This window comes from Streptomyces sp. NPDC041200 (assembly GCF_055591805.1).
Genome location: NZ_JBVIZF010000001.1, coordinates 683,293 through 796,900 on the forward strand (window position 1 = coordinate 683,293; position 113,608 = coordinate 796,900).

General features: G+C 71.6%; 96 protein-coding genes (2 of these 96 running past the window's edge). 44 read left to right on the plus strand and 52 right to left on the minus strand.

Annotated features, from left to right (window positions below):
• Positions 1 to 818: the 5' portion of an LLM class flavin-dependent oxidoreductase gene (locus ACZ6CL_RS03290; RefSeq protein WP_468930512.1), read on the minus strand. It extends 214 nt beyond the left edge of the window; the window shows 818 of its 1,032 coding nt (coding positions 1–818); it begins with the start codon at positions 816 to 818; its stop codon lies beyond the left edge, outside the window.
• A 203-nt stretch (positions 819 to 1,021) separates the two neighbouring features.
• Here ACZ6CL_RS03290 and ACZ6CL_RS03295 point away from each other — a divergent pair, with 203 nt between their 5' ends.
• Positions 1,022 to 1,339 carry an ATP/GTP-binding protein gene (locus ACZ6CL_RS03295; RefSeq protein WP_468930514.1) on the plus strand — a complete coding sequence of 106 codons (318 nt, stop codon included), beginning with the start codon at positions 1,022 to 1,024 and terminating at the stop codon, positions 1,337 to 1,339.
• 8 nt (positions 1,340 to 1,347) lie between these two features.
• On the opposite strand, the gene ACZ6CL_RS03300 is transcribed toward ACZ6CL_RS03295, so the two are convergent.
• The 6 genes from ACZ6CL_RS03300 to mce form a co-directional block, all read right to left on the minus strand.
• Positions 1,348 to 2,340 (minus strand): ABC transporter permease, encoded by a 993-nt coding sequence (locus ACZ6CL_RS03300; RefSeq protein WP_468930516.1) that lies wholly within the window; start codon positions 2,338 to 2,340, stop codon positions 1,348 to 1,350.
• Positions 2,340 to 3,563 (minus strand): ABC transporter ATP-binding protein, encoded by a 1,224-nt coding sequence (locus ACZ6CL_RS03305; protein WP_468930518.1) that lies wholly within the window; start codon positions 3,561 to 3,563, stop codon positions 2,340 to 2,342. Before ACZ6CL_RS03305 ends, ACZ6CL_RS03300 begins: the two co-directional genes overlap by 1 nt.
• A gap of 81 nt (positions 3,564 to 3,644) precedes the next feature.
• On the minus strand, positions 3,645 to 4,394 hold the full coding sequence (locus tag ACZ6CL_RS03310) for a hypothetical protein (RefSeq protein ID WP_468930520.1): 750 nt from the start codon (positions 4,392 to 4,394) through the stop codon (positions 3,645 to 3,647).
• Between the two features lie 171 nt (positions 4,395 to 4,565).
• On the minus strand, positions 4,566 to 5,504 hold the full coding sequence (locus ACZ6CL_RS03315) for a coiled-coil domain-containing protein (protein WP_450876145.1): 939 nt from the start codon (positions 5,502 to 5,504) through the stop codon (positions 4,566 to 4,568).
• Between the two features lie 196 nt (positions 5,505 to 5,700).
• Complete coding sequence (scy, locus tag ACZ6CL_RS03320; RefSeq protein WP_468930523.1) at positions 5,701 to 9,702, minus strand: polarized growth protein Scy; 4,002 nt, start codon at positions 9,700 to 9,702, stop codon at positions 5,701 to 5,703.
• 252 nt (positions 9,703 to 9,954) lie between these two features.
• Positions 9,955 to 10,395, minus strand: coding sequence for a methylmalonyl-CoA epimerase (gene mce / locus ACZ6CL_RS03325; protein ID WP_468930526.1), 441 nt, complete (start codon positions 10,393 to 10,395; stop codon positions 9,955 to 9,957).
• Positions 10,396 to 10,549: 154 nt separating this feature from the next.
• Between mce and ACZ6CL_RS03330 the strand changes: the two genes are divergently transcribed.
• From ACZ6CL_RS03330 to ACZ6CL_RS03345, 4 genes are all read left to right on the plus strand, one after another.
• Positions 10,550 to 11,731 (plus strand): acetyl-CoA C-acetyltransferase, encoded by a 1,182-nt coding sequence (locus tag ACZ6CL_RS03330; protein WP_468931261.1) that lies wholly within the window; start codon positions 10,550 to 10,552, stop codon positions 11,729 to 11,731.
• 61 nt (positions 11,732 to 11,792) lie between these two features.
• Positions 11,793 to 12,758 carry a methylmalonyl Co-A mutase-associated GTPase MeaB gene (gene meaB, locus ACZ6CL_RS03335; protein ID WP_468930529.1) on the plus strand — a complete coding sequence of 322 codons (966 nt, stop codon included), beginning with the start codon at positions 11,793 to 11,795 and terminating at the stop codon, positions 12,756 to 12,758.
• 65 nt (positions 12,759 to 12,823) lie between these two features.
• Complete coding sequence (locus ACZ6CL_RS03340) at positions 12,824 to 13,480, plus strand: response regulator transcription factor (protein WP_385446462.1); 657 nt, start codon at positions 12,824 to 12,826, stop codon at positions 13,478 to 13,480.
• Complete coding sequence (locus ACZ6CL_RS03345) at positions 13,473 to 14,855, plus strand: sensor histidine kinase (protein WP_468930532.1); 1,383 nt, start codon at positions 13,473 to 13,475, stop codon at positions 14,853 to 14,855. The genes ACZ6CL_RS03340 and ACZ6CL_RS03345 overlap by 8 nt, the downstream gene beginning before the upstream one ends.
• 36 nt (positions 14,856 to 14,891) lie before the next feature.
• Here the strand turns inward: ACZ6CL_RS03345 and ACZ6CL_RS03350 are convergent, their stop codons facing one another.
• The 4 genes from ACZ6CL_RS03350 to ACZ6CL_RS03365 form a co-directional block, all read right to left on the minus strand.
• Positions 14,892 to 15,368, minus strand: a complete 477-nt coding sequence (locus tag ACZ6CL_RS03350) for a MarR family winged helix-turn-helix transcriptional regulator (RefSeq protein ID WP_468930533.1) — start codon at positions 15,366 to 15,368, stop codon at positions 14,892 to 14,894.
• A gap of 94 nt (positions 15,369 to 15,462) precedes the next feature.
• A complete protein-coding gene (locus tag ACZ6CL_RS03355) occupies positions 15,463 to 16,143 on the minus strand; it encodes an AIM24 family protein (RefSeq protein WP_468930535.1) in 681 nt (226 codons plus the stop codon).
• Positions 16,140 to 16,790, minus strand: coding sequence for an AIM24 family protein (locus ACZ6CL_RS03360; RefSeq protein ID WP_468930537.1), 651 nt, complete (start codon positions 16,788 to 16,790; stop codon positions 16,140 to 16,142). The genes ACZ6CL_RS03355 and ACZ6CL_RS03360 overlap by 4 nt, the downstream gene beginning before the upstream one ends.
• The gene (locus ACZ6CL_RS03365; RefSeq protein ID WP_468930539.1) at positions 16,790 to 17,428 is read right to left on the minus strand and encodes an AIM24 family protein; all 639 of its coding nucleotides are present in this window, start codon (positions 17,426 to 17,428) and stop codon (positions 16,790 to 16,792) included. The genes ACZ6CL_RS03360 and ACZ6CL_RS03365 overlap by 1 nt, the downstream gene beginning before the upstream one ends.
• Positions 17,429 to 17,567: 139 nt before the next feature.
• Between ACZ6CL_RS03365 and ACZ6CL_RS03370 the strand changes: the two genes are divergently transcribed.
• The 6 genes from ACZ6CL_RS03370 to ACZ6CL_RS03395 all read left to right on the plus strand — a co-directional run bounded on the left by ACZ6CL_RS03370 (position 17,568) and on the right by ACZ6CL_RS03395 (position 22,338).
• Entirely contained in the window at positions 17,568 to 17,912 is a 345-nt protein-coding gene (locus ACZ6CL_RS03370; RefSeq protein ID WP_385446469.1) for a DUF3817 domain-containing protein, read from the plus strand.
• Positions 17,909 to 18,199: an MTH1187 family thiamine-binding protein gene (locus ACZ6CL_RS03375; RefSeq protein ID WP_468930542.1), complete on the plus strand. Its 291-nt coding sequence runs from the start codon at positions 17,909 to 17,911 to the stop codon at positions 18,197 to 18,199. The genes ACZ6CL_RS03370 and ACZ6CL_RS03375 overlap by 4 nt, the downstream gene beginning before the upstream one ends.
• A gap of 29 nt (positions 18,200 to 18,228) precedes the next feature.
• Positions 18,229 to 19,578, plus strand: a complete 1,350-nt coding sequence (locus ACZ6CL_RS03380) for an MFS transporter (protein ID WP_468930544.1) — start codon at positions 18,229 to 18,231, stop codon at positions 19,576 to 19,578.
• 21 nt (positions 19,579 to 19,599) lie between these two features.
• A complete protein-coding gene (locus ACZ6CL_RS03385; protein WP_468930545.1) occupies positions 19,600 to 20,133 on the plus strand; it encodes a MarR family winged helix-turn-helix transcriptional regulator in 534 nt (177 codons plus the stop codon).
• Positions 20,134 to 20,188: 55 nt separating this feature from the next.
• Positions 20,189 to 20,524: a DUF3817 domain-containing protein gene (locus ACZ6CL_RS03390; protein WP_468930548.1), complete on the plus strand. Its 336-nt coding sequence runs from the start codon at positions 20,189 to 20,191 to the stop codon at positions 20,522 to 20,524.
• A gap of 113 nt (positions 20,525 to 20,637) precedes the next feature.
• Positions 20,638 to 22,338 (plus strand): acyl-CoA mutase large subunit family protein, encoded by a 1,701-nt coding sequence (locus ACZ6CL_RS03395; protein WP_468930550.1) that lies wholly within the window; start codon positions 20,638 to 20,640, stop codon positions 22,336 to 22,338.
• Here the strand turns inward: ACZ6CL_RS03395 and ACZ6CL_RS03400 are convergent.
• A complete protein-coding gene (locus tag ACZ6CL_RS03400; protein WP_468930552.1) occupies positions 22,314 to 23,012 on the minus strand; it encodes a TetR/AcrR family transcriptional regulator in 699 nt (232 codons plus the stop codon). The two genes, ACZ6CL_RS03395 and ACZ6CL_RS03400, sit on opposite strands and share 25 nt — an antisense overlap.
• Before the next feature lie 135 nt (positions 23,013 to 23,147).
• Between ACZ6CL_RS03400 and ACZ6CL_RS03405 the strand changes: the two genes are divergently transcribed.
• The 7 genes from ACZ6CL_RS03405 to ACZ6CL_RS03435 all read left to right on the plus strand — a co-directional run bounded on the left by ACZ6CL_RS03405 (position 23,148) and on the right by ACZ6CL_RS03435 (position 30,932).
• Positions 23,148 to 24,113, plus strand: a complete 966-nt coding sequence (locus tag ACZ6CL_RS03405; protein WP_468930555.1) for a tetratricopeptide repeat protein — start codon at positions 23,148 to 23,150, stop codon at positions 24,111 to 24,113.
• Between the two features lie 568 nt (positions 24,114 to 24,681).
• Positions 24,682 to 25,299, plus strand: coding sequence for a DUF6230 family protein (locus ACZ6CL_RS03410; RefSeq protein ID WP_063727948.1), 618 nt, complete (start codon positions 24,682 to 24,684; stop codon positions 25,297 to 25,299).
• 139 nt (positions 25,300 to 25,438) lie between these two features.
• A complete protein-coding gene (locus ACZ6CL_RS03415; protein WP_468930558.1) occupies positions 25,439 to 25,969 on the plus strand; it encodes a DUF6114 domain-containing protein in 531 nt (176 codons plus the stop codon).
• 73 nt (positions 25,970 to 26,042) lie between these two features.
• Positions 26,043 to 27,311, plus strand: coding sequence for a hydrogenase expression protein HypF (locus ACZ6CL_RS03420; RefSeq protein ID WP_468930561.1), 1,269 nt, complete (start codon positions 26,043 to 26,045; stop codon positions 27,309 to 27,311).
• A gap of 190 nt (positions 27,312 to 27,501) precedes the next feature.
• Positions 27,502 to 27,858: an effector-associated constant component EACC1 gene (locus ACZ6CL_RS03425; protein WP_468930564.1), complete on the plus strand. Its 357-nt coding sequence runs from the start codon at positions 27,502 to 27,504 to the stop codon at positions 27,856 to 27,858.
• A gap of 2 nt (positions 27,859 to 27,860) precedes the next feature.
• Positions 27,861 to 29,162: a caspase family protein gene (locus ACZ6CL_RS03430; RefSeq protein ID WP_468930567.1), complete on the plus strand. Its 1,302-nt coding sequence runs from the start codon at positions 27,861 to 27,863 to the stop codon at positions 29,160 to 29,162.
• Positions 29,163 to 29,165: 3 nt separating this feature from the next.
• Positions 29,166 to 30,932, plus strand: a complete 1,767-nt coding sequence (locus ACZ6CL_RS03435) for a Clp protease N-terminal domain-containing protein (protein ID WP_468930569.1) — start codon at positions 29,166 to 29,168, stop codon at positions 30,930 to 30,932.
• 50 nt (positions 30,933 to 30,982) lie between these two features.
• Here the strand turns inward: ACZ6CL_RS03435 and pyk are convergent, their stop codons facing one another.
• From pyk to pta, 3 genes are all read right to left on the minus strand, one after another.
• A complete protein-coding gene (gene pyk / locus ACZ6CL_RS03440; RefSeq protein ID WP_385446481.1) occupies positions 30,983 to 32,410 on the minus strand; it encodes a pyruvate kinase in 1,428 nt (475 codons plus the stop codon).
• A 63-nt stretch (positions 32,411 to 32,473) separates the two neighbouring features.
• Complete coding sequence (locus ACZ6CL_RS03445; RefSeq protein WP_468930572.1) at positions 32,474 to 33,619, minus strand: acetate kinase; 1,146 nt, start codon at positions 33,617 to 33,619, stop codon at positions 32,474 to 32,476.
• A 67-nt stretch (positions 33,620 to 33,686) separates the two neighbouring features.
• Entirely contained in the window at positions 33,687 to 35,783 is a 2,097-nt protein-coding gene (gene pta / locus ACZ6CL_RS03450; RefSeq protein ID WP_468930574.1) for a phosphate acetyltransferase, read from the minus strand.
• A 199-nt stretch (positions 35,784 to 35,982) separates the two neighbouring features.
• Here pta and ACZ6CL_RS03455 point away from each other — a divergent pair, with 199 nt between their 5' ends.
• From ACZ6CL_RS03455 to ACZ6CL_RS03465, 3 genes are all read left to right on the plus strand, one after another.
• The gene (locus tag ACZ6CL_RS03455; protein ID WP_468930577.1) at positions 35,983 to 37,008 is read left to right on the plus strand and encodes an ATP-dependent 6-phosphofructokinase; all 1,026 of its coding nucleotides are present in this window, start codon (positions 35,983 to 35,985) and stop codon (positions 37,006 to 37,008) included.
• A gap of 72 nt (positions 37,009 to 37,080) precedes the next feature.
• A complete protein-coding gene (locus ACZ6CL_RS03460; RefSeq protein WP_468930579.1) occupies positions 37,081 to 38,361 on the plus strand; it encodes a hypothetical protein in 1,281 nt (426 codons plus the stop codon).
• The gene (locus ACZ6CL_RS03465; RefSeq protein ID WP_468930581.1) at positions 38,352 to 39,488 is read left to right on the plus strand and encodes a hypothetical protein; all 1,137 of its coding nucleotides are present in this window, start codon (positions 38,352 to 38,354) and stop codon (positions 39,486 to 39,488) included. The genes ACZ6CL_RS03460 and ACZ6CL_RS03465 overlap by 10 nt, the downstream gene beginning before the upstream one ends.
• Before the next feature lie 7 nt (positions 39,489 to 39,495).
• Here the strand turns inward: ACZ6CL_RS03465 and ACZ6CL_RS03470 are convergent, their stop codons facing one another.
• The 4 genes from ACZ6CL_RS03470 to ACZ6CL_RS03485 form a co-directional block, all read right to left on the minus strand.
• Positions 39,496 to 40,320 carry a carbohydrate ABC transporter permease gene (locus ACZ6CL_RS03470; RefSeq protein ID WP_468930584.1) on the minus strand — a complete coding sequence of 275 codons (825 nt, stop codon included), beginning with the start codon at positions 40,318 to 40,320 and terminating at the stop codon, positions 39,496 to 39,498.
• Between the two features lie 118 nt (positions 40,321 to 40,438).
• A complete protein-coding gene (locus tag ACZ6CL_RS03475; protein WP_468930587.1) occupies positions 40,439 to 41,938 on the minus strand; it encodes an LCP family protein in 1,500 nt (499 codons plus the stop codon).
• Between the two features lie 69 nt (positions 41,939 to 42,007).
• Complete coding sequence (locus ACZ6CL_RS03480; protein ID WP_468930589.1) at positions 42,008 to 44,104, minus strand: glycosyltransferase; 2,097 nt, start codon at positions 44,102 to 44,104, stop codon at positions 42,008 to 42,010.
• A 301-nt stretch (positions 44,105 to 44,405) separates the two neighbouring features.
• Positions 44,406 to 45,323, minus strand: coding sequence for an RNA polymerase sigma-70 factor (locus tag ACZ6CL_RS03485; RefSeq protein WP_468930592.1), 918 nt, complete (start codon positions 45,321 to 45,323; stop codon positions 44,406 to 44,408).
• 171 nt (positions 45,324 to 45,494) lie between these two features.
• On the opposite strand from ACZ6CL_RS03485, the gene ACZ6CL_RS03490 reads away from it, so the two are divergent.
• Positions 45,495 to 45,980: a carboxymuconolactone decarboxylase family protein gene (locus ACZ6CL_RS03490; RefSeq protein WP_468930593.1), complete on the plus strand. Its 486-nt coding sequence runs from the start codon at positions 45,495 to 45,497 to the stop codon at positions 45,978 to 45,980.
• Positions 45,981 to 46,072: 92 nt separating this feature from the next.
• Here ACZ6CL_RS03490 and ACZ6CL_RS03495 read toward each other — a convergent pair whose 3' ends face one another.
• Complete coding sequence (locus tag ACZ6CL_RS03495; RefSeq protein ID WP_468930595.1) at positions 46,073 to 46,717, minus strand: dihydrofolate reductase family protein; 645 nt, start codon at positions 46,715 to 46,717, stop codon at positions 46,073 to 46,075.
• Between the two features lie 85 nt (positions 46,718 to 46,802).
• Positions 46,803 to 47,378, minus strand: coding sequence for a TetR/AcrR family transcriptional regulator (locus tag ACZ6CL_RS03500; protein ID WP_468930597.1), 576 nt, complete (start codon positions 47,376 to 47,378; stop codon positions 46,803 to 46,805).
• Positions 47,379 to 47,448: 70 nt separating this feature from the next.
• On the opposite strand from ACZ6CL_RS03500, the gene ACZ6CL_RS03505 reads away from it, so the two are divergent.
• Complete coding sequence (locus tag ACZ6CL_RS03505) at positions 47,449 to 48,036, plus strand: dihydrofolate reductase family protein (protein ID WP_468930599.1); 588 nt, start codon at positions 47,449 to 47,451, stop codon at positions 48,034 to 48,036.
• Between the two features lie 127 nt (positions 48,037 to 48,163).
• Here the strand turns inward: ACZ6CL_RS03505 and ACZ6CL_RS03510 are convergent, their stop codons facing one another.
• The 3 genes from ACZ6CL_RS03510 to ACZ6CL_RS03520 all read right to left on the minus strand — a co-directional run bounded on the left by ACZ6CL_RS03510 (position 48,164) and on the right by ACZ6CL_RS03520 (position 49,976).
• Positions 48,164 to 48,610, minus strand: a complete 447-nt coding sequence (locus ACZ6CL_RS03510) for a nuclear transport factor 2 family protein (RefSeq protein WP_468930600.1) — start codon at positions 48,608 to 48,610, stop codon at positions 48,164 to 48,166.
• Positions 48,611 to 48,685: 75 nt separating this feature from the next.
• The gene (locus tag ACZ6CL_RS03515) at positions 48,686 to 49,525 is read right to left on the minus strand and encodes a DUF1963 domain-containing protein (protein ID WP_468930602.1); all 840 of its coding nucleotides are present in this window, start codon (positions 49,523 to 49,525) and stop codon (positions 48,686 to 48,688) included.
• Positions 49,526 to 49,559: 34 nt separating this feature from the next.
• Positions 49,560 to 49,976 (minus strand): ATP-binding protein, encoded by a 417-nt coding sequence (locus tag ACZ6CL_RS03520; protein ID WP_468930604.1) that lies wholly within the window; start codon positions 49,974 to 49,976, stop codon positions 49,560 to 49,562.
• 82 nt (positions 49,977 to 50,058) lie between these two features.
• On the opposite strand from ACZ6CL_RS03520, the gene ACZ6CL_RS03525 reads away from it, so the two are divergent.
• Entirely contained in the window at positions 50,059 to 51,048 is a 990-nt protein-coding gene (locus tag ACZ6CL_RS03525) for a helix-turn-helix domain-containing protein (RefSeq protein ID WP_468930606.1), read from the plus strand.
• Between the two features lie 3 nt (positions 51,049 to 51,051).
• Positions 51,052 to 51,255: a DUF397 domain-containing protein gene (locus tag ACZ6CL_RS03530; RefSeq protein WP_468930608.1), complete on the plus strand. Its 204-nt coding sequence runs from the start codon at positions 51,052 to 51,054 to the stop codon at positions 51,253 to 51,255.
• An 87-nt stretch (positions 51,256 to 51,342) separates the two neighbouring features.
• On the opposite strand, the gene ACZ6CL_RS03535 is transcribed toward ACZ6CL_RS03530, so the two are convergent.
• Both ACZ6CL_RS03535 and ACZ6CL_RS03540 read right to left on the minus strand, forming a co-directional pair.
• The gene (locus tag ACZ6CL_RS03535; protein ID WP_468930610.1) at positions 51,343 to 51,822 is read right to left on the minus strand and encodes an OsmC family protein; all 480 of its coding nucleotides are present in this window, start codon (positions 51,820 to 51,822) and stop codon (positions 51,343 to 51,345) included.
• Between the two features lie 264 nt (positions 51,823 to 52,086).
• On the minus strand, positions 52,087 to 52,980 hold the full coding sequence (locus ACZ6CL_RS03540) for a DUF1963 domain-containing protein (RefSeq protein WP_468930612.1): 894 nt from the start codon (positions 52,978 to 52,980) through the stop codon (positions 52,087 to 52,089).
• Between the two features lie 266 nt (positions 52,981 to 53,246).
• Between ACZ6CL_RS03540 and ACZ6CL_RS03545 the strand changes: the two genes are divergently transcribed.
• The 3 genes from ACZ6CL_RS03545 to ACZ6CL_RS03555 are packed head-to-tail and all read left to right on the plus strand — an operon-like array spanning position 53,247 to position 55,661.
• Positions 53,247 to 54,197 (plus strand): GNAT family N-acetyltransferase, encoded by a 951-nt coding sequence (locus ACZ6CL_RS03545; protein WP_468930613.1) that lies wholly within the window; start codon positions 53,247 to 53,249, stop codon positions 54,195 to 54,197.
• Positions 54,198 to 54,242: 45 nt separating this feature from the next.
• A complete protein-coding gene (locus ACZ6CL_RS03550) occupies positions 54,243 to 54,689 on the plus strand; it encodes a hypothetical protein (RefSeq protein WP_468930615.1) in 447 nt (148 codons plus the stop codon).
• A gap of 18 nt (positions 54,690 to 54,707) precedes the next feature.
• Positions 54,708 to 55,661: a threonine ammonia-lyase gene (locus ACZ6CL_RS03555; RefSeq protein ID WP_468930617.1), complete on the plus strand. Its 954-nt coding sequence runs from the start codon at positions 54,708 to 54,710 to the stop codon at positions 55,659 to 55,661.
• Positions 55,662 to 55,667: 6 nt separating this feature from the next.
• Here ACZ6CL_RS03555 and ACZ6CL_RS03560 read toward each other — a convergent pair whose 3' ends face one another.
• Entirely contained in the window at positions 55,668 to 56,540 is an 873-nt protein-coding gene (locus tag ACZ6CL_RS03560; RefSeq protein ID WP_468930619.1) for an NAD(P)H-binding protein, read from the minus strand.
• A gap of 99 nt (positions 56,541 to 56,639) precedes the next feature.
• Between ACZ6CL_RS03560 and ACZ6CL_RS03565 the strand changes: the two genes are divergently transcribed.
• The 3 genes from ACZ6CL_RS03565 (at position 56,640) to ACZ6CL_RS03575 (ending at position 59,143) form a co-directional block, all read left to right on the plus strand.
• A complete protein-coding gene (locus ACZ6CL_RS03565; RefSeq protein ID WP_468930621.1) occupies positions 56,640 to 57,353 on the plus strand; it encodes a TetR/AcrR family transcriptional regulator in 714 nt (237 codons plus the stop codon).
• Positions 57,354 to 57,440: 87 nt separating this feature from the next.
• Entirely contained in the window at positions 57,441 to 58,085 is a 645-nt protein-coding gene (locus ACZ6CL_RS03570; protein ID WP_468930624.1) for an RNA polymerase sigma factor, read from the plus strand.
• Entirely contained in the window at positions 58,082 to 59,143 is a 1,062-nt protein-coding gene (locus tag ACZ6CL_RS03575; RefSeq protein ID WP_468930625.1) for a CU044_5270 family protein, read from the plus strand. The genes ACZ6CL_RS03570 and ACZ6CL_RS03575 overlap by 4 nt, the downstream gene beginning before the upstream one ends.
• A gap of 137 nt (positions 59,144 to 59,280) precedes the next feature.
• On the opposite strand, the gene ACZ6CL_RS03580 is transcribed toward ACZ6CL_RS03575, so the two are convergent.
• The 5 genes from ACZ6CL_RS03580 to ACZ6CL_RS03600 form a co-directional block, all read right to left on the minus strand.
• Positions 59,281 to 60,168, minus strand: a complete 888-nt coding sequence (locus ACZ6CL_RS03580) for a carbohydrate ABC transporter permease (RefSeq protein WP_468930627.1) — start codon at positions 60,166 to 60,168, stop codon at positions 59,281 to 59,283.
• Positions 60,165 to 61,532, minus strand: a complete 1,368-nt coding sequence (locus ACZ6CL_RS03585) for an ABC transporter substrate-binding protein (protein ID WP_468930629.1) — start codon at positions 61,530 to 61,532, stop codon at positions 60,165 to 60,167. The genes ACZ6CL_RS03580 and ACZ6CL_RS03585 overlap by 4 nt, the downstream gene beginning before the upstream one ends.
• Before the next feature lie 120 nt (positions 61,533 to 61,652).
• The gene (locus tag ACZ6CL_RS03590) at positions 61,653 to 62,669 is read right to left on the minus strand and encodes a chitinase (RefSeq protein WP_468930632.1); all 1,017 of its coding nucleotides are present in this window, start codon (positions 62,667 to 62,669) and stop codon (positions 61,653 to 61,655) included.
• Between the two features lie 182 nt (positions 62,670 to 62,851).
• Entirely contained in the window at positions 62,852 to 63,565 is a 714-nt protein-coding gene (locus ACZ6CL_RS03595; RefSeq protein ID WP_468930635.1) for a response regulator, read from the minus strand.
• Between the two features lie 144 nt (positions 63,566 to 63,709).
• Positions 63,710 to 65,338: a sensor histidine kinase gene (locus tag ACZ6CL_RS03600; protein ID WP_468930637.1), complete on the minus strand. Its 1,629-nt coding sequence runs from the start codon at positions 65,336 to 65,338 to the stop codon at positions 63,710 to 63,712.
• A gap of 164 nt (positions 65,339 to 65,502) precedes the next feature.
• Here ACZ6CL_RS03600 and ACZ6CL_RS03605 point away from each other — a divergent pair, with 164 nt between their 5' ends.
• On the plus strand, positions 65,503 to 66,948 hold the full coding sequence (locus tag ACZ6CL_RS03605) for a cation:dicarboxylate symporter family transporter (RefSeq protein ID WP_468930639.1): 1,446 nt from the start codon (positions 65,503 to 65,505) through the stop codon (positions 66,946 to 66,948).
• A 135-nt stretch (positions 66,949 to 67,083) separates the two neighbouring features.
• On the opposite strand, the gene ACZ6CL_RS03610 is transcribed toward ACZ6CL_RS03605, so the two are convergent.
• The gene (locus ACZ6CL_RS03610; RefSeq protein WP_468930642.1) at positions 67,084 to 67,278 is read right to left on the minus strand and encodes a hypothetical protein; all 195 of its coding nucleotides are present in this window, start codon (positions 67,276 to 67,278) and stop codon (positions 67,084 to 67,086) included.
• A gap of 146 nt (positions 67,279 to 67,424) precedes the next feature.
• Between ACZ6CL_RS03610 and ACZ6CL_RS03615 the strand changes: the two genes are divergently transcribed.
• Positions 67,425 to 70,856: an AfsR/SARP family transcriptional regulator gene (locus ACZ6CL_RS03615; RefSeq protein WP_468930643.1), complete on the plus strand. Its 3,432-nt coding sequence runs from the start codon at positions 67,425 to 67,427 to the stop codon at positions 70,854 to 70,856.
• Here ACZ6CL_RS03615 and ACZ6CL_RS03620 read toward each other — a convergent pair.
• The 9 genes from ACZ6CL_RS03620 to ACZ6CL_RS03660 all read right to left on the minus strand — a co-directional run bounded on the left by ACZ6CL_RS03620 (position 70,849) and on the right by ACZ6CL_RS03660 (position 86,141).
• Positions 70,849 to 72,282 (minus strand): glycoside hydrolase family 16 protein, encoded by a 1,434-nt coding sequence (locus ACZ6CL_RS03620; protein WP_468930646.1) that lies wholly within the window; start codon positions 72,280 to 72,282, stop codon positions 70,849 to 70,851. The genes ACZ6CL_RS03615 and ACZ6CL_RS03620 overlap by 8 nt on opposite strands.
• A 98-nt stretch (positions 72,283 to 72,380) precedes the next feature.
• Positions 72,381 to 74,576 carry a 1,4-alpha-glucan branching enzyme gene (glgB, locus tag ACZ6CL_RS03625; RefSeq protein ID WP_468931264.1) on the minus strand — a complete coding sequence of 732 codons (2,196 nt, stop codon included), beginning with the start codon at positions 74,574 to 74,576 and terminating at the stop codon, positions 72,381 to 72,383.
• Positions 74,577 to 75,100: 524 nt separating this feature from the next.
• Positions 75,101 to 76,615 (minus strand): maltokinase N-terminal cap-like domain-containing protein, encoded by a 1,515-nt coding sequence (locus tag ACZ6CL_RS03630; RefSeq protein ID WP_468930648.1) that lies wholly within the window; start codon positions 76,613 to 76,615, stop codon positions 75,101 to 75,103.
• A 319-nt stretch (positions 76,616 to 76,934) separates the two neighbouring features.
• The gene (gene treS / locus ACZ6CL_RS03635; RefSeq protein WP_468930650.1) at positions 76,935 to 78,671 is read right to left on the minus strand and encodes a maltose alpha-D-glucosyltransferase; all 1,737 of its coding nucleotides are present in this window, start codon (positions 78,669 to 78,671) and stop codon (positions 76,935 to 76,937) included.
• Positions 78,668 to 80,662 carry an alpha-1,4-glucan--maltose-1-phosphate maltosyltransferase gene (locus ACZ6CL_RS03640; RefSeq protein ID WP_468930653.1) on the minus strand — a complete coding sequence of 665 codons (1,995 nt, stop codon included), beginning with the start codon at positions 80,660 to 80,662 and terminating at the stop codon, positions 78,668 to 78,670. The genes treS and ACZ6CL_RS03640 overlap by 4 nt, the downstream gene beginning before the upstream one ends.
• A gap of 400 nt (positions 80,663 to 81,062) precedes the next feature.
• Positions 81,063 to 82,304 (minus strand): S8 family peptidase, encoded by a 1,242-nt coding sequence (locus ACZ6CL_RS03645; RefSeq protein WP_468930655.1) that lies wholly within the window; start codon positions 82,302 to 82,304, stop codon positions 81,063 to 81,065.
• A 122-nt stretch (positions 82,305 to 82,426) separates the two neighbouring features.
• Positions 82,427 to 83,239, minus strand: coding sequence for a pectate lyase (locus tag ACZ6CL_RS03650; protein WP_468930658.1), 813 nt, complete (start codon positions 83,237 to 83,239; stop codon positions 82,427 to 82,429).
• Between the two features lie 130 nt (positions 83,240 to 83,369).
• Positions 83,370 to 84,164 carry a pectate lyase gene (locus ACZ6CL_RS03655; protein WP_468930660.1) on the minus strand — a complete coding sequence of 265 codons (795 nt, stop codon included), beginning with the start codon at positions 84,162 to 84,164 and terminating at the stop codon, positions 83,370 to 83,372.
• A gap of 45 nt (positions 84,165 to 84,209) precedes the next feature.
• Positions 84,210 to 86,141, minus strand: coding sequence for a rhamnogalacturonan lyase (locus ACZ6CL_RS03660; RefSeq protein WP_468930662.1), 1,932 nt, complete (start codon positions 86,139 to 86,141; stop codon positions 84,210 to 84,212).
• Between the two features lie 139 nt (positions 86,142 to 86,280).
• Here ACZ6CL_RS03660 and glgP point away from each other — a divergent pair, with 139 nt between their 5' ends.
• The 3 genes from glgP (at position 86,281) to ACZ6CL_RS03675 (ending at position 90,926) form a co-directional block, all read left to right on the plus strand.
• Positions 86,281 to 89,241 (plus strand): alpha-glucan family phosphorylase, encoded by a 2,961-nt coding sequence (gene glgP / locus ACZ6CL_RS03665; protein WP_468930664.1) that lies wholly within the window; start codon positions 86,281 to 86,283, stop codon positions 89,239 to 89,241.
• Positions 89,242 to 89,282: 41 nt separating this feature from the next.
• Positions 89,283 to 90,143, plus strand: a complete 861-nt coding sequence (locus ACZ6CL_RS03670; protein ID WP_468930667.1) for a substrate-binding domain-containing protein — start codon at positions 89,283 to 89,285, stop codon at positions 90,141 to 90,143.
• A 216-nt stretch (positions 90,144 to 90,359) separates the two neighbouring features.
• Positions 90,360 to 90,926: a suppressor of fused domain protein gene (locus ACZ6CL_RS03675; protein WP_468930670.1), complete on the plus strand. Its 567-nt coding sequence runs from the start codon at positions 90,360 to 90,362 to the stop codon at positions 90,924 to 90,926.
• Between the two features lie 63 nt (positions 90,927 to 90,989).
• Here ACZ6CL_RS03675 and ACZ6CL_RS03680 read toward each other — a convergent pair whose 3' ends face one another.
• From ACZ6CL_RS03680 to glgX, 7 genes are all read right to left on the minus strand, one after another.
• The gene (locus ACZ6CL_RS03680) at positions 90,990 to 92,576 is read right to left on the minus strand and encodes a M4 family metallopeptidase (RefSeq protein ID WP_468930673.1); all 1,587 of its coding nucleotides are present in this window, start codon (positions 92,574 to 92,576) and stop codon (positions 90,990 to 90,992) included.
• Between the two features lie 167 nt (positions 92,577 to 92,743).
• On the minus strand, positions 92,744 to 94,402 hold the full coding sequence (locus ACZ6CL_RS03685; protein ID WP_468930675.1) for a M4 family metallopeptidase: 1,659 nt from the start codon (positions 94,400 to 94,402) through the stop codon (positions 92,744 to 92,746).
• A gap of 260 nt (positions 94,403 to 94,662) precedes the next feature.
• On the minus strand, positions 94,663 to 96,888 hold the full coding sequence (locus ACZ6CL_RS03690) for a M4 family metallopeptidase (RefSeq protein ID WP_468931265.1): 2,226 nt from the start codon (positions 96,886 to 96,888) through the stop codon (positions 94,663 to 94,665).
• Between the two features lie 409 nt (positions 96,889 to 97,297).
• Positions 97,298 to 98,575, minus strand: coding sequence for a hypothetical protein (locus tag ACZ6CL_RS03695; protein ID WP_468930677.1), 1,278 nt, complete (start codon positions 98,573 to 98,575; stop codon positions 97,298 to 97,300).
• 50 nt (positions 98,576 to 98,625) lie between these two features.
• On the minus strand, positions 98,626 to 100,506 hold the full coding sequence (locus tag ACZ6CL_RS03700; RefSeq protein ID WP_468930680.1) for an ABC transporter ATP-binding protein: 1,881 nt from the start codon (positions 100,504 to 100,506) through the stop codon (positions 98,626 to 98,628).
• Positions 100,503 to 102,371, minus strand: a complete 1,869-nt coding sequence (locus ACZ6CL_RS03705) for an ABC transporter ATP-binding protein (protein ID WP_468930683.1) — start codon at positions 102,369 to 102,371, stop codon at positions 100,503 to 100,505. The genes ACZ6CL_RS03700 and ACZ6CL_RS03705 overlap by 4 nt, the downstream gene beginning before the upstream one ends.
• 34 nt (positions 102,372 to 102,405) lie before the next feature.
• The gene (glgX, locus tag ACZ6CL_RS03710) at positions 102,406 to 104,760 is read right to left on the minus strand and encodes a glycogen debranching protein GlgX (protein WP_468930686.1); all 2,355 of its coding nucleotides are present in this window, start codon (positions 104,758 to 104,760) and stop codon (positions 102,406 to 102,408) included.
• Between the two features lie 367 nt (positions 104,761 to 105,127).
• Here glgX and ACZ6CL_RS03715 point away from each other — a divergent pair, with 367 nt between their 5' ends.
• The 5 genes from ACZ6CL_RS03715 (at position 105,128) to ACZ6CL_RS03735 (ending at position 109,173) form a co-directional block, all read left to right on the plus strand.
• A complete protein-coding gene (locus ACZ6CL_RS03715) occupies positions 105,128 to 106,345 on the plus strand; it encodes a L,D-transpeptidase (protein WP_468930689.1) in 1,218 nt (405 codons plus the stop codon).
• A gap of 23 nt (positions 106,346 to 106,368) precedes the next feature.
• Positions 106,369 to 107,136: an enoyl-CoA hydratase/isomerase family protein gene (locus ACZ6CL_RS03720; RefSeq protein ID WP_468930692.1), complete on the plus strand. Its 768-nt coding sequence runs from the start codon at positions 106,369 to 106,371 to the stop codon at positions 107,134 to 107,136.
• A gap of 258 nt (positions 107,137 to 107,394) precedes the next feature.
• Entirely contained in the window at positions 107,395 to 107,901 is a 507-nt protein-coding gene (locus ACZ6CL_RS03725) for an ATP-binding protein (protein WP_468930695.1), read from the plus strand.
• 368 nt (positions 107,902 to 108,269) lie between these two features.
• On the plus strand, positions 108,270 to 108,881 hold the full coding sequence (locus ACZ6CL_RS03730; protein WP_468930697.1) for an N-acetylmuramoyl-L-alanine amidase: 612 nt from the start codon (positions 108,270 to 108,272) through the stop codon (positions 108,879 to 108,881).
• A 76-nt stretch (positions 108,882 to 108,957) separates the two neighbouring features.
• On the plus strand, positions 108,958 to 109,173 hold the full coding sequence (locus tag ACZ6CL_RS03735) for an EF-hand domain-containing protein (RefSeq protein WP_468930699.1): 216 nt from the start codon (positions 108,958 to 108,960) through the stop codon (positions 109,171 to 109,173).
• Between the two features lie 70 nt (positions 109,174 to 109,243).
• Here the strand turns inward: ACZ6CL_RS03735 and ACZ6CL_RS03740 are convergent, their stop codons facing one another.
• From ACZ6CL_RS03740 to ACZ6CL_RS03750, 3 genes are all read right to left on the minus strand, one after another.
• Positions 109,244 to 109,552 carry a hypothetical protein gene (locus tag ACZ6CL_RS03740; RefSeq protein ID WP_468930701.1) on the minus strand — a complete coding sequence of 103 codons (309 nt, stop codon included), beginning with the start codon at positions 109,550 to 109,552 and terminating at the stop codon, positions 109,244 to 109,246.
• 61 nt (positions 109,553 to 109,613) lie between these two features.
• Positions 109,614 to 110,258, minus strand: a complete 645-nt coding sequence (locus tag ACZ6CL_RS03745; protein WP_468930703.1) for a glycoside hydrolase family 25 protein — start codon at positions 110,256 to 110,258, stop codon at positions 109,614 to 109,616.
• Between the two features lie 163 nt (positions 110,259 to 110,421).
• On the minus strand, positions 110,422 to 111,618 hold the full coding sequence (locus ACZ6CL_RS03750) for an FUSC family protein (RefSeq protein ID WP_468930706.1): 1,197 nt from the start codon (positions 111,616 to 111,618) through the stop codon (positions 110,422 to 110,424).
• 180 nt (positions 111,619 to 111,798) lie between these two features.
• On the opposite strand from ACZ6CL_RS03750, the gene ACZ6CL_RS03755 reads away from it, so the two are divergent.
• The 3 genes in view from ACZ6CL_RS03755 to ACZ6CL_RS03765 are tightly spaced (at most 56 nt apart) and all read left to right on the plus strand, a layout consistent with a single transcriptional unit that may run on beyond the window.
• A complete protein-coding gene (locus ACZ6CL_RS03755) occupies positions 111,799 to 112,389 on the plus strand; it encodes a DJ-1/PfpI family protein (protein WP_468930708.1) in 591 nt (196 codons plus the stop codon).
• On the plus strand, positions 112,380 to 113,420 hold the full coding sequence (locus ACZ6CL_RS03760; protein ID WP_468930711.1) for an ABC transporter substrate-binding protein: 1,041 nt from the start codon (positions 112,380 to 112,382) through the stop codon (positions 113,418 to 113,420). Before ACZ6CL_RS03755 ends, ACZ6CL_RS03760 begins: the two co-directional genes overlap by 10 nt.
• A 56-nt stretch (positions 113,421 to 113,476) precedes the next feature.
• Positions 113,477 to 113,608: the start of a FecCD family ABC transporter permease gene (locus tag ACZ6CL_RS03765; RefSeq protein ID WP_468930714.1), read on the plus strand. Its footprint extends 834 nt past the window's final position; only the first 132 of its 966 coding nucleotides appear in the window; the start codon lies at positions 113,477 to 113,479; its stop codon lies beyond the right edge, outside the window.

The window sequence follows — 113,608 nt, forward strand, 5'->3', positions numbered from 1 at the left end:
TCCCGGCCGTCGACGGTGACATGGGCGCCCAGCCCCTGCCGTAACCATCCCGGCATCGCCTTGATCAGGGTCTCCGTCGCCGCGGGGCGCGCGTCCTCGATCTGCACCACCCCGACGGAGACGTGCTCCGCCGCGACCGCCGCGACCTCGTCGGGGGAGTGGCCCGCGGCCAGCGCGGACTTCGTCCACAGCGCGATCACCTCGGCCTTCTCCTCGTCCCCGCAGTGCATGCCGAGCAGCATCGGCAGCCCGCGCTCGGCGGCCAGCCGCACACTGCCGGGCGAGGTGCACGCCATGACCACGGGCGGGGTGCCCGTCGTGCCCGGGTCGTCCGGGCGCGGTACGACGGGGACCTCGCGGAAGGCGAACCGCTCGCCGTCCGCCCCCACCCGGGGCTCCCGCAGCCAGCGCAGCAGCAGGTCGAGCGCCTCGGGGAAGCCCTGCTCGTACGCCCGCAGCCCGGCGCCGAAGACCTCCAGGTCCACCCAGGGCCCGCCACGGCCGACGCCGAGGGTGAACCGGCCACCGGAGCTGAGATGAAGCAGTGCCGCTTGCTCACCCAGTGCGACGGGGTGCGCCGTCGGAAGTACGCTCACCGCAGTACCGACGCCTATGCGCCGGGTACGCCCCAGCAGCAGCGCGGCCAGGGTGACGGCGGACGGACAGACGCCGTACGGCACGAAGTGGTGCTCGGCGAGCCAGACCGCGTCGAGCCCGGCGTCCTCGGAGGCGTCGGCCGAGCGGACCGCCCGGTGCAGCGCCTCCTCCTGTCCTTGGCCGGGAAATTGAGCGGCCAGAATGAAAGCCCCCACACGCATGCCATCCGCCTCCTTGTCGCGGCTCCATCGCCGACGCGGGCATCCCCCTATGGCATTAACGTCTGACACGTGCCAAGGGCACGGCCTGGCAAGTATTTTTCATGATGATCTGAGAGTGGCTGTGGACGACGACTTACCAGATGCGTGACCGTAGCGCGTACGCTGGTCACAGTCAGTAGCTCCCAGTCCTGTCGAGGTGCCCCGTGTCTCCACGCCGAAACCGCCCCCGAGGTGGCGAGAAGTCCGTAGACCGCCTGGGCACGGACCGTTACGGGCTGGAGCGCACCGAGACCTGGCAGGGCGAGGAGTGGGTGGTGCGGCTGGTGGGCGGGGGGACGGCCGCCAAGCACTACCGGTGCCCCGGATGCGATCAGGAGATCCCGCCCGGGGTGCCGCATGTGGTGGCCTGGCAGCAGCACATGGGCGTGGACGACCGCCGCCACTGGCACAAGGCCTGCTGGAACGCGCGAGACCGCCGGAGCGCCAAGCTCCAGCGGTCCCGTAACGCCCCGCGGTACTGAGCGTCCCGTTACACGTCGCGCTTCTCCAGCAGGGCGTACGCCGCGACGAGGGCCGCCGCGGTGATGCCCGCCAGCACGCCCAGCTGCGACCAGCCCGAGCCCACCGCGTCGTCGATCCGGAAGAGCGCGGCCAGCGCGAAGGGCGAGGAGTACTTCTGCATCTGCACGCCCAGATCCGCCAGGCTGGGCGACATCATCAGGAACGCGGGGAGGATCGACGGGAGCAGCACCACACCCAGCATCGTGGTGATCGCGCCGGCCGAGTGCCGCAGCATGCTGCCGACGGCGAGCGAGAGCAGCCCGAGCAGCGAGACATACGCCCCGACGCCGACGGTCGCGCCCAGCAGCTGGTCGGTGTTCGGATCCATCACGTCCGGACCGCTGTGCATCCCGGAGCTGATGAAGACCACGAGGGCGAGCGAGAGGGTCGTGGTGACGAACGCGAGCGTGAAGAAGACCAGCGCCTTGGCGGTCAGCACACGGGAGCGGGCCGGGGAGGCGGTGAAGGTGGTGCGGATCATCCCCGTGCCGTACTCGGACGAGACCACCAGCACGCCGAGGGTGACGATGCACAGCTGGCCGAGCAGGGCGCCGAAGAACCCGGGGAGAGTGGTGGGGATGCTGGTGTAGTCGGTGTCGCTGGTGCTCGCCGAGGTCAGGAATCCGATCCCGACGACCAGCCCGGCCATGACGCTCAGCGTCCAGATCGTCGAGCGCACCGACTTGATCTTGGTCCACTCGGAGGCGATGGCGTTCCCGAGGTGGGTGCGCTGGATGGGAATCGGAGAGGTGTAGGTGCCCACGGCGGCGTACGGCTGCGCGGGGGCGCCGGGGGGCGGCGACACGTATCCCGGCGGCAGATGCGGCGCCTGGTGCTGAGGTGCCTGCGGCTGCGGTGGCGGTTGCTGTCCGTAAGGCTGCTGCGGTGCGTACGGCGGCTGCTGCGGCGGAGTCTGCGGCGGGACGGGCGCCTGGCCCTGCTGCTGGTACGGCGTCGTCATCAGGCGTCCTCGTTGTCGCTCTTGGTCATAACGGCGGGTGCGGAGGCGGGAGGCTGGGCCGGGGGAGCGGCCGGGGGCTGCGCGGGCGCGGTGGCGGGCCGCGCCGGGGCGGCACCCTGCGGCGGGGCGGCCGGGGCGGCGGCCTGCGGTGGGGCGGGCGGCTCGGCGTACCCCGGCATCACGGTCCCGGGCGGATAGGGCCCGGGCGGCTGCCCCGGGACGCCCGGGGCGCCCGGCGCGTAGCCGTACGCCCCGCCCTGCGGGCCGTACCCGGCGGCCGCCTGCTGCAGCCCGGCCCGCTGGTCGGCCGTCGAGCGGTAGTCCACGGCGCCCTGCGTCATCCGCATGTACGCCTCCTCCAGCGACGCCTGGTGCGGGGACAGCTCCCACAGCCGGACGTCCGCCGTGTGCGCCAGCTCGCTGATGCGCGGCAGCGGCAGCCCGGTCACCCGCAGGGCGCCGTCCTGCTCCGGCAGCACCTGGCCACCGGCCTCGCTCAGCGCGGCGGTCAGCTTCTCGCGCTGCTGCGGTTCGGCGTCGGGGGTGCGGACCCGGGCGAAGTCCGCCGAGTTGAAGGAGATGAAGTCCTTGACGCTCATGTCCGCCAGCAGCTGCCCGCGGCCGATCACGATCAGCTGGTCGGCGGTGAGCGCCATCTCGCTCATGAGGTGGCTGGAGACGAAGACCGTGCGGCCCTCGGAGGCGAGCTGCTTCATGAGGTTGCGGACCCACAGGATGCCCTCGGGGTCCAGACCGTTGACCGGCTCGTCGAAGAGCAGCACCTGCGGGTCGCCGAGCAGTGCTGCGGCGATGCCCAGGCGCTGGCCCATGCCGAGCGAGAAGCCCTTGGAGCGCTTGCGGGCGACGTTCTGCAGGCCGACCACGCCGAGCACCTCGTCGACCCGGCGGGCCGGGATGCCGGACAGCTGGGCGAGGCACAGCAGGTGCTGGCGGGCGCTGCGGCCGCCGTGCACGGCCTTGGCGTCGAGGAGCGCGCCGACCTGGCGCGGGGCGTTGGGCAGCTTGCGGAAGGGGTAGCCGCCGACCGTGACGTGTCCCGCGGTGGGCTCGTCGAGGCCGAGGATCATGCGCATCGTGGTCGATTTGCCGGAGCCGTTCGGGCCCAGGAAGCCGGTGACCGCACCGGGCCGCACCTGGAACGACAGGTTGTACACGGCCGTCTTGTCGCCATAGCGTTTCGTCAGGCCGACTGCCTCGATCATGCTCCGCCCCTCGTGCGAATGGGTCGGGGCGCCTCGCCCCCCGTAGGAGTTAGGAGCTTAACGGGGGATTGACGGTTCCCGTTAAGGCAGGATTGAGAGCGGATCGTAACCCTCTGACCTGGACCAGCCCTCGTCGTGGAACACCCGGGTGCCCGCCGCCCGCACCGTCGCGTCGGCCCCCGCCCGGCCCACCCAGGCGGCGGGATCGGGGCCGAGGAGATCCCGCAGCCGCGCGGAGGACGCGAGCAGCCGGGTCAGCAGAGCGGCCTGGTCGCCCCCGCCCGGCAGGGGCCGCCCGCCGTCGCCGGGCGCGCTGAGCACCCCGTGCGTACTGACGTAGAGGTACGCCGCCTCCAGCCGTTCCCCGGACGGCATCACCATCGGGAAGGCCGTCCCGGCCAGCCGCACCCGCCGGTAGTTGGGCACCTCGGTGCGGTCCACGGCCGCCAGCTGCGCGTCGTCGAGCCAGCTGACGACGAGGGGCGTCCGGGCGGCGGGGTCGCCGTACGGGGCGGAGGCGACGTACCCGTACCGCCCGATGTGCGCCGAGCACCCGACCGCGACCCCGTGCACCCGGACCGGCACCATGGGCACGGTGGCGGGGCGCCCGGGCAGGCTGAGCTTGTAGTGCAGCTGGGCGGGGGAGGCGTTGGACCCGACCGCGATCACGGGATGCCGGTCCCGGTACCGGCCCAGGAGCGCCAGATCGAGGGGATGCAGCTCGCCGCCGGTGAGGAGCGTGGGAGTGGTCACGGGCCGCCCGGGATAGGTGAGCGGCGCTTCGGCGGGCACATCGCCGAACCCGAGCCCGGCGAGACTGAGATCGTCCACGCTGCCGAGGCTACGCCCCGGACCAATCGTGGCGGTGGGCACCCGCCCCGACGCGAGGCACCCCTCAACGGGCCCCGGGCGCGCAGCGGGCCGGGGCGCCCGGACATGCGCGTGCCCCGCGCCGCTACTGCTGGCGGCACGGGGCACGGAGCGCTAAGCCGGGACCGAGCGTCACCGGGTCTGCTGGGCCGGGACGCCGCGGGTGGCGGCCTCTTCCTCGCCCGGGTTCCCGGCCGCGGCGACCGCCGCGCCGGTCAGCGTGGCCAGCATCTCGCGGACGTTGGTCAGCTGGGCGTTGATGCTGTCGCGGCGGTTGGTCAGCGCCGCCAGCTCGCGCTCGGATTCGCTGCGGATGCGGTCCGCCTTGGCGTTCGCGTCGGCCACGATGTCCTCGGCCTGGCGCTGCGCGGTCTCCACCGTCTGGCGGGCGCGGCGCTCGGCGTCGGTGCGCAGCTTCTCGGCCTCCAGGCGCAGCTGCTCGGCGCGGTGCTCGATCTCCGCGAGCCGCTTCTCGGCCTTGGCCTGACGGGAGGCCAGGTCGCGCTCGGACTGCTCGCGGCGCTTGGCCAGGTTCGTCTCGAAGTCGGCGGCGGCCTGCGCGGCCTTGGCACGGGTCTCCTCGAAGAGGGAGTCCGCCTCCTCGCGCTTGGACTGGGCGTCCTTCTGCGCCTCCTGACGCAGCGTGGTGGCTTCGCCCTTCGCCTTCTCGACGATCCGCGCGCCCTCGTCCTCGGCCTTCGCCTTGCGGTCGGCGGCGAACGCCTCGGCGTCGTTACGGACCTGCTGGGCGGAGGACTCGGCCAGCTCGCGGTGCTGCTCGGAGGCTCGGCGGGCCTCCTCGCGCAGGTCCTTCGCCTCTTCCTCGGCGAGGCGGAGGATCTTCTCGACCCGGGCGCCGAGACCCGCGTAGGACGGCTCCGCGTCGTTGATCTGGGCCTGCGCGTTCTGCGTTTCGAGGTGCAGCTCCTCGATGCGCTTCTCGAGCGAGGTGATGCGGGACAGCGCGCTGTCGCGGTCGGCGATGAGCTTGGTAATGCGGTCGTCCACCTGACCGCGGTCGTACCCACGCCGCACGAGCTCGAAGCCGAAGGGGGAGGAAGTGTCGCTCATGGGGTTCCTGTCGAAAGAGACCGGTGAGGTGATAGAGCAAATCCTAGGGGGCCGAACGGCGTGTCATCGAGTCAACGTCCGTTTGATCTGGAGAATGTCCAGCCTTTTGAGTGGACGTAAGACGGAGACCTTGTCACTCGTCGGGATGATACGGACACGACACGCCCGGTGCAGCTAGCCGTCGGACCGTGTTCCCCTACCCATCGGACCGCTTTCCACTCGACCGTGTCGCTCCCGCTCCCGCCCCCGTCTTCACAGCGCCGTTCTCCTTGCCGCCCGCGCCGCCCGACGCGGGGGTCTCGAAAGATTCCAACGCTTCCAGCACGTCCTGGACACGGGTGATTTCCGCGTTGATGTCCTCGCGGCGGCGCTTGAGCAACTCCAGCTCGCGCTTGCCCTCGTCGACGATCTCCTTCGCCTCCGCCGTCGCCTCGGCTTTGGTGCGCTCGGCGTCCTTCGAGGCCTCGACCCGCTTCTGCTCGGCCTCCTTGAGCAGCCCCTCGGCCTTCTTCACGGCCTGGATCCGCACCCGGCTCGCCTCGGTCTCCGCCTCCGAGACCAGCGACTTGGCCTTCTCCTCGGCCTTCATCAGCTGCGCGGTGGCCGCCGCGACGAGCTTGTCGACCCGCTCGCCGGTCGCCTTCATCTGCTCCGCCGACTCCCGGCGGGCCCGCTCGTGCAGTTCCTCCACCTCGGCCGCGGTCGCCGCCCGCAGCTCCTCGGCGCGCTCCCGGATGGCCGTCGCGTCGCCGCGGGCCTCGGCCAGCATCGTGTCGGAGTCCGTACGGGCCTTCTCCACCAGGCCATTGGCCTGCGCGGTGGCCTCGGCGACCAGCCGGTCGGCCTCTTGGCGGGCCGCGCCCACCATGACGTCCGCCTGCTCCTCGGCCGCGGCCGTCGCCTGCAGCGCGGACTCCTGCGCCTCCGTGGTGAGCCGCTCGGCCTCCGCCGAGGACTCGGTGACCAGCCGGTCCGCCTGCTCGGCCGCGTCCGAGCGGCGCTTGTTGGCGTCCTCGCGCGCCCGGTCGACCAGCCGGTCGGCCTCGCTCGACGCCTCGGTGCGGATGCGCTCCGCCTCGGCCGCCGCGTCCGCCGCCATCCGCTCGGACTCGGCGCGGGTGCGCTGCGCGTGCTGCTGCGCCGAACTGACCGTCTCCGCGGCCTCGGTGCGCAGCCGTTCGGCCTCGGTTGTGGCTTCTGCGACCAGCCGGTCCGCCTCGTGGGACGCCTCGGCGACCAGCCGGTCGGCCTGGGCCGCCGCCTCCGAGCGGATGTTGTTGGCGTCGCTGCGGGCCTGCGCCCGGGTGCGTGCCGCGTCCTGGTCCGCGGTCGCCCGCGCGTCCGCCGCCTCCGTACGCAGCGCCTGCGACCGCGCGGTGGCCTCCGCGACGATCCGCTGGGCCTCCTCCGTGGCGCCGCTGACCAGCGTGTCGGCCTGCTCGGCGGCCTCCCCGCGGGTCTTGTTGGCGCTCCTGCGCGCCTCGTCCAGCGTCTCGTTGGCCTCGGCGCGCAGCCGCTCCGCCTCGTGGTTCGCCTCGCCGAGCAGCCGGTCCGCCTGCTCCGCGGCGTCCGAGCGGCGCCGGTTGGCCTCGTCGCGGGAGCGCGCGCCCAACTGCTCCGCCTCGGCGATCGCCTCTGCGACCGTGCGCTCCGCGAGCGACTTGGCGGCCTCCGCCTCCTCGTGCGCCGCCCGCCGCACCCGCGAGGCGTCGACCGAGGCGCGCTCCCGCTCCGCGTACGCGTCCGCGCGGACCCGGTCGGCCTCCTCCTGCGCGTCGTGCCGGGTGCGCTCCGCCGCGTGCTCGGCGGCCTGCCGCAGCCCGGTGATCTCCGACTCGGCCTGCTCGTGCAGCCCCGCGACCGCGTCCCGTACGGACTGGGCGTGCTGCTCGGCGGCCGACACCAGGTCCGCCGCGTGCTGTTCGGCCTCTTCGGACAGCCGCTGCGCCTCGGCCTGCGCCTCGCTCACCCGGGTCCGGGCCGCCGCCAGCAGCTCCTCGCCCTGCTCGCGCGCCGCCGTACGCTCCTGCTGCGCCTCCTCGCGGGCGTCGCTCAGCAGTTCCTCGGCCTCGCGGCGGCGGCGCGCCGCCCCCTCCTGGGAGGCGGCCAGGGCCTCGGCGGCCTCGGCGCCGATCCGCTCGGCGGCGCTCGCCGCCTCCGCCCGCACCCGGTCCGCGGTCTCCTGGGCCTCGCTCCGCAGCCGCTCGGCCTCCGCGGCGGCCTCGCTGCGCAGCCGCACCGCCACCGACTCGCCCTCGGCGCGCGCGTTGGACGCGTCAGCGGCGGCCTCGTCGCGCAGCCGGTCGGCCTCCTCCTCGGCCTGCTGGCGCAGGCTCTCCAGCCGCTCCGCGGACTCCGCGCGCTGCCGCTCGATGTCCTCGGTGGACTCCCGGCGCAGCCGCTCGGCCTCGGTCCGCGCGTCGTTCAGTTCCTGCTCGGCGGAGCTGAACCGCGCTTCCGCCTCCTCGTGCCGCCGGGTCAGCTCGGCCTCGGCCTCGCTGCGCCGCGCCTCGGCCGCCTGCTCGGCCTCCTCGCGCAGCTCCTCGGCGGTACGGGCCGCCTCCTCCTTGACCCGCTCGGCCTGCTCCTCGGCCGAGGTCACCAGCTCCTCGGCCTCGCCGCGGGCCCGCTTCAGCAGCTCGTCGGCCTGCCGCCGCAGCGCGTTCGCCCGCTCGATCGCCTCGGTGCGGACCCGCTCGCTCTCGGTGGTCGCGCCCGAACGCGTCTCCTCCGCGTCCTGCTTCGCCTTCGTCAGCAGTTCCTCGGCGGTGCTGGCCGCCTCCTCGATCTGCTCGACCGCCTCGCGGCGTGCCTCGGCCCGGATCCGCTCGCCCTCGGCGACCGCGTCCGACCGCTGCTGCTCGGCCTCGCCGCGCAGCCGGCGCGCCTCCTCCTGCAGCTCGGCGGTCTTGGCGCGGTACTCCTTGGTGTCGTCCTTCGCCGCGCCCTTGAGCTGGTTGGCGGTGTCGTGCGCCTCGCCGCGCAGCCGGTCGGCCTCGGTCTCGGCCTCGTGCCGGATCCGCTCCGCTTCCTCGGCCGCCGCCTTGGTGGTGGCCTGCGCCTGCTCCGAGGCGCGGGTCAGCACCTCCTCGGCGCTGCGCGCCGCCTTGGCCAGCTGCGCCGCCGAGTCCTCGGCGACCCTGGCCCGGGCGTCGTCACCGGCCTCGGCGAGCAGCCGCTCGGCCTCGGCGCGGGCGTCCTCCCGCAGCTCCTCGGCCTCGGCGCGGATCGCGTCGGCCTGCTTGGTGGCCTCGCCGACCAGCCGGGCGACCTCCGCCTTGGCGGTGCGGGCGCGCTGCTCGTTGTCCGATTCGGTGGCCGAAAGCCGCTTGGCCGCCGCGTCCTTCGCCTCGCCGAGCACCTTCTCGGCCTCGGCGCGCGCCTCGCGCAGCGCCGTCTCGGCCTCCAGCATCCGTGCCTCGGCGGCGCGGGTCTGCTCGATGGCATGGCGGCGGGCCTGGTCCGACTCCTGGGTGGTGGAGGTGCGCAGCTGCTCGGCGTGCTCGGTGGCCTCCTGGGCCTGCGCCCCTGCCTTGGCCAGCAGCCGCTCGGCCTCGGTGCGGGCCCGGCGCAGGATCGCCTCGGCCTCGCCGCGGGCGGTCTCCGCCTCCGAACCCAGCCGGTCCCGGGCCTGGTCGGCGAGGCGCTGGGCCTCGGCGCGGGCTGCGGCCAGAGCCTGCTCGGCCTCGGCGCGGGACTCGTCCAGCAGCCGCCGGGCCTGTGCCTCGGTACGGGCGCGCAGCTGCTCGGCCCAGGCGACGTTCTCGTTGACGTGCGACTCGACGGTGGCGCGGCGCTCGGCCAGCTCCTGGTCGAGGCGCTGACGGCGGGCCACCGCCTCGGCGTGCAGCTCGGATTCGAGCCGGGCCTGCTGCTCGGCCTGCTCCTGGAGCAGCCGCTGGGTCTGGGCGCGGGTCTGCCGCAGCTCGCGCTCGGCGTCGGCGCGCACCTGCTCCGCCTGGAGCTGGGCGTCCCGCAGCAACTGCTCTGCCTGGTAGCCGACGTTGGCGCTGTCGTAGGCAGGGCGGCTCGCCAGCGCGCGCCGCACCTCGTGCAGCTTGGCGCGCAGCACTTCGACCTGGTAGCCGAGGTCGTCGGCGTGCTGGACGGCCTTCTCCCGCTCGTTCTTCAGCCGCTCCATCTCGGCCTCGAACTTCGAGAGGTGATCGTCAGGCTCGTAGCGGTCGTAGCCCCGCACTGCGCGGTCCCATCCGTCCCCTGGTCGCGTTGGCGGCCGGCTCCGTACCGCGCGGTTCCTGGCAGTCCCTTGCGGTCCCTCTCGGCCCCGCCCCGGCGTGATGCGTGCCAGGCGGACCGGAGCTGGCCCTTCCGAAGAAATGGTGTCAGATCATCGGCTCAGCCCGGGCCGGACCCCGATCCCTTTCGATTCCCGTACCCCGGCCGAGCCTGCACTCTACCGGCCGGGGAAGGGGTAGGTCAGTGGTCCGCTTCAGTGGTCCGCTTCCCCGGGGGCCGCCGCGGTCACGAGTTCGGTCAGCACCCCGTGGCAGTCCTTGGGGTGGAGGAAGGTGATGCGCGAGTCCATCGACCCACGTCGGGGCTGTTCGTACAGCACCCGGACCCCCTTGTCGCGGATGGCCTCGGAGTCGGTGTCGACGTCGGCGGTGCCGAACGCGATGTGATGGACGCCCTCGCCGTTCTTCGCCAGCCACTTGCCGACCGCGGAGTCCTCCCGGGTCGGTTCCAGCAGCTGGAGGTACGAGGCCCCGCCGTCCGAGGTCTCGTTGATCTTCAGCATGGCCTCACGGACGCCCTGCTCCTCGTTGACCTCGGAGTGGAACACCTCGAAGCCGTACGTGGCACGGTAGAACTCGACGGTCTTGTCCAGGTCGAAGCAGGCGATCCCGATGTGGTCGATTCTCGTCAGCATGGGCTTAGTGCACCGCTACACAGCCGGTTACGCAACGTGCGCGCGATCACACTGATGGGGCGGTGACCGGGCGGGTACTCGTCAGTACATTGACGATAACCCTCGTTAACTTCCTTCTCCCCGCGGAGGACGCACCATGACTCCTACGACGTCTGTGATTGTGGCCGGAGCCCGTACCCCCATGGGCCGCCTCCTCGGCAGCCTGCGCTCGTTCTCCGGATCCGACCTGGGCGGCTTCGCGATCAAGGCCGCGCTGGAGCGCGCCGGGGTCACCGGCGACCAGGTGCAGTACGTGATCATGGGGCAGGTGCTGCAGGCCGGTGCCGGGCAGATCCCCGCACGTCAGGCGGCCGTCAAGGCCGGGATCCCGATGAGCGTCCCCGCCCTCACCGTCAACAAGGTGTGCCTGTCCGGGCTGGACGCGATCGCGCTCGCCGACCAGCTCATCCGGGCCGGGGAGTTCGACATCGTGGTGGCCGGCGGCCAGGAGTCCATGACCAACGCGCCCCATCTGCTCCCCGGCTCGCGCGACGGCCACAAATACGGCTCGATCCAGATGCTCGACGCCATGGCCCACGACGGGCTGACCGACGCCTTCGAGAACGTCGCCATGGGCGAGTCCACCGAAGCGCACAACACCCGGCTCGGCATCGGCCGCCCCGAGCAGGACGAGGTCGCCGCCCGCTCCCACCAGCGGGCCGCAGCGGCCCAGAAGAACGGCCTGTTCGACGCCGAGATCACCCCCGTCGAGATCCCGCAGCGCAAGGGCGACCCGGTCGTCTTCGCCAAGGACGAGGGCATCCGCGGCGAGACCACCGTGGAGTCCCTGGCCAAGCTGCGCCCGGCCTTCGCGGGCGACGGGAACGGGACGATCACGGCCGGGTCGTCCTCGCAGATCTCGGACGGGGCCGCCGCCGTCGTCGTCATGAGCAAGGCGAAGGCCGAGGAGCTGGGCCTGGAGTGGATCGCCGAGATCGGCGCCCACGGCAATGTGGCCGGGCCGGACAACTCGCTGCAGTCCCAGCCGTCCAACGCGATCGCGCACGCGCTGGGCAAGGAGGGGCTGACGGCGGACGACCTCGACCTGATCGAGATCAACGAGGCGTTCGCGGCGGTCGCCGTGCAGTCAATGAAGGACCTCGGCCTTTCCGCCGAAAAGGTGAACGTGAACGGTGGCGCGATCGCTCTCGGCCACCCCATCGGCATGTCCGGCGCCCGCATCGTGCTGCACCTGGCGCTGGAGCTGCGGCGGCGCGGCGGCGGCGTCGGGGCGGCGGCGCTGTGCGGTGGAGGCGGCCAGGGCGACGCGCTGATCGTCCGCGTCCCCGGGGCATGACCACGGCGGCGGTCCGTCCGTACGAGTGATGTCCGTACGAGTGATGAGGAGCGCGGCACCCATGGCTGACGCTGATGTGCCCACGCTGGTGGAGCAGGCCCGGCAGGGGCGGCCGCGCGCGGTCGCCCGGCTGATCTCGCTGATCGAGGGCGACTCCCCGCGGCTGCGCGAGGTGATGGCCGCGCTGGCGCCGCTGGCGCAGGGCGCGTACGTGGTCGGGGTGACCGGTTCGCCGGGGGTCGGCAAGTCCACGTCGACCTCCGCGCTCGTCTCGGCGTACCGCAGGGCGGGCAAGCGCGTCGGGGTGCTCGCCGTCGACCCCTCCTCGCCCTTCTCGGGCGGCGCGCTCCTCGGTGACCGGATCCGGATGTCCGAGCACGCCTCGGACCCCGGCGTCTACATCCGCTCCATGGCCACCCGCGGTCATCTGGGCGGCCTCGCCTGGGCCGCCCCGCAGGCGATCCGGGTGCTGGACGTGGCCGGATGCGAGGTGGTGATCGTGGAGACGGTCGGCGTCGGCCAGTCCGAGGTGGAGATCGCCGCCCAGGCCGATACGACGATGGTGCTGCTCGCCCCGGGCATGGGCGACGGCATCCAGGCGGCCAAGGCCGGAATCCTGGAGATCGGCGATGTGTACGTGGTCAACAAGGCCGACCGGGACGGCGCCGACGCCACCGCCCGCGAACTGAACCACATGCTCGGCCTGGGCGAGGCCCGCTCGCCCGGGGACTGGCGGCCGCCGATCGTGAAGACCGTGGCGGCGCGCGGCGAGGGCACCGACGAGGTCGTCCAGGCCCTGGAGAAGCACCGGGCGTGGATGGAGGAGCACGGGGTGCTCGCCGAGCGCCGGATGCGCCGGGCGGCGGGCGAGGTCGAGACGATCGCGGTGACCGCGCTGCGCGCCCGCATCGGCGATCTGCACGGCGACCGGCGCCTCGGCGTGCTCGCGGAGCGGGTGGTGGCGGGCGAGCTGGATCCGTACACGGCGGCGGACGAGCTGGTCGCGGGCGTCACCGAGGGGCCGTAGGGGCTTGAGGCGGGTGCGCGGCCCACCTGAAGAGTTCTTCAGGTGGGCTCTGCGACGCTTGGCCCATGCGTTTGCTGATTGTGGAGGACGAGCGGCGGCTCGCCCTGTCGCTCGCCAAGGGGCTGCGGGCCGAGGGGTTCGCCGTCGACGTGGTGCACGACGGGCGGGAAGGGCTGCACCGGGCCCAGGAGGGCACGTACGACCTGATCGTCCTCGACATCATGCTGCCCGGGATGAACGGCTACCGCGTCTGCGGCGCCCTGCGGGCGGCCGGGAGCGAGGTGCCGATCCTGATGCTCACGGCCAAGGACGGCGAGTACGACGAGGCGGAGGGGCTGGACACCGGCGCCGACGACTACCTGACCAAGCCGTTCTCGTACGTCGTGCTGGTCGCCCGGGTGCGCGCGCTGCTGCGGCGGCGCGGCGCCGGGGCCTCGCCCGTGGTGCGGGTGGGGGCGCTCGCGGTGGACCGGGGCGCGCGCCGGGTGGAGCGGGACGGGGACGAGGTGTCCCTGACCGCCAAGGAGTTCTCGGTGCTGGAGCACCTGGCGATGAACGGCGGGGACGTCTGCTCCAAGGCGGACATCCTGGAGCACGTCTGGGACTTCGCCTACGACGGCGACCCCAACATCGTCGAGGTGTACGTGAGCGCGCTGCGCCGCAAGCTGGGGCCCGGCTTCATCGAGACCGTGCGGGGAGCGGGGTACCGGCTCCGTGGGTAGGGCGTTCGGTTCGGTACGGGCACGGGCCGCGCTGGGCGCGACCGTGGTGGTGGCCGTGGCGCTGGTGGCCGCGGGGCTCGCGGTGCTGCGGGTGCTGAGCGGCAACCTGGCCGACCAGGCCGGGCTGCACGCCCAGGTGCAGGCGCGCGACGTGGCCTCGAAGATCGCCGCCGGGACCGCCTACCGCGATCTCGACCTCGACGACGAGACCCCGGTGCAGGTGGTGGACGAACAGCGCCGGGTGCGGGCGGTCAGCGAGGATCTGGAGGCCGTGACGGGGGCGGGCAGCTCCTCGGTGCGCCCCGTCTCCGTGGCGCCCGACGGCGAGCGCGAGGAGGGCGAGGTCGACGGGGACGTGCGCTACGTCAACGGATCGGCCCGGATCGACGGCACGACGGCCGACTACCGCTGGGCGGCCGTGGAGGCCACCAGCCCGCGCGGCGAGGACGTCACCGTCTACGCGGGCGCCCCGCTGGCCACCGAGCGCGACGCGGTCGGCACCGTACGGCAGGCGATGCTCATCGGGCTGCCGCTGCTGCTGCTCGTGGTGGCCGGGGTGACCTGGCTGGTGACGCGGCGCGCGCTGCGGCCGGTGGAGGGGATCCGGCAGGAGATGGCCGCGATCACGGCGAGTACGGATCTGTCCCGGCGGGTGCCCGAGCCCGGCTCGCACGACGAGGTGGCGCGGCTGGCCCGGACGACGAATGAGACGCTCACCGCGCTGGAGGCGGCGGTGGAGCGGCAGCGGGCGTTCGTGGCCGACGCCTCGCACGAGCTGCGCTCCCCGGTGGCCTCGCTCCGTACCCAGCTGGAGGTGGGCGTGGCCCACCCCGAACTGCTGGATCTGCCGGGCGCGGTGGAGGACGTGGTGCGGCTCCAGCGGCTGGCGGCCGATCTGCTGCTGCTGGCCCGGCTGGACGCGGGGGAGCGCCCCCGCGCGGACAGCAGGGTGGCGCTGGACGCGCTGGTGCGCGAGACGGTCGAGCAGCGGACCGGGGACCGGGTGCCGGTCCGTACCGACCTGGCGGAGGTGGCCGCCACGGGCTCCCGGGGGCAGCTCACCCAGGTGCTGGGCAACCTGGTCGACAACGCGCAGCGGCACGCGCGCGGCGAGGTGCGGGTGTCGGTGCGGGCGGAGGGCGCCGAGGGCGTGGTCGCGGTCGCGGACGACGGCGCCGGGGTGCCGGAGGCCGAACGGGAGCGGATCTTCGAGCGGTTCGTACGGCTCGACGACGCCCGCAGCCGCGACGATGGCGGGGCCGGGCTCGGCCTCGCCATCGCGCGCGACGTGGTGGTGCGGCACGGCGGCGCGCTCACCGTCGGTGAGGCGCCGGGGGGCGGCGCCCTGTTCGAGGTGCGGCTGCCGCTGAAGTGATCTGGACCCGGCCGGACCCTTAGACCCGGCCGGACCCTAGACCCGGCCGCGCTGGACGCGCAGGTGGTCGGCTACGGGCACCAGCGACCCGTACAGCGACTCCAGGTCGGCCGGGGTGAGCAGGTCGATGAAGTGCTTGCGCACCGATTCGACGTGGTGGGGCGCGACCTTGCGCATGGTGTCCCAGCCGTGCTCGGTGAGGACCGCGTACAGCCCGCGCCGGTCGGATTCGCAGTTCTCGCGGCGGACCAGCCCGGCGTTCTCCATCCGGGTGATCTGATGGGACAGACGGCTCTTGGACTGCAGGGTCGCGGACGCGAGGTCGCTCATCCGCATCCGGTGCTCTTCGGACTCCGAGAGATTGACCAGGATCTCGTAGTCGTTCATGGTCAGGCCGAACGGCTGGAGGTCCCGTTCGAGCTGGTAGGTCAGCAGTCGGCTGACGTCCAGGTGGGTGCGCCAGGCGCGCTGTTCCTCATCGCTGAGCCAGCGCGTGCCGTTCTCGGTCTCCATGGGATGTATTCTACCTATAGAAGTTGAATTCCGAACCAATGGATGTGCGGGGCTAGAGGTCACCTGTTCGACGTTACACTCCGCACCTTCGTGCTCACGAACCGGTACCCCCGCTCTCGCCGACGGGTATCTCCGCCATCAGCTCCTCCGTGGACTGGAGCAGCACCGTCCCGGCGCCCACGAACTCGAACTGGTGCTCCTCGCCCGACGTGCCCCCGAGCCCGGTGTGCGCCCGGATGCCGCCCATGACCCCGCGCAGATACTCGTGGTCGTAGTGGTGGTTGGGCGTGGGGCAGTCCGCCCAGCCGACCAGCGCCTGCGGATCGACCCGGATCGGCGGCTCCATGAAGACCACGGGCCCGTTCGAGGCGGCGACGAACTTCCCCGTCCCGATGAGCGTCAGAAAGCCCGGCACGATCGACTGCTTCAGTGCCAGAGATGGCTGGAAGGCGAGCAGATTGCCCGACCGGATGGTGAGGTTCCCGTCATCCAGGTCGAAGGAGTTGACGTCGAACGCCCGGTCCGCGAGCACCATCTTGCCCTTGCCCTCGGCCACCACCCACTCGGCGGCGTGCAGCGGCGAGTGGAAGCTGCCGGCGATGAGCCGGTCGAGGCGGCCGAGCCCGATGCCCTGGAAGCCGATCTGCCCGTAGTAGGCGACCATCTTCCCCTTCTGCAGGAACCACTGGCCGTCCAGCTCCACGCCGAAGGCGTACGGATTGATGTTGTCGTCGGCCGGGAGCGTGTGCGCGTCGTGGATGACGGGGCCGTTCACAGCTTCTCCTCCGATGCCTGGACATAGACCGTGCCGGTGCCGGACAGCTCCAGCTGGAAGGCCTCCCCCGAGCCGCGGCCCACCATGTCGCGCCAGCCGAGGGCCGTCGAGAGCTTATTGCGAACATCACCCCGGTGGGCTACATAGGCCTGCGGATCGACATGGACCGAACGCCCCGGCCGGATCGGCAGCTCGATCACCCCGCCGTGCGCCATCACCGCGGCCGAACCCTGCCCCTCCAGCGTGGTGGTGAACAGCCCCTGGCCGGTCACCTGGCCGCGCACCATGCCCATCACCCCGCCCTGCGACCCCAGGAACATCGTGCCCTGGCGCAGCGAGCCGTCGAACGCCAGCAGCCGGTCCGCCTCCACGTACAGCGTGTCGCCGACCAGGTCGATCACCTGTACGTGGTGCCCGCCGTGCCCGAACATCACGGTGCCCTGGCCCTCGACGGTCATCAGCGGCGCCGCCTCGTTGGCCACCCGCCGCCCGATCATGCCCATCACCCCGCGCTGGCCGCCGGTGATGCTCGGGGTGAACCGCACCTGGCCGCGGTACGCCAGCATCGCGCCACGCTGGCTGAACAGCGTCTGGCCGGGCGTCACCTGGGCCTCCACCATGCGGGAGGTGAGGTTGGTGAACGGCATCAGACCTCGCCCCCGATCGTGTTGCGCTCGCTGGGCTGCACGTACACCAGGCCCTCGCCCTCGAAGCGGATCTGGAAGGCCTCGCCCCCGCTCTCACCTATCAGCGCGCGGAAGCTGACCCCCGACTGGAAGTGCTGCTTGAGGTTACCGGTGTGCGCTACATACGCGCCGGGGTCGACCTGGAGCGGGGTCTGCGGGGTCACGCGCAGCACGATCGCCGTGCCGTGCGAGACGAGCGCCGCCTGGCCGGTGCCCTCCACGGTCGTGGTGAACAGCCCGTTGCCCTGCGCGGAGCCGCGCAGCCCGGTGAAGGAGGTGCCGGTGCGCAGGGCGGCGTCCGTGCACAGCAGGTTCCCGGCCTCCACGTACAGCTTCTCGCCGTTCAGCGACACCAGGTTGATCTCGCTGGCCCGGTCGGCGAAGAAGCACGTGCCGTGCCCCTTCACCTCCATGACCTCCATCTGCTCGCCGGTGAGCCGCCGGGTCACCATGCCGCGCAGCCCGTCCCCGCCGCCCGTCCTCTTCTTGAAGGTCATGTCCCCCTCGTACGCGACCATCGCGCCGTTCTTCGCCTTCACGGAGTCGCCGGTCAGGTCGACGGCGAGCACCCTGGATCCCTGGAGCCGAAAGTGAGCCACGGAGCCGACGGTATCGGTCTCGCCACCCTGGGAAAATGATCGCGGTCGGGGCTGCAACAATAGGAAGCGCTTGTGCACAGCTTCACAAGCGTTCCTTTTCCGTTCCCTCGTCCGTGTCCCCTCATGCGAAGGTGCTCTCGTGGAACTCAAGACCGCCACCGCGCTGCGCCGGCTCCGCCTGGTCTCCGCGCCTGAGGCCGTGTCCTTCCTGCTGCTGCTCGTCTGCTCGGTGCTCAAGCGCACCACGGACTTCAACGGTGTGCCGGTGATGGGCATGGTGCACGGCGTTCTCTTCATCCTCTACGTGGTCTTCTGGGCGGACGCCTGGAACCGCGCCAAGTGGGGCTGGAAGACCGCCGCGCTCTACTTCGTCCTCTCCGTCCTTCCCACCGGCGGCTTCTTCGCCGAGCGCATGCTGAAGCGCGAGACCGAGGCCGGTGTGATCGCGGCCCGCGCCCGCCGCGAGGGCGTGGTCAACACATGATCGTCGCCTTCTCGGTGACCCCGCTGGGCGTCGGCGAGGACGTGGGGGAGTACGTCGCGGACGCGGTGCGGGTGGTGCGGGAGTCGGGCCTGCCGAACCGTACGGACGCGATGTTCACCTCGGTCGAGGGCGAGTGGGACGAGGTCATGGCCGTGGTCAAGCGCGCCGTCGCGGCGGTGGAGGCGCGCGCCCCGCGCGTCTCCGTCGTGATGAAGGCCGACATCCGCCCGGGTGTGACGGACGGCCTCACCTCCAAGGTCGACACCGTGGAACGCCATCTGTCCTAGGGGGCGTTCGCGCGGGCAGGCTTGAGGGCATGTCGACGACTTCAGGTTCCGGTTCAGGTTCCGGGGCGGGCGATCCCGCGTTACGCCCCGGCCAGCCCGCCGCCGCGCCCGGCCCCGCACCCGGGCCGCCGCGCACCGGCTACGGCGCCGTCTTCGCCGTCCGCGAGTTCCGCACCGTCTTCGCCGCGCATCTCATCTCGATGCTGGGCGAGATGGCGGGCGGCATCGCGCTGTCCGTCCTCGTCTACCGGCTCACCGGATCGCCGCTCCTCAGCGCCCTCACCTTCGCGACCGCGCTGCTGCCGTACGTGATCGGCGGCACCCTGCTGTCCTCCGTCGCCGACCGCTACCCGGCCCGCCGGGTGCTCGTCGTCTGCGATCTCCTGCACGCGGGGTGCGTCGCCGCCATGACGGTGCCCGGGATGCCGGTGCCCGTGCTGCTCGCGCTGCGCTGCGTGCCCGCGGCGATCTCGCCCGTCTTCAGCGGCACCCGGTCGGCCACGCTCGGCGACATCGTCGGCGAGGGCGATCTGTTCGTGCTGGGCCGCTCGGTCATCCGGATCACCGCGCAGAGCGCCCAGCTGGCCGGGTTCGCGGCGGGCGGGCTGCTGCTGGCTGCCGTATCGCCGCGTACGGTCCTCGCGATCACGGCGGCGGCGCTGTGCTGCTCGGCGCTGCTGCTGCGCTTCGGCACCCGCCACCGCCCCGCGCGCCACATGAGCGGCGAGGCGGCCGGGGCGCTGCTCGGGGACTCGCTGCGCGGCGTCCGCCTGCTGTTCGCCGACCGCCGCGTCCGGGCGCTGCTGCTGCTGTCCTGGGTGCCGCCGATGTTCGTGGTGATGCCTGAGGCGCTGCTGACGCCGTACGCGGACGCCCAGGGGCTCGGCCCGGCCGGGCTCGGGCTGCTGATGTGCGGGATGCCGGTCGGCGCGGTGGTGAGCGAGGTGCTGGCGGGCTCGCTGCTGGGGCCGCGCGGGCGGGCCCGGCTGACGCTGCCGGTGGGTGTGCTCGCGGCGCTGCCCGCCGTCGGGTACGCGGGGGATCCCTCGTTCGGCTGGGCGCTGGCCCTCCAGGTGGTGACCGGCTTCGGGATCGCGTACACCCTCGGCCTCGACCAGTGGTTCCTGGCGGCGGTGCCGGAGGAGCTGCGGGGCCGGGCGATGACCGTGCTGACGGCCGGGCTGATGACCGCGCAGGGCCTGGGAATGGCCGTCTCGGGGGCGGTCGCGGAGTTCGTGCCGGTGCACGCCGTGGCGGCGCTGGCGGGCGGCTGCGGCGTGTTGTGCTCGCTCCTGGTGGCGCTGGAGGTGCGGCGTACGGTAGGCGGGGGCGGGCCGGGGCCGAGTTCGAGGGGTGAGACCGGGCTGACCGCGATATGACCGGCCGGTAGGGTCGGTACCGTGCCGAAGCCGCTCAGCCTGCCGTTCGACCCCATTGCCCGCGCCGACGAGCGCTGGAAGCAGCGATGGGGGTCCGTACCGTCGATGGCCGCGATCACCTCGATCATGCGGGCCCACCAGATCCTGCTCGGCCAGGTCGACGCGGTGGTCAAGCCGTACGGACTGACCTTCGCGCGCTACGAGGCGCTGGTGCTGCTCACCTTCTCCAAGTCCGGTGAGCTGCCCATGTCCAAGATCGGCGAGCGGCTGATGGTGCACCCGACCTCGGTCACCAACACGGTGGACCGCCTGGTCAAGTCGGGTCTGGTCGACAAGCGGCCCAATCCGGCCGACGGCCGCGGCACCCTCGCCACCATCACCGAGCAGGGCCGTGAGGTGGTCGAGTCGGCCACCCGCGATCTGATGGCGATGGACTTCGGGCTCGGGGTGTACGACGCCGAGGGGTGCGGGGAGATCTTCCGGATGCTGCGCCCGCTGCGGATCGCCGCGGAGGACTTCGCGGACGCAGGGGAAGAAGACCAGCGGGAGGGCTGAGGACCGGCCGGGGGCGGCGAAGATCGCCCCGGAACGGACGGTTACGCTCAACCGCATGAAGAAGAGCGTCCTGACCCGCTATCGGGTGATGGCCTACGTCACCGGTGTGCTGCTGATCCTGCTGACCATCGGCGTGATCGCCAAGTATCTGCTGGACGTGAGCGGCGCGTCCGGGTTCACCAGCGTCGTCGGCATCGCCCACGGCTGGCTGTACGTCCTCTACCTGGTCTTCGCGTTCGACGTGGGCTCCAAGGCGAAGTGGCCGTTCGGCAAGCTGGCCTGGGTGCTGCTCGCCGGGACGATCCCGACCGCGGCCTTCTTCGTCGAGCGCAAGGTCTCCCGCGAGCTGGAGCCGCTGGTCAGCGGCGAGCCGCAGACCGCGCAGGCCTGAGACCCGCCTCACCCCCCCCCGACCTGCGGGAACGGGTCGGCCGGACACCCGGTCGGCCCGATATGGGCGGTCAGCCGTCGACAATTAGTAGGACGTCCTAGTAAATTTGAAACATGGACGCCGACGACATTGAGGCAGGCCGCCGCCGCTGGCAGGCCCGGTACGACGCGTCGCACAAGCGCGACGCGGACTTCTCGACCCTGTCGGGGGATCCGGTCGAGCCGGTCTACGGCCCGGCGCCGGGTGACACAATCGAGGGATTCGAGCGGATCGGCTGGCCCGGGGAGTTTCCGTACACCCGTGGCCTCTACGCCACCGGCTACCGCGGCCGCGCCTGGACCATCCGCCAGTTCGCGGGCTTCGGCAACGCCGAGCAGACCAACGAGCGCTACAAGATGATCCTCAAGGCGGGCGGCGGCGGGCTGTCGGTCGCCTTCGACATGCCGACGCTCATGGGCCGCGACTCCGACGACCCGCGCTCGCTCGGCGAGGTCGGCCACTGCGGCGTCGCCATCGACTCCGCGGCCGACATGGAGGTCCTCTTCAAGGACATCCCGCTCGGCGACGTCACCACCTCGATGACGATCAGCGGCCCGGCCGTCCCGGTCTTCTGCATGTACCTGGTCGCCGCCGAGCGGCAGGGCGTGGACCTCGCGGTGCTCAACGGCACGCTGCAGACGGACATCTTCAAGGAGTACATCGCGCAGAAGGAGTGGCTCTTCCCGCCCGAGCCCCATCTGCGGCTGATCGGCGACCTGATGGAGCACTGCGCGCGCGGCATCCCCGCGTACAAGCCGCTCTCGGTCTCCGGCTACCACATCCGCGAGGCGGGGGCGACGGCCGCGCAGGAGCTGGCGTACACCCTCGCCGACGGCTTCGGCTACGTCGAACTGGGCCTCTCCCGCGGCCTGGACGTCAACACCTTCGCGCCCGGCCTGTCCTTCTTCTTCGACGCCCATGTCGATTTCTTCGAGGAGATCGCCAAGTTCCGGGCGGCCCGCCGCATCTGGGCCCGCTGGATGCGCGACGTCTACGGGGCGACGTCCGAGAAGGCGCAGTGGCTGCGCTTCCACACCCAGACCGCCGGGGTCTCGCTCACCGCCCAGCAGCCGTACAACAACGTCGTACGGACCGCCGTGGAGGCGCTGTCCGCCGTGCTCGGCGGCACCAACTCGCTCCACACCAACGCCCTGGACGAGACCCTCGCGCTGCCCAGCGAGCAGGCCGCCGAGATCGCCCTGCGCACCCAGCAGGTGCTGATGGAGGAGACCGGCGTCCTCAACGTGGCCGATCCGCTGGGCGGGTCCTGGTACGTCGAGGCGCTCACCGACCGGATCGAGGCCGACGCCGAGAAGATCTTCGAGCAGATCAAGGAGCGCGGCCGCCGGGCCGTACCGGACGGGCAGCATCCGATCGGACCGATCACCTCCGGCATCCTGCGCGGCATCGAGGACGGCTGGTTCACCGGGGAGATCGCCGAGTCCGCCTTCCTGTACCAGCGGGCGCTGGAGAAGGGCGACAAGAAGGTCGTCGGCGTCAACTGCCACCACGGCTCGGTCACCGGCGACCTGGAGATCCTGCGGGTCAGCCACGAGGTCGAGCGCGAGCAGGTGCGGGAGCTGGGCGCGCGCCGGACCGGCCGGGACGAGGCCGGGGTCGCCGAGGGACTGAAGGCGATGGTGGCGGCCGCGCGGGACGGCTCCAACATGATCGAGCCGATGCTGGCGGCGGTGCGCGCCGAGGCGACGCTCGGCGAGATCTGTGACGCGCTGCGCGAGGAGTGGGGGATCTACACCGAGCCCGCCGGGTTCTGACCGGGCGCCGGAGAGGGGCCCCTCTTCCCGCTCCCCGGTGGCGCGCCCGCCCCGTCGGGGAGCGCCGCCGCGGCCAGCCCGTGCAGCAGCAGCGTCGAGAAGCCCTGGGCCCACTCCGTGTCCACCGGCTCCGCGCTGACCAGCAGCCGGTGCACCACCGAGCCCGCGATCACATCGAAGATCAGGTCCGCGTTGCGGGCGGCCGCTCCCGGGTCTTCCTCGCGCGGGAGTTCGCCGCGCAGCTGGGCGCGCTCCCGGCCGATCAGCACCAGCCGCTTCTGCCGGTCCACGATCGCGGACCGGACCCGGGCCCCCAGCGCCTGGTCGTGGGTGGCCTCGGCGACCACGGCCATCAGCGCCGTCTTGGTCTCGGGCAGCTCCAGCAGCTCGGCGAAGCGCACCACCACGTTCTCGATGTCCGCGCGCAGGCTGCCGCAGTCGGCCGACATCAGATGCTCGTCGAAGACCGCCGCGACCGCGTCCACGACCAGCTCGCTCTTGCCCGCCCAGCGGCGGTAGAGCGTCGTCTTGGCGACTCCGGCGCGGGCCGCGACGTCACCCATCGTGAGCTTTCCCCAGCCCAGCTCGACCAGTGCGGCACGCGTCGCGCCGAGGATGGCACGGTCGGCCTCGACGCTGCGGGGGCGCCCTGTGCGCCGCTTGAGCGGGCTCATGGCGCACGACCCTACTCGCAGGTAGACGCGGGTGTCCCGGCCAGTTACGCTACGGCTCGTAGCGTAAGACCGGCCTGTCCGCGCATCGGCCGACGCGCTTTTCCATTCACCGCGCCGAGAGGGGAGGATAGGACCATGCAGCCACGGAACATGTCCATGAGTGGAGTGGTCGACCTCGCCGCGGTGAAGGCGGCCGGGGAAGCGAAGCAGAAGGCGGAGAAGGCACGGGCCGAAGCGGCCCGCACGGGCGCCCCCGCGCCCACGCGCCTGGTCTTCGACGTCGACGAGGCGGGTTTTCAGCAGGAGGTCCTGCAGCGCTCCACCGAAGTGCCGGTCGTCATCGACTTCTGGGCCGAGTGGTGCGAGCCGTGCAAGCAGCTCGGTCCGATCCTGGAGAAGCTGGCCGGTGAGTACGCGGGGAAGTTCGTCCTCGCGAAGATCGACGTCGACGCCAACCAGATGCTCTTCCAGCAGTTCGGCGTACAGGGGATCCCCGCGGTGTTCGCGGTGGTCGCCGGGCAGCCGGTGCCGCTGTTCCAGGGCGCTGCGCCGGAGGCGCAGATCCGCCAGGTGCTGGACCAGCTGGTCCAGGCCGCGGAGCAGCAGTTCGGCATCGTCGGCGCCCCGGCCGAGGCGCCGGGTGCGGAGGACGCCGAGCAGGAGGCCCCGGAGGCCCCCGCGGGCCCGTACGACAGCGCGCTGGCCGCGGCCCACGAGGCGCTGGACGCGGGTGACCTGGGCGGTGCCGTCCGCGCGTACCAGAACGTGCTGAACGACGACCCGGCCAACGCGGAGGCCAAGCTCGGGCTGGCCCAGGCCAAGTTGCTGGAGCGGGTGCAGGGGCTGGACGCGCAGCAGGTGCGCAAGGATGCCGCCGACAGCCCGGCGGACACGGCGGCCCAGATCGCGGCGGCCGACCTGGACCTGGTGGGCGGTCATGTGGAGGACGCCTTCGGTCGCTTGGTCGACACGGTGCGGCGCACGGTGGGGGAGGACCGCGAGGCGGCCCGGCTCCATCTGCTCAGCCTGTTCGATGTGATCGGCGGTGACGATCCCCGAGTGGTCACGGCGCGTAGTGCGTTGGCGCGCGTCCTGTTCTGACCTCACGGCTCTCAAACGGAACAGCGGCCGCGCTTTACCAAAACTTGGTAAACGCGGCTGCTGTTACTGCTAGTAAGTGGGCGCTCGGACTTTGTCCGTTCTTGCCGTCAAATCTCCCCGTCTTTCCGGGCGTCGAGCGACGACCCTGCGTGCCCGGCCTCGACCGACCCGCCGCTGATCGGTTATCGCTCCGTTACTCGCTAGTAACGAACCTCTTGTGTCCAGGCCGTGAATGGACCACGATCAGCCAAGCTCGGTCCATCCTCATCGAAGCCCGGCAACCGGTCGGCGCGGTGCTGCGGGTGGGTCCCCACCGAGCAGGCCGGCGGCAGTGGCGCCGGCCGTGGACAGGGGGGTCTCTGCCCAACCGGCAGGGCCTGTCCAGGAGGTTGCGCGAGAAGCGTGGCCAGTGGTTGTCGCTCGGGGGTGATCGCCGGTGTTTCGGCGGGTGCAGTTTCGCGCCTGTGAGACGTGGGCGCTCTCCTTCCCGAGGACGTAGCACTTCTCCCATCCCAGTCCGGGGCCGCGGCCCCGGTCCGGAGATGTACGTCCGAGAAGGAGGAAAGTCATGGAGTCCCTGGCTCGTGGCGGGACCAGATGGAAGCGGTTCGCCGTTGTCATGGTCCCGAGCGTTGCTGCCACGGCCGCAATCGGCGTCGCCCTGTCACAGGGTGCGCTCGCGGCCTCGTTCAACGTGTCCGGCCAGCAGTTCAAGGTCGCGGTCGACCGGCTCGACGGTACGGGCTTCGCCCAGTACGGCGCGATAGACACCCAGCACGGCGGGAAGAACATCCCCGTCGCGGTGTCCGCGTTCAAGAGCGCCAAGCTCAAGGGTCTGTGCCAGTCGGTGGTCGTCCCGGTCCCGGTCTTCGGCGACGTGTCGCTGAAGCTGTCGGCCGGTAACGGTGCCAAGACGGTCGAGGCGAAGAACCTCTTCATCGACCTTGACCAGCTGGACGCCGACGCGACGTTCCGCGGCATCGACATCGGTGTGGCGGCGGGCGACGCGAACAAGGGTCCCGGCATCAACAAGGGCGACAAGGCCCTTCCGGGCTCGTTCGCCCAGCAGGCCGATTCGGCGACGCTGACGGGTGTGAAGCAGACCGCATGGGCGACCAGTGCGGGCACGTTCAAGCTCTCCGGACTTTCGATGAAGGTCAGCAAGGGCAAGAACGAGTGCTTCTGAGGCGCTGAGCTGGAAGGGTGGGGGGCCGCGGCGCTGCCCCTCACCCGGCAACGCCCAGAGGCGCCAAGGCGCCGCGCAGTTGAGTACCGCAGTAGAACGTGCGATCGCCGAGATCGCCAGCCCCAGGGAGCTGTTTTCAATGAGTGCCGAGTCGCCGGGGGCGCGTGACCGTATCAGCCATTGGCGGGAGGCCTTCCGGGCGTGGCGCTGGCAGCGCCCGTTCTGGGCGGGGCTGCTCACCACCTTGGCCGGGCTGCCGATCATGTACTTCCCGTACAACAGCCTCAACGCGGGCGGGTTCACGATCAACCTGTCCACCACCGCCGGATCCGCGTCGCTCATCATCGGCGTACTGCTGGTGATGCTGGGTCTGACCATGTGGTTCCAGCCCATGGTGCGGGTGTTCGCCGGAGTCGCCTCGATCCTGCTGGGACTGGTGTCGCTGCCCGTGTCCAACATCGGCGGCTTCCTGGTCGGCTTCCTGCTCGCCCTCTTCGGCGGCGGCATGGGGGTCGCCTGGGCGCCGGGTGAGACTCCCGCGGCACAGCCGGCCGGGGGCCCGGGAACCGCGCCCAAGGACGGCACTGACGATGGCGGTGTGCCGGAGCCGGCCGGGGCCGGACCCGCACCGGACCAGGAAGCCACGAATGGGAGGCACCGTGCGGGGTGAAGAGGAGCAGGCCGCGGACGGAAGTCCGCGCCGGGCGAGAACCGGACCGCGGCACGCGGCGCCGAGGAAGTCGATGCTCACCCGCCTTCAGGTGCCCGCGGGCAAAGCGATAGCGCTGGCCGCCATGCCGACGGCCGTACTCATGGGCATGGGGCTGACCCCGCAGCTCGCGTCGGCGAACACGCGGGCCGAGGACCGATACAAGGCCGGGCCGTGTGTCTCCCAGCCCGATGAGGCCGACAAGGACGACGCCGAGGGCAAGAAGGGCTCGTCCGACGCCAAGGACAAGGACGACGCCAAGGGCGACGGCAAGGATTCGGACGCCAAGGACAAGGGCTCCGAGGACCAGGACGGTACGTCCGGCTCCGCCCCCTCCAAGGGTGGCGACACCGCTCCGTCGAAGCCGACCCCGACCCCGAGCCCGTCCGGCTCGTCGGATTCCGGGGACGACGAGGAGGCCGGGGAGCCCAGCGCGTCGCCGAGCCCGTCGGAGTCCGAGAGCAAGAACCCGCTGGACCCGCTGGGCATCGGGGACAAGCTGCACGACATCTTCACCCCGGACGAGGCCGACAAGGCCGATGACGCCGACACGGGCGACGACGCCTCGGCCGAGCCGAGCGCCACGCCGAGCCCGTCGGAGTCCTCCGCCACGCCCAGCCCGTCCCCGTCCACCGAGAAGAAGGCCGACAACCCGGTCAAGGACACGGTGGACAAGGTCGGCGACGGCGTGAAGGACACCGTCGACAAGGCGGGGAAGGCCGCCGAGGACGCCAAGGACAAGGCCGACAAGGCCCTGCCGAAGCCCTCCCCGTCCGGTTCCCCGTCCGAGGGGGCGGACGACGGCGGCAAGGTGGGCTACCCCTGCCCCGAGTTCGACGCCGACGCGTACAAGAACGCGAAGGACGAGCCGACCGCCAGCCCGCTGCCCGACGACCCGTGGGTCCTCAAGACCACGATGCTCTCCCTGCACGGTCTGGACTACAAGGGCATCGTCGACGTCCGGACGCACAACGGCCAGTCGAAGAAGGTCCTCAAGTTCACCGCCGAGGGCGTGGACATCAAGGATCTGCACCAGCTGGTCAAGGGCCCGGCCGGGACCACCAGCAACGTGGCGGCGCGCGAGGGTTCCACCTCGACGTTCCGCAACGGCACGGTGACCATGTACACCGAGGAGCTGAAGGGCAACCTCCTGGGGATCATCCCGATCACCTTCAGCCCGAAGACCCCGCCGCCGGTGAACATCCCCGAGGTGTTCTTCACCGACGTGACGGTCACCCAGGCCGGACAGTTCGGTGGCGAACTGACCATCCCGGGAATGCACGTGTACACGACCGGGGAATAACCCCGGAAAACCACATACCTGTTCGGGAGCCGCAAGGCCCTCCTCGGAGGGCACCGCCCGCGGGCACCAGGCCGATGGCCCGGTGCTCGCGGGCGCGTTTGTCCGCGCCGGGCTCTATCATTACCTTGAGTGTTCGCGTGGACGCGCACCATGCCGCTTGGCGCGCGCCGGGGGAAAACGGGGGGCAGCGGTGGAGAGCCATATTTCGGTCGACGGCCCGGAGCCGGACGAAAGCCTCGCGCAGCTCGCCGAGTGGCTGCGCGGCGAGCCCGAACTGGCCGGGCGGGTGAAACCGAAGGCGGCATCGCCGCGCGAGGGCGAGATGGGGGCGGCCGCGGAGCTGCTCGTGGTCTCGCTGGGCGCGGGGGGCGCGCTCTCGGTCCTGGCGTCCTCGCTGCGGGGCTGGCTGTCCCAGCCGCGCCGCTCCGGCATCAAGGTCACGGTCCACCGCGCGGACGGGCAGCGGCTGGAGATCGACGCCCGGAATGTGACCAAGGATTCCGTCGAGGAGATTCTCCGGCAGGCGCTGCGCGCAGAAGAGGAATAGCCATGCGGTTGCCCGATTCCGAGCGTTCCCGGGCGGTCCTGATCGGCACAAGTCGCTATTCCGACCCAAACCTTCCGGACCTTCCCGCTGTCCGCGACACCATCCAGGATCTGGCCGCCGCCCTCACCGATCCCGCGTACGGAGCGGTCCCGGACCGGCATTGCACCGTGCTGCTGGACAACGGCGATATTCAGCGCGTGGGCCGTGCCTTACGGGCGACGGCGGCCGAGGCGGAGGACCTGCTGCTGGTCCATTACGTCGGCCATGGCCTCATCGCGCCCCGGCGGCAGGACTTGTACCTGTCGCTGGCCGACAGCGAATGGGAAGACCCCGAGTTCGGCTCCCTGGAATACCGCAAACTGCGCGATGTCGTCCTCGACAGCCGCGCCACCTCGAAGGTCATCATCCTCGACTGCTGCTTCTCCGGCCGCGCGCTGAGCGGCACCATGGCCGGTCCCAAGGCCGCCGTGATGGGGCAGGTCGATGTGGCGGGCACCTATGTGATCGCGTCCTCCCAGGGCAACGAGGTCTCCCTGATCCAGGACGGCGAGAAGACCACGGCGTTCACCGGACGGCTGATCCGGCTGCTGCGGGACGGTGTGACGGGCGGGCCCGAACTGCTCAGCATCGACGAGGTCTACCGGCGGCTCCAGACCACCATGACCGCGGAGGGCCTGCCCGCCCCCCTCCAGCGCGGCTCGCGGAACGCCGCCTTGCTCGCCCTCGCCCGCAACCGCGCCCACCGGATCCCCGACGACCCCGCCCGGCAGGAGGCCGCGGTGGCGCTGTGCGAGGCGGGGAAGTACACGGAGGCGGCGGAGGCGTTCAGCGCCCTGCTGGAGGAGCAGGAGAGTCTGCTCGGCGCCGACCACGTGGCGACGCTGCGCACCCGTCAGTGGCTCGCCCACACGCGCGGCGGAGCCGGGGCGCCCGGGGAGGCGGCCGACCGGCTGCGGGAGGTCCACGCGCGGCAGACCCGGCTGCTGGGCCCCGACCACCCGGACACCCTGCGCAGCCGCCAGTTCCTCGCCGTCAACCTGGGCGAGTCGGGGCGGCGGACCGAGGCGATACGGATGCTGCGGCTGCTCCTGTTCGACCGGCGGCGCGTCCTGGGCGCGGACGACGTCGCGACGCTGCGCACCCGCCATGTCCTCGCCCACAACCTGGCCCGCGCGGGCGAGCGCGACGAGGCGACGGGGCTGCTGATCGAGCTGGTGGAGGACCGGGAGCGGGTGCTGGGCCCGGACCATCCGCATACGCGGCGGGCCCACCGGGATCTGGCCGTGCTGCTGGACGGGGGGTGAGAGATGTTCGAGCGCTTCACCGACCGGGCGCGGCGGGTGGTGGTGATAGCCCAGGAAGTGGCCCGGGAGCACAACCACCACTACATCGGCACGGAGCACATGCTGCTCGGCCTGCTCCGTGAGGAGGAGAGCCCCGGCGCCGAGGTCCTGAAGAGCCTCGGGGTGCCCACGGCCGGGCTGCGCGAGCAGGTGGAGCGGACCCTCTCCCGGGGCACGGAGGCCCAGAGCGGGCACCTCCCCTTCACCCCCGCGGCCCGGCGGGCGCTGGAGGACGCGCTCCGGGAATCCATCCAGCTCGGCATGAACTACATCGGTCCGGAGCACCTGTTGCTCGCCCTCATGCGTGAGCAGGACGGCATCACCCTCCGAGCCCTGGGGGCCTACGGCGTCCATCTGGAGGCCATGCGGGAGAAGATCCGCGAGCGGGCCGCCGGGGGGACCGCGCCCACCAAGGGGAACGAGTTCTTCGAGCGGTTCACCGACCGGGCGCGCCAGGCCCTGGTGGAGGGGCAGGAGGCCGCGCGGAAGCTCCACCACAACCATCTGGGGACCGAGCACATCCTGCTGGGCCTGTTCGCGGCGGAGGGGGTCGCCGCCGCCGCGCTGCACAACCTCGGCATCACGCATGACGCGGTCCGCGAGCGGCTGCTCAGGAGTGCCGGTTTCGGTACGAAGCCGCCGTCCGGCTATATACCGTTCACGCCGCGCGCCAAGCGGGCGCTGGAGCTGTCCCTCCGGGACGCGCTGTCGCTCGGCCACAACTACATCGGTACGGAGCATCTGCTGCTGGGGCTGGTGCGCGAGGGCGAAGGGGACGGGGCACAGCTGCTGCGCGCGTTCGCCACCCGGGAGCAGGTGCGGAACGAGGTCATCCGTATCCTCACCACCCCAGAACCGGAACCCGAACCGGAACCCGAACCGGAACCCGAACCGGAACCCGAACCGGAACCGGTACCGGTACCGGCAACGGCGTTGGGCCCGGACCCGGAGCGGGTCCCGCAGCCGGTCCCGGAGCCAAGCCCTGAGCCGCCGCCCGTGGTCGTCGGGCGCGAGCGGGAGACGCAGCGCGTCATGCAGATCCTGATGCGCAAGTCCCGTGCCAACGCCCTGCTGGTGGGGGAGGTGGGCACCGGGCGCACGTCGATCGTCTCGGGGCTCGCCCAGCGCATCGCCCGGGGCGACGTACCGGCGGGACTGGCCGAGGTGCGGCTGCGGGCCGTCGACGTCGCCACGGCCGCCCAGGAGACGGTGGAGGACCCGGACCGCACGGTGCTGTTCGTGGATGACATCCGGGCGGGCGACGCCGACGCGCTGCGCGCGCTCGCGCGGCGGAAACCGCGGATCATCGCCGTCACCGACCCCGCGGCCTACGGCGAACTCCAGGACATCGGCGCGTACTTCCAGACCGTCCCGGTGAACGAGCCCACGCATGACGAGGCCGTGGGCATCCTGAGGCAGCTGCGCGGCGAGTACGAGGCCCACCACCAGGTCACCATCACCGACGACGCCCTCGACGCCGCCGTCACCCTCTCCGCGCGGTACATCACCGACCGCGTACTGCCGGGGAAGGCGGTGGAGGTCCTGGATGAGGCGGGGGCCAGGGTGCGGATGACGGACGGGGCCGCGCGGATCGTGGACGCGCGGCACATCGCGGAGCTGTTCGCGGACGAGACAGCAGGCCAGACGGCGGACCAGACAGCGGGCCAGACGGCGGGCCGGGCCGCGCGTGAGCCCGCCGTCGACGACCGCTATATCTGGGCCATGAGCTGAGTGGCCGGGCTCCCGAAGGGGCCCGGCCGCTCAGTTCGATCGAGGCGCAATTACCGGCTCTCGCCGCCCATGTGGTGCACCCGGACCATGTTGGTGGTGCCGGGGACGCCGGGGGGCGAGCCCGCCGTCATGATCATGATGTCACCCGAGGAGTAGCGGCCCAGCTTCGACAGCTCGGCGTCCACGAGGTCCACCATCGCGTCGGTGTGCTCCACGTACGGCACCACGAAGGACTCCACGCCCCAGCTCAGCGACAGCTGGTTGCGGGTGTCGGGGTCCGTGGTGAAGGCGAGGATCGGCTGCTGGGCGCGGTAGCGGGAGAGCCGCCGCGCGGTGTCGCCGGACTGGGTGAAGGCGACCAGCGACTTGGCGCCCAGGAAGTCGGCGATCTCGCACGCCGCACGGGCCACCGAACCGCCCTGGGTACGCGGCTTCTTGCCGGGCACCAGCGGCTGGAGGCCGCGCGACAGCAGCTCCTCCTCGGCGGCCTGGACGATGCGGGACATCACCTTGACCGTCTCGATCGGGTACGAGCCGACCGACGACTCGGCGGAGAGCATGACCGCGTCCGCGCCGTCCAGGATCGCGTTGGCGACGTCGGACGCCTCGGCGCGGGTCGGCCGGGAGTTCTCGATCATCGACTCCATCATCTGGGTCGCCACGATCACCGGCTTGGCGTTGCGGCGGCACAGCTCGATGAGCCGCTTCTGCACCATCGGGACCTTCTCCAGCGGGTATTCCACCGCCAGGTCGCCGCGGGCCACCATGACGCCGTCGAACGCCGCGACGACGTCCGCCATGTTGGCGACCGCCTGCGGCTTCTCGACCTTGGCGATCACCGGCACCCGGCGGCCGACCTCGTCCATGATCCGGTGCACGTCGCGGACGTCGGCCGCGTCCCGGACGAAGGACAGCGCGACCATGTCGCACCCCATCGTCAGCGCGAACTTCAGGTCGTCGATGTCCTTCTCGGACAGCGCGGGGACGTTGACCGCCGCACCCGGCAGGTTGATCCCCTTGTGGTCGGAGATCACCCCGCCCTCGATGACGATCGTCCGGACCCGGGGGCCCTCGACCGCGGTGACCCGCAGCTCGACGTTGCCGTCGTTGATCAGGATCTGGTCGCCCTTGGAGACATCGCCCGGCAGCCCCTTGTAGGTGGTGCCGCAGATGGTCCGGTCGCCGTCGACGTCCTCGGTGGTGATGATGAACTCGTCACCGCGGACCAGCTCCACCGGGCCGTCCGCGAAGGTCTCCAGCCGGATCTTGGGGCCCTGGAGGTCGGCGAGGACGCCGACCGCGCGACCCGTCTCCTCGGACGCCTTGCGAACGCGGTGGTAGCGCTCCTCGTGCTCCGGGTGGCTTCCGTGGCTCATGTTGAAGCGGGCCACGTTCATCCCGGCCTCGATCAGCGACTTGAGCTGGTCGTAGGAGTCGACGGCGGGGCCCAGCGTGCAGACGATTTTGGAACGGCGCATGAGGCTGATCCTATCGGTTTGTTTCAGAGCGGAATATTTCAGGAGTCGAAGCCGAGCCGAAGGCTAGTCGCTGACCAGGTCGTACGTCTGGCTGGCGATCTCCAGTTCCTCGTCGGTCGGCACCACGGCGACCGCGACCCGGCTGGTCTCGGCGGAGATCAGCCGCGCCGTGGAGCCGCGCACCGCGTTGCGCACCGCGTCCACCTCGATGCCGAACGCGGGCAGACCGCGCAGCGCGGCCTCCCGCACCGCCGCGGAGTTCTCCCCCACGCCGGCCGTGAACGCGATGGCGTCCACCCGCCCCAGCACCGCGGTGTACGCGCCCACGTACTTCCGCAGCCGGTGGACGTAGATGTCGAACGCCAGCTGTGCGGCCGGATCGCCCTCGCCCATCCGGCGGCCGATCTCGCGCATGTCATTGTCCCCGCACAGCCCGATCAGCCCGCTGCGCTTGTTGAGCAGGGTGTCGATCTCGTCCGTCGACATCTCGCCCACCCGGGAGAGGTGGAAGATCGCCGCCGGGTCGAGGTCACCGGAGCGGGTACCCATCACCAGGCCCTCCAGCGGGGTCAGCCCCATGGAGGTGTCCACGCACACCCCGCCGCGCACGGCGGAGGCGCTGGCGCCGTTGCCCAGGTGCAGCACGATCGTGTTCAGCTCGGCGACGTCCTTGCCCAGCAGCTTCGCCGTCGCCCGCGAGACGAACGCGTGCGAGGTGCCGTGGAAGCCGTACCGCCGCACCCCGTACCGGTCGGCGGTCTCGGTGTCGATCGCGTACCGGGCCGCCGACTCCGGCATCGTGGAGTGGAACGCGGTGTCGAAGACCGCGACCTGCGGCAGGTCCGGGCGCAGCGCCCGGGCCACCTTGATGCCGGTGACGTTCGCCGGGTTGTGCAGCGGGGCCAGCGGGACCAGCTTCTCGATCTCCTCGACCACCTCGTCGGTGATCAGGGCGGGTTCGGTGAACCGGGTGCCGCCGTGCACCACCCGGTGGCCGATCGCCGCCAGCTCGGGCGAATCGAGGCCGAGGCCCTGCCCGGCCAGCTCGTCGGCGACCTGCTTGAGCGCGGCCGTGTGGTCGGCGACCGGGCCGTTCCCGATCCGCTCCACCAGGCCGGAGGAGAGCCGGGCGCCGTCCGCCATGTCCAGCAGCTGGTACTTGACGGACGAGGAGCCGGAGTTGAGGACGAGGACGCGGGAGCCGTTCACGCGGTCTGCACTTTCTGTGTCGGGGCTATCGGTACCGAGGTCGTCGGAGCCGCCCGGCGCGCCGGGGTCACCGGGACGCCGGGGTGGTGGGGGGCGTCTGGGACTGGGCCTGGATCGCGGTGATCGAGACGGTGTTCACGATGTCCTGGACCAACGCCCCGCGGGACAGGTCGTTCACCGGCTTCCGCAGACCCTGCAGCACCGGGCCGACCGCGACGGCGCCGGCCGAGCGCTGCACGGCCTTGTAGGTGTTGTTGCCGGTGTTGAGGTCCGGGAAGATCAGCACGGTGGCCTTGCCCGCCACCTCGGAGTCGGGCAGCTTGGTCGCCGCGACCGCCGCGTCCACCGCAGCGTCGTACTGGATCGGGCCCTCGACCAGCAGGTCCGGGCGGCGCTCGCGCACCAGCGCGGTCGCCTTGCGCACCTTGTCGACGTCCGCGCCGGAGCCGGAGGTGCCGGTGGAGTACGACAGCATCGCGATCCGCGGCTCCACTCCGAACTGGGCGGCCGTGGTCGCCGACTGGATGGCGATGTCGGCCAGCTGCTCGGCGTTCGGGTCCGGGTTGACCGCGCAGTCGCCGTACACCAGCACCCGGTCGGCCAGGCACATGAAGAAGACGGACGAGACGATCTCCGCGCCGGGCGCGGTCTTGATGATCTCGAAGGCGGGCCGGATGGTGGCCGCGGTGGAGTGCACCGCGCCCGAGACCATGCCGTCGGCCAGGCCCTCCTGGACCATCAGCGTGCCGAAGTACGAGACGTCGGCCACCACGTCGTACGCCAGCTCGTAGTCGACGCCCTTGTGGGCGCGCAGCTTCGCGTAGCTCTCCGCGAAGCGCTCCCGCAGCGGCGAGGTCTGCGGGTCGACGATCTGCGCCTCGGCGAGCTGGATGCCCAGCTCGGCGGCGCGCTTGCGGATCGCGTCCTCCTCGCCCAGCAGTGTGAGGTCGCACACATCGCGGCGCAGCAGGACGTCGGCGGCGCGCAGCACCCGCTCCTCGGTGCCCTCGGGCAGCACCACCCGGCGGCGGCCGGACCGGGACCGCTCGATCAGCTCGTGCTCGAACATCATCGGGGTGACCCGGCCGGAGCGGGCCACCGCGACGCGGTCGGTCAGCGCGGCGGTGTCCACGTGGCGCTCGAAGAGGCCGAGGGCGGTCTCGGCCTTGCGCGGCGCGCCCGCGTTCAGCTTGCCCTCGATGGCGAACAGCTCGGCCGCGGTGGGGAACGAGCCGCCCGCCACGGCCACCACCGGGGTGCCGGGGGCCAGCCGGGACGCCAGCGCCAGGATGTCGGGCCCGGGCCGCTCGTCCAGGGTGAGCAGCACTCCGGCGATCGCGGGGGCGCCCGCGCTGTGCGCGGCGAGCGCGCCGACGATCAGGTCCGCGCGGTCGCCGGGGGTCACCACCAGACAGCCCTCGGTGAGGGCGGGCAGGAAGGTGGGCAGCATGGCGCCGCCGAAGACGAAGCCCCGCACGTCCCGGGAGAGTCCGGCGTGGTCGCCGAGCAGCACGTCGGCGCCGAGGGTGCGCACGATCTGCGAGACGGTGGGCGCCGACAGCGCCCCGTCCTCGGGCAGGACGTAGCCGGGTACCGGGAGCCGGGCGGCCAGCCGCTCGGCGATCTCCGCGCGGTCCTCCGGTACGGCCCGGTTGACGGCGACGGCGACGACGTCGCAGCCTTGCGCCTCGTACGCGCGGTAGGCGTTGTGGGCCTCGGCGACGACGGCCTCGGCGTTCTGGTCCTGGCCGCCGACGACCGTGATCACCGAGGCGCCGAACTCATTCGCGAGCCGGGCGTTCAGCCCCAGCTCGTCCGGGAGGCTGGTGTCGGCGTAGTCGCTGCCCAGGACGAGGACGTACTCGAAGTCGCGGGCCACCTCGTGGAAGCGGTTGACCAGCCGCGAGACCAGCTCGTCGGAGCCCTCCTCGGCCTGGAGGGCGGTCGCCTCCGCGTAGCTCATCCCGCTCGCCGAGGCGGGCGGCTGGCTGAGCCGGTAGCGGGCCCGCAGCAGATCGAAGAGGCGGTCGGGGTCGTCGTGCACCAGGGGACGGAAGACGCCGACCCGGTCGACATGGCGGGTCAGCAACTCCATGACCCCCAGCTCGACGACCTGGCGGCCGTCCCCCCGTTCGATCCCGGTCACGTACACGCTGCGCGTCACGCGTGCTCTCCGTTTCCTCGGCGTTTTCCTTACATGCATCCTTCGGACACAAATTGGCCGTTTTAGGCGGCCCAGTCCTCTTGACAATACCTTTGGCCATGGCTAGGGCGCTCAGCGGTATAGGGACACAGCATCACCCTGCCCATGAAACAATCGGACTGGCTCACATCTACCCGTAGGGAGCAGGAGACACAGCACGATGCGCATCGGAGTTCTCACCGCAGGCGGCGACTGCCCCGGCCTCAACGCTGTGATCCGGTCGGTGGTGCACCGTGCGGTCGCCGGGCACGGGGACGAGGTGATCGGCTTCGAAGACGGCTTCAAGGGACTTCTCGACGGCCGTCACCGCAAGCTCGACCTCGACGACGTGAGCGGCATCCTGGCCCGCGGCGGCACCATCCTCGGCTCCTCCCGCCTGGAGCGCGCCCGGCTGCGCGAGGCCTGCGAGACCTCCAAGGACCACGCCCGCGACTACGGCATAGATGTGCTGATCCCGATCGGCGGCGAGGGCACCCTGACCGCCGCCCGCATGCTGTCGGACGCCGGGCTGCCGATCGTCGGCGTCCCCAAGACCATCGACAACGACATCTCCTCCACCGACCGCACCTTCGGCTTCGACACCGCCGTCGGCGTCGCCACCGAGGCCATGGACCGCCTCAAGACCACCGCCGAGTCGCACCAGCGGGTCATGGTCGTCGAGGTCATGGGGCGGCACGCGGGCTGGATCGCCCTGGAGTCCGGCATGGCGGGCGGCGCCCACGGCATCTGCCTCCCGGAGCGGCCCTTCGAGGTCGACGGGCTGGTCAAGATGGTCGAGGAGCGCTTCTCGCGCGGCAAGAAGTTCGCGGTCATCTGCGTCGCCGAGGGCGCGCACCCCGCCGAGGGCGCGATGGACTACCAGAAGGGCGAGATCGACCCGTACGGGCACGAGCGGTTCGCGGGGATCGGCAACCGGCTCGCGGCCGAGCTGGAGCGGCGGCTCGGCAAGGAGGCCCGCCCGGTCATCCTCGGCCACGTGCAGCGCGGCGGCACGCCCACCGCGTACGACCGCGTGCTGGCCACGCGCTTCGGCTGGCACGCCGTCGAGGCCGCCCACCGCGGCGACTTCGGCATGATGACGGCGCTGCGCGGCACCGACATCACCATGGTTCCGATCGCCGAGGCGGTCAACGAGCTGAAGACCGTTCCGGCCGACCGCATGGACGAGGCCGAGTCCGTCTTCTGAGTCAGCTCCTGTACGGTCCCCGCCTCGATCGGGGGGACGGAGACGATCAGGGGGGCGAGGGAGACCGGCGGGATGGGCGGGTTAACGGATCGTGTGTGGCTGCGCTACGCGATCCTCTTCGTACTGATCACGGCACTGGTCACCGGTGCCGTCATCGCGATCGGCAGCCAGGGCGGCGGCCATCTCGCCGCCAACCGCGACCAGTTACGGAAGGCCTGCGACGGCGCCCTGCCGTACGACGACCTGCAGCGGCTGGTGCGCGACGCCCGCCCCGGTGAGCTGCGCCAGCACGGCACCATGCTCGCCCCCGGTCAGGAGAGCCGCTCCCTGCTCGACTGCTCGCTCTCCTGGGGCGGCGGCAACGGCGTCACCGTCCACGCCGAGGCGCTGGTCTCGGACGTGCCCCAGGGTATGGAGACCCGCGAGATCCTGAACCCGGGCCCCGGCGGCACCTTCACGGCGCCCGGCACCACCGGCCGGTACGGCGCGCGCGGCGCCTGGCTGGTCGCCGACTGCCAGGGCGGGCTGGGCGGCCGGGTCCGGCCGACGACCGATCTGTACGTCACGGCCAAGGTCACCGACGGAAGCGCCGGGGCGGCGGGCGGCACCGACCGTACGACCGCGCTCACCGGCTTCCGCACCGCCGTCCACGTCGCCAACGCCATCACCCGGGCGCAGCACTGCGGCGGCCCCGCGCTGGACCCGCCGACCCAGGTCGTGGCCGGGGACCAGGGCGGCAGCGGGCCCGCCTCCCGGCGCTGCGACTGGATCAGCCCGTCCTCGGTGCCGGGGATCAGGCCCGGGGCGTGGGCCACCCGCGGCGACGCCCAGGACTCCACCTCCTTGAGCGCCTGCACCGGCGACTGGGACGCCGGCGCCCGGCCCAACACGGGCGTGACGCCGCAGGAGTGGCAGATCACCGGGGTCGAGGCGGCCAGCTGGGCGGGGATCCTGGGCCGGTCCGCGTACGACTCGTACGAACGCGAGGGCCATGTGCCCGGCTGGGGCGCGGGCGAGGAGAACCGGCTCGCGAACACCGGACCCCGGGAAACAGCGGCGGCAGACGCGGGGGACCAGGTGGACCGCGTCCCCTCCTACCTCACCCATCCCCAACTCGCCCTGTGGGCCCGCTCGGTGTGCGGCGGCCGGGTCACCTACCACCGGGTCTCCGTCCTGCCCCGGCTGCACATACCCGACGGCGAGACGGTCCCGCTCGGCCCCGCGCGGCGCGCCGCGCTCTCCGAGACCGCGCACACCCTGCTCTCCCGCTATCTCGGCGCCGAGGACGGCTGGCCGAAGACGGCGGGCTGCCACGCCACCAAGGTGCTCGGAGAGGTGGAGGAATGGCACTGATGACCGGGCCGCGGTCGCCGTTCACCCAGCTGGTCACCCGGCGGCAGGTGCGGGGCATCACGGCGGCCGCGCTCGTCCTGGCCGTCCTCACCGGCGTGATCGCCTGGTTCGCGGGCAGCGACGACCGGGCGCTCGACGAGGCGTGCGGCGGTGCGCTCGCGGCGGACGAGGTCCGCACGGTGCTCGGCGACCGCGGTGTGGACGTGACCAGCAGCACCCGGGGCGTCTTCGGTGACGGTCGCGACACCTCCCTGGCGGTGCGCTGCGAGGTGATCGCCGAGGGCCGGGGCCGGGTGCGCGTCACCATCGCCGGGGCGCCCCGCCTCCGCGCCGAGTACGGCACCGGCGAGCTGTTCACCGCCGTACCCGCCCACGACACCCTCCCCGTCCCCCTCGGTCACGGCTGGTCCGGCGTCCTCGCCACCGACAACGCCCGCCAGGGCGACCCCGGTGACGGCAAGGCCACCGCGGCCGTGCTGCTCACCTGCGCCCGGGGCGGCCGCAGTCTGCTGATCACCGTCGAGACCGCGCTCGGCGGCGCCACCCTGGACGACCCCGCCACCCGCCCCTCCTTCGTCCGCACCGCCACCGCGACCGCCCGCCGGGCCGACGACCGCTGGGACTGCGGCGCCCGGCTGGGCACACCGGTCCGCAGCGTGGGCCTGCCGGTGAACAAGGACGAGTACGAACCCCTGCTCGGCGCCACCGGCACCTGCGCGGCCGTCCCCACCGCCGCCCGCTCCGCCGTCTCCACGGCCCGCGAGACCGCCAGGGCCCGCGCCCCGCGCGAGATCTGCGCCCTCGGCGCCCGCGACGGCGCGCCCCGCTACCGGCTGGACGCGTACTACGGGCCGTACGCGGAGGACGCCCGCGCCCAGTACACCCGCAACGACGGCGAGGGCGTGACCCCCGCCGAGAAGCCCGCCGGGCGGCTCGGCCAGAGCGCGTACTGGGCCGGTGCGGACTGCCCGGGCGGCGCGCCGCGCGCCCTGTACCTGATCCGCGCCGACGACGCCGACGGCGAGGCCCGCGCCCGCCCCGACCTCGGCTACGAACGCGCGGCCCTGTCCGCCTTCGCCGCCCGCTCGGCCGAGGACCACGACTGCGCGGCCCCGGCGACCCCTTGACGCCGGGTCACCCCTTGACCGCGCCGCCGAGCGTGAAGCCGCCGCCCAACCGCCGCGAGATGAGCACGTACAGCAGCACCACCGGGGTCGAGTAGAGGATCGAGAACGCGGCGAGCTGCCCGTAGACGATCTGCCCGTGGTTGCCGAAGAAGGTGAAGATGGAGACGGACGCCGGGAGTTGTTCGGGGGAGAGCAGCAGCATGAAGGGGACGAAGAAGTTTCCCCACATCATGATGAAGCTGTAGATCGTCACGACCGTGATCCCCGGCCCCATCAGCGGCAGGATGACCCGCGTCAGGCCCTGCGCCCAGGACGCGCCGTCCGTCCAGGCGGCCTCCTCAAGGATCACCGGCACGCCGTCCATGAAGTTCTTCATCAGCCAGATCGCGAAGGGGAGTTGCGAGGCCGCGAGGAAGAGCGCGGTGCCGGACATGGTGTCGATCAGGTCGACCTGGACGAAGAGCCCGTAGACCGGGACCATGATCGCGGTGATCGGCAGACAGGTCGTGAACAGCACGGTCATCAGATACGGCCGCACCACGCCCGACCGGAACCGGGACAGCGGATACGCGGCGAGCGCCGCGCACGCGACCGTCAGCGCGGTGGCGCTGCCGCACAGCAGCAGGCTGTTGAGCATCGGCGTGAACGTGATCTCGTCCGTCCACACCGCCGAGAAGTTGTCGAGCGTCGGGCTGCCGGGCGCCGACACCCGTAACGTCGCCTCGCCGTCGACCGAGGCGAGCAGCAGCCAGGCCAGCGGGAGGACGAAGGCCGCCGCGACGACCAGCAGCGCGGCGTCGGCCGCCAGTCGGCGGCGCGAGAGCAGGGACAACCTCGGACCTCCTCGCGCTTGCGAGCGCAGTCGATCAGTGTCCCGTCCATGAAACCGTTCGCCCGGCCGGGAGGGGAAGACGGAGGTGCCACCGAAAACCCCCACCCGGCCTGTCGTTCTATTGCGCCGCCGCTGCCGGCTGGCCGGGGAGGGATGCGGGCACGTCCACCGGCAGGTCGCCCCGGAGCTGGTCGAAGAGCCGCTTCGCCTGCGCGTCGTCCCACTGCACGGCGCTGCCCTTGGAGGTGCGCAGATTGGTGTTGGACACCGGGACGTTGAGCCGCTTGCCGTTGCCCGTCGTGGCGCCCTTCATCGCCTGGAACAGCGACATCAGTTTCTGCAGGTTCATCTGCTTGTCCACGATGAGCGTGTCGAGACCCGCGCTGACGGTCGGGAAGGCCGCGAAGGGGTTGGCCAGTACGCCCGGGGTGGCGGCCTTCTCCGCGAGGGCGGCCAGGAACTTCTGCTGGTTCTGGGTGCGCCCCAGGTCGCCGTTGGCCTCCTGCTTGCGCTGCCGTACGAACGACAGCGCCTTGCCGCCGTCGAGGACCTGGCAGCCCTTCCTCAGGTCCAGGCCGGACTTCTCGTCCTTGATGTCGCGGTCCACGCACATCCGTACGCCGCCGACCGCGTTCACGATGTCCACGAAGCCGCCGAAGCCGATCTCCGCGTAGTGGTTGATGTGCAGCCCGGTGTTGCGCTCGATGGTCTGGACGAGCAGATCGGGGCCGCCCCGCGAATAGGCCGCGTTGAGCTTGTTCTGCTCCTCGCCGTAGCGCTTGCCGGTATCGGGGCGGACGTACGAGGGGACCCGCACCCAGGAGTCGCGCGGCAGGCTCAGCATCGTGGTGCCGTTGGCGCCGGTGTGCAGCACCATCATCGAGTCGGTACGGCCGCCCTCGGCCGAGCCGGTACGGAGCGTCTGCTTGGCCTCGGCGGACAGGCCCGCGCGGCTGTCGGAGCCCACGATGAGGTAGTTGGTGCCCTTGCCGAGCGGCGGGCGGTTCGCCGCCTTGTTGAGGTCGACCTCGCGGTTCATCTGGGTGTCGACCCAGATGTAGGCGCTGCCGGACGCGACGAGCAGCGCCGAGACCATGACGATCGCGAGACGCGTGATCTTGCGGCGGCGGCTGAGCGGTTCTCTGGGGGCGCGCCGCCGCAGCACGGGCGGCTCGGGGTCGTCCTCGTACGGGGGCCGCTGGGCGGGCGGGGTCCGCTGGACGGGGGTCTCCGACCGCCACAGCCCGGCGTCGGTCCGGACCGGCTGGGTGAGGCCCGGGATCGACTGGGTGCCCCCCGGACCGGGGCGCGCGGCGCGCGGCATCGGCGGTGTGACGCCCGGCACCTGCTGGGTGGCCCCCGGGCCCGGCCCGGGGATGCCCGGGGTCGGCGGCGGCGGAGGCGGCGGCGCCGGAGAGGGCGGCACCACGGGGAACGACTCGGTCGGCGCGTTGGCCGTTTCCCGCGCGGCCTGTCCCGGTTCGCCCGTCCCTCTCGTCTGCTGCTGGAGGTACGCCGCCGTGCCCCAATGTCGCTGCTCGTCCGGGGTGATGTGGTTCGGTGGCACCCCGCCGCCCTGCTCGTTCGCGTCTGCCCGCCCGTCCCGCCGGTCACTCATGGGGGCAGCCTCCCTTCGCATGGAAACGTCCGTATGCCTGCTGACTACTGATACGGTCGCGGCCGCCCGTTATCTCGATGTCAGGCTCTGGTATGCGGGCGCTGTGCCGAGCGTCTCCCCGGCCGTCCCGGAGCGCTGGATGCGGTGCCACTTCAGCCGGGCGCCGAGCAGCAGGGCCACCACGGACTGGATGACCACCAGATACATCAACTGCCGGTAGGCGAAGAGCTGGAAGGGCAGGGACCACAGGGTCCGCATCCGCTCCCCGTCCAGCCGCAGCGCGTACCCGGCGCACACCACCTGGATCGCGAGGTACGTGAGCCACACTCCGGCCGACTCCATGGGGTTCTGGAAGAGGATCCCGTACAGCGCGAACAGGTCGATCACGGGCGCGAGAAGCGGCAGCACGACCTGGAAGAGCGCGAGATACGTCAGCCCCCGGCGGCCGAAGCGCCCGTCCGAGCCCCGCGCGATGACGGCGCGCCGGTGCTTCCACATGGCCTGGAGGGTGCCGTAGCCCCAGCGGTAGCGCTGCCGCCACAGCTGGCGCAGCGAGGTGGGGACCTCGGTCCAGGCGACGGCCGTCTCCTCGTACACGACGCGCCAATCGGCCCGCCACAGGGCCATGGTGAGGTCGGTGTCCTCGGCGAGGGTGTCCTCGCTGACGCCGCCGACCTCCTCCAGCGCCTCCCGCCGGAAGGCGCCGATGGCGCCGGGGACGGTCGGCATGCACTCCAGCACCTCGAACATCCGGCGGTCGAGGTTGAAGCCGAAGACGTACTCCAGGTGCTGCCATCTGCCGAGCAGGCTGCGCCGGTTGCCGACCTTGGTGTTGCCGCTCACCGCGCCGATCTCCGGCAGGGCGAGTGGCTGGATGAGCTGGCGGATGGCGTCCGGTTCGAAGATGGTGTCGGCGTCGACCATGACGATGATGTCGTGCTTGGCGTGCGCCAGACCGGAGTTGAGCGCGGTGGGCTTGCCCGAGTTGGGCTGCCGGATCACCAGCACCCGGGAGTCGTTGCTCGCGGCGGCGATCTCGGCCGTGCGGTCCGTCGACCCGTCGTCGATCACGATGACCTGGAGCTTCTGGTGGGTGGAGGCCAGCAGCGAGCGGATGGTGCCCTCGATGCCCGCCTCCTCGTTGTACGCGGGCACCAGCACCGTCACCGGCTCGTTCACCACCGGCGGCGGCGGGTCGCCCGGCCGGTAGCGGGTGAGCCTGCGGACATGGGCGCGGGCGAACACGACGAGCAGCACCAGCCGCAGCACGCCCAGCGCGCCCGCGATGCCCAGCACCCACGTCATGATGGTCACGAAGGCGCGGCCGACGGCCGCGAGCCAGATCAGGGCGTTGCCCTGCCAGCGCTCCAGCGCGGACGACCGGGTCTCCACCGGAGGCACCCCGAGCCCGCCGGTGACGGTGGTGAACCGCTGCACCCGCGGGTTCTTCAGCAGCTTCTCGGTCTCCTGGTACGCGGTGTCCGTCTGCGACAGCTGCCGGACCAGCCCCTGCGAGGGCCGCTTCGACGGCTTGTCGGCGGCGACCAGCGCGTACCCCTTCGCGGCGACCTTGCGCGCCGCCTGCCACTCGACGCCGCACAGCGTCTCCACGTTGGTGGTCAGCGGCATCCGCATCAGCCGCGGTTCGGCGCCCACGGTGCCCGCGAGAGCCGACTCGGTGAGCGACAGCTCCATCGAGGAGCGGATGGACGACGCGGTGCCCATGTCGGCGCCGGTGTAGGTGTTGGACCCGATCTCATGGCCCTCGGCCCTGATCCGGCGCACCAGATCCGGCCACCGGGCCGCCTTGGCGCCGTTGAGGAAGAACGTCGCGCGCGCCTTGTTCCTGCGCAGCAGGTCGAGGATGCGCGGCGTCCACTCCGGGTCGGGCCCGCCGTCGTAGGTGAGCGCCACCGTCCCCGGGGGCATGCTCACCGTCTTCACCTGGCCGTTGTTGATCTGCACCACCGGGCCGCCGCCGATGATGTCCTTGGGCACCGGGCTGGTGCAGGCGGGCCGCGACTTCGCGGCGTCGACCTCGTGGGTGGTCCAGCCCTGGAACATCAGCAGGCCGAACATGAGCGGAAGGCTCAGGGACAGCAGCAGCCAGTGCGCGCGCGGGTCACGGGACCGCTTGTGTCGGCCTCCTCGGGTCGGGTGGCTCATCGGCTGGATCGTCCCCCAGGGTCAGGGTCGCATGAGCCACGGCCGCCGTGGCACGTCTTCGGTCGGTGGTCGGGCCGCCCACGCGGCTCAGACGGTCTCACCGTAGTGACGAGCGATCAGCGCCCCCGCCGAACCGGCGGCAACGGATAAGAATCCGCAGACGCCGCCCTCCGGGACGGTCCGATCACGTATCGTCTGTCGGCGGCCGAGACGACAACGGTCCGCCGACAGAGTCGGCGGACCGTCATGCGCGATCGGGGTCAGGCGACGGCTGAAAGGCCAGTTCGGGCAGGCTTCCGGGTCACCGCCGCAGGGTCGTCTCCCGCCGCATGCGGGACAGCTTCTCGGGGTTGCGCACCGCGTAGAGCCCGGTGATGAGGCCGTCGTCGATGCGCACCGCCACGACGGTGTCGACCGCGCCGTCCTGCCGGAGGATCAGCGCCGGGTGGCCGTTGACCTGCGCGGGACGCAGCGTTCCCACGGTCGCTATCCGGCCCAGCCCGGCCGCCAGCAGGCGGCCCACCTTGTCGGCGCCCACGATGGGCCGCGGGACGGCCTGCTTGATGCCGCCGCCGTCGCCCAGGAAGACGACGTCCGGCGCGAGGATGTCCAACAGGCCCTGCAGATCGCCCGTTTCGGCCGCCCGCTGGAACGCGTCGAGCGCGTCCCGCGACTCGGCCGGGGACACGGCCCCGCGCGGGCGGCGCGCCGCGACGTGGGCCCGGGCCCGGTGGGCGATCTGGCGCACCGCCGCCGCGCTCTTGCCGACGGCGTCGGCGATCTCGTCGTACCCGAGGTCGAACACCTCGCGCAGCACGAACACCGCCCGCTCGGTCGGCGCGAGCGTCTCCAGCACCAGCAGCATCGCCATCGAGACGCTTTCGGCCAGCTCGACGTCCTCGGCCACGTCCGGCGCGGTCAGCAGCGGTTCGGGCAGCCAGGGGCCGACGTACGACTCCTTGCGGCGGCCGAGCGTACGGAGGCGGCTGAGCGCCTGGCGCGTGGTGATCCGTACCAGGTACGCGCGCTGGTCCCGCACCGCATCGAGGTCGACCCCCGACCACCGCAGCCAGGTCTCCTGCAGGACGTCCTCCGCGTCGGCGGCCGAGCCCAGCATCTCGTAGGCGACGGTGAACAGCAGGTTCCGATGGGCGACGAACGCGTCGGTGGCCGTGTCTGTGGCCGCGTCCGTGTCCTGGGGGTGCTGTTCACTCTTCACCGGCTGCTCCCGCCTGCTCGCTCTCGACGATGTCACGCGCACAAGACGCCGGTCGCGGTGGTTCTGTGACACTTCCGGCCGGTGGCGCACGTCACACCGCTGACCCGTCACAGGGAGCGGCGCGGCGGCATCTCGTGTTCGTCCCGTACGACACGACGAGAGGGTCACACCATGGACGCCCGATTCAACCTGTTCGAGAACGAGTTCGGTGCCAGGTTCGCGAAGCGGTTCGCAGGCGCCGGACTCCTGGTCCACCAGTCGTCGCTGCCGAAGTCCACCCAGGAGCTGGTGTCGCTGCGCGCCAGCCAGATCAATGGCTGCGGCTGGTGCGTCGACATGCACATCAAGGAGGCCGCGGCCGCCGGAGAGACCGCGGTCCGGCTGGGCCTGGTCGCCGTCTGGCGCGAGTCCACCGTCTTCACCGACGCCGAGCGGGCCGCGCTGGCCCTCGCCGAAGAGGGCACCCGCCTCGCCGACGCCTACGACGGCGTGTCCGACGAGACCTGGGCCCGGGTGCGGGAGCACTACGACGACGACCAGATCGCCGCGCTGGTCTCGCTGGTCGCCCTGATCAACGCGGCCAACCGGCTGGCTGTGATCGTGCACCAGCGGGGAGGTTCGTACGAGCCCGGTATGTTCGCCGCGGCGACCAGCTGACGGGCAGGTCAACTGGCCGCCGCGGTCAGTCGACCGGCGTACGGGCCCGGCCCGGATCACCTGACCCGGGCCGGACGCGTACGCCCTTCGTGTCACCTCCGCCAGAACAGGTGGTGCGTCACACCGCTCGGGCTGGGCACGACGTCGAGGTGGAACCGGTCGAGCAGCTCATCGGGCGACTCCCAGAGCCGTTCCCCGGAGCCCAGCTCCACCGGCGAGACCACCACGTGCAGGGTGTCGACGAGGCCGGCGTCGAGGAACTGCCGGACGGTGCTCACCCCGCCGCCGAGCCGGACGTCCTTCCCCTGCGCCGCCTCCCGGGCCTGTGCGAGGACCGCGGCCGGGTCGCCGCCGACGAAGTGGAACGTGGTGTCGGAGAGCGTGAACGAGGGGCGCGGGTGGTGCGTCATGACGAACACCGGGGTGTGGAACGGGGGCTCGTCACCCCACCAGCCCTGCCATTCATGGTCCTGCCAGGGCCCGCGCTGCGGCCCGAACTTGTTGCGCCCCATGATCTCGGCGCCGATGTTGCGGGCGAAGTCCCGCGTGAAGTAGTCGTCCAGACCGCGGCTCCCACCGGCGTCGGTGCGCCCGGGCCAGCTCGCCGTGGCCCCGGCCCAGGCGAACAGCTCCCCGGGATCGGCGTGGCCGAATGGCCGCTCCAGGCTCTGGTGCTCACCTGCACCGAATCCGTCCGACGAGACGGTGAAGTTCTGGACTCTCAGCAGCTGCGACATGCGGCGCTCCTCCTGTGGGGGGTCGACGAGGGTTGGACCGCCCGGCCCTGGGAAACTCATCGCCGATGCCGTGACGTGCTGGAATTCAGGGCGTCACGATGCGCTCGACGGCGGCCGCGACGAGGGCGTCCCGCTCGCTTTCCGAGAGGACGTCCGGGAGTGTGAGCTGTTCGACGATCAGCCAGTTGAGCGCCAGATACAGCAGCCGGACCGCCGTCGCGTCACCGGGCAGGCCGGACTCCTGGTGATAGGCCACGTTGGCCTCCATGTCGGCGCGGACGCGCTCGGTCAGCACCGCGCGCAGGGCGGGACGCCGGGTGGCCTCCAGACGGAGTTCGAGGAGCGCCAGATAGCCGGTGCGGAAGGCGCTGATCCGGGCGACCAGCTCGCGCATCAGTGCCGCGTACCCCTCCCGGTCCCGGGTGCTCGCCTGCTGCCGGGCGATGGTCGCCTCGTCGGGCTGGAGCCGTTCGTAGACCCGGGCACCGGCCTGGGTGAGCAGGTCGTCGCGGTTGGCGAAGTAGTTGGAGGCCGTCCCAGCGGGCACGGCGGCCTCGCTGTCCACCGCCCGGAAGGTCAGCCCCCGCGCGCCCTCCGCCGCCAGCACCTCGATGGCGGCGTCGACCAGGGCCGCCCTCCGCTCGTCGTTCCTGCGCACCATTGACGCCACTCCAGTTGTAGTACTACGTTCACACCGCCTCAGTCAGAGTACTACGAATGGAGTGTTGTGTATGCGAAAGCTTGTCTACTACGTCGCCGTCAGCATCGACGGCTACATCGCGGGTCCCGGCGGGGAGTACGACTTCTACCCCTCGGGCGACGAGGCGCAGACAGCCGCGTACATGGGGGCGATGAACAAGCGCTACCCCGAGACCGTCCCCACCGCCATGCGCGCCGCCCACGGCCTCGCCGACGCGCCCCATCAGCACTTCGACACCGTCCTGATGGGTCTCGGTGCCTACCGCCCGGCGCTCGACGCGGGCATTGCCAGCCCGTACGCACACCTGCGCCAGTACGTTATCTCCACCACCCTGGGCGCCGCCCCCGACCCGGGCGTGACGGTGATCGACGGCGACCCGCTCGCCCTGGTCCGCGACCTCAAGCGCGAGGAGGGCCTGGACATCTGGCTATGCGGCGGCGGCCGCCTCGCGGCGACGCTGTTGCCCGAGATCGACCGGCTGATCGTCAAGAGCTATCCGGTGGTCGCGGGCTCCGGAATCCCCGTCTTCCACGGCGCGTTCAACCCCACCGTCTTCCGGGTGACGGACCGCGAGTCGTTCGACGGCGGCGTGACCGTCACCGGGTTCACTCGCCGCTGACCTGCCTCGGACATGTCCGGGACACGGGCAACACCCCAGCCCAGGACGCTCGCCACGCTTTCATCCTCGGGGGAGTGCGGGTCCCGCCAGCAGCTCGCTGGCGGGACCCGCACTGATGCGTTCGCGGTCAAGCAGCGGTCGGTGACGCACAGGCATCGGCGATCGCGGCAGTGTCCCAGTAGAAAGGACGGACCTCGGCGATCCGCCCCTCCTTGAACTCGATCGTCTGCAGGATGGGGAAGGTGAGCTTCCGGCCGGTGGCACGTGCGCGTGCGCTGACCTGGGTGAGCACCACCGTGGTCTTGCCGGTGGCGAGGAACTCCTGTTTCACCATCACGAACGATTCCCACGCCCGGCTCATGGCGAGGAAGAACTGCTCCATGCCCGCATGCCCACGCCAGGTGCCCCCAAAGGGCAGGGCTTCTGCCTGGTGCAGGACGACATCGGGAGCGAAGAACGGAGCGAGAAGATCGAACGAGGCCTCGGCTGGGCCACCGGCTGCCAGGTACTCCGCCTCGGCCGCGTACATGAGGGTGAGGATGGCCACCGAGTCCGCTGCGAACGAATCAGTCATGCCGCAAGGATCATCGACCTGATCAAGGAGCGCTGGCGACAATCAGACGTCGCGCTCCGGCCGCAGACCGTAGGTTCACCAGATGTCCGGGGTCGGGATCGCCCGGGTGAAGTCTCCGGCCCGCAGTGCCTCGGTGGGGATCGACCAGTGCATCCAGCCGCCGTCGCCGCCGAGGTACCAGTCGTCCCGCCCGGACAGCTGGAGCAGGTGGTGGTAGTGGTTCGGGTCTTCGTCGTGCGGCAGGAACGGGGAGCTGCCGGTCGGGAATTCCGGTCGGCCGAAGGCGATGTCCTCGGAGTCCAGCGCGCCCGGCCGTTGCGACCACTCGGTCAGCAGGCCCTCCAGGTGCATGGCGGGCATGGCCCGGGCCATGTCGTCGGCGTCCGGCCCCAGGTCGAGGGTGTCCCAGGCGGGGTCATAGGAGTCGGGGAAGGCGAACCCGGGCGACGCGGCCCACGGGACCGGGGCGAAGACGCTCGACCGGGCGGGCGGGGCCGTCTCCACGGCGTGCGTGGGGCGGGCCGGTATGACCCGCCCCACCCGCGGGTCGGTGCAGTCGTACTTCACTGACAGCTCCATGGCGGCCGGGTCGGCCTTCTCGGAGTCGCTGTCGAGGGCGAAGAAGTTGAGCAGGCCCGTCCCGGCCGGGAGGACGCCGTCGAGCCAGGGGGCCAGTGCGTCCGTGTCGAGGACGGCGAGCAGGCTCAGCGGGAGGCCGTCGCAGGTCGGCCAGGGCGTGCCGGGTTCGAGCATCGCCCGCCCGCCGAACCGGCTGTGCCCGGCGGCCTGGCCCGGCCCGGCTTCGGTGAGGGCGAAACCCGGCCGGGCGAGGCGGACGAAGCGGTCCGCGAGGTCCGCGCCGAGGCGTTCGGCGCAGAAGTCGCGCAGGGCGGTGAGCGTGGCGTTCGGGTCCATGCGGGGATTCAAGCAGCCTGGTGTGACACCGCGGTTATGGCGTGGCCAAGTCGAGTTCGGCCCAGATCTCCTTGCCGACGGTGCGCTCCCGTACGCCCCAGCGCGGGGCGAGCGCGCAGACGATGAGCAGGCCCCGTCCGTGCGTGGCGTCGGGGGAGGGCTGACGGGGCTCGGGGAGCCGTTCGCCCCTGGGGTCGGCGACGGCGATGCGCAGCGCGGTTTTCGTCAGGGGGAGGTAGACGCGGAACAGCCGCCCGGGTACGCGGCCGTGGCGTAAGGCGTTGCCCGCCAGCTCGGCGACGATGAGCTCGGCGTCGTCGGCCAGCGCGGGGTGGCCCCACTCCGCGACCACGCGTGCGGCGTGCCGCCGGGCGCGGGTCACGCTTATCGGTGTCGGGACGTAGTCGACGCGGTCCTCATGGATGACGGGGTCTTGGGGTGCGATCGCCATCGCGTACCTCCGTGCGGGCAGGGCGGAGCGGATCCGCCAACTGGCGTCCCTGTGCAAGCGGTTCATCACGGACCGTAGCCCCGTGACGGTGATCAGTTCAACTCAACTGAGGAAAATTCAACCGATCTCGGTTGCGAGGGTGCCCTGTCACGCAGCAGACTGGCGGCACATCACTGAGGAGAGGTGTCGGGTGACAGAGGGTCAGTCCACCCAAGCGAACAGCACATCGAGCGTCTTGGGACGGAGGCTGGGCGGCGAGCTGATGAGGCTCCGGACCGGAGCGGGCTTGACGCAGACGCAAGCGGCGAAGGCGCTCAGCGCTTCGACGGGCAAGGTCGCCAAGATGGAGGGCGGCTGGGTTCCCATCCGGGACCCGGACATCCGCGCCTTGTGCACGTTGTACGGCACCAACGACCCCGCGAGCGTCGGCGGGCTCCTGGAATTGGCGCGCATCGACCGCGAACGCCGCAAGGCCAAGGGCTGGTGGAATGAGGTCCCGCTCACCAAGACCATGAGGGAGTACGTTCCGCTTGAGAGCGCGGCCACGGCCATCAAGGCGTGGCAGGTGTCGTTCATTCCCGGACTGCTCCAGACCGCTGGCTACGTACGGTCGTTGCGTCGCGCGTGGGCTCCCGGTGATCGCCCGGATGAGGTCGAGACGTTCGTCGCCTCCCGGGTCGCCCGTCAACAGAGGCTCACCGAGGACAAGCCGCTCGCCCTCTGGGCCGTCATCGCGGAGGCGGCGCTGCGTATCCCCACGGCTGAGCCCGAGATGCTGCGGGAGCAGCTGACGAGCCTCCTCGATTGGAGCGAGCGCCCCAACGTCACGGTTCAGGTGCTCCCCTTCAGCACCGGGATGTTTCGAGCGCTTGCGGGCTCGTTCAACGTTCTCTCGTTCGCCGAGCCGGGTGCCATGGACGTGGTGTACCAGGAGCTGGCGTTGTCCACGACGTGGGTCGAGGGTGGCGAAGGCGCTGCGCAGCACGTAAGACTGTTCGAGGAGACTGCGCGGGACGCGCTACCCGAGGCCGAGTCCCGAGCTTTCATCGGGACACTCATCAAAGGACTGTGAGCTGTGACAACGTTCGTCTTCCGCAAGTCGAGCTACAGCAACGGACAGGAAGAGTGCGTCGAGGTGGCGACCAACGTGCCCGGCGCCGTGGCGATACGCGACTCGAAGCGGGCCGATGGGCCGATACTTCGCCTGACCCCCGCCGCCTGGGCGGACTTCCGGGCCGCCCTCGCCGGCGGGCGAATCGCGGCCGCCCCTCGGGCGTGAGCGAGCGGGCCCACTGGCTCCGGCGCCACACAGTCCGGTGGCGCCGACCCCGTACGCCCCTGCCTGGTCCAGGCGGCGCCGCGTCGCTCAGCTCTCCTGCACGCGGATCACGGGCGCGTGGCTGATGGGGAAGTTCACCGAGCGGGCGATGAAGCACAGGGCGCCTACGTCGCCGTGCAGCACGCGGGCCTTCTCCACCATCGACGCGTCGGTGACCGTCACTTCGGGGCGCAGGATGACCTCCGTGATCTGCCCGCCCCGGCCGATCTCGTCCATGGTCATCACGCCATGGGCGTGGTCCTCGTAGTCGGTGACGGTGACCCCGCCGTCAGCGCAGAGGTGGAGGTACCAGAGCATGTGGCACTGGGCGACCGAGGCCACGAGTAGTTCCTCGGGGTTCCAGCGGGCGGGGTCGCCGCGGAAGGCGGGGTCGGAGGAGGCGGCGATTCCGGGCTTGCCGTCTGCCAATACCTCGTGATCGTGACCGTAGGACGGGTAGCTCGCCGTGCCTGTGCCGAGGTTGCCCGTCCACTCGACCGTGACGTCGTACGTATGTGTGGTGGTCATGAGCCAGAGCTTAGGAGGCGCGGCATGATCGGCCCAGACCTCGACGAGGAACCCCCCGAGCACCGGCGGTTCGCGACCCATGGACCCACGAGGAGCTGACCGGAGCGACCGACCGGTTCCAGCGCATGGCCGCGACCACGCAGATCGTGACCTCGCCCAAGGCCCTCGGCCTGCTGGCAGAACACGGACGGACCCGCCGCGTCCGAAACGCGGCGAGCCATCGGCGGCGACACCGGGATCAGCCCGACTGACAGGGGGACCGGGTCATGAGCAGTCCGAGTGGTGGGCGTAGGGCTTGTCGGGGCATCGGCGGCAGTCGAAGAGGTAGATGCCGCCCATGTCGCCGAGCATGAGCCCCGGCGGGCACTGTATCCGGCTGCGTTCCTCGTACGGCAGATCCAGGATGGTGCCCGTGGCGGGCGTGTCCTCGATGGGGAGCCAGGTTCGCCAGCTCGCGCCGTCGAACTCGCTGCTGTTGATGGTCAGCAGGTGGTCCATGCGGTGGCCGCAGCCGGGGCAGTCGGGCCAGACCGGTTCCTGCGTCCACGTCGGGTATCCGCCGACCTTGATGCCCTCGGACACGGAGAGGTGGGACTCGTACGACCAGCCCGTCTCCTCCTCCAGTTCCTCGAACCGTTCCCGCAGCGGGTCGGACAGGTCCTCGGGAAGGTCCCAGTTCGGGTAGTCGGTGACCCGTTCCGGGTGCAGCACGCACGGGTTCGGGAGGTAGTCGTCCGAGGCGCCGACCGGGCGGGGTGGCTCGGTCGAGGGGGTGTCACAGGTGGCGGCGGCCCACCAGAAGAGTTCGGGCCGGGGTACGTAACCGGCGTAGTGATCGAAGGGGCACCACAGCACCTGGAGGAGGTCCGTGCCGGGTGGGAACGGCAACTCGGGGATGTCGGCGGCGAAGAGCTGGAGGACCGGCACCAGGGGGATCGCGTCCGTGGTCGGCGGGGAGTACGCGGTCCGTGGGTGGTCGTCGCCGCAGTGGGGCCACGGCTGCGAACGCGGCCACAACAGGGGCCCTCCCATCGAGCTGTCCCGCGCTCCCGGAGCGCCGATCCGAGGGTGCAACCGGACGGCGTCCCTGCGGAGGGCGGCCACCTCTGGGAACAGCGCCTCCATGTCGAGAGGCCGTGGCGGAGTCGTACGGGCCAACGGGCGGGCTCCTCACTGTGCGGGGAATCGCGACGACTGCTTGTCGCGGTTTCCCGCACAGTAGCCGTGCGGGTGACCGCTCCTCGGCGAGGGGCGGATCGCGGTGCCCCGCGGGGACTCAGCCGGTGCGACGGCGAGGCCGCCGGGGGAGCCGAAGATCCTGTCCCAGGCGCACGTGCCGTTGTAGCGCAGCGCGATGCCGAGGGAGTGGTCCCGGCCCGCGCAATCCGATGGCGCGACGCCGCCCCGGCGTCAAGAATCGCCGGATGGAGGAAGTGAACCTGTCCGACGGGACCGTCACGCTGTCCCCGCTGCGCCTGGACGACGCGGAGGCGCACCTCGCGGGGGAGGACGAGGCGCTGGTGCGCTGGCTCAGCGGCGGTCCCAGCACCCGCCGGGGCGTCGAAACCTACTTCCGCCACTGCCGGGAACAGTGGGACACGGCCGGACCGCTCCGCGCCTTCGGCATACGAGCAAACGCAGGCGCGGGAGCGGGAGCAGACGCGGGCGCGGCACTCGTGGGCACGATCGACCTGCGGTTCACCGCCGACGGTTTGGCGCCCGGCCAGGTGAACGTCGCCTACGGCCTCTACCCGTCCTGGCGGGGACGCGGCCTGGCCACCCGCGCCGTCCTCCTGGCCTCCCGGTACGCGGCACTTGAGGGCGGGAAGGAGGCGGTGATCCGGGTGGAGCCGGAGAACACCGCGTCCGCCGCGGTCGCCCAGCGGGCGGGGTTCACCCCCGGTGGGCACACGCGCGACGGGGACGGGACACGCCTCGACTGGTACGTACGGGACCTGCGCGTCCAGCCCGCGGAAGGATCTCACTGGCTCCGGCGCCACACGGCCCGGTGGCGCCGCTACGCGCGGGTGACCGTACGGGTCGTACCGACGGCGGGGGAGACGGCCGTCGAGATCGGGGACGATCCGTACGCCTGGCTGCGCACCGTCTACGGGCCGGACGCCCGCCCGTACGCCAACGATGGCGGCCTCCGCCGGGAAGCGGTCGACGGGGTCCGGTACGCCCTGGAACGGCTCGCCGGTCCCGTACCGCCGCTCCGCGTCACCATCACCGAGATCCACGACTATCTCGTGGACACCGGGCCCGGCGACGTGAAGTACGCGGCGGCCTACGCGCTCTGGGACGCCCTGGGCGTCGAGCCTCCCGTGCGTCCGTACCTGGCCGAGACGGACGGGACGCCCGTCTTCCCGGACTGATCGCTCCGGCGGAACCGGCGTTCCCTCCGCGATGTCCTGGCAGGTATGGCGGAGTTTCTGTTCATGACCCTGGTCTTCTCGCCGCTCGTGGCACCCTGCGTGGTCGTGATCGCCGCTGTGGCGCTCGCCCTGCGGGCCTGTCTGCGGCTGCCGGGCAGCGGGTGGCACCTGCCGAGCGTCTCGTCGTGCGTGCTGGTCGCGGTCATGGCCGGGGCGGCGGCGTACAGCGCGTACGCGTGGGGCCTCCTGATGTCGGGGTCCTTCGTCCTCGACCCGGATCAGATGTGCACCGTGGAGGGCCTGCCGGGCGACCACATCGTGACGCGGTGGACGCCGCCGGTCAGTGCGCGGTGCGTCACGCCGGGCGGCCTGGAATCCGAGCTGGTGCCGGGCTGGGTCAACCCCGTGATCTTCCTGGGGCTCGCCCTCCTCGTGTCCGCCGTCGTGGCGGGAACCCTCGCGGGTGTGCGCCGGCGCGCCGGTCCGCGGTGAGCGCTACGCTGCTGTGCCGTGACGCGTCTTGACACCGCTCGGATCCGGGCCGCTCGCCGCGTGATCGACCCGGTTTTCCTCGACACGCCGCTGTACCGCTGCGAGGCGCTGGAGCCCGATCTCGGGTGCGCGGTGAGCATCAAGCTCGAAACGGCGAATCCGGTCCGCAGCTTCAAGGCCCGTGGCACCGAGGTCGTCGCGAGTCTGCTCACCGACCGTGGCGCGCGGGCCGTGGTGTGCGCCAGCGCGGGCAACCTCGGTCAGGCCCTCGCGTGGTCCGGACGCGGCCGGGGTCTCGATGTGACCGTCGTGGCATCCCGCTTCGCGACGGCGGCCAAGCTCGATCGCATCCGCGCGCTGGGCGCCGGTCTGGAGCTGGTGGACGGCGACCACGAGATGGCGCGCGAACGGGCGGCGGCCATCGCGCGGTACGACGGCGTCCGGCTGGTCGAGGACAGCCTGGACATCGAGACCTGCGAGGGCGCGGCCACCATCGGCCTGGAGCTGGTGGCCACCGCGCCGTCGTTCGACGCCGTCCTGATCGCTCTTGGCGGCGGGGCGCTGGCCACTGGTGTGGGGCATGTGGTGAAGGCCCTGGCCCCCGGGGTCGAGGTGATCTGCGTCCAGCCGCTGGGCGCACCGGCGTTGACCTGCTCGTGGCGCGGGCGGCGCGTCGTCACCACCGACTCGGCGGACACGATCGCTGACGGCGTCGCGGGGCGGTGTCCCATCCCGGCGGTCCTGGACGACCTCCTCCTGGTCGCCGACGACGCCGTCCTGGTCGAGGAGGCGTCGATCATCGCCGGGATGCGGATGTTCCTCGACCGCGCCGGTCTCGTCGTCGAACCGTCGGCCGCGCTCGGTATCGCGGCGGTCCTCGAGGACCGTGACCGCTTCGCGGGCCGACACGTCGCCACCATCGTGTGCGGCAGCAACGTCGACGTGGACGCCTACCGCCGCTGGGTCGGGTGAGCGCCTTCAGGACCGCGCCTTCAAGACCGTCGCCGCGAGGACGTCCGTCATCGTCGCCGCAGGCCGTCCGAGCAGGCGGGCGAGGGTGGGGTCGGCCGGGGCGAAGTCGCCCCGGCGGCTCGCCGCGAACAGGCCCACGAGCAGGTCGGCCTGGGCCTCGGGCAGGCCGTGGTCCATCAGGTGCGCGCGGTAGTCGGCGTCGGAGACGACGACCCTGCGGACCGGACGGCCCGTCAGTCGCGTCACGAGCGCCGCGACTCCGGCCAGGTCGATCGCCTCGGGCCCGGTGAGCGCGGGGGTCGTTCCGTCGAGGTCGTCGCCGCCCGTGGTGAGGGCGAGCACCGCCGCGTCGGCGAGGTCGGCGTGGTCGGTCCAGGCGACCGGCCCGTCCTCGGGTGCGACGAGTTCGCCCGTGTCGAGCGCGGCGCCGAGCAGCATCACGGCCGAGGAGGCGTAGAAGCCGTTCCGCAGCGAGGTGAAGGGGACGCCGGACGCGCGCAGCGCGGCTTCGGTGGCGGCGTGGTCGGGCATCGGGGCGAAGGGGGATGTGGGGTCCGCGCCCATGTGGCTGGTGTAGAGGATGCGGTCCGCTCCGGCTGCCGCCGCCGCGTCGACGGCCGCGCGGTGCGCGCGTAAGGCCGCTTCGCTGGTGCTGTCCGTGGAGACGATCAGGACCTGTGAGGCGCCCTCGAAGGCGTGGGCGAGGCTCGACGGGTCGGTGAAGTCGCCCCGGCGGACGCGTATGCCCCGGTCGCCGAGGTCCCGCGCCTTCTCCGTGTCGCGCACGCTGACGCCGATCTCCCCGGCGGGGACGCGTCCCATCAGCCGCTCGGTGACCGCCCGGCCGAGCCTGCCGCCTGCTCCGGTAACGATGATCATGAGGTCTCCCTGGCCTGGCCTGCTGTTTCCAGTGATAACGAGCGGAGCGTATCACTGGAAACGAAGAAGCGATAACGCGATCCTGTTATCGTTGGAAACATGGAGAACGACGACGTCACCGCCACGGACGGGCACCGGGAACGCATCGTCGCGGCGGCCGCGCGGTTGCTGGCCGAAGGCGGCACCGACGCGGTGTCGACCCGGGCGGTGAGCGCCGCCGCCGGGGTGCAGCCGCCGACCATCTACCGGCTCTTCGGCGACAAGCAGGGCCTGCTCGACGCCGTCGTCGCCCATGGCTTCGCGACCTACCTGGCCGACAAGACCGCGGCGGAGCCCACCGGCGACCCGGTCGAGGATCTTCGCGCCGGATGGGATCTGCACGTCGGCCTCGGCCTGGCCAACCCGGCGCTGTACCTGCTGATGTACGGCCAGCAGCCCCCTGGGGCGTCGTCGCCCGCTGCCCTCGCCGCCTTCGAGGTACTCGCCGGGCACATCCGGCGCATCGCCGAGGCGGGCAGGCTGCGGGTGCCCGAGGAGCGGGCGGCGGCCCTGGTGCACGCCGCCGGATCCGGTGCGACGCTCGCGCTCATCGCCACGCCCGAGGAACGCCGCGACCCGGAGCTGTCCCACGCCGCCCGCGAGGCCGTCCTCGCGGCGATCACCACCGCCGCCCCCGCGTCCGCCTCCGGGCCAGGGCCCGCCGCGGCAGCCGTCACCCTGCGCGCCGTGCTGTCGCGGACCGACGCCCTGACCGCGTCCGAAAGCGCCCTCATGCGGGAGTGGCTCGACCGGATCGCCGATCAGGCCCGCTGATTCCGGGCCCGCTGAGCCAGGCCCGCTGATTCCGTGGTGTGACGCACGCCACCGGAACTCCCCTGCCCGCGCTGGTCAGTTAACGACGTGACCACAGATACGCGAACCCGGGTACGGGCCGGGGATCCCGACGCCTTCGCGGAACTCTTCGACGAGTACGCGCGCGCGGTGTACAACCACGCCTTCCGGCTGACCGCCGACTGGTCCGTGGCCGAGGACGTCATGTCGGCCACGTTCATGGAGGCGTGGCGACGCCATGCGTCGGTCGAGGCCGAAGGGGGTTCGCTGCGCCCCTGGTTGCTGGGGATCGCCACCAACGTGGCCCGCTCGCACTGCCGTGGCAACCGGCGCTACCGGGCCGCGGCCGCCGCCGCTGCCGAGGCGGGGCCCGCGGCCGTACGGATCCCCGACCACGCCGAGGAGACGGCGGGCCGGGTGGACGACCGGCGGCGGATCAACGCCACGCTGACCGCGCTCAGTTCGCTGAAGCGGGCCGAGCGCGAGGTGCTGGTGCTGTGCCTGTGGGAGGGCATGGAGTACGCCGACGTCGCCCGCACCCTCGCCATCCCCATCGGAACCGTCCGCTCCAGGCTGTCCCGGGCCCGGACGAAGCTGCGCAAACTCGCCGATGCCGAACTCGTCAAGAAAAAACGGGAACTCGCCGCTCCCATCCGGCAGACAAGAGGCGATCGCGGCTACGCGATCCGGTCCGCAGAGGAAGGAAACCGATGAACGCCAGCCCCTCCCAGCCGCATCCGGCTGAGTGGCCGGAGGCCCGACAGCTCCGGGACACCGGGGAGCGGAGTCTGCCGGCGGGCCGCCACGCGTTTCACAAGGAGCACCTGATGGCCCAGATCCGCGACGACATCCGCAGCGCCGGAACCCCTACGCGGCCGCGCAACCCGTTCCTCCGTATGACGATCCTGCTGCCCGCCGCGGCCTGCGCCCTGGCCGGTGCGGTCGTGGGCGGCTTCGCCCTGTACGAAGGCGGCGGCGACGGGACGACGCCCCTGGCCACCGGCCCCGCGCTGACCACCCAGCTCGGCTCCGTCGACGCCAAGGGCGCCCCGCGACTGCTGGACCGCGTCTCGCTGGCGGCGGGCTCCGGTGACACCGATGGACCCGTGGTGCGCGACGGCCAGTACATCTACGTCGCCTCCAAGGTGGCCAACACCTTCCCCAAGACCGTGGACGACAAGACCACCGTGGTCAGTACCGAACTGCACGGCCGTCAGGTCTGGCAGTCGGCGGACGGCAAGGACGGCTGGCTGATCGAGCCGGGCGAGACCGGCGAGGAGGGCATCACCCTGGCCGGTCCGCACGCGGTCAGCTCGGCGTACGACAACCTCGCCAAGCTGCCCACCGACCCCGACGCGCTGCTGAAGGAGATCTACAGGGACGCCCGCGCGAACAAGGACAAGGAAGTCCCCCTCGACCAGGCGGCCTTCGTCGCCATCGGCGATCTGCTGACCGAGAGCTACCCGCCCGCGGGGCTCGCCCCCGCCCTCTACAAGGCCGCCGCGAAGATCCCCGGCGTGGTCGCGGTGGACGACGCGGTCGACGCCATGGGCCGTCACGGGACCGCGGTGGCGCGGATGAACGACCAGACCGGCGAGCGCGAGGAGTGGATCTTCGACAAGGAGAGCCTGAAGTTCCTCGGTGAGCGCGAGGTCCAGGTGAAGGCCGTCCCGGATACGCCGATCAAGCCCGGCACCGTGCTCTTCACCAGCGCCATCACCCAGCGCGCGGTCGTCGACGGCAACAAGCGGATGCCCTCGCAGGGCAGCTGACGTGGCGCCGTCGAAGATCTCCACGGCCGCGCTGTGCGTCCTGCTGGTCGCGGGGGCGATGACGGGGGTCGCGATCGCGGCCCCCGGGTCCGGCCTCGGCGTACGGACGACCGGCACCGCCACCGTCGACGGCGGCGTCAGACCTCCTCGCGCATCAGACGCAGATACACCACCGAGAACGCCGCCCCCACCAGCAGCAGAAGCAACGCCACCGCCGTGCCGTAGCCGATCAGGGACTTGTTGAACGCCTGGTCGTACATGAACACCGGCAGCGTCTGGCTGCGGTTGCCGGGTCCGCCGCGGGTCATGGCCCAGATGAGGCCGAACACCGACAGCGTCTGCAAGGTGTTCAGCATCAGATTGGTGCCGATCGAGCGGCGGATCATCGGCAGCGTGACATGCCAGAAGCGGCGGAGGCCGCCCGCGCCGTCGACCTCCGCCGCCTCGGTGATCTCCTGCGGGATCTCCGACAGCGCGGCGGAGTAGACGAGCATCGAGAAGGCCGTACCGCGCCAGACGTTGGCGAAGGAGACGGCCAGGATGGGCAGGGTGTACAGCCAGTTCTGGGACGGCAGGCCCAGCCCGTCCAGGACCGCGTTGAGCGTGCCCTCGCGGCGGAAGAACGCGTACAGCAGGAAGCCCGCGACGATCTCGGGGAGCACCCAGGCCGCGACCACGACCGACCCGATCAGCGTGCGCACCGGCTTGGAGGCGCGCCGCATCAGGGAGGCCAGGGCCAGGCCCAGGGTGTTCTGGCCGAGGAGGGAGGAGACGACGGTGAAGACGAGGGTGAGGACGACCGCGTTGCGGAAGTCGTCGTCCCCGAAGGCGCGGCGGAAGTTGGCGAGGCCGGTGAACTCCGTGGTGGACGTGCCGGTCAGCTGCATGTTGGTGAAGGCGATGTAGCAGCAGTAGCCGATGGGCCCGCCGAGGAAGAGCAGCAGCAGGAAGGTGGCCGGGGCGAGCGGCAGCCACCGCAGGGGGCGGCGCCCCCTGCGTACCGGGGCGGCGGGCGCGGTGGTCATCCGCCCACGGCGCCGTCGGTGAGGGATTTCAGCTGCTCGTCGTACGCCTTCGCCGCGCCGCTCGGCGAGGAGTCACCCGTGGTCGCCGCCTCCATGGCCTCGCCGATGGCCGAGGAGACCTGCGGGTAGACGGGGAGCGCCGGGCGGTAGTGGGTGTACTGCACCAGGCCGGTGAAGAAGCGGATGCCGGGCATGGAGGAGAGGTATTCCGGGTCCTTCGCGACGTCCTTCCGGACGGCGATCTGGGCGTTGACGATGTCCCACCGGACCGCGTTCTTCTTGGTCTGGAACTGCTCGATGAACTTCCAGGCCAGATCGGGGTTCTTGGACTTCGCGCTGATCGCCCAGGTCCAGCCGCCGGACATGCTGACCTTGCCGGGCGCCTGCCCGGCTTGCGTCGGCATCGGGGCCTGGCCGAGGGTCTTCGACCACTCGGGCCACGGCTTGCCGCCGGTCTTCAGCCAGTTCTGGCCGAGCCAGGAGCCGTCGAGGGCGATGGCGAGCTTGCCCTCGGGGAGCCATTCGCTGAAGACGGTGGTGCCGACGTTGGGGTCGAGGGCGTCGGAGATGTCGGGGCCGAGCTTCTCGTCGTAGACGGTCTTCAGGAACGCGAGCGAGTCCCGGAAGCCCTTGCCGCCGGTGACCCACTTCTTCGTCCCGGGGTCGTAGAGCGGTTCGCCGCCCGCCGCGCCCGTGCCGTACAGCAGCATCTCGAAGCCCTGCATGACGGAGGTCTCGCCCGGGGCCTTGCCGGTGTAGACGTTGAGCGGGGTGACGCCGGGGACCTTCTTCTTGATGGTGCGGGCGGCCGTCAGGATCTCGTTCCAGTTCTTCGGCGCCCAGTCGGCGGGCAGCCCGGCCTTCGCGAAGAGGTCCTTGTTGAACCACAGCCCGCGGGTGTCGGTGCCGTCCGGGACGCCGTACGTCTTGCCGTCCTCGGCCTTGGCCGCCGTCTTCGCCGTGTCGACGAACTGGTCCCAGGCCTTCCACTTGGCCAGATAGTCGTCAAGCGGCCGCAGATAGCCCGCCTTGATGTCCGCGTTGATCCGGAAGGTGTCCTCGTAGACCAGGTCGGGGGCGGTCTTCGGGGACCGCATCATCTGCTGGACCTTGGTGGCGTAGTCGTTGTCCTGCGCCTGGATCGGGACCAGCTTGACCTTCTTGCCGGGGTTCGCCTTCTCGAACTGCTTCTTCACCGCGGCGAGATGGTTGTCCTTGAAGCGGATCTTGTTGTCGGTGCTGCGGTTGTACGCGACCTTGACGGTGTCCGGGTCGCTGCCCGAGCCGCCACCGCAGGCGGTGAGCCCGGCGGTGGCGACGAGGGCGGCGGCGGTGAGGATCAGTGGAGTGGTGGTGGGGCGCACGGCACGACCTCCTTGCTGCCCTGGGTGGGCTGCGGGCCGACCGTAAGGTGGCCCTCAACGCAAGGTCAATCCCCGTGTACGGGATGTTCTCGGTCGAACTCGGGTACGAGGGGCGGCAGTTCAGCCCGTGTAGCCAGCGAGCGCCTTGGTGAAGTCGTACGTCCCCTGGTTGATGCCGCTGCACGCGTCCGCGTCCGTGCCGGAGCCGCACTTGCGGTCGCGGTTGAGGGACCAGAAGCTGACCCGGGCCAGGTGGTGGCTCTTGGCGTACGAGATCATGGAGTTGAAGTTCGCCAGGGACACCGTCTCGCCCGCGACGTCCGTCTTGCCGTTCATGGAGGAGAAGCCGACCTTGCGGTAGGCGGCGTCGGAGGAGAGGCCGTAGGCGCTGGCGACGGTGTTCTTCAGGCCGTCGACGGCCGATTTGGTGGCCGCCGCCATGTCGACGGAGCCCTGTCCGAAGTCGAACGGCATGACCGCCCAGCCGTCCACGTCGAGTCCGGCCCTGGCGCCGCGCTTGACCAGGTCCGTGCCGTTGGAGTCGGGGCCGGTCGTGGTGGTGCCGAAGGTGACGTAGACCTTGATGCCGCTGTTCTTCTGCTTGACGGTCTTCAGCGCGTCGACCACCCGCTGCCGGACCGTCGCGTTCTCGAACTCGGTCGACTCGATGTCGATGTCGACCGCCTTGAGCCCGTACGCGTCGATGACCTTCTGGTACGCGGCGGCGAGCGCGGAGGCGGACGAGCACTTCTCGCCGAGCTTGTTGCCGCTCCAGCCGCCGAAGGAGACGGTGACGTCGCCACCGGCCGCGCGGATGGCGTTGATGGTCGACTGGTCGGTGCCGCCGGTGAGCGCGCGGGAGCCGTCCCACTTGGGGGTGCAGCCGCCGTCGGAGAGCATGAACGCCATCGTGAACTGCTTCGTGCCGGTCGCCGACATCACGTCCGTGGCCTTGGGCGGACTGCCCCAGCCGAGGTAGAGGTACGGGCCGGTCTGGCCGATGGCCGCGGCCGCCGTGGCCTGCGGCGCGGGGGTGGTGGCCTGGGCGGCGGTGGCCGCGCCCGTGGTGATCAGGGCGATTAATCCGGTGGCGGCGGCGAGGGCGCGTCTGTGGCGGCGGCGGGGGAGCTGAGGCATGACGGGCGGTCCTCCTGGGGGTCGGGGAGGGTGCGGCTGAACGCTAGCGAGCCGTCATGTCGGCGACAAGATGGTGGATAGGAAACTTTCCTAATGATCGCCGGACAGGGGTGCGCCGCGCTCGCCGAGTCAGGCGTTCAGTGCTCGCTGGGTCAGGCGTCGGTGCTCGCCGGGTCAGGCGTTCAGTGCTCGCTGAGCCAGCGGTAGACCAGCTCCGGGCGGCCGATCGCTCCGTAATGCGGTGTGCGGGCGGCGCGGCCCGCCTCCACCAGGTGTTCCAGGTAGCGGCGTGCGGTGATCCGTGAGATGCCCACCGCCTCCGCCGTCGCCGCCGCCGATACGCCGTCCTGGGCGCCGCGCAGCGCCTCGGTGACCGCGTGCAGGGTGGCCTGGGTGAGCCCCTTGGGCATCGAGGCGGGCTGCGGCGCGCGCAGGGCGGCCAGCGCGCGGTCCACCTCGTCCTGCCCGCTGGCCTCGCCCGCGGTCGACCGGAACTCGGCGTACCGCTGGAGCCGGTCGCGGAGCGTGGAGAAGGTGAACGGCTTCAGTACGTACTGGACCACCCCGAGTGAGACCCCGTCCCGGACCACGGCGAGGTCCCGGGCCGAGGTGACGGCGATGACGTCCGCCGCGTGCCCGGCCGCCCGCAGCGCCCGCACCAGCTGCAGGCCGTGCCCGTCCGGCAGGTAGAGGTCGAGCAGGACGAGGTCGGCGGGCCTGCGCTCCAGCAGCCGCTGGGCGTCACCGCCGGTGTGCGCGGTGCCGACGACGGCGAATCCGGGGACGCGCTCGACGTACATCCGGTGCGCGTCCGCCGCGACGAGGTCGTCCTCGACGACGAGCACCCGGATCGGCTCCGGGGTCGGGGTCGCCGAGTTCGCCTGCGGCGGGCTCATGGTCAGGTTTCCTCTCGGGGCGGGCGTCTCGGGGGAGGCAAAAAGCTCGGGGCCCCAATTTACGGAGCGTAATGAAGAGTGGCCAGGGTTACGGGCCTGTGAATCCGCCGGACGCACGCATCGCGAGCACCGCCCGACCGCCGCTCACGACGTGGCGGCCGCCCGCCGCTGGTCAGCCAGCGGCAGCCGTACGGTGAATTCGGCGCCGGAGCCGGGCGCCCCGGCCACGTCCACGCTGCCCGCGTTGCGGCGTACGGCCTGCTGGACCAGGGCCAGCCCGAGACCGCGCCCCGCCGACTTGGTCGACCAGCCGCGCCGGAACGCGTCCTCGGTCGCCGCCGGGTCGAGCCCGGCGCCGGTGTCCGCGACGCACAGGGTCAGCTCGCTGTCCTCCGCGTGGACGGTGACCGTGACCCGGGCGCTGCGGGCGGCGCCGCTGCCGACGCCGTCGGTGGCGGCGTCGATCGCGTTGTCGATGAGGTTGCCGACGATGGTCACCAGGTCGCGGGCGGCAAGACCGGGCGGCAGCAGACCGTCGTCGATGCGGCTCTCGGGGGTGAGGACGAGTTCGACGCCGCGCTCGCTGGCCTGGGCCGCCTTGCCCAGCAGCAGCGCGGCCAGCACGGGTTCGGCGACGGCCGCCACGACCTGGTCGGTGAGTGCCTGGGCCAGCTCCAGCTCGGCCGTCGCGAACTCGACCGCCTCGTCCTCCCGGCCCAGCTCGATCAGCGAGACGACGGCGTGCAGCCGGTTGGCGGCCTCGTGGGCCTGGGAGCGCAGCGCCTCGGCGAAGCCGCGTACGGAGTCCAGCTCGCCGGACAGCGCCTGCAGTTCCGTATGGTCGCGCAGCGTGACGACCGTGCCGCGCTGTTCGCCGCTGCTCACCGGGGAGGTGTTGACGACGACGACCCGCTCCGCGGTCAGATGCAGTTCGTCCACGCGCGGCTCGGCGGCCAGCAGGGCGCCGGTGAGGGGGCTGGGCAGGCCCAGCTCGGAGATGTAGCGGCCGACCGCGTCGTCGGGCAGCCCGAGCAGCTCCCGGCCGCCGTCGTTGATGAGCGCGATCCGCCGCTGCCCGTCCAGCATCAGCAGCCCCTCGCGCACCGCGTGCAGCGCCGCCTCGTGGTAGTCGTGCATCCGGCTCAGCTCGGCGGCGTTCATGCCGTGGGTGTGGCGGCGCAGCCGGGCGTTGATGACGTACGCGCACAGGCCCCCGACCGCGAGCGCCCCGGCCGCGACGCCGAGCAGCGCGAGGAGCTGGCGCCGCACCTGGGCGCTGATGGTCTCGACCGTGATCCCGGCGCTGACCAGCGCGGTGATCCGGCCCCCGGCCCGCACGTCGCGCACCGGGGCGACCACCCGCACCGACGGGCCAAGGGTGCCGGTGTACGTCTCGGGGAAGATCCGGCCCTTCAGCGCGGGCTCGATGTGGCCGAGGTAGGTCTCTCCGATCCTGTCCGGATCGGGGTGTGTCCAACGGATACCGCGCGGGTTCATGATGGTCACGAAGGTGACGCCGGTGTCCCGGCGCACCTTCTCCGCATACGGCTGGAGCCGGGGGCTGGGGTCCTTCGACCGTACGGCGTCGGCCACCGAAGGGGAGTCGGCGACGGCAGCGGCCGCGGCCGTGGCCTGACTGCGCGCGGCGGCCGTGGCCTGGTTGCGGTCGGTGATGTACGCGAAGACGGCGCATCCGGCCACGAGGGCTGCGACCAGCACGACCTGCATCGCGAAGAGCTGGCCGGCCAGGCTCCGCGGGTGGGGGATGCGCATGTCCATCAGTCTGCACACGAATCTTTGTGTGAACGAAATGAACGGAAGGGTGACCCCCGTCACAGGCGTGGGGCATAGTCGCCGGAACCGTTCAAGGCGGTGTGCGAGCCGCACACGGTACAGCGCCGGGACAGTTGGACGGCCGAAGAGAAGGAGGCAGCACCGTGGCTGCGGAGATCACGCCGCCCGCATCGGGACGTACAGAGCCGGAGCGGCCGAAGGCGAAGAAGAAGGAAAAGATCCACTACCTCTACCTCGCCGTGATCGGCGCGGTGGCGCTGGGGATCCTCGTGGGCTTCGTCGCCCCCGACACGGCGGTCGAGCTGAAGCCCATCGGCGACGGGTTCGTGAACCTGATCAAGATGCTGATCTCGCCGATCATCTTCTGCACGATCGTGCTCGGCGTCGGGTCGGTACGGAAGGCCGCCAAGGTCGGCAAGGTCGGAGGGCTCGCCCTCGGCTACTTCATGGTGATGTCGACCGTCGCGCTGGGCATCGGCCTGATCGTCGGCAACATCCTGGACCCCGGCAGCGGGCTGCACTTCACCCAGGAAGTGGCGAAGGAAGGCCAGGGCCAGGTAGACAGCGGCGCGAGCGAGGGCCTGTCCGAGTTCCTGCTGGGCATCATCCCCACCACGCTGGTCTCCGCGTTCACCTCGGAGCAGGTGCTCCAGACCCTGTTCGTCGCCCTCCTCGTGGGCTTCGGCCTCCAGGCCATGGGCAAGTCCGGTGAGCCGGTGCTGCGCGGCATAGGCCACATACAGCAGCTCGTCTTCAAGCTGCTGTCGATGGTCATGTGGCTGGCCCCGGTGGGTGCCTTCGGCGCGATCGCCGCGGTGGTCGGCGAGACGGGTCTGGACGCGCTCAAGGCGCTCGCCGTCATCATGATCGGCTTCTACACCACCTGCGTCCTCTTCGTGTTCGTCGTGCTCGGCACGATCCTGCGCCTGGTCGCCGGTGTGAACCTCTTCCTGCTGCTGAAGTACCTGGCGCGGGAGTTCCTGCTGATCCTGTCGACGTCCTCCTCGGAGTCGGCGCTGCCGCTGCTGATCGCCAAGATGGAGCACGCGGGCGTCAGCCGCCCGGTCGTCGGCATCACCGTGCCGACCGGCTACTCCTTCAACCTGGACGGCACCGCGATCTACCTGACCATGACGTCGCTGTTCATCGCCGACGCCATGGGCAAGCCGCTCGCGATCGGCGAGCAGATATCCCTGCTGCTGTTCATGATCGTCGCCTCCAAGGGCGCGGCCGGTGTCACCGGCGCCGGTATGGCGACCCTCGCGGGCGGTCTCCAGTCGCACCGGCCCGACCTGGTCGGCGGTGTCGGCCTGGTCGTCGGCGTCGACCGCTTCATGAGCGAGGCCCGCGCCCTCACCAACTTCGCGGGCAACGCGGTCGCCACCGTCCTGGTCGGCACCTGGACCAAGGAGATCGACAAGGACCGGATGAACGAGGTCCTCTCCGGACGGCTCCCGTTCGACACCGCGGCCTTCGCGGCGAACGGTGGCGGCCACGGCCCGGCCGCCGAGGACTCCGAGGGCGCCGACACCAAGGCGCTCCCCGAGCAGCGTGACGGTGACACGGCCAAGGAGCACGTGCCCGCCTGACGCCCCACGCCCCTGCGGCCCTGCCCTCCTGAATCGGGGCAGGGCCGCAGTCGTGTTTCCGCCTGGGGCGTTGAGCAGTGGTGCCCCGCGTCCTCCCCCCGTGGCAAGACACGAGACACCCGTACCGGGGGCGGGTCAGCCCTCTCCGTCCGCCACCGGGCGCAGCTGTTCGGGCAGGGCGGTCCATTCGGGCCCGCCGCCGCGCGGCTCGACCCACGCGATGTTGCCACCGGCGTCGATGTAGGCGACGCGGCCGATGGCCTCGCGCTCGATGTCGTAGACGAGATCCCCTATCCGGGGTCTGCGGCGGGTGCGTCCGGCCGTGGTCATGAAGCCCAGCGTCCTGGAAGCCGCTGATGTGCGGCTGATGCCTCGCTGACCTGGCCCGGTGGGTAGGCTGCCGGATGGGCACACTGATTCTCTGGTACCGACGGGGGCAGCGCGTGGACGGGACCGGCTTACGCCTCTTGGGGCCCGTGGGGATTTGGCGGGACGACCAGCTGCTGGGCCCGACCGCCGCGCAGCAGCGTTCCGTTCTGGCGATGCTGGTGATGGAACCGGGCCGGGTGGTCTCCGTCGACCGGCTGGTGATGGCCGTCTGGGGCGAGGACCCGCCGGGTTCGGCGCGGAACGCCGTACAGGTCCAGATCTCCAAGCTGCGCCGCATCCTGGCCGCACTGCCCGACACCGAACTGACCACCTCCGCCAAGGGCTACTGCCTCACCACCCCGCGCAACGGCGTCGACCTGCACCGCTTCCGTGACCTGGTGCGCGAGGCCCGCACCGTCAACGACGACCGGGCCGCCGAACTGCTGCGCGCCGCCCTGCAGTTGTGGCGCGGCCCCGCGCTCGCCGACGTGGCGGGCGGCTGGCTGTCCGACACCGTCGGAGCCGGGCTGGAGGAGGAGCGGCGGGTCGCGGTGGAGGAGTGCGCCGCGCTCGACGTACGCGCCGGGCGCCACCACGAGGCCGTCGCGCAACTGTCCGCGCTGGTCGCCGAACACCCGCTGCGCGAGGGCTCGGTGGCCCTGCTGATGGAGGCGCTGCGCCGGTCGGGACGGCGGGCCGACGCCCTGGCGCTGTTCCGCGCGACCCGGCAGCGGTACGCCGAGGAGCTGGGCATAGAACCGGGCGAGGAGCTGCAACGCCTCCACCGCCAGGCGCTCGACGCGCGCAGCGGCTTCGGGCTCGTACCCCGCCCCGGTCCCGGGGGACGCGCCGGGTCTGGGCCCGGCCCCGGCCCCGGGTACGCGCCCGGGGACGGCGCGGCGTCCGAGGCCGGATACGCGCGCGGGTCCTGGCCGGAGTCTGGCGGCGGGGGTGCCGCCGGAGCCCGCACGGAGTCCGGAACCGGGTACGACCCCGGGGTTCATCCTGGTCCCGGGGCCGGGCATGTGCCTGGGGATGGTGCCGGGCGCGCTGCCGGAGCCGGGCGCGAGGCCGGGTCCCAGGCCGGGGACGGCGCGGGGGGCGTTGCCGGTGCCCGGCCCGGTCCCGGGGCCGGGTACGCACCCGGGGATCGCGATGGGTCTGGGCCCGGGTACACAACCGGGGCCGGGCATGCGTCTGGGGACGGCGTCGGAGCCCGCCCCGGTACCGGGTCTGGGCCTGCGCCCGGGGAGGGCGCGGCCGGGTACGCGCCCGGGGGCCGTACCGAGTCCGGGGCCGGGTACGCGCCCGGGGATCGGGCCGGGCACGCGCCCGGGGACGGCGCAGGGTTCGGGGCCGGGCAGGTGCCTGGAGCCCGTACCGCCCCCGCGGCCGGGCGCGCGGCCGAGCGCCGTACCGCGGCGGAGGCCGCCGGGGCGGGCGGCGTGGTCGCCGACCCGGGCGCCATCCCGCAGCAACTGCCGCCCGACGTAGCCCACTTCAGCGGCCGTGAGCGCGAACTCGGCGGGTTGGACTCGCTGCTGCGGGCCACTGCCACCGCCGCCGTGATCGGGGTGATCGCGGGGAGTGGCGGGCTCGGCAAGACCACCCTCGCGGTGCACTGGGCGCACCGGGTGCGGGACCGGTTCCCCGATGGGCAGCTGTACGTCAACCTGCGCGGCTTCGGCCCCACCGGCTCGGCGATGACCGTCGCCGAGGCGGTCCGCGGGTTCCTCGACGCGTTCCAGGTGCCCGCGCACCGCATCCCCGCCACCGTGGAGGCGCAGACCGCCCTCTACCGCAGTCTGCTGGCCGACCGCCGGGTGCTGGTCCTGCTCGACAACGCGCGCGACGCCGAGCAGGTACGCCCGCTGCTGCCCGGGGCGCCCGGCTGTCTCGTCGTGCTGACCAGCCGTAACGAACTCACCGGGCTGGTCGTCGCGGAACAGGCCCGGCCGCTGCCGCTGGACCTGCTCGGCCGCGCCGAGGCGCGCGATCTGCTCATCGGCCGGATCGGCGCCGAGCGCGCCGCCGCCGAGCCGCAGGCCGTGGAGGACGTGGTCACGGTGTGCGCGGGGCTGCCCCTCGCGCTCGCCATCGTGGCCGCCCGCGCCGCCACCCACCCCCGCTTCAGCATCGCGGCGCTCGCCGGTGAGCTGCACGACGCCCGCGGCAGCCTCGACGCGTTCGAGGGCGGGGACGCCACCACCGACGTCCGGGCCGTGTTCTCGTGGTCGTACCACTCCCTCGGCGCCGACGCCGCCCGGCTGTTCCGGCTGCTCGGCGTCCACCCCGGCCCGTACATCGCGGCCCCCGCCGCGGCCTCCCTCGCCGGGGTGGACGTGGCGCAGGCGCGCAGGCTGCTGAGCAGGCTCACCCGGGCCCATCTGCTCGCCGAGCGCAGCCCGGGCCGGTACGCCTTCCACGATCTGCTGCGCGCGTACGCCACGGAGCTGGCTCAGGAGCAGGACTCGGCGGACGAGCGCCGGTCCGCGCTGCACCGGGTGCTGGACCACTATCTGCACTCCGCCTTCGCCGCCGGGCGCGCCTTCACCCCGTACCGGGAGCCGATCGCGATCGGCCCGGCGCGGCCCGGTGTCGCCGTCGAGACGTTCGGCGAACACGCCCAGGCGCTCGCCTGGTTCACCCTGGAACACCCGGTGCTGATCGCGGCCCTCCAGCGGGCCGCCGACGCCGGGTTCGAGACCCACGCGTGGCAACTGTCCTGGACGCTGGCGGAGTTTCTGGACCAGCTCGGCCACTGGCACGACCAGCGTGCCATTCACCGCATCGCCCTGGGCGCCGCCCACCGCATCGCCGATCCGGCCGGGCAGGCCCACGCCCGCCACGGGCTGGGCCTCGCCGATCTGCGGATGGGCCGGTACGACCGGGCCCGCGGTCATCTGCTGCGCTCGCTCGACCTGCACGGCGAGACCGCCAACCACATCGGCCAGGCCCGTATCCACGTCGCGCTCAACATGACGGCCGAGCGCCAGGGCCGCGACGAGGAGCTGCTGTACCACGCCCGGCGCTCGATGGAGCTGTACCAGGTGGCCGGTCACCGCAGGGGCGAGGCGTACGCCCTCAACAACATGGGCTGGGCGTACGCCATGCTCGGCGACTGCCGCCAGACCCTGGTGCACTGCGCCAAGGCGCTCGCCCTGCTGCGGGAGGCGGGCGACGGGCGCGGCGAGTCGGCCGCCTGGGACAGCCTCGGGTACGCCCACCACCACCTCGGCGACCACCAGCAGGCCATCGCCTGCTACCGGCGCGCGGTCGAGCTGCGGCGCGGTCTGGACGAGCGGGTGCGGGAGGCCGAGTCGCTGTACCGGCTGGGCGACGCCCAGCGGACCGCCGGGGACGTGGCCGGGGCGCGGATGAGCTGGCGCGCGGCGCTGAGCCGTTTCGACGCCCTCGGCCACCCGGACGCGGACCGGGTCCGGGACGGGCTCGCCCGGCTGGACGAGCCCGAGCCCGAGCCCGAGCCCGAGCCCGGGTCCGGGTCAGAGCCCGAGCCCGAGCCCGATAGCGCTAGCTGAAGGGGATGCGGACGGTGGACTGGTTGCCGGTGCCGAGGGTGCTGGCGCCGTTGCCGATGGCGTTCCACACCTCGACGCGGACCTTGCCGTTGCTGAGATTGCCCAGCGCCGAGCCGGTCGTGGACTTGAGGCCCCTGGCCTGGGTGTAGTGCTCGTAGCCCGGGGTCGGATCGGTGGCGAAGTACTGGTAGGTCTCGGTGCGGTCCCAGCTGCCGTCGCCGGTGAGGTCGTAGGAGATCCGTACCTGCTGCCCGTTGGCGACCGTCGTGCCCGCGTCCACGAACAGGTCGAAGGCGCTCGAGCCGCCGTTGTACGTGCGGGTGATGCCGGACGAGGTGAACGTCTGCGGCTGGTACGGCGTCCCGTCGTGGTTGGCGCCGCCCGCCGAGGCCAGGGTCGTGGCGCTCGCGGACGAGGAGGCCGCGCCGAGCGCGCCGCCCGAGCCCGGGTAGAGGGTGGCGGAGCCGGTGCCGGGGTCGGTGCCGCCGCCGCCCCGGGTCCAGACCCCGACGTAGTCGACGAGCATGGGGTGGCCGGGGACGGTGGCCGCGGTGGGCGTGGCCGAGCCGTGGACACCGTTCGGGAAGGCGCCGCCCATCGCCACGTTGAGCAGCATGAAGTAGCCCGCGTGGTCCGTCATGTTCGACCAGGTGGTGGCGTCGACCTGGCTCTGGCTGATGCTGTGGAACTGCTGGCCGTCCACGTACCAGCGCAGCTGGTTCGGGGTGGCCGAGCGGTCCCATTCGAAGCGGTAGGTGTGGAAGGCGGACTGGCAGCTCGATCCGGGGCAGGCGCGGCTGGCGCCGAGTCCGGTGCTCTCGTTGCAGGCGCCGCCCGGGTTCACGCCGCAGTGCAGCACGCCCCAGACGGAGTTGATCCCGTTGACGTTCTCCATGATGTCGAACTCGCCGATGCCGGGCCAGTTCTGGTAGTTGCCCCGGTACGGGCTGCCGAGCGCCCAGAAGGCGGGCCAGTAGCCGAGGGCGGCGGTGCCGGTGACGTTCGGCATCTGAATCCGGCCCTCCATGCGCAGCACACCGCCCGCCGGGGCCTTGAAGTCGGCGCGCTTGGTCTCGATGCGGGCCGACGTCCAGTTGCCCGCGCCGTCGCGGAGCGGGGTGATGCGGAGGTTGCCGGTGCCGTCGAGGCTGAGGTTGCTGGTGGAGTTGGTGTAGTTCTGGATCTCGCCGGTGCCCCAGTTGCCGGGGCCGCCGGGGTAGCTGTGGCCGGTGTCGATCTGCCAGTTGGCGGCGGAGGGGAGGGTGCCCGCCGACCCGGTGAAGTCATCGCTCCACTGGAGGGTCCAGCCGGTGGGCGTGGGCGGCACGTCGGCCCGTGAGGACGTGGCGCCGAGGAGGGCGACGGCGGTGGCCGCGAGTGCTGCTAAGCAGGTTCTCAGGGCGGATCTGTGTCTGCGGGGGCGCATGGACGTACCTCCTGAAGGGGGGTGAGAGCGCTCTCACCCCCTCTTTAGGCGTGTCCACGTCACTCGTCAACCTTTGACGCCAACCTTGGAACCTGCGCTCAGGCCGGACGCAGCCAGATCGTGGCCAGCGGCGGCAGTACCGGCAGGAGGCTGGCCGGGCGGCCGTGGGCGGCCGTCGGCTCGGCCTTCAGGGGTTCCGGATTGCGGACGCCGCTGCCGCCGTACCGCTCGTCGTCCGTGTTCAGCACTTCCCGCCACAGCGGGACCGTGTCCGGTACGCCCACCCGGTACGCGTGCCGCACCACCGGCGAGAAGTTGCTGACCGCCAGCAGCGGGGAGCCCTCCGCGTCGAAGCGGAGGAAGGCGAAGACGTTGTCCTCGTGGCCATCCCCCTCCACCCACGCGAACCCCTCCGGCTCCGTGTCCCGCTGCCACAGTGCCGGTGTCGCCGCGTAGGCCCGGTTGAGGTCGCGGACCAGGTCGCGCACGCCCCGGTGGTCGGGTTCGGCGGAGTACGAGGGGTCCAGCAGCCACCAGTCGGGACCGTGGCGCTCCGACCACTCCGCCCCTTGCGCGAACTCCTGCCCCATGAAGAGCAGTTGCTTGCCCGGATGTGCCCACATGAAGCCGAGGTACGCCCGGTGGTCGGCGCGCTGCTGCCACCAGTCGCCCGGCATCTTGCTCACCAGCGCGCGCTTGCCGTGCACCACCTCGTCGTGCGAGATGGGGAGGACGTAGTTCTCGCTGTACGCGTACACCATCGAGAACGTCATCTCGTGGTGGTGGTACTTCCGGTGCACCGGCTCGTGTGCCAGGTAGCCGAGCGAATCGTGCATCCACCCCATGTTCCACTTCAGCCCGAAGCCGAGCCCGCCGAAGCCGCTCGGACCCACGTGGTGGGTGGACCGGGTGACGCCGTCCCAGGCCGTGGACTCCTCGGCGACGGTCACGACGCCGGGGCAGCGGCGGTAGACCGTCGCGTTCATCTCCTGGAGGAACGCCACCGCGTCCAGGTTCTCGCGGCCGCCGTGCGCGTTGGGCGTCCACTGGCCGGGCTCGCGGGAGTAGTCGAGGTAGAGCATGGACGCCACGGCGTCCACCCGCAGACCGTCGATGTGGAACTCCTCGCACCAGTAGACCGCGTTCGCGACCAGGAAGTTCCGCACCTCCGTGCGGCCGTAGTCGAATTCGAGCGTCCCCCAGTCGGGGTGTGCGGCCCGCTGCGGGTCGGCGGGTTCGTACAGCGGCCTGCCGTCGAACTCCGCGAGCGCCCACGCGTCCCGGGGGAAGTGCGCGGGCACCCAGTCCACCAGCACGCCGATGCCCGCCCGGTGCAGCGCGTCGACCAGGTGCTTGAAGTCGTCCGGCGTGCCGAGGCGGGCCGTGGGCGCGTAGAACCCGGTCACCTGGTAGCCCCAGGAGCCGCCGAATGGATGCTCGGCCACCGGCATCAGCTCGACGTGGGTGAAGCCGAGGTCCTTGACGTACGCGGGAAGCTGCTCGGCCAGCTGCCGGTAGGTCAGCCCGGGCCGCCACGACGGCAGGTGCACCTCGTACACCGAGAACGGCAGCTCGTGCACGCGCCCGCCGTCCCGCCGCGCCATCCAGTCCTCGTCGCGCCAGTGGTGGTGCGAGGCGTGCACGACGGAGGCGGTCGCGGGCGGGCACTCGGTACGCCGTGCCATCGGGTCCGCGCGCAGCGTGCGGCTGCCGTCGGGCCGGGTGATCTCGAACTTGTACAGCGCGCCCTCGCCGACGCCCGGCACGAACAGCTCCCATACGCCGCTGGAGCCGAGCGAGCGCATCGGGAAGCCGGTGCCGTCCCAGTGGCAGAAGTCCCCGGTGACCCGGACCCCGCGCGCGTTCGGCGCCCAGACGGTGAACCGCGTCCCGGCCACCCCGTGGTGCGTCATCGGCCGCGCGCCGAGCGCCCGCCACAACTCCTCGTGGCGGCCCTCGCCGATGAGGTGCAGATCGAGTTCGCCGAGGGCGGGCAGGAACCGGTACGGGTCGTGGACCCGCACCTCGGCGTCGTCGTACGCCACGAGCAGCTGGTAGTCGGGGACGTCCGCCAGCGGCACCACCCCCGAGAACACCCCGTCCCCCTCGCCCCGGAGCCGCGCCCGCAGCCCGTCGGCGACGATGGTGACGGCCCGCGCGTACGGCCGCAGCACCCGGAACCGGACGCCGCCGGGGTCGGGGTGCGCGCCGAGGAGAGCATGCGGATCGTGATGCTCCCCACCGATCAGCCGCCCCCGCTCCTCCGCCCCGAGCGGCTCCGCGGCCCGGACCATGTGCTCATCGCCCGGCCCGGGCACGGGACCGCTCCCGGGCGCGGTGCGGACGCCGCCCGCCCCGCCGGGCCCCCGCCCCTCGGCCGCTCCCGCTCCGCCCCCACCGGGCCCCGCCTCTCCGGTGCCCCCGGCGCCGCACGCCCGCGGCGCCCGAGGCTCGGGCGCCGACCCGTACGACGGCCGCGGGCTGGGCTTGATGCCCGCGGATTGCGGTGAGGCGGGGTCTTCGCCGGGGGACCCGGGTGCCCGGAGCCCCGCTTCGACGTCCGGGGCGTCGGCCGGGGCCGCGTCCGGGCGTTCCGGCCGGGCCTCGGCCCTGCGCGCCGGGCCCCTGGCCGATCGGGCCGGGAGGAACGTGGGTGGGACCGCCGGGCCCGTCCTGGGGCCGGTGGTGGCCGGGTCGGGGCCCGGGCCCTCGTCGGACGGGTGCTGGCCGGACGGCGGTCGTGCGGTCACGGGGTGGTCCTCCCGGGGGTGTCGGAGGGTGTTGGAGGGGGCGTCGGAGGCGGGTGTGTCGGAGGGGATCAGCGGACGGCGGCCAGTCGGCGGATCGCGGTCATCGGGACCGGCAGCCAGTCGGGGCGGTGGCGGGCCTCGTAGAGGACCTCGTACACCGCCTTGTCGGTCTCATGGGCACGCAGCAGCTCCGGCTCGTCGCGCGGGTCCGCGCCGGAGGCCTCCGCGTACCCCGCGCAGTACGCGTCACGCGTGCGCTCCGCCCAGTCCTGCGCGGTGTCCTGGCCGCCCACGGCCGCCGCGTAGTCGAAGGAACGGAGCATTCCGGCGAGGTCGCGGACCGGCGGCTGCGGGCGGCGGCGTTCGGCGAGCGGACGGGACGGCTCGCCCTCGAAGTCGATCAGCGACCACTGCCGTTCCGCCGTCAGCAGGGCTTGTCCCAGGTGCAGATCGCCGTGGATGCGCTGGGCCGCCCAGGTGCGCCCGGCGCGGCCGAGGGCGGCGACGTCCTCGTACGCGGCGTGCAGCGCGGCCCGGTACGGCTGGAGCACGGGCACCGCGGCGGCGGTCGAGTCGAGGCGTTCGCTCATGGCGGCCGCGAGGTGTTCGATCTGTGGGCGGCGCAGTACGGAGACGGGGAGCGCGTCGGCCATCGCGAGGTGCACCTCGGCGGTGGCCTGGCCGAGGGCACGGGCGGCGTCGGTGAAGTCGGCGCGTACGGCGAGGGCGTCGAGGGCGAGCTGCCAGCCGTCGGTGGACCCGGCGAGGTAGGGCTGGAGGACACCGAGGGTGAACGGCTCCGGGCGCGGGCCGGGCCCCTCCGGCGGCGGGGCGGCCTCGAACCAGGCGGCCGGGGCGGGCACCCGGGTGCAGGCGGTGCGGGCGAGGGCGAGGGGGAGTTCGAGGTCGGGGTTGGTGCCGGGGCTGACCCGCCGGAAGAACTTGAGGATGAACGTATCGCCGTACACCACGGAGGAGTTGGACTGCTCGGCGGTGACCAGGCGGGGCGGCAGGATGGACGGGATGGCGCTGGAGGGTTCGCGGACGAAGCGCAGCGGGCCCAGGCGGCCGGGGACGCGCAGCCGCTCCAGGAGGAGCGAGGCGAGGCGGGGGTCGGCCAGCGCCTCGTACACGGTGCGGCCGTCCAGCGGTCCGCCGCTGGGGTGGCCGACGAGGGCGGGGGCGAGGGAGGGCGGCAGGGTGGAGCGGACGCCGAGCAGGATCTGGTAGCAGTCGCTGGCGGCCGCGCCACGGCGGTGGCCGCAGCCGAAGCCGTGGCGGTGGCCGGGCGGTTCCGGCTGCTGGGCGCGGACGAGCAGATGGAGCAGCCCGGGGGACGCGCCGTCGGGTGGGCAGGGCAGTATCTCGGTCGCGGAGACGAGGGCGAAGCCGGTGACGGGGCGGCCCTTGCCCGCGAACCAGCGCTGCCGGGGGAGCCACTCGGCGAGCAGTGGCGCGAGCGACCCGAGCAGCCCGGTCGGACCGGCGTTCGGGCTTGCCGTCGTGGCGGATGAAGGGGGGTCGGCTGGCGGTACAGCGGTCGGCGGGTGGTGTGCCCCCCGGGAGAATGAAGCTTCCGGCATGGCGTCGCGTCCTTTCCCCGGGCACACGACAGATCAGGGCAAAGTGTCCCGGATTGCGGCATTGACTGTGCGACGGTGCGGGACGTGTCGGGCGAGGATCGTCCGTACGGCGAGTACGGAGTACGCGATCGGCTCCGCCGGTGGCGGTACGTAGTCAGAGTGCCCATGAACCCATGACGAAAACGCCGCCTTCGCCCAAAGGGCCTGTTTCCCCCACCCTGCCCCGCCCCGCCCTCGTCCCCGCCCGGGCCTGGGCTGGGCAGGGCGGCACGGGGGCGGCCCCGGAGGGGCGGGGTGGGGGAGTGCGCCCGGGGCCGGGCTACAGCGGGGTGCGGGGTGCGGGGTCGGCTCGGCGTAGGCGGAACCAGTAGAAGCCGTGGCCCGCCAGGGTGAGCAGGTAGGGGAGCTCGCCGATGGCGGGGAAGCGGACGCCGCCGATCAGTTCGACCGGGTGGCGGCCAGCGAAGGACTGGAGGTCCAGCTCCGTCGGCTGGGCGAAGCGCGAGAAGTTGTGCACGCACAGCACCAGGTCGTCCTCCCCGTCCGGGGTCCGCGGGGCCTCGCGGAGGAACGCGAGGACGGCGGGGTTCGAGGAGGGCAGCTCGGTGAAGGAGCCCAGCCCGAACGCCGGGTTCTGCTTGCGGATCTCGATCATCCGCCGGGTCCAGTGGAGCAGGGAGGACGGCGAGGACATGGACGCCTCGACGTTGGTGACCTGGTACCCGTACACCGGATCCATGATCGTCGGCAGGAAGAGCCGCCCCGGATCGCAGGAGGAGAAGCCCGCGTTGCGGTCGGGGGTCCACTGCATGGGGGTGCGCACGGCGTCGCGGTCGCCGAGCCAGATGTTGTCGCCCATGCCGATCTCGTCGCCGTAATACAGGATCGGCGAGCCCGGCAGCGACAGCAGCAGAGCCGTGAACAGCTCGATCTGGTTGCGGTCGTTGTCCAGCAGCGGGGCGAGCCGCCGCCGGATGCCGATGTTGGCGCGCATGCGCGGATCCTTGGCGTACTCCGCGTACATGTAGTCGCGCTCTTCGTCGGTCACCATTTCCAGCGTCAGCTCGTCGTGGTTGCGCAGGAAGATGCCCCACTGGCAGCCGGACGGGATGGCCGGGGTCTTGGAGAGGATCTCGGAGACCGGGTAGCGGGACTCGCGCCGCACCGCCATGAAGATGCGCGGCATGACCGGGAAGTGGAAGGCCATGTGGCATTCGTCGCCGCCCGCCTCGTAGTCGCCGAAGTAGTCGACGACGTCCTCCGGCCACTGGTTGGCCTCGGCGAGCAGCACCGTGTCGGGGTAGTGGGCGTCGATCTCGGCGCGGACGCGCTTGAGGAGTTCATGGGTGCGGGGGAGGTTCTCGCAATTGGTGCCCTCCTCCGCGTACAGATACGGCACGGCGTCGAGCCGGAATCCGTCGATACCGAGGTCCAGCCAGAAGCGCAGGGCGGCCAGTACCTCTTCCTGGACGGCCGGGTTCTCGAAGTTGAGGTCCGGCTGATGCGAGAAGAAGCGGTGCCAGTAGTACTGCTTGCGTACCGGATCAAAGGTCCAGTTGGACGTCTCGGTGTCGACGAAGATGATGCGGGCGTCCTGGTACTGCTTGTCGTCGTCGGCCCAGACGTAGTAGTCGCCGTACGGTCCGTCCGGATCGGTACGGGACTCCTGGAACCACGGATGCTGATCACTGGTGTGGTTCATGACAAAATCGATGATGACGCGCATGCCGCGCTGGTGCGTGGCGTCCACGAACTCGACGAAGTCGGCGAGATCCCCGAACTCCGGCAGCACGGCCGTGTAGTCCGAGACGTCGTAGCCGCCGTCGCGCAGCGGGGAGGCGAAGAAGGGCGGCAGCCAGAGGCAGTCGACGCCCAGCCACTGGAGGTAGTCGAGCTTGGCGGTGATCCCCTTGAGGTCGCCGACACCGTCGCCGTTGCTGTCCTGGAAGGAGCGGACCAGCACTTCGTAGAAGACGGCGCGTTTGAACCAGTCGGGGTCACGGTCCTTGGCCGGGGTGTCTTCGAACTTGTCCGGTACAGGCTCGTTGACGATCATGTTGTGGGTGACCCTCCGATCGGTGAGGACGGTCGCAGGGAGAGCACGTGCGCGGGGGCCATGTCACGCCCAGGCTCCAGGCGCACGTAGTTGTCCCTGCCCCAGTGGTAGGTCTCGCCGGTGAGCTCGTCGCGCACCGGGACGGACTCGTGCCAGTCGAGGCCGAGTTCCGGCATGTTCAACGAGACCGTCGCCTCCTGGGTGTGGTGGGGGTCCAGGTTGACGACGGTGAGCACGCACGAGTCGCCCGTGCGCTTGGAGTAGACGATGACGGAGTCGTTGTCGGCGTGGTGGAATCGGAGGTTGCGCAGCCGGCGCAGGGCGGGGTGCCGCCGGCGCAGCCGGTTGAGCCGGGTGAGCAGGGGGGTGAGCGACTCTCCGGTACGCTCCGCGCCCGCCCAGTCGCGCGGGCGCAGCTGGTACTTCTCGGAGTCGAGGTACTCCTCGCTCCCGGCCCGCAGCGGGGCGTTCTCGCACAGCTCGTAGCCCGCGTAGACACCCCAGGTGGGGGAGAGGGTGGCGGCGAGGACGGCCCGGACCGCGAAGGCCGGGCGGCCGCCGTCCTGAAGGTAGGCGTGGAGGATGTCGGGGGTGTTGACGAAGAAGTTGGGCCGCATCCAGGCGGCCGCGTCCCCGGACAGTTCGGTGAGGTAGTCGGTCAGCTCCTGCTTGTCGTTGCGCCAGGTGAAGTACGTGTACGACTGCTGGAAGCCGATCATGCCGAGCGTGTTCATCATCGCGGGCCGGGTGAACGCCTCGGCGAGGAAGAGGACATCGGGGTCGGTGCGGTTGATGTCCCCGATCACCTTCTCCCAGAAGACCACGGGCTTGGTGTGCGGATTGTCGACCCGGAAGATCCGCACTCCGTGGGACATCCAGAACCGCAGCAGCCGCTCGGTCTCGCGCACGAGGCCGGGGAAGTCGGCGTCGAAGGCGATGGGGTAGATGTCCTGGTACTTCTTGGGCGGGTTCTCGGCGTGCGCGATCGTCCCGTCCGCGCGCCGGTGGAACCACTCGGGGTGCTCGGTGACCCAGGGGTGGTCGGGCGAGCACTGGAGCGCGAAGTCGAGCGCCACCTCCATGCGCAGCTCGCGCGCCCGGGCCACGAAGTGGTCGAAGTCGTCCAGGGTGCCGAGGTCGGGGTGGATCGTGTCGTGGCCGCCGTCCGGGGAGCCGATCGCCCAGGGGGAGCCGACGTCGAAGGGGCCGGCGGAGAGTGTGTTGTTGGGGCCCTTGCGGTACGCGGTGCCGATGGGGTGGACGGGCGGCAGATAGACGACGTCGAACCCGGCGGCGGCGACGGCGGGCAGCCGCTCGGCGGCGGTGCGCAGCGTCCCGCTGACCGGCCGCCGCCCCTCTACCACCTTGGCGCCCTCGGAGCGCGGGAACAGCTCGTACCAGGAGCCGAACAGCGCCCGTTCCCGCTCGACCTGGAGCGGCATCGGGCGCGAGGAGGTGACCAGTTCGCGCAGCGGATGCCGGTCGAGCGCGGCGGTGACCTCGGGGGCGAGGGCCGCGGCGAGCCGGTCGGCCACCTGGCGGCGCTCGTCGCGCAGCCCGTCGACGGCGCCGAGCACCGCTTCCCGGCCGTCGCTCTTGGGCACTCCGGCCGCGGCTCTCTCGTGCAGCCGGGCGCCTTCCTCCAGCACCAGGTCGGTGTCGATCCCGGCCGGGATCTTGATACGGGCGTGATGGCGCCAGGTGGCGACGGGGTCGCTCCACGCCTCGACCGTGTACGACCAGCGACCGGGCGCGGTGGGGGTGATCTCGGCGCCCCAGCGGTCGGTGCCGGGGGCGAGCTCGCGTAAGGGGGTCCACGGACCGGACCGTCCGGCCGGATCGCGGAGGACGACATTGGCGCTGACCGCGTCGTGGCCCTCCCGGAACACGGTGGCACTGACCTCGAGGGTCTCGCCCACGACCGCCTTGGCGGGGCGGCGGCCGCAGTCGATCAGCGGACGGATATCCAGGATGGGAATACGACCGATCATAGGATCACCTGACGGCATCGCGGGCTGATGTGCGGAGGGCGCTTGATGGTCGGCGGCGGCTTCTGTCCTTTGTATAGGCTTTACCGCCGGGCGATGGGTTGCGGGCATGACAGCTCCTGTCCGCGTTCACTCTGGTGGGCGGATGAGGTCGGCCATGGGGGGCGCGTTCGGGAAGCCTTCCCACCGGACACCGGGAGACAATCCGGGTTCCCGTGAACTACCGGTTCGTAACGCGGGGTACACGAAGCGGCCCCGCGCGTATCCGTGCGGGGCCGATAATATGACCGTAATCGTGGGGGGCGGCAGACGCCATGTCAGCCGCCCTGCGCGGATGCCGCGTCAGCCGCCCACGGCGGACGCGGCGTCAGCCGCCGTGTCAGCCGCCGTGTCAGCCGCCGTGTCAGCCGCCCACCCGCAGCAGGCGGTTCGGCGCGCCGCGCCCCGGGCTCCGTACGGCTCCCTCGGTCGCCGCCGCCGTGAGCGCCGCGCTCACCCGGGCCGGGGTCGCCGAGCGGTGGGCGGCGAGGTAGAGCGCCGCCGCGCCCGCGACATGGGGCGCCGCCATCGACGTACCCGACAGCGTCGCCGCCGCCGTGTCGCTCGTGCGGGACGCCGACACGATCCGGTCGCCGGGCGCGAACAGGTCGACCACCGGGCCGTAGTTGGAGAACGGCGAGCGGCGGTCGGCGCGGTCCGTCGAGCCCACCGTGATCGCCTCGGGCACCCGGCCCGGCGAGTACGCGCCCGCGGACCGGCCCGCGTTGCCCGCCGCGATGGTGAAGGTGAGACCGGCGCGCACTCCGGCGCGAACGCCAGCGTCCCACTCTGGGACCGGCCCCGCGATCGCCGACCCCAGGCTCAGGTTCACCACCGACGGCTTCCGGGCGTGCCGCAGCACCCAGTCCAGACCGGCCAGCACCTCGGCGCTGGTGCCCTCGCCCCGGTCGTCCAGCACCCGGACCGCGACGACGTCGGCCTTCTTCGCCACGCCGTACTGCGCGCCCGCGGCGGTCGCGGCCACATGGGTGCCATGACCGTTGCCGTCCTGCGCCACCGGGTCGTCGTCCACGAAGTCCCAGCCGGAGCGGGCCCGGCCGCCGAAGTCCCGGTGGCTGGTGCGCACTCCGGAGTCGATGACGTAGATCGTCGTCCCGCGCCCGCCGCCGGACGGTGCCGTATACGACCCGTCCAGCGCGGCCCCGGCGGGCTGATCGATCCGGTCCAGGCCCCATGACGGCGGGTACGGCTGGGTCGTCGCGGCGGCGGTGGGGGCGGTGGCGCGCAGCGACACCTCGGCGTCCCGGGTCACCGAGGCGACGCCCGGGTCCGCCGCGAGCCGTCTCGCCTGCGCCTCGTCCGCCCGCACGGCGAAGCCGTTCAGCGCCCTGCTGTAGGTGCGGCGCACCGTCGCGCCGTACCTCTCCACGAGGCCCCTGCCCGGTCCGGACGACGCCGAGGGCGCCCCCGCCCCCCGTTGCAGCGTCACGATGTACGTGTGGTGCGCGGCTGGGCCCGCGGCCTGGGCGGGCAGTGCCGCGCCCGTCAGCACCACCGCGGCGGCGGCCAGCGCCCCGGCCGTCCGGCGGCGGCTTCTGCTCCTCCTGTGCGGGCTCCTTCTGTGCGGGCTCCTCCTGTGCGCCATGGACGATCCCTCCCACCCTCCCCGATGCGAAGGCGGCCAGGGTCTCGTGGGGAGGGGACCCCGACAAGTGCGCATCAGGGGGCCCACCGCGCGCGCGGCGCGCGGTGGGCCCGTTCCGGCGCCTACTTGTAGGAGATGTCGGACTCCTTGTAGAGGCAGGTCTTGCTGTCCGGGCCGGAGCCGGTCTCCTCGGGCTCCTCACCGGTGTCGTTGCCCTTGAAGCGGACGCAGGGGTCGATCTTCTTGCCGCTGTCGCCGATGATCGTGATGTTGCTGAGCTTCGCGGTGTCCCCGAAGTTCTCGTTGACGCCGACCAGCGACTTGCCCGGCGCGGTCACCTCCACGCCGTCCACCACCACCGCGCGCTTCTGCTGCTTCGAGCAGTTGCCGCACGAGCGGTAGAGCTTGCCGAAGTCCTGCACGGCGAAGTCGCGGATGGTGAGCGTGCCGCCGCCGTTGTGCTGGAAGACCTTGTCGTCGGCCTTGCGTGCGCCGCCGCCCGTGATCGTGTACTTCGCGTTGGCGCCGCCCAGGAAGGTCGCGGCGTCCTCGCCGACGTCCTCCCACCAGACGTTCTGCAGGGTGCAGCTGCCCTCGCAGTGGATGCCGTCGGCGGCGGGGGAGCCGATGACGACGTTCTTCAGCGTGGCGCCGTCGGCGAGTTCGAACATCGCGGGCTGGCCCTCGTCCTGGCCGCCGTCGCCGAGTTCGCCCTCGCCGATGTAGCGCCGCATCTCGCCGTCGACGACCCCGGAGATCTTCTGCGTCGAGCTGACCGGCTTGTCGTCACCGGGGGTGGGCCACTCGGCGGACGCCGAGGCCGAGGAGAGCATCGTCCCCGCCGTGATCGCGCCGATGGTGAGGGCCGCGGCGCCGAGGCCGCCGATCAGGGCGCGCTTGCGGGTGGGACGCGGTCTGTGGTGTTGCCGTGCCATGTGTATCCATTCCGTGGGGGGAGTGGGGGGATCATGTACACCCTGAAGTCGCCACCGGAACGGGAGACGTTGCCGCCCGGCCCGCAAAAAAATCACGGACCGGGCGGCGGACCTCACCTGCGTGCGATGCCTACTTGTAGGTGATGTCGGAGCTGCTGTACTTGCAGTACGTGCCGTCGGCGTTGCTGCCGTTCTTCGTCGGCTCCTTGCCGGTGTTGTTCCCGATGTACTTCTGACACGGGACGATCTTCTTGCTGCTGTCCCCGACGATCGTGACCTTGCGCAGGGTCAGCGAGTCGCCGTAGTTGGTGTTGATCCCGCCGATGACCTTGCCCGGCGCGGTGATCTCGGTGTTGGTCACGTTGATCGTGCGCTTGTACTGGCTGGAGCAGTTGCCGCAGGAGCGGACGAAGGTCGAGAAGTCCTGTCCGGCGAAGTTGGAGATGTTGAGCGTGCCGCCGCCGTTGAACTGGAAGATCTTGTCCGAGGCCTTGCGGGCGCCGCCGCCGATGACGTTGTACGTCTCGCCGGTGCCGCGGAAGGTGGCGGCGTCCTCGCCGACGTCCTCCCACCAGACGTTCTGCAGCGTGCAGCTGCCCTTGCAGTGCACGCCGTCGGCGGCCGGGGAGCCGAGGATGACGTTCTTCAGCGTCGCGCCGTCGGCCAGCTCGAACAGCGGGCCCTGGTCCTCGTTCTGGTTGTCCGAGCCGAGGTCGCCGTCGCCGTAGTAGCGCTTCATGCCGCCGTCGGTGGTCCCGCTGACGGGGATCGTCTTGGTGACCGCCTGCGGGCTGCCGCTCGGCGTGGGCCAGCTGGCGGCTGAGGCGGCCGACAGGGAAAGCCCGGTGGTGATCGCACCCGCGGTGAGGGCGATGGCGCCGAGGGCACCGCCCAGCGCGAGTCGTCTGGTGCTGCGTTCTGCCATATCAGCTCCTTGTGCGGAAGGGGGTGATGCGGGAGGGAAGGGGGTTCAGGGGGTCTTGATGGACGGCCGCGGAGGGGTGGCCATCTTGTTGCCGATGAAGAAGCTGGGGTGCGGCGGCTGGTTGTAGCCGGTGTTCTGCCAGGCCAGCGCCTCGCGGTACTGCCGGTCGTGCAGCAGCGTGGTGATCCGCCGGTCGGTCTCGTACGGCGTGGAGTAGATCCGCAGCGCCGTGTTGTCGCTGGTCGGCCAGATGACCTCCTCGCGCCAGTCGCCGAGGATGTCGCCCGCCAGCGACGGGTTGGCCTTGGTGCCGTTGTTGGAGTGCACCCCGGAGGCGGTGAGCTGCCGGGACTCGCCCGACGTGCCGTACTTGTCGACGCGCGTACCGTCCAGCAGCTCGCGCACCGGGTCGCCGTCCCACCAGGACAGGAAGTTCATGGAGGAGGGCTTGCGGCCCTTGGTGGCACCGGAGGCCGAGCGGATCTGGTCGTCCTTCGCGGACCACATCTCGGCGCCGTCGTTGCCCGCCCAGATGTCACCGGCCACACCGCGCCCGTTGTCGCCGTTGGCCCCGGTCGTCCAGAGCACCTGGCCGGTCTTGGCGTCGGCCAGGTACGAGGACGGCTTGGAGGAGTCCTCGTCGACCTTGAAGTACTCCAGGCCCGGCCGGGACGGGTCGAGGTCGCCGAGGTGGGCCGCGTCGCCGTGGCCGTTCTTCGTCGTCCACAGCCCGGAGCCGTTGTCGTCCACGGCCATCGAGCCGTAGACGATCTCGTCCTTGCTGTCGCCGTCCACATCGCCGATGGTCAGCGCGTGGTTGCCCTGCCCGTCGTAGCCCTTGCCGCTGTTGGTGGAGCTGTTCGTGTCGAACGTCCACTTGCGGGTCAGCTTGCCGCCCTTGAAGTCCCAGGCGGCGATGACGCTGCGGGTGTAGTAGCCGCGCGCCGCGATCAGGGAGGGCGTGGAGCCGTTCAGATACGCCGTCCCGGCGAGGAAGCGGTCCACCCGGTTGCCGTACGAGTCGCCCCACGAGGAGACCGTGCCGCGCGCCGGGACGTAGTCCACGGTGTCCAGCGCGGCCCCGGTGCTGCCGCTGAACATCGTCAGGAACTCGGGGCCGCTCAGGACGTAGCCGCCGGAGTCGCGGTGGTCGGCGGACGCGCTGCCGATCGTCTTGCCCGCGCCGTCGACCGTGCCGTCCGCGGTCTTCATCGCGACCTCGGCCTTGCCGTCGCCGTCGTAGTCGTACACCTGGAACTGGGTGTAGTGCGCGCCGGAGCGGATGTTGCGGCCCAGGTCGATGCGCCACAGCCGCTTGCCTTGGAGGGTGTATCCGTCCACGACCGTGTTGCCGGTGACGCCGGACTGCGAGTTGTCCTTCGCGTTCGTCGGCTGCCACTTGAGGACGAGATCGAGGTCGCCGTCGCCGTCCAGGTCCCCCACGGAGGCGTCGTTGGCCTCGTACGTGTAGCCGGAGCCGGCGGCCGGGGGCGAGATCGGGACATCGAGGTAGCCCGAGCGGAACGCGAGGGCCGCGGGCGAGGCGGCCTGCTCGGTGCCGCCCACGACGGCGCGCACCGTGTACGTCTCGGTGGCCGCCGCGCCCTTGTCCAGGTAGTTGGTCGAGCCGGTGATCGGGGACGCGTTGACCTTGGTGGAGCCGCGGTAGACGTTGAACGCGACGTTGGCCGGGTCGGTGGCCAGCCAGCGCCAGCTGACCAGGTTGTCGCTGCCCGAGCGGACGCTGACCAGGCCCCGGTCCAGCTTCTCCAGCTGGGCGGCCACGGCCTTCGCCTTGGTCCCCTTTTTGGCTTCGGCGTCCGTCTCGGCGGCTCCCGAGATGCCCGCCAGACCGGTGACGGCCAGCCCGGCCACCGCGATTGCCGCGGCCAGCGTCCGGGGGCGGCCGAGCCGCCCGCGCGCGGCGTGTCTGGGCGGGTGACCGGGTGCGGGCTGCGATTCGTCCCGGATACGCACGGGGCCTCCAAGGCATGGGGGGAGTGAACGCCCCCTAGTGGTCGCCCTGGCCGGAAAGGTTGCCGCCTCCCGACCGAACTTCGCGGGGCTCGGGCGAAACAGCCGAAACGGGGGCGCGTCGGCCGCTACCGTCGAAGGTGTGAAGGCCATCCGTCGCTTCAGCGTGCGTCCCGTGCTCCCGGAACCCCTACGACCGCTCCACCGACTGGCGCGCAATCTGCGCTGGTCGTGGCATCCCGAGACCCGCGAGCTGTTCGAGGCCATGGACCCCGAGGGCTGGCGGGAGTGCCGAGGCGACCCGGTGCGGCTGCTGAGCGCCGTCCCCGTCGCCCGGCTGGCGGAACTCGCCACCGACCGCGGGTTTCTGCGGCGGCTCGGGGCGGTCGCCGAGGATCTGGACGACTATCTGACCGGCCCCCGCTGGTACCAGGGCCGCACGGCGTCCCCGGACCGGTCGGACGGCGCGGCCCCGCCGGGCCAGCCGGGCCGCCCGGACCACGTGGACCAGCCGGACGAGCCGGAACACCCGGACCAGCCCGGGCGCTTGGGTCAGTCGGGGCACCTGGGTCGGCCGGACCCACTGGGCCCCGTCGGTCAGCCGGGCCGCCCGGGCCGGATGGGGCAGCCGGACCACCCAGGCCATGTGGGCCAGCCGGGGCACCTGGGCCAGCCGGACCGTACGGCCGACTTGGGCCAGCCGGACCGTACGGGCGACCCGGGCCAGCCGCACCGGCCGGAGGGACCGGCCGGGCGGTCGGCCCGGCCGGGCCCTCCGGACGGCGTCCGGGAGTCGGGGGGAATCGACGAGCCCACCCGACTCCCAGCCGCCGTCGCCTACTTCTCGCCGGAGTTCGGCATCACCGCCGCCCTGCCCCAGTACTCCGGCGGTCTCGGCATCCTCGCCGGTGACCACCTCAAGGCCGCCAGCGACCTCGGCGTCCCCCTCATCGGCGTCGGACTGCTCTACCGCCACGGCTACTTCCGGCAGTCCCTCTCCCGCGAGGGCTGGCAGCAGGAGCAGTACCCCGTCCTCGACCCCAACGAGCTGCCCCTCTCCCTGCTCCACGAGCACCGGCCCGGCGCGGGCACCGGCCAGCCCGCCAGGGTCACCCTCGCCCTCCCCGGGGGCCGCCCGCTGCACGCCCACATCTGGCAGGCCCAGGTCGGCCGGGTGCCGCTGCTGCTGCTCGACTCGGACGTGGAGGGCAACGGCCCCGGCGAGCGCGAGGTCACCGACCGGCTCTACGGCGGCGGCAGCGAACACCGGCTGCTGCAGGAGATGCTGCTCGGCATCGGCGGCGTGCGCGCGGTGCGCGCGTACTGCCGTATCACCGGGCACGCCGCGCCCGAGGTGTTCCACACCAACGAGGGCCACGCCGGGTTCCTCGGCCTGGAGCGCATCCGCGAACTCATGGAAGAGGGGGCGGCCGACTTCGACGCCGCCCACGAGACCGTACGGGCCGGGACCGTCTTCACCACCCACACCCCGGTCCCCGCCGGGATCGACCGGTTCGACCGCGACCTGGTCGCCCGTCACTTCGGGGAGGACGGCGAACTGCCCGGCATCGGCACCGAGCGCGTCCTCGCCCTCGGCCGCGAGACCTACCCCGGCGGCGACCCCGGCGTCTTCAACATGGCCGTCATGGGGTTGCGGCTGGCCCAGCGCGCCAACGGGGTCTCCACCCTCCACGGCCAGGTCAGCCGCGAGATGTTCGCCGGGCTCTGGCCCGGCTTCGACGCCGACGAGGTGCCCATCACCTCCGTCACCAACGGCGTCCACGCGCCCACCTGGCGGGCCCCCGAGGTCACCCGGCTCGGCGCCCGCCAGTTCGGCCACCTCCCCGCCGGTGAGCTGTGGGAGCTGCGCCGCACCCTGCGCAAGCAGCTCGTCGCGGAGGTACGGCAGCGGCTGTACGCGTCGTGGCGGCAGCGCGGCGCGGGCACCGCCGAACTGGGCTGGATCGACTCCGTCCTCGACCCCGACGTCCTCACCATCGGCTTCGCCCGCCGCGTCCCCTCGTACAAGCGGCTCACCCTGATGCTGCGCGACCGCGACCGGCTCACCGAACTGCTGCTGCACCCCGAGCGGCCGGTCCAGATCGTCGTCGCGGGCAAGGCCCACCCGGCCGACGACGGCGGCAAGCGGCTCGTCCAGGAACTCGTCCGGTTCGCCGACGACGCCCGGGTGCGGCACCGCCTCGTCTTCCTGCCCGACTACGGCATGGGCATGGCCCAGAAGCTCTACCCCGGCTGCGACGTCTGGCTCAACAACCCGCTGCGCCCGCTGGAGGCGTGCGGCACCAGCGGGATGAAGGCCGCCCTCAACGGCTGTCTCAACCTCTCCGTCCTCGACGGCTGGTGGGACGAGTGGTACGAGCCCGATTTCGGCTGGGCCATCCCCACCGCGGACGGCTCCGCCGTCGACGACGACCGCCGCGACGACCTGGAGGCGACCGCGCTCTACGAGCTGCTGGAGACCCGGGTCGCACCGCAGTTCTACGACCGGGGACCCGACGGACTCCCCGGCCACTGGATCGACATGGTGCGCCAGACCCTCACCACCCTCGCCCCCAAGGTGCTCGCGGGACGCATGGTGCGCGAGTACGTCGAGCGGCTCTACGCCCCGGCCGCCCGCGCCCACCGCGCGCTGGACACCGGGACGGCCGGTCGGCTGTCCGCCTGGAAGGCCCAGGTCCGCGAGGCCTGGCCGCAGGTGACCGTCGACCACGTGGAGACCCGGATCACCCCGCCCGCCCCGGGCGGCGCCGCCGAACTCGGCTCCGCGCTCTCCCTCCGCGTCCAGGTCCGCCTCGGCGGCCTCGACACCGCCGATGTCGAGGTGCAGGCCGTCGCGGGCCGCGTCGACGACGGCGACCAGCTGACCGACACCACCGCCATCCCCCTCAAGCCCACCGCGGGCCCCGACGACGAGGGCCGCCACCTCTACGAAGGCCCGCTCGCCCTCGACCGCACGGGCCCCTTCGGCTACACCGTCCGCGTCCTCCCCGCCCACCCCCTGCTGGCCTCCCCGGCCGAACTCGGCCTCACCGCACTCCCGTCGGATTCCACCTCCGAGGTCGCGGGAGTCCTGATGCGCTGAACCCCTGTGCGCCGACCCCTCCGTTGAACGGACGACGAACAATGCGGGAGCGGCCCGGGCTGATCTGCGCGGGCCATGAGATCTCCCTGCCGAGGGTGCCGCTGAACAAGGGGGACCACTTCAAGCTGCTGGTGCTGCTGACCGGGGACGGCACCGACAAGCCGCCGCATGTGGGCGGGCGCATCAAGGAAGGCCGGATCCGGAACAACGAGAAGTTCCGGCGGCCCAGCAACCGGGTGCTGGGGCTCATCGGCAGCCTGCTGGCCCTGCTGATGTTCCAGTCGTTCGGCACCCAGCTGTGGCAGGTCGAACCGCTGCCGCGCGGATGCGCCGAGGGGGATCTGACGGTTGTCGGCTCGACGGCGTTCAGCCCGGTGGCGCGGGACCTGGGCCGGGCGTACGAGAGCGACTGCCGCGGCGCCCGCGTCCAGGTGCGGGCCGAGGGCAGCGGGCGCGGCACCGGCACGCTGCGCGAGGTGGGCGAGACGGCGAAGGGCGCGTTCCCCGCGTACGTCGCCTTCTCCGACGGTCCGGACGGGGAGGACGATCCGAAGCTCAAGGAGCATCTGGTGGCGCTGTCCGTCTTCACCATGGTGGTGAACAAGGACGTCCGGCTGCCGGATCTCTCGCTCGCGGATCTGCGCGGGCTCTATTCGGGCCGCATCACCAACTGGAAGCAGCTGCCCGGCGGACCCGATCTGCCGGTGCGGCTGGTGAGCCGGGACGCGAAATCGGGGACGCGCGGGGTGTTCGAGGGCCGGGTGCTGGGCGACAACGAGATCTCCCGGACCTCCGACAACTATCGAGACGGTGCGGAGGCGGACGTACCCCTTCTGGGAGCCCGAGTACGCGTACACCTATGGACGGCCGCCCGCCAACTCCCTGACGTCGAAGTTCCTTGACTATCTGGCGGGTGACACCGGACGGAACCTCATCGAGACCCACGGCCACCTGCCGTGCTCCGTCCCGGAGAACCAGGAAGCCTGCCGACTGGCCGCCGGGCCCCGCTGACTCCCCTGCCGTTCTCCTGATGCACGTGCAGAAGGTCGTGCAACCGCACGATCGGACGTATCGTCCTGCACACCGAGACGCAACACGTGCGACGAAAGCGAACACGGATGACAGCGGACGACGGGTTCCTGGGCCACCTCGAACAGCACCTCGGAAACATCCGGCACATCGAGTCGGACCACTCCGGCAGCGGCGGCACCGGCCCCCGCGGCTACGACCTGGTCGAGTTCCACACGCCCGACCCCGGGATCAGCACGGTGATCACCAATGGGCTGCGCTTCCAGTCCCTCACCGCGACGCACCCGCAGGAACTGGTGTGCAGTCTGGGGGAGGGGCAGCGGGAGATCGCCCGCTACGTCGTCGACAGCATGGCCGGGGTGCTGCTGGGGCAGGGGCGCGGGCTGGAGTACGGGGCGGTCGTCGTGAACGACCGGCCGGTCTTGGAGGGGACGGAGATGCACGGCGTCCTCGCGCATCCGAGCCCGTACTTCGGGGGCGAATTCGACCTGTTCCGCGACGCGTCCGGGGAGCCCGTGGCGCAGATCATCACCCTGATGCCGGTGACGGCCGCCGAGGCCGCCCTGGTCGAGGCGGAGGACGCCGACGAGCTGTTCGAGCGCTTCTGGGCGAAGCGGCCCAATCTGCTGGACGTCACCCGCCCCTCGGCTGTCTGAACGCCCGCTCCCCAGGCATCGGCCGGGCGGGTCACGGGACCCGCCCGGCCGTTCAGTCCGGGACTACTTCACGTTGACGCCGCCCCACGCGTTGTTGACCGTCTTGTACTCGGTGCTGTTCGCGCCGTACAGCTTCTTCGCGGCGTTGAGCGTCGCGGTGCGCGCCTTGGCGTAGTTGGTGGTCGAGGTCATGTACGTGGTCAGGGCCTTGTACCAGATCTTCTCGGCCTTGGCGCGGCCGATGCCCTTGACGACCCGGCCGTCCTTGGTCGGGCTGTTGTACGTGACACCGCCGATCACCTTGCGGCCACTGCCCTCGGCCAGCAGGTAGAAGAAGTGGTTGGCGATGCCGGACGTGAAGTGCGGGTCGTCCTCGCCGACGCCGCTCTTCCAGTAGTCGTAGGACAGGCCGTCCTTGCTGGGCTTGTCCATGTAGCGCAGCGGGGTGCCGTCGCCGTTGATGTCGATCTTCTCGCCGATGAGGTAGTCGCCCGGGTCCTTGGCGTTCTTGGCGTAGAACTCGACGGCGGTGCCGAAGATGTCGGAGGTGGCCTCGTTGAGGCCGCCCGACTCGCCGCTGTACTCCAGGTTGGCGGTGGCCGAGGTGAGGCCGTGGCTCATCTCGTGGCCCGCGACGTCGAGCGAGGTGAGCGGCTTCTTGTCACCCTCGCCGTCGCCGTAGGTCATGCAGAAGCACTCGTCGTCCCAGAAGGCGTTGACGAACCCCGTGCCGTAGTGGACGCGGGAGTAGGCGGCCTTGCCGTTGTTCTTGATGCCGTTCCGGCCGAGGACCTTCTTGTAGTAGTCCCAGGTCATGGCGGCGCCGTAGTGGGCGTCCACGGCGGCGGTCTGCGCGATGGTGGGCTTGCCGTTGCCCCACACGTTGTTGGGGTCGTAGAACGCCGACCCCTTGCCGCTCTCCTTGTGCTTCAGGTTGTACGTCTGGTGGCCGCCGCGCGCGGTGTCCTTCAGCAGCCACTGGCTGCCGCTCTTGACCGAGCCGACGGTGACCTTGCCGTTGTGCTGGCCGGTGCCGGTGCCGTTCTCGATGGCCTGGTACTCGTACAGCTTCTTGCCGGTGTCGGCGTCCGTGATGACGTGCATCCGGCTCGGCGTGCCGTCCTTCTGGGTGCCGCCGATGACCGTCTCGTACGCGAGGACGGGCTTGCCGGAGGCGGCCCAGATCACCTTGCGCGGGGCGCGCTCGGTGGCGGCGCCGGTGACGTCGGCTGCCTTCGCGGCGGCCAGGGCGGTCCGCTGGGCACCGGAGGCGGCGAAGGTGGCCCGGGTGTCGGCGACCTTGATGTCGGCGTCCGTCGCCTTGGTGACGCCGTCCTTGGCGCCGCTCGGCGTCTCGTGGACGATCAGGTCGCCGCCGAGGACGGGGAGCCCGTCGTAGGTGCGCTCGTAGCGGGTGTGGGTGGAGCCGTCGGCGTCCTTGATGACATCACGGACGATCAACTTCTCCTTGCCGCCCAGCCCGAGGGACGTGGCGGCGGAGGACTCGGGAGTGGCCGCGGCCGCGGGGCCCGCGGTGGCACCGGTGGCGAGCAGGGCGGCGGCCAGGGTCGCCGCTCCGGCGGCGAGGGTGGTACGCGAGCGTCTGTGACGGGCTATGCCGGATATGGCAGACGTCGAGCGTGAATCCACGCGTATCTCCTGTTGTAAAAGGAAGTTGACCGACGTATCGGTCAACCCGGCAAAGATGTGTCTTTGCTGTGAAGAAAACATACCGGTGCCCGGGGACAAACCCCGGGCACCGGCCGCATGTTGTGCGTTACGCATCGGTAACGCCGCTCGTTCCGCCTGAGATTGAGCTACTTGACGTTGACTCCGGCCCAGGCGGCGTCCACGCCTTTGGACTCGGCGCTGCCATCCCCATAGAGGTCGTTCGCGGCCTTCAGGGTTGCCTCACGCGCCGCCTTGTAGTCCGTGGTGGAGGTCATGTACGTGGTCAGGGCCTTGAACCAGATCTTCTCGGCCTTGTCCCGCCCGATGCCCTCGACCTTCTTGCCGTCGGAGGTCGGGCTGTCGTACTTGACGCCGCCGATCTCCTTGGCGCCGCTGCCCTCGGAGAGCAGGTAGAAGAAGTGGTTGGCGACCCCGGAGGAGTAGTGGACGTCGAGGTCGCCGACCTTCTCGGACCACTCGTCCGCGGACTGCCCGTCCTTGCTGGGCTTGTCCATGTAGCGCAGCGGGGTGCCGTCGCCGTTGATGTCGATCTTCTCGCCGACGAGGTAGTCGCCCGGGTCCTCGGTGTTCTTCGCGTTGAACTCGACGGAGCTGCCGAAGATGTCGGAGGTGGCCTCGTTGAGGCCGCCGGACTCGCCGCTGTACTCCAGGCCCGCGGTCTTGGAGGTGACGCCGTGGGTCATCTCGTGCGCCGCGACGTCGAGGGCGGTCAGCGGGGCCTTGTTGCCCTCGCCGTCGCCGTACGTCATGCAGAAGCAGGAGTCTTCCCAGAAGGCGTTGACGTAGCTGTCGCCGTAGTGGACGCGGGACGTGGCGGCCTTGCCGTCGCCGCCGATGCCGTCGCGGCCGTGCACGTTCTTGTAGTAGTCCCAGGTCGTGGCGGCGCCGTAGTGGGCATCGACGGCGGCGGTCTGCGGGTCGTCGCCCTTGCCGTTGCCCCAGGCGTCGTCCTCGTCGGTGAACGCCTTGCCCTCGCCGTCCTCCTTGTTCTCCAGGTTGAGGGTCTTGTGGCCGCCGCGGTCGCCGTCGGTCAGGGTGAAGCCGCTGCCTTCCTTGGAGGTGCCCAGCTCCACCTTGCCGCTGTACTGGCTCTGGCCGCTGCCGGTTTCGACGCCCTGGCGCTCGTAGAGCTTCTTGCCGGTGGCCGCGTCGGTGATGACGTGCAGCTCGTTCGGCGTGCCGTCCTTCTGGACGCCGCCGACGACGGTCTCGTACGCGAGGACGGGCTTGCCGTCGGCGGCCCAGATCACCTTGCGCGGGGTCTGCGCCTTCGCGTCCTTGCTGTCGTCAGCCTGGGCGGCCTTCACCGCGGTCCGGGCCGCACCGCTGGGGGCGGCCTCGGCCTTCGTGGTGGCGACCTTGACGGTGGCCTTCGTGGCCTTGCTGACGCTGTTCACCTTGCCGCTTCTGGCCTGGTGGACCACCAGGTCGCCGCCGAGGACGGGGAGTCCGTCGTAGGTGCGGTCGTAGCGGGTGTGGGTGGTGCCGTCGGCGTCCTTGATGACGTCCTTGACGACCAGCTTCTCCTTGGCGCCGAGGCCGATGGACTTCGCCGTCTCGGCCTTGGTGGCGTTCGCGTCGCGCAGCAGCTCGGCGCGGGCGGACGCGGTGAGCTTGGCGGGCAGCGCGCCCGCCCTGGCGTCCGCGTCGGCCGGTGCGGCACCGGCCGAGCCGGTGGTCAGCCCGGTGGCCAGCAGCGCCGCCGTGGCGACCGCGGCACCGGCGGCGATCGCCGAACGGCGCTTTCCGCCACCGGATATGGGCATGCTGAAGGTCTTGCTCACGCTAACTCCCTCGTTGCTGTGGGGGGTCAGTGCCGGGCAGCGGGAAGCGCGGCACGGCACTGAACAAGAGGTACTGGTGCGTAATGCGTGGGCAGACTGTCATACAAGCCGCGGACATGTCACGGGTTTCCTGGCGGGTCTAGCCGAATTTGTTCATGGAAACGCAGGCCGCGCGGGGGAAAAAACATGGAGACGCCGCCAGGAGGAGTCGGGTCACTCCTGGCGGCGTCTGGTTCTGAGCGAACTTCGCTGACGCTATGTCAGAAAGTCATCTTCCAGCCGTTGATGGTGCCGGAGTCCGACGCGTAGACGTCCTGGACCTTGAGGTTCCAGATGCCGACCGCCGTCTCGGACGAGGCGTCCACGGTGTACGTGGTCTTCACGTCGTCGGCCGAGTCGAAGATGCTGGAGCCCTTGAGCCGGTAGGCCGTACCGTCCGGGGCGACCAGGTCGATCACCAGGTCACCGCGGTAGCTGTGGGTGATGTCCACGGTCACCTGGAGTGCGGACGGGGCGTTCCCGGCGCGGCTCACGGTGATCGGCGAGTTGACCGCGCTGCCGCCGTCCGGAATGGCGACGTCCGTGGTGCTCTCGAAGACGTTGCCGCCGGTGGTGTTGACGGTCCAGGTGAACGACACGGTGCCGGTCTCGCCCGTCGCGTCGGTCACCGTCACGGTCACCGCGCTGGAGCCCTCGGTGGTCGGGGTTCCGGAGATCACGCCGGTGGCCGAGTCGAGGGACAGGCCCGCGGGCAGCCCGGTGGCCGCGTAGCTCAGCGCGCCCGCGTTGGAGCTGGTGGCCTTGATCTGCAGGCTGGTGGCCTGGCCGACGATGCTGGTCTGGTCGCCGGGCGGGGTGACGCTGACGCCGTCGACGATCCGGGCGCCGACGTTGACCCCGGCCCAGGCGTTCGCCACCGCGTTGTACTGGGCGCTTCCCTGGCCGTACAGCTCGCCCGCCGCCCACAGCGTCGCCTCGCGCGCGGCGGCGTAGTTGGTGTTGGACGTCATGCGCTGGCTGAGCGCCTTGAACCACACCTTCTCGGCGGCGTCCCGGCCGATGCCGGTGACCGGCAGCCCGTCGGAGGTCGGGCTGTTGTAGCTGACCCCGTTGATGACCTTGGCGCCGCTGCCCTCGGAGAGCAGGTAGAAGAAGTGGTTGGCGACCCCGGACGAGTAGTGCACGTCCACGTTGCCGACGCCCGAGTACCAGTTGTCCTTGGACGCGCCGTCCTTGCTGGGCTTGTCCATGTAGCGCAGCGGGGTGCCGTCGCCGTTGATGTCGATCTTCTCGCCGACGAGGTAGTCGCCCTGGTCGTTCGCGTTGTCCGCGTAGAACTCGACCGCCGCGGCGAAGATGTCGGAGGTGGCCTCGTTGAGGCCGCCGGACTCGCCGCTGTACACCAGCTTGGCGGTGGCCGCGGTGACGCCGTGGCTCATCTCGTGCGCCGCCACGTCGATCGAGGTCAGCGGCTTGGCGTTGCCCGAGCCGTCGCCGTACGTCATGCAGAAGCAGGAGTCCTGCCAGAAGGCGTTGACGTAGTTGCTGCTGTAGTGGACGCGGGAGTACGCGCCCACGCCGTCGCCCCGGATGCCGCTGCGGCCGTGCACGTTCTTGTAGTAGTCCCAGGTCTCGGCGGCGCCGTAGTGCGCGTCGACCCCGGCGGTGGCGAGGTCGGAGGTGGCGCCGGTGCCCCACACGTCGTCGGCGTCGGTGAACAGGGTGCCGGTGCCCGAGGTGCCGCGGTTCAGGTTGTACGTCTTGTGGCCGCCGCGCCCGGTGTCGGTCAGGCTGTACGAGCCCGCGCTGCCCGAGGTGCCGAGCGCGACCTGCCCGCTGTACTGGCTGTTGCCGGTGCCGTTCTTGACGCCCTGGTACTGGAGCAGCTTCTTGCCGGTGGCCGCGTCGCTGATGACGTGCAGCTCGTTGGGCGTGCCGTCCTCCTGGAGGCCGCCGACGACGGTCTCGTACGCGAGCGTCGGCGTGCCGTTCGCCGCCCAGATCACCTTGCGCGGCGCCCGGTCGGCCCCGGTCTTCCGCGAGCCCTCCGCCTTCGCGGCCGTCACGGCGGCCTTCTCCGCGGTGGCGGGCTTGACGGCGGCGGTGGTCGTCGCGACCGTCAGCCGGGCCTTGGTGGCCTTCGCGACGGTCTCCACCGCGCCGCCCTTGGCGCGGTCCACGACCAGGTCGCCGCCGAGGACGGGGAGCCCGGCGTAGGTGCGCTCGTAGCGGGTGTGGGTGGAGCCGTCTGCGTCCTTGACGACGTCCCTGACGACCAGCTTCTCCTTGGCGCCCAGGCCCAGCGTCTTCGCGGTGGCGGCCTTGGCGGAGGCGGTGTCGGCGGCGCGGATCAGCGCGGTGCGGGCCGCGGGGGACAGCGGCGCGGGCAGCGCGCCGGGCCGGGCCTTGGCGGCCATCGTGCCGCCGGCGGCCGCATCGCCCGCGCGGGCGGTGGCGGGGCCGGTCTGCACACCGACGACGATCATCGCGGCGGCAGCCACCAGGGCGCCGGTCGCGGTGGCGCGCCGATGGGGTCTGTCGGGTCTGGAATGCCGTTGGGGGAAGGGTCTCACGCTGACTCCTTCTGCGCTGGCCGCGCGCTGGCACGGCCGTCCGGGCAGGACATGGCGGAGCAGGGTGGTACGGCGTGGGGGGATGGGGGGTGGCCCGAGGTGGTGATGAGCTGTGGAACAACTGCCGCACCTCGGTCGAGGGAAGAGTGCCATTATTGGACTCGACCTGTCAGGGGCGCGACAATAAGTTGTCCGGAAAGCGTCCGTTGACACATGTGCTGTATCCGCATATCGGATGACGGAGTGCAGTCCGAGCCACGCCACGACGTCGTCGAACGGCGCTGGCGGCGCGGCCGGTTCGCCACCGAGGCCGACGCGCCCGTCAGCCCCCCGCGGCAGCGGACCGCGGCGCTCCGCCGAGCAGCTCCCGCCGCCACCGCCAGGCGAGCGTCAGGCAGGCCCGCCCGGCGGGCAGGGTGTCCTCGTGGGCGGCGTACCCCAGCACGTTGTCCTCGGTGAAGGGGATGCCGCGATAGCCCTCGCGGGCCCGGGTGCCCACGACGAGGACGCCCTCTTCGTTGCGGTCGCCCATGGCAGCGAAGATCTCGTCGAACGCCGCCGCGTCCCAGACGCACACCAGGCAGAACTCCGGCTTCCAGGTCAGCGGGTCGAGGCCGAGCCCGAGGAGCCGCACCCGGACCTGGCCGGTGCGCAGCGCCGCCTCGAAGCGGGCGTAGGGCTCGTCGCGCGCGTAGTCGAGGGTCACCCCACCGCTTCCGGTGGCATCGGCGGCACCCAGGAACTCCTCGGCGTACTCCCGCATTGTGGTCCGCCACAGGTCCAGATCGGACTGCCAGACGGGCAGCACGTCCGCGTGCGGCTGGAACTCCCCGGCCGGAGCCACATGGGTGGTGCCCATGGCGACCGCGACCTTCCCGGCCTCGCGGCGGTGCAGGAAGAAGTACGGGTCCTCGCCCTCGACTCGGATCGTCAGGGCGCTCACCCCCGGCAGCGCGGAGCGCCGGTCCAGCGCGAAGGGGTCCAGGAGCGCGCGGCGGTACGGTCCGCTCAGCGGCCTCGCCCCGGCCCCGCCCTTGAGGTGGCGCAGCGCCTCCTCGTACGCGAGCGATTCGGTGGTGTCGAGGCCGTCGAAGTAGTGGCCGAGCGTGAAGTCGAGGCTGACCCCGGCGCCGGGGCGGTCGGCGGGCGGCGGCGTGACGTTCAGCAGACGGTAGGAGGGGCCGTTGAACCAGACGCCGGGCCGGTCGAACGCCTCGATCGAGCCCGAGTAGCTCTCCAGGTGCCGCGCCCCGGTGTCGCGCGGCCAGTACCGCAGCAGCTCCTTGCGCCGGATGGTGGGCCGCTCCTGGGGCCGCGCCTCCCGCAGCGTCATGCGGACCGCGTCCAGGGGGAGCGGGCGGTCCGGAATCCAGCCCGGCCGGGTGAGCAGGGCGAGCGCCTGGTCCGCCCGGTACTCCGCCTGGTGGGCCACACACGCGGCGCTCAACTGGGCGCGCCGCGCCTTGAGATGGTGCCGCGCCTCGACGAACCGCGCCACGCCGCGTTCCCGGCTCGCCATCCGCTGCGGCGCCCAGGCCAGCACCGCGGCCACGATCGCCACCAGCACCCCGGCGGCACCGATCGCGGTCTCCAGCTCCATGAGCCGTCCCTCCCCCGTAGACCGCGCCATTCAACCAGGCTGGCGCCGCGTCACACGAGGCTCTCCCGCCACGCCTGGTGCAGTGCCGCGAAGCGGCCCTCGCCGGCGATGAGTTCGGCCGGGGTGCCGTCCTCGACGATGTGGCCGTCGGCCATCACCAGGACGCGGTCGGCGATCTCCACCGTGGAGAGGCGGTGGGCGATGACGACGGCGGTGCGGCCGCGCAGGACCGTGTCCATGGCGCGCTGGACGGCGCGTTCGCCCGGGATGTCGAGGGAGGACGTGGCCTCGTCGAGGATGAGGACGGCGGGGTCGGCGAGCAGGGCGCGGGCGAAGGCGACCAGTTGGCGCTGGCCCGCGGAGATGCGGCCGCCGCGCTTGCGGACATCGGTGTCGTAGCCGTCGGGCAGGGCGGCGATGAAGTCGTGCGCGCCGATGGCCTTGGCGGCCTGTTCGATCTCGGCGCGGGTGGCGTCGGGGCGGCCGATGGAGATGTTGTCGGCGACCGTGCCCGAGAACAGGAACGCCTCCTGGGTCACCATGACCACCCCGCGCCGCAGCTCGGGCGTGTCCAGGTCGCGCAGATCGACGCCGTCGAGCAGCACCCGGCCTTCGGTGGGGTCGTAGAAGCGGGCGAGCAGCTTGGCGAGGGTGGACTTGCCCGCGCCGGTCGCGCCGACCACCGCGACCGTTTGCCCGGCGGGCAGGGTGAGGCCGAAGCGGGGCAGCACCTCGCCGCCGGTGCGATAGGCGAAGCGCACCCCGTCGAAGACGACCTCGCGGCCGGGCTCCCGCGTGGGGCGCGGCGGCAGGGGGCGCGGATGGGCCGGTTCGGGGACGGAGGGCCGCTGGGCCAGCAGGCCCGCGATCTTCTCCAGGGAGGCGGCGGCGGACTGGTACGAGTTGAGGAACATGCCCATGCGGTCGATCGGGTCGTACAGCCTGCGCAGGTACAGCGCGGCCGCGGCCAGCACACCCAGCTCAAGATCGCCCGAGGCGACCCGGTAGGCACCCCACAGCACGATGACGGCGACCGCCGTGTTCGCGGTCAGCCGGGAGCCGACCACATAGCGGGCCATCTCCAGGATCGCGGTCCCGTTGATCTGCTGATGGCGGCCGTTCAGCTCGTCGAAGCGGGCGTCGTTGGCGCGCTCGCGGCGGAAGGCCTGCACTGGGCGGATGCCGTTCATGGTCTCGGTGAACGCCACGATGACCGAGGCGGTGGCCGTCGACCGCTTGCGGTAGACGCGCATCGACCGGCGCTGGAAGGACCGGATGAGCAGATACAGCGGCCCGAAGGAGAGCACGGCCGCGCCGCCGAGCCCCCAGTCCAGGTACAGCAGCGTCACGGCGATGTAGACGACGGACAGCGCGATGCCGAGCAGCTCCTCCAGCCCCTCGCTGAGCAGCTCCCGCAGCGATTCGACGTCCGTCGTGGCGCGGGAGATGAGCCGCCCGGAGGTGTACCGCTCGTGGAAGTCCACGCTGAGGGCCTGGGCATGGCGGTAGATCCGCCCCCGCAGGTCCAGCAGCACGTCCTGGCTGATGCGGGCGGAGGCGCGGATGAACGCGAACTGGAGGGCGCCGGAGGCGAGCGCGCAGCCCGCGTAGCCCGCCCCGACGGCGATGAGCGGGCCGTTGTCGCCGTCCCGGAAGGCGGGCACCGCGCGGTCGATGGCGAACGCGACGAGCAGCGGTCCCGCCTGCACCGCGGCCTGTTGCAGCAGCAGGAGGACGCCCGCGAGCCAGACGCGGGCGTGGCGCGGGGCGAGCAGCGAACGCAGCAGGGTGAGGGAGGCGCCCTTGGGGGCGGGCAGGACGTCGTGGTCGAAGGGGTCCTCCGAGGCCGGACGCTCCTCGGCCGCAAGCTTCCCGGCGTCCCCGGTCTGTCCGGTGTCCTCGGTCTCCCGGGCGTCCTCGGCCGTCGTCATGGACCGTCCTTCCCGTCGTTCGCGTCGTCGTCCTCGCTGCCGCCGCCGCTGTCGTCGCTGCCTTCCTGTCCCGACATCAGCGCCCGGTAGGCCGGGCTGTCCCGCAGCAGCTGGTGATGGGTGCCGACGGCGGCGATACGGCCGTCCGCCAGCAGCGCCACCCGGTCGGCGAGCAGCACGGTCGACGGCCGGTGCGCGACGACCAGCGCGGTCGTCGTCGCGAGGACCTGCCGCAGCGCGGCCTCCACCCGCGCCTCGGTGTGCACGTCCAGCGCGGACAGCGGGTCGTCCAGCACCAGGAAGCGCGGGGCGCCGACGACCGCGCGGGCCAGCGCGAGCCGCTGCCGCTGCCCGCCGGACAGGCTCAGCCCCTGCTCGCCCACCTCGGTGTCGGTGCCGTGCGGCAGGGTGTGCACGAACTCGGCCTGGGCCACCTCCAGGGCCCGCACCAGCGCGGCCCGGTCCGCGCCGTCCGCGCCCATCAGCACGTTCTCCCCGGCCGTCGCCGAGAACAGCGTGGGCTCCTCGAAGGCGACGGCGACCAGGGCGCGCACCTCGTCGCGGGGGAGCGCGGTGATGTCCCGCCCGTCGAGGGTGATCCGCCCGCGCGTCACCTCGTGGAGCCGTGGCACGAGGGCGGTCAGCGTGGTCTTCCCGGAGCCCGTCGCCCCGACGAGCGCCATGGTCTCGCCGGGCCGGATGTGCAGGTCCACCCCGCGCAGTACGGGCGGGGCGTCCGGGGGAGTGTCGCCGTACCGGAACTCCACCCCCTCGAACCGCAGTCCGCCCTCACCTCGCTGCCGGGGCAGCACGGAAGCCTTCTCAACCGGGCCGTCCTCCGCGTCCGCCGGGGTGGCGTCCATGACCTCGAAGAAGCGGTCGGTGGCCGTCGCGGAGTCCTGGCTCAGCGCCAGCAGGAAGCCCAGGGACTCCACTGGCCAGCGCAGCGCCAGCGCCGTGGACAGGAAGGCGACGAGCGTGCCCGCCGAGAGGTCGCCGTCGGCGACCTGGATGGTGCCGAGGACCAGGGCCGCGCCGATCGCCAGCTCCGGGAGGGTCATGATCAGCGCCCAGATGGTGGCCAGCAGCTTCGCCTTGCGCAGCTCGGTGGCGCGCACCCGCTCCGACAGGGTCCGGAAGGCGCGGGCCTGGCTGCGGTGGCGGCCGAAGCCCTTGACGATACGGATGCCGAGCACGCCCTCCTCGACGACCGTCGTCAGATCCCCGGTCTGGTCCTGGACCGTGCGGGCCACCCCCGCGTACCGCGTCTCGAACAGCGAGCAGAAGATCATCATCGGGACGGCCGGGACCAGCAGCACCAGCCCCAGCGTCCACTGCTGCGCCAGCAGGATGGCGAAGCCGACCAGGATGGTGACCCCGTTGACCACCAGGAAGGTCAGCGGGAAGGCCAGGAACAGCCGCAGCAGCATCAGATCGGTCGTGGCGCGCGACAGCAGCTGGCCCGAGGCCCAGCGGTCGTGGAAGGAGACCGGCAGCCGCTGCAGATGGCGATAGAGAGAGGCGCGCATCGACGCCTCGACGGACGCGAGCGGCCGCGCCACCAGCCACCGCCGCAGCCCGAACAGCCCCGCCTCGGCCACCCCGAGGGCGAGCAGCAGGGCGCCGCCCAGCCACACCCCGCCCGGGTCGCGGTCGGCGACCGGCCCGTCCACCATCCACTTGAGGACGAGCGGGATGACCAGACCCAGGCAGGAGGCGACGACCGCCACCCCCGCCGCCGTGAAGAACCGGGCCCGCACCGGGCGCACATAGGGCCACAGCCGCAGCAGGGAGCGCGTGGTGGAGCGGTGCCGCGGGGCGGCTCCGCTCTCCTGGTCCCGAGGTGGTGTCGTCGTCACAGCCATCACTGGCGAGACTACGTTCCGCCACCGACAGCGCTCACTCGGATATTTGTCGTAGGTCCGCGGTGGTAAGGGCGCGCAGCAGCAGAACCGAGCGCTCCGGTAGCTCGACGAGGGCGCCCGCCGGATACCGCGCGCCCGGTTCAGCGTCCTGGTCCTCGCGCGAGGTGTCCAGCAGGAGTTCGTACTCCGTGGCCCACGACGGTCCGGGCAGGACGAAGCGCAGCGGCCCGGCGCCCGCGTGGAGCAGCACCAGGAAGCTGTCGTCGGTGACCGGCACGCCCCGCGCGTCCCGCTGCGGCAGATCGCGGCCGGAGAGATGGACGCCGAGCGCGGTCGTCGGCGCGTACCAGTCGGCTTCGGTCATCTCCTCGCCGCGCGGCGTGAACCAGGCGAGGTCGCGCACCCCGTCCGGCGGCCGGGCACGGCCGGAGAAGAAGGCGGTCCGGCGCAGCACCGGATGGGCGCGGCGCAGCCGGATCAGCCGGGCGGTGAGATCGGTGAGCGCCTGCCAGCCGGGGTCGTCCAGCAGCGACCAGTCGACCCAGCCGGTCGCGTTGTCCTGGCAGTACGCGTTGTTGTTGCCGCCCTGGGTGCGGCCCATCTCGTCGCCCGCGACGAGCATCGGGACGCCGGTGGACAGCAGCAGGGTGGCGAGCAGGCCGCGCAGCCTGCGGCGGCGCAGGGCGCGGATGTCCGGGTCGTCGGTCTCGCCCTCGGCGCCGCTGTTCCAGGAGCGGTTGTCCTGGGTGCCGTCGCGGTTGCCCTCGCCGTTGTCCTCGTTGTGCTTGCGCTCGTAACTCACCAGGTCGCGGAGGGTGAAGCCGTCGTGGGCTGTGATGAAGTTGACCGAGGCGCACGGTCCGCGCCCGCCGTGTCCGTACAGGTCGCTGGAGCCGGAGAGCCGGTAGCCGAGGTCCCGCGCATCGGGCAGCGCGCCGCGCCAGAAGTCCCGTACGGCATCGCGGTAGCGGTCGTTCCACTCGGCCCACAGCGGCGGGAACGCGCCCACTTGATAGCCGCCGGAGCCCACGTCCCAGGGCTCGGCTATCAGTTTGACGCGCCGCAGCACCGGATCCTGGGCGATCACGGCGAGGAACGGGGAGAGCATGTCGACGCCCGTGCCGCCGCCGTGCGCGGAGCGGGCCAGCGCGCTCGCCAGGTCGAAGCGGAAGCCGTCCACGCCCATCTCGGTGACCCAGTAGCGCAGCGAGTCGGTGATCAGCCGGAGTACGTGCGGCTGACCGGACTGGAGGGTGTTGCCGCAGCCGGTGAAGTCGGCATAGCGGCGCGGGTCCTGCTGGAGCCGGTAGTAGCCGCGGTTGTCGATGCCGCGCAGCGAGAGGGTCGGGCCCAGCTCGCCCGCTTCGGCGGTGTGGTTGTAGACGACGTCGAGGATCACCTCGATCCCGGCGGCGTGCAGGGCGCGCACCATCTGCCGGAACTCGCCCACCTGCTGCCCCCGGGTGCCGGTGGCCGCGTATCCGGCGTGCGGCGCGAAGTAGCCGATGGAGTTGTAGCCCCAGTAGTTGCGCAGGTTCCGCCGCAGCAGGTGGTCCTCGTGCGCGAACTGGTGCACCGGCAGCAGCTCCACCGCCGTCACCCCGAGCCGGGTCAGGTGCTCGATCGCGGCGGGGTGCGCGAGCCCGGCGTACGTGCCGCGCAGTTCGGGCGGGACACCGGGGTGGCGCATCGTGAAGCCGCGCACATGGAGTTCGTAGATCACCGACTCGGCCAGGGGCGTCTTGGGGCGCCGGTCGTGGGTCCACTCGTCGGGCGGCCCGCCCGGGGCGTCGTCGCCCACGACCACGCCCTTGGGGACGTACGGGGCCGAGTCGCGCTCGTCCCGCACGGTGTCGGCGACGTGCTGCTGCGGCCAGTCCCGTACGTGGCCGTAGACCTCGGCGGGCAGCGGGCCGCCGGGCGGCCCGAAGTCGCCGTCCACGGCGCGCGCGTACGGGTCCAGCAGCAGCTTGGCCGGGTTCCAGCGGGCGCCGGTCCACGGGTCCCAGCGGCCGTGCACGCGGTAGCCGTAGCGCCGGCCGGGCAGCACTCCGGGGACGAAGCCGTGCCAGACCTCGTGGGTCTGCTCGGCCAGCGGATGGCGGGTCTCGGTGCCGTCGTCGTCGAACAGGCACAGCTCGACGGCCTCCGCCCCGCCCGCCCACAGCGCGAAGTTGGTGCCGGGCACGCCGCCGGGCCCGAGGCGCACGCGCGCGCCGAGCGGCTGCGGGCTGCCCGGCCACGCGGCGGGTCCGGCCGCGGGGGCGCCGCCGCGCGGGGCGGGCAGCGGCGCGGGCGCGGCGGGGCGGCGGAGGGCCGGTCCGGCGGCGGGCGGGGCGGGTAAGCCGTCGGAGGGCTCCAGGGTGTGCTGCTCGGCTGCTTTCGACACATGCGCCTCCGGCGGCTCGCACGGGACCGGGCTCCGCACCTCCCGTCCGGAGCCCGACGGACCGGGCGGCACCCGCCGCGCGGCGTCCCGACCGCGTCCGGCTGTGCCCGGTAGCCCTGTTGTGCCCGCAAACCCGGCGGCCCCAACGCTCCGCGCCCCGGCGCGGCGGCGGCGCGCGCCCAGGGCGCCCGCGGGCGGTCACGGGGACCGCTCCCACCTGGGACAGAACCGTAACCCTCGCAAATGATCCCGCTGTCGGTGCGATGTGATTACCTAGCGGCATGCGCGCTGGTGCGCGTCTGTGCGTGACGGGGCTGCCGCGGGGGCCGCGGCTCCGCAGAGGGGAGCAGTTGTGAGGGTGCGGGCGATGTCGGGGGTGGCGAGGGTGCGGGGCCGCAGGGGGCTGTTCGCGCTGGTGCTGTGCGCGCTGCTGACGCTGGTGGCCGCGTGTGGCGGCGGAGGCGGCTCCGGCGACGACGGCAAGAAGGGCAAGGGCACCGAGGCCGCCAAGCCGAGGCCGTCCCGGGCCGTGGTCAAGGTCGAGCCGGGGGACGGGGCGAAGGGCGTCGGCACCAGCGGCGGCGCGCTCAAGGTCACCTCCGCCAAGGGCAAGCTGACCACCGTCGCGGTCAAGGACGAGAAGGGCCGCACGGTCCCCGGGAAGACCACCGGGGGCGGCACGAGCTGGAAGCCGGACGGCCGCCTGCGCGCCGGTACGACGTACACGGTGGACGCCCTCGCGAAGGACGCGGACGGCCGCGCGGCGCGCAAGCACACCACCTTCACCACGCTCAAGCCCGAGGAGACCTTCGTCGGCGTCTACAGCCCGGAGGACGGCTCCACGGTCGGCGTCGGCATGCCGGTCTCGCTCCGCTTCAACCGGGGCATCACCGACCCGGGCGCGGTCGAGAAGGGCATCAAGGTCAGCGCCTCCCCGTCGGTGCCGGTCGAGGGCCACTGGTTCGGCAACGACCGGCTGGACTTCCGGCCCGCGAAGTACTGGAAGCCCGGCACCAAGGTGACGCTGACGATGGATCTCGACGGCGTCGAGGGCCGCCCCGGGGTGTACGGGGAGCAGCGCAAGACCGTGAAGTTCACCATCGGCCGCAGCCAGATATCCGTGGTGGACGCCAAGGCGCACACGATGAAGGTCACGCGGGACGGCAAGACCGTCAAGAAGCTCCCGATCACCGCGGGCGCGCCCGGCAACGAGACGTACAACGGCACCATGGTCATCAGCGAGAAGCTGGCCGTGACCCGGATGGACGGCGCGACGGTCGGCTTCAAGGGCGAGTACGACATCAAGGACGTGCCCCACGCGATGCGGCTGTCGGACTCCGGCACCTTCCTCCACGGCAACTACTGGGCGGGCAAGTCCACCTTCGGCTCGGCCAACGTCAGCCACGGCTGCGTCGGCCTCTTCGACCAGCGCGGCGGAGGCGATCCGTCCACCCCGGCGGCCTGGTTCTTCGGCCAGTCGCTCATCGGGGACGTGGTCATCGTGAAGAACTCGGACGACGAAACGATCCAGCCGGGCAACGGGCTCAGCGACTGGAACATGTCCTGGGAGCAGTGGAAGGCGTAGCACCGCCGACTAACCTGCGGCGTATGACTGTGAATCTTGACGTCGCCGACGGCGTGGCCACCTTCCGCCTCGACCGCCCCCCGATGAACGCGCTCGATGTCGCCACCCAGGACCGGCTGCGGGAACTCGCCGCCGAGGTGACCCGCCGTGACGACGTGCGGGCCGTGGTCGTCTGGGGCGGCGAGAAGGTGTTCGCGGCCGGCGCGGACATCAAGGAGATGCGGGACATGGACCACGCCGCGATGGTGGCCCGCTCCCGCGACCTCCAGGACGCCTTCACTGCCGTCGCCCGCATCCCCAAGCCCGTGGTCGCCGCCATCACCGGCTACGCGCTCGGCGGCGGCTGCGAGCTGGCGCTGTGCGCCGATTTCCGGATCGCCGCCGAGAACGCCAAGCTCGGGCAGCCCGAGATCCTGCTCGGGCTGATCCCGGGCGCGGGCGGCACCCAGCGCCTGTCCCGGCTGGTGGGCCCGTCCCGGGCCAAGGACCTCATCTTCACGGGCCGTCAGGTGAAGGCCGACGAGGCCGTCGCCATCGGGCTGGTCGACCGGGTCGTACCGGCCGAGGAGGTGTACGAGCAGGCCCACGCCTGGGCGGCGAAGCTGGCCAAGGGCCCGGCGATGGCGCTGCGCGCGGCCAAGGAGTCGGTGGACGCGGGGCTGGAGACGGACCTCGACACCGGGCTCGCCATCGAACGCAACTGGTTCGCGGGACTGTTCGCCACCGAGGACCGGGAGATCGGAATGCGGAGCTTCGTCGAGGACGGCCCGGGCAAGGCCAACTTTTCTTGACCGGACCGCTTCTTGACCGGGGCTGGTATGCCCCGTGCGAGCGAATTTCTTCGCTTGCCGCACGGCCGCCCGATGGCCGGTTCGGGTACGCTGGGTGATCACGCGTACGCGCGGTGACATCGCTGGTCAGGTGGGGTGTTTTGGTACCCCGCGCTGCCAATCGCACCGCTGGGATCGGTTTGTGGAGCCTGGGGCTCCGGTGTTCGGAATCCCCTGGTTCCGCCCCGGACGGTCTTTCGGGCGGCCATCATGGGGGGCATGGCGGGCTTGGAGGGAATGGAGCAGCCGCAGCAGCGCACTGGTACGGCTGCGGTCCGGCGGCTGCCGTCCGCCGAGGAGGACCAGGCTCTCAGAGCGCTCGAACTGTTCGGGAATCCCGCGGACAAAGAGGTACGGCTGCCGTCCCGCCCCGAATCCGCGGCCACCGCCCGCCGGTTGACCGAATTCGTGGTGCTGCGCGACTGGGGGCTCGCCAGTCAGCTCGCCGAATACGCCGTGCTGCTCGTCTCCGAACTGGTGGGCAACGCCGTGCGGCACACCGGCGCCCGCACCTTCGGGCTGCGGCTGCTGCGCCGCCGCGGCTGGATCCGGGTCGAGGTGCGCGATCCGTCGCGCGGGCTGCCGTGTCTGCTGCCGGTGGGGGCGCTCGACACCAGCGGGCGCGGCCTCACGCTGGTGGATCAGCTCTCCCAGCGCTGGGGCGTGGACCTGCTGCCGTGCGGCAAGACGACGTGGTTCGAGATGCGGGTGACGGAGAGCGCGTGAGACGCGCGTGAGATGACCGAGGGCAGAGGTCCGCACCGCCGGGGTGCGGCGGCGCGAAGACCTCTGTCCGCCCCGCCGTGGAGCGGAAGGGGTGTGGCTCCGCGGCATTCGGGGGAACGACCAGGCCCGGGTCAATGGGGGTCGCGGTCCTGACTATTGCAGACCCGGCAGATCACCTCCAACCCAATCTAAGGTGAGGTGCAACACCTGCCTTGTTAATGGCGGGTAGAGGTGTGAGTTTCCTTTGTTGTTCATCTCGTGCCTGTCGGTTCTTGGCATGGCCCTGCCGACGCTTCACCATGGAACCGCGCTACGCGCGTCACTTCCCGTCAGATCCCTTGTCCTGGCACTGCATTCGGGAGCCCCCCATGGAAGCGCACGGCCCAGCCCCCACCCGACGCACCCTCCTCCGCTCCGGCGCCGGTCTCGGCGCCGCCCTCGGACTGACCGCCACCGCCACCGCCCACGCCGCCGGCAGACGCGGCCGCCGCGCGGCCGCCTATCCCCCCACCCACTGGATCCCGGCCTCCACCTCCAACTACCGCGTCTCCAGCCGCCCCACCGCGTACCCGATCGACTTCGTCGTCATCCATGTGACACAGGAGACCTTCCAGGACGCGGTGAAGATCTTCCAGGACCCGGCCCGCCAGGTCTCCACCCACTACATGGTCGCCTCGGCCGACGGCTACATCGGGCAGTTCGTCCGCGAGAAGGACGTCGCGTGGCACGCGGGCAACAAGGACTACAACAACCGCGGCATCGGCATCGAGCACGAGGGGTGGGTGGACGACCCCGCCTGGTTCACCGACGAGATGTACGCCTCGTCCGCCGCCCTGACCGCCGCCGTCTGCGACCGCTTCGGCATCCCCAAGGACCGCGAGCACATCATCGGCCACAGTGAGGTCCCCGGCGCCGACCACACCGACCCCGGACCGCTGTGGGACTGGGACCGCTACCTGGAGCTGGTCGACCAGAGCTGACCACACGGGCGCCGGACCTCTGGCCAGGGCCGCTAATCTGTGCGGGTCAGACTCACGCACGAAAGGGGCGGAACAGGTGGCGGACATCGAGGCGGCGCGCAAGGCGTTCCAGCGGTACGACCTCAACGGGGACGGACTGATCACGGCGACCGAGTACAAGAGCGTGATGGCGCAGCTGGGGGACCCGTATGTCACGGAGCCGGTCGCCCAGGCCGTGATCAACGCCCATGACGGCAACGGCGACGGTCAGCTCAACTTCGACGAGTTCTGGGCCGCGCAGAACAAGGCCTGACCCATCGGGTACACCCATTGGTTTACCCATCGGGCCCGGCCCGGGCCGCACGGCGGCGCCGCCGGCGCGTTCAGCGCCAGCCGCGCCGCTGTGCACTCGCCCGCCGCCGGCGGTCGTTGCACAGCAGGCAGCGGCCGTATCCGGGCGGCAGCGGATCGTCCGGGTCCCCGTACAGCGGGTCGACCGCCCCGCGCGGATGCTGGGCGCAGCCGGTCGTCCCATGCTCGGCGGTCAGCGCGCCGGCCGCGGCGAGCGCCCGGCGCAGGGCGTCGGTGAGCAGCTCGGTCTCCTGACCGGACGGATCGGCCTCGAGGGAATAGGCGATGTCGGACGCGGTCGTGAGCGCGCTGCGGAGTTCCTGCAGGTCTGCGTAGCTCATACCGGGAAGCGTAGGCGCCCCCACTGACAACGCTCCCACCGGCAGCGATCCGGCGGCCCCCTTACGCCTCGCGCTGCTCCTGCGCCTCGCCCTCCTGGCCGCGCTCCTCCTCGTCGTCGCCGTCCACCAGGTCCTCGATGGCGTTCGCCACCCGGGTGACCGAGGCCCAGGTCTTCAGCGCCGTCTTGCTGGAGAAGTTCGCGAGGTTCTTGTCCACCGGCCGGTCGGTGTACTGGTGGATCCGCCACTTCGCCTTGATGCGCGGCTTGCCCGCCGAGACGTAGTCGGCGATCCACAGCCCGTCCCCGGCGTAGGAGGTGGTGTCATGGTTGAGCCAGAAATTCCGGTTGCAGTACAGCATCACGCGGTGGGTGGGCCGCAGCTTCTTGACCTCCCGGATGAACCGGTCCTTCTCCGCGTTGCTGGCATGCGTCCCCGAGCCGGTGGTCTCCCAGTCCACGGCGAGAAGGTCGTGCTGCTTGGACGCGCACTTCTCGACGAAGTACCGGGCCTGCGCGGCGATGTTCCCGGGCCACAGGAAGTGGTAGAAGCCGACGACGCACCCTGCCTTCCGCGCCCGCGTCGCCTGGGAGACCTGCTTCGGATTGATGTACGACCGGCCCTCGGTGGCCTTGATGAAGACGAAGGCCAGTCCGTCCGTGTCGAAGCTGGACTGGTGCGAACTCACGTCGATGCCGTGCAGCATGGTTCCTGCCTCAGAAGTTGAAAAGGGGACGGGCGGTCTCCCTTGTCATGCCCGGTCCAGGACCCTACGCAACGCTGCCGGGGTTACGCACGGTATTTGCACATGCGACTGATTTGGTAGGGAAATTCGCGATTTCTCCCCGGCATCGTGATAAGCCGCCGGGCTACCCCTGGACATGAGTCTGCAACACATCGCAGGTGTGTTGGAACTCCTCCGTCAACCGGGTCGCCTCGATCACCAGTACCCCGTACGGCCGGGTCGGGTCGCCCAGCGGCAGACCGTCGCTCTCCGCCTGCTCGGTGACGGTCCGGCGCTGCTCCTGCATCTCCTCGGCCAGCTCGCACAGCCGCGCCGCCTGGTCCCGCAGATGCGTCTCGTCCAGGCGGGCCAGCACCCGCACGATCTCCTCCAGCGAGCCGAGGAAGCCGCCGTAGCACCGCAGGAACCGCCGGTACGAGTAGTCCTGTTCCTCGCCGCGCCACCGCTCCAGGCTCCGGGTGAGCGACGCCAGCTGATACGCGGCCCGCTCCAGCGCGTCCAGGACGGCGCGGTAGTTCGCGAACGACGTGCGCCCCCGGTGCTGGGGCAGCAGCCGCCGCGGATTGAACGGAACGCTCTCCTCCGCGGTCTGCAGACCCGACCTCGCCTGCGTGACCAGCGCCTGGGCGTGGTTGCTCCGGGAACGCCAGCCCCGCGCGTGCTCCTCGGCGAACTCCCCGTCCCGCATCGCCGGTCCCATGTCGGCGAGCAGCGACTCCAGCGCCCCGGCCAGCGCCCGGATGCCGTGCTCCGCGCTGCGGTACCGCAGCGGCGGGATGAGGACGACGTTCACCAGCAGCCCGAGCGAGCAGCCGATGAGCACGAGCAGCACGATCTGGCCCAGTTGGGTCGCCCGCTCCATGTTGCTCGTCGCGGAGGCGTACGTGGAGAACGCGAAGAACGCCGCCGTCGCCACCTGCGACCGCTGCGCCCCCAGCGCCCTCCACTGCCCGATCGTCAGCGCGATCGCCGCGACCAGGGCGAACGTCACCGGATCCGGCCCGGCCAGAAACCCCAGCGCCGCCTGGACCGCCACCCCCGTCACCACCGCCGCGACGTAGCGCAGCGACTGGGCGATCGACTGGTACACCGTCACGTTCATGATGAGGACGGCGGAGAACGGCGCGAACGCGGGTGACTGGGCCTGCAGCAGATCCGCCGCGATGAACCACGCGAGGGTGGCCGCGAGGGTGCTCTTGCCGATCAGCAGCAGCGTGTGCCCCTCCGGCCCGTGTGTCCCCACGACCCGCCGCCCCCACTCCCGGAGCCGCCCCGCCCGCTTTCCCTCATGTCCACCGTCCGTGTTCGCCTGGCCGTTCATTCGGCTAAGGGTTCCCCTTCGGCGAGGTCTCTCACGTGGTCAGACGAATGAACTCCCCGGAGCGGAGTGACGGAGCGTGGCGGCGTCGGCCGTCCACTCAGCGGGGGCCGGGAACTAGGCGACCGGTGCGGCCGACTTGTAGGGCAGATCAGCGCTGTACCAGCCAAGGAGAACAAGCCGATGCCTTTACGTGTTCAGATCCTCATGTACGACGGCGTGGAGGAGCAGGACGCCATCGGGCCGCGTGACGTGTTCGGTCACGCTGTGCAGGCGGGCGGTCAGGTAGAGACGACACTGGTGCGACCCTCGGCCCCTGGCGAGGTGACCTGCTTCTTCGGCACCAAGATCATGGTTCCGGCCGCCTGGGAGCCCACCGACGCCGATCTGCTGATCGTGCCGGGCGGCGGCGATCAGCTGATCAAGGATCCAGATGTCCTGCGGGACCTCGTACGGGCACAGGAGGCCGGGGTCACCGTCGCTGGTGTCTGCACCGGCGTCCTGGTGCTCTCCGCGGCGGGCCTCACCAACGGCCGTCCGTGCACGACACACCACCTGGCCAAGGTCGATCTGGCCGCCCAGGGAGGCAAGGTGATCGACGCACGAGTCGTCGACGACGGGAACCTGGTGACCGCGGGTGGTGTCACCAGCGGAATCGACCTGGCCCTCTGGATGGTCACCCGCGAATGCGGAGCAGCGGTCGCCGTCGGCGTCGAATCCATCATGGAGTACGAGCAGCGCGGTGTCGTCTGGCGAAACTCCGAATGCCGATGAACCGGCCAGTCACCACCGCCCTGGCCGCAGCCCTGTGTCTGCTCACAGCGGCATGCGGCGGTTCCTCCGACGACGACAAGACGAACACGAAGACGACCGATGCCGCGGCCTCGAAGAGCGGATATCCGGTGACCCTGGACAACTGCGGCCGGAGCGAGACGTTCAAGAAGGCGCCCAGCCGGGTCGTCGTCATGAACGGCGCCTCGGTCGCCGAGGTCTCCACCCTCCTCGCCCTCGGCCTCCAGGACAGGATCGTCGCCAACCAGCAGTCCTACGGCATGTCCGAGGTCCCCGGCCGGGCCGCCGCGATCAAGGCCCTGCCCACCGGGGACATCAAGGTCAACGAGGCATCCGACATCCCCGGCGAGGCCATGCTCGGCCTGCGCCCCGACCTCGTCCAGTCCGTCACCACGTACGGCTTCGACCAGAAAAACGGCTTCGCCACCCGGGAGCAGCTGAAGCAGGCAGGAGCCAATAGCTACGTCTCCCCGCAGGGCTGCGACGACGACCCCTCCAAGATGACCGTCGCCGACAGCTACCAGCTGCTGCGCGACATGGGAAAGATCTTCAACGTCAGTGACAAGGCCGAGAAGCTGATCGCCGAGTCCGAGAAGAACATCGCGGCGGTCTCCGAAAAGGTCAAGGGAGCCAAGCGCCCGAAGGTCATGGTGCTTTTCTCCAACATGTCCATGGGCGGCAACGATTTCAGCTCGGTCGTCGCCCAGGGCATCGTCAACGACATCCTCGCCGAATCCGGCGGCGCCAACGCCTTCGAGAACGCCGCCACGACCACGTTCGCCGACCTGAGCAAGGAGAAGGTGGCCGCCACCGACGTCGACGCGCTCGTCGTCATCAGCTACAACGACCCCAACCCGGCGGCGTACGCCAAGAAACTGCTCAAGGAGTTCCCCCAGTGGCCGGCCGCCAAGAACAACTCGTACGTGACGCTGTCGGACTCGATGTACCTCGGCCCGAGCAACGACCTGGCCGTGGCGAAGATCGCGAAGCTGCTGCACCCCGAGGCGTTCTGACCCGGCTCAGGACTCCGCTGGCGTTCACGCTCCTGCCCGTCGCGCTGCTCGTCACGATGATCGTGGGGATCAGCATCGGCGCGGTCACCGTTCCGCTCGGTGACGTGTGGGGGATCGTCCTCCACCACGTCACCGGCGCGGGGGCGGCGCCCTCCGACCCCGCGCTCGACCAGATCGTCTGGAACTTC

What these genes read in the sequence shown, in the direction of transcription:
- ACZ6CL_RS03705 (WP_468930683.1), bottom strand. Translation starts at nt 102,371, where the DNA reads ATGGCTGTGACGACGACACCACCTCGGGACCAGGAGAGCGGAGCCGCC.
- ACZ6CL_RS03455 (WP_468930577.1), top strand. Translation starts at nt 35,983, where the DNA reads ATGCGCATCGGAGTTCTCACCGCAGGCGGCGACTGCCCCGGCCTCAAC.
- ACZ6CL_RS03460 (WP_468930579.1), top strand. Translation starts at nt 37,081, where the DNA reads ATGGGCGGGTTAACGGATCGTGTGTGGCTGCGCTACGCGATCCTCTTC.
- ACZ6CL_RS03390 (WP_468930548.1), top strand. Translation starts at nt 20,189, where the DNA reads ATGAAGAAGAGCGTCCTGACCCGCTATCGGGTGATGGCCTACGTCACC.
- ACZ6CL_RS03420 (WP_468930561.1), top strand. Translation starts at nt 26,043, where the DNA reads ATGCTCACCCGCCTTCAGGTGCCCGCGGGCAAAGCGATAGCGCTGGCC.
- ACZ6CL_RS03520 (WP_468930604.1), bottom strand. Translation starts at nt 49,976, where the DNA reads ATGGCGATCGCACCCCAAGACCCCGTCATCCATGAGGACCGCGTCGAC.
- ACZ6CL_RS03755 (WP_468930708.1), top strand. Translation starts at nt 111,799, where the DNA reads ATGCCTTTACGTGTTCAGATCCTCATGTACGACGGCGTGGAGGAGCAG.
- glgB (WP_468931264.1), bottom strand. Translation starts at nt 74,576, where the DNA reads ATGGTCCGGGCCGCGGAGCCGCTCGGGGCGGAGGAGCGGGGGCGGCTG.
- ACZ6CL_RS03395 (WP_468930550.1), top strand. Translation starts at nt 20,638, where the DNA reads ATGGACGCCGACGACATTGAGGCAGGCCGCCGCCGCTGGCAGGCCCGG.
- ACZ6CL_RS03740 (WP_468930701.1), bottom strand. Translation starts at nt 109,552, where the DNA reads ATGAGCTACGCAGACCTGCAGGAACTCCGCAGCGCGCTCACGACCGCG.
- ACZ6CL_RS03565 (WP_468930621.1), top strand. Translation starts at nt 56,640, where the DNA reads ATGGAGAACGACGACGTCACCGCCACGGACGGGCACCGGGAACGCATC.
- ACZ6CL_RS03595 (WP_468930635.1), bottom strand. Translation starts at nt 63,565, where the DNA reads ATGAGCCCGCCGCAGGCGAACTCGGCGACCCCGACCCCGGAGCCGATC.
- ACZ6CL_RS03480 (WP_468930589.1), bottom strand. Translation starts at nt 44,104, where the DNA reads ATGAGCCACCCGACCCGAGGAGGCCGACACAAGCGGTCCCGTGACCCG.
- ACZ6CL_RS03415 (WP_468930558.1), top strand. Translation starts at nt 25,439, where the DNA reads ATGAGTGCCGAGTCGCCGGGGGCGCGTGACCGTATCAGCCATTGGCGG.
- ACZ6CL_RS03405 (WP_468930555.1), top strand. Translation starts at nt 23,148, where the DNA reads ATGCAGCCACGGAACATGTCCATGAGTGGAGTGGTCGACCTCGCCGCG.
- ACZ6CL_RS03505 (WP_468930599.1), top strand. Translation starts at nt 47,449, where the DNA reads ATGCGAAAGCTTGTCTACTACGTCGCCGTCAGCATCGACGGCTACATC.
- pyk (WP_385446481.1), bottom strand. Translation starts at nt 32,410, where the DNA reads ATGCGCCGTTCCAAAATCGTCTGCACGCTGGGCCCCGCCGTCGACTCC.
- ACZ6CL_RS03630 (WP_468930648.1), bottom strand. Translation starts at nt 76,615, where the DNA reads ATGCCGGAAGCTTCATTCTCCCGGGGGGCACACCACCCGCCGACCGCT.
- ACZ6CL_RS03400 (WP_468930552.1), bottom strand. Translation starts at nt 23,012, where the DNA reads ATGAGCCCGCTCAAGCGGCGCACAGGGCGCCCCCGCAGCGTCGAGGCC.
- ACZ6CL_RS03725 (WP_468930695.1), top strand. Translation starts at nt 107,395, where the DNA reads ATGGCGGGCTTGGAGGGAATGGAGCAGCCGCAGCAGCGCACTGGTACG.
- mce (WP_468930526.1), bottom strand. Translation starts at nt 10,395, where the DNA reads ATGCTGACGAGAATCGACCACATCGGGATCGCCTGCTTCGACCTGGAC.
- ACZ6CL_RS03495 (WP_468930595.1), bottom strand. Translation starts at nt 46,717, where the DNA reads ATGTCGCAGCTGCTGAGAGTCCAGAACTTCACCGTCTCGTCGGACGGA.
- ACZ6CL_RS03760 (WP_468930711.1), top strand. Translation starts at nt 112,380, where the DNA reads ATGCCGATGAACCGGCCAGTCACCACCGCCCTGGCCGCAGCCCTGTGT.
- ACZ6CL_RS03580 (WP_468930627.1), bottom strand. Translation starts at nt 60,168, where the DNA reads ATGACCACCGCGCCCGCCGCCCCGGTACGCAGGGGGCGCCGCCCCCTG.
- ACZ6CL_RS03640 (WP_468930653.1), bottom strand. Translation starts at nt 80,662, where the DNA reads ATGATCGGTCGTATTCCCATCCTGGATATCCGTCCGCTGATCGACTGC.
- ACZ6CL_RS03490 (WP_468930593.1), top strand. Translation starts at nt 45,495, where the DNA reads ATGGACGCCCGATTCAACCTGTTCGAGAACGAGTTCGGTGCCAGGTTC.
- ACZ6CL_RS03550 (WP_468930615.1), top strand. Translation starts at nt 54,243, where the DNA reads ATGGCGGAGTTTCTGTTCATGACCCTGGTCTTCTCGCCGCTCGTGGCA.
- ACZ6CL_RS03305 (WP_468930518.1), bottom strand. Translation starts at nt 3,563, where the DNA reads ATGATCGAGGCAGTCGGCCTGACGAAACGCTATGGCGACAAGACGGCC.
- ACZ6CL_RS03475 (WP_468930587.1), bottom strand. Translation starts at nt 41,938, where the DNA reads ATGAGTGACCGGCGGGACGGGCGGGCAGACGCGAACGAGCAGGGCGGC.
- meaB (WP_468930529.1), top strand. Translation starts at nt 11,793, where the DNA reads ATGGCTGACGCTGATGTGCCCACGCTGGTGGAGCAGGCCCGGCAGGGG.
- ACZ6CL_RS03650 (WP_468930658.1), bottom strand. Translation starts at nt 83,239, where the DNA reads ATGGCACGGCAACACCACAGACCGCGTCCCACCCGCAAGCGCGCCCTG.
- ACZ6CL_RS03750 (WP_468930706.1), bottom strand. Translation starts at nt 111,618, where the DNA reads ATGAACGGCCAGGCGAACACGGACGGTGGACATGAGGGAAAGCGGGCG.
- ACZ6CL_RS03720 (WP_468930692.1), top strand. Translation starts at nt 106,369, where the DNA reads ATGACTGTGAATCTTGACGTCGCCGACGGCGTGGCCACCTTCCGCCTC.
- ACZ6CL_RS03500 (WP_468930597.1), bottom strand. Translation starts at nt 47,378, where the DNA reads ATGGTGCGCAGGAACGACGAGCGGAGGGCGGCCCTGGTCGACGCCGCC.
- ACZ6CL_RS03410 (WP_063727948.1), top strand. Translation starts at nt 24,682, where the DNA reads ATGGAGTCCCTGGCTCGTGGCGGGACCAGATGGAAGCGGTTCGCCGTT.
- ACZ6CL_RS03695 (WP_468930677.1), bottom strand. Translation starts at nt 98,575, where the DNA reads ATGGAGCTGGAGACCGCGATCGGTGCCGCCGGGGTGCTGGTGGCGATC.
- ACZ6CL_RS03670 (WP_468930667.1), top strand. Translation starts at nt 89,283, where the DNA reads ATGCGGGAGCGGCCCGGGCTGATCTGCGCGGGCCATGAGATCTCCCTG.
- ACZ6CL_RS03430 (WP_468930567.1), top strand. Translation starts at nt 27,861, where the DNA reads ATGCGGTTGCCCGATTCCGAGCGTTCCCGGGCGGTCCTGATCGGCACA.
- ACZ6CL_RS03360 (WP_468930537.1), bottom strand. Translation starts at nt 16,790, where the DNA reads ATGCCGTTCACCAACCTCACCTCCCGCATGGTGGAGGCCCAGGTGACG.
- ACZ6CL_RS03590 (WP_468930632.1), bottom strand. Translation starts at nt 62,669, where the DNA reads ATGCCTCAGCTCCCCCGCCGCCGCCACAGACGCGCCCTCGCCGCCGCC.
- ACZ6CL_RS03435 (WP_468930569.1), top strand. Translation starts at nt 29,166, where the DNA reads ATGTTCGAGCGCTTCACCGACCGGGCGCGGCGGGTGGTGGTGATAGCC.
- ACZ6CL_RS03620 (WP_468930646.1), bottom strand. Translation starts at nt 72,282, where the DNA reads ATGCGCCCCCGCAGACACAGATCCGCCCTGAGAACCTGCTTAGCAGCA.
- ACZ6CL_RS03375 (WP_468930542.1), top strand. Translation starts at nt 17,909, where the DNA reads ATGATCGTCGCCTTCTCGGTGACCCCGCTGGGCGTCGGCGAGGACGTG.
- ACZ6CL_RS03600 (WP_468930637.1), bottom strand. Translation starts at nt 65,338, where the DNA reads ATGCGCATCCCCCACCCGCGGAGCCTGGCCGGCCAGCTCTTCGCGATG.
- ACZ6CL_RS03315 (WP_450876145.1), bottom strand. Translation starts at nt 5,504, where the DNA reads ATGAGCGACACTTCCTCCCCCTTCGGCTTCGAGCTCGTGCGGCGTGGG.
- ACZ6CL_RS03700 (WP_468930680.1), bottom strand. Translation starts at nt 100,506, where the DNA reads ATGACGACGGCCGAGGACGCCCGGGAGACCGAGGACACCGGACAGACC.
- ACZ6CL_RS03515 (WP_468930602.1), bottom strand. Translation starts at nt 49,525, where the DNA reads ATGGACCCGAACGCCACGCTCACCGCCCTGCGCGACTTCTGCGCCGAA.
- ACZ6CL_RS03675 (WP_468930670.1), top strand. Translation starts at nt 90,360, where the DNA reads ATGACAGCGGACGACGGGTTCCTGGGCCACCTCGAACAGCACCTCGGA.
- ACZ6CL_RS03350 (WP_468930533.1), bottom strand. Translation starts at nt 15,368, where the DNA reads ATGGAGACCGAGAACGGCACGCGCTGGCTCAGCGATGAGGAACAGCGC.
- ACZ6CL_RS03535 (WP_468930610.1), bottom strand. Translation starts at nt 51,822, where the DNA reads ATGACCACCACACATACGTACGACGTCACGGTCGAGTGGACGGGCAAC.
- ACZ6CL_RS03645 (WP_468930655.1), bottom strand. Translation starts at nt 82,304, where the DNA reads ATGGCGCACAGGAGGAGCCCGCACAGAAGGAGCCCGCACAGGAGGAGC.
- ACZ6CL_RS03745 (WP_468930703.1), bottom strand. Translation starts at nt 110,258, where the DNA reads ATGCTGCACGGCATCGACGTGAGTTCGCACCAGTCCAGCTTCGACACG.
- ACZ6CL_RS03655 (WP_468930660.1), bottom strand. Translation starts at nt 84,164, where the DNA reads ATGGCAGAACGCAGCACCAGACGACTCGCGCTGGGCGGTGCCCTCGGC.
- ACZ6CL_RS03610 (WP_468930642.1), bottom strand. Translation starts at nt 67,278, where the DNA reads ATGACCACGGCCGGACGCACCCGCCGCAGACCCCGGATAGGGGATCTC.
- ACZ6CL_RS03560 (WP_468930619.1), bottom strand. Translation starts at nt 56,540, where the DNA reads ATGATCATCGTTACCGGAGCAGGCGGCAGGCTCGGCCGGGCGGTCACC.
- ACZ6CL_RS03465 (WP_468930581.1), top strand. Translation starts at nt 38,352, where the DNA reads ATGGCACTGATGACCGGGCCGCGGTCGCCGTTCACCCAGCTGGTCACC.
- ACZ6CL_RS03340 (WP_385446462.1), top strand. Translation starts at nt 12,824, where the DNA reads ATGCGTTTGCTGATTGTGGAGGACGAGCGGCGGCTCGCCCTGTCGCTC.
- ACZ6CL_RS03510 (WP_468930600.1), bottom strand. Translation starts at nt 48,610, where the DNA reads ATGACTGATTCGTTCGCAGCGGACTCGGTGGCCATCCTCACCCTCATG.
- ACZ6CL_RS03380 (WP_468930544.1), top strand. Translation starts at nt 18,229, where the DNA reads ATGTCGACGACTTCAGGTTCCGGTTCAGGTTCCGGGGCGGGCGATCCC.
- treS (WP_468930650.1), bottom strand. Translation starts at nt 78,671, where the DNA reads ATGATCGTCAACGAGCCTGTACCGGACAAGTTCGAAGACACCCCGGCC.
- ACZ6CL_RS03545 (WP_468930613.1), top strand. Translation starts at nt 53,247, where the DNA reads ATGGAGGAAGTGAACCTGTCCGACGGGACCGTCACGCTGTCCCCGCTG.
- ACZ6CL_RS03575 (WP_468930625.1), top strand. Translation starts at nt 58,082, where the DNA reads ATGAACGCCAGCCCCTCCCAGCCGCATCCGGCTGAGTGGCCGGAGGCC.
- ACZ6CL_RS03300 (WP_468930516.1), bottom strand. Translation starts at nt 2,340, where the DNA reads ATGACGACGCCGTACCAGCAGCAGGGCCAGGCGCCCGTCCCGCCGCAG.
- ACZ6CL_RS03690 (WP_468931265.1), bottom strand. Translation starts at nt 96,888, where the DNA reads ATGATCGTCGTCGGTGTGCAGACCGGCCCCGCCACCGCCCGCGCGGGC.
- ACZ6CL_RS03715 (WP_468930689.1), top strand. Translation starts at nt 105,128, where the DNA reads ATGTCGGGGGTGGCGAGGGTGCGGGGCCGCAGGGGGCTGTTCGCGCTG.
- ACZ6CL_RS03730 (WP_468930697.1), top strand. Translation starts at nt 108,270, where the DNA reads ATGGAAGCGCACGGCCCAGCCCCCACCCGACGCACCCTCCTCCGCTCC.